The organism is Streptosporangium amethystogenes, from assembly GCF_000721075.1.
Taxonomy (GTDB): domain Bacteria; phylum Actinomycetota; class Actinomycetes; order Streptosporangiales; family Streptosporangiaceae; genus Streptosporangium; species Streptosporangium amethystogenes.
Genome location: NZ_JOEQ01000005.1, coordinates 685,786 through 782,858, shown reverse-complemented (window position 1 = coordinate 782,858; position 97,073 = coordinate 685,786). Strand labels below are relative to the sequence as shown.

The window sequence follows — 97,073 nt, the reverse complement described above, 5'->3', positions numbered from 1 at the left end:
GTACGCATCCGCGGCGAGAAGGGCATCCGCTGGGGCGGACGCCCTCTCAAGGCCGCAGCCTGACAAACCCGGCGAACCAATGCGGTCACGGCACTAGATCGTGTTCGGGGGGATGAGGATGGTCAGTTCCGTGGGTGGGGGCCGGGCCGGCGGCCTGCCGGTGAGCCTGAAGCTGCCCGGGATCGTGCTGGGTGTGGGGTTGGGCGGGTTCGTCGACGGGATCCTGCTGCACCAGCTGCTGCAGTGGCATCACATGCTCACCGGCACCGACAGCGACAACATCGGGGTGAAGTACTACTCGCCGTACACGGTGCCGGGCTTGGAGATGAACACGCTGTGGGATGGAATCTTCCACACGGTGTGCTGGCTGGCGGTGCTGTACGGGCTGGCGCTGCTGTACGGACGGCTGACCCATGACCGGCGGCGGGCTTGGACCTCGCGGGTGCTGTGGGGCTGGATCCTGGTGGGGTGGGGGCTGTTCAACCTCGTCGAGGGCGTGATCGACCACCACCTCCTGGCCATCCACCACGTGCACGGCGGGCCTTACCAGCTGTGGTGGGACCTGGGCTTCCTCCTCCTGGGCGCGCTACTGGTCGCCGGCGGCCACCTGCTGCAGCGCAGCGGCGAGCCCCTGCGACCGCGCGACCCCGATGCCGACGCCGAGGGCGGTCTCCGATGACTCTTCTGCCCGCCCACGGAGCATACGGCCACGGAGCGCACAGCCACGGTCATGGGCATGACGGCGGATCGAGCGAGCTGCTCGCGCTGCTGCCGGTGGCGGCCGTGGTGCTCCTGGCCGCCTGCTACCTGCTGCTGTGGCGGCGCGCCCGCCACCGCAACCTCGCGCGCGCCCCCGGAGGGGCGAGGGCGGCGCTGTTCGTCACCGGCTGCGCCCTGCTCGCGGCGGCGCTGTCCGGACCGTTGCACGCCTTCGCCGAACGCGACTTCCGCGGCCACATGCTCCAGCACCTCCTCATCGGCATGTACGCGCCGCTCGCCCTGGTACTGGGGGCGCCGATCACGGTGCTGCTGCTCGCCCTGCCCGCCGCCCGCGCCCGCCGCCTCACCCGCCTCCTGCGCAGCCACCCCGCCCATGCCCTGACCCGTCCCTGGGTCGCGCTGCTACTGAGCACCGGAAGCCTGGGCGCTCTGTACTTCACTCCCCTGTACCGGGCGACCACCACCCACTCCGCCCTGCACACGCTCCTGCATCTGCACTTCCTGGCCGCCGGATGCCTGTTCGCCTGGGTCATCGCCGGCCCCGATCCCACACCCGACCGCCCGAGCGTCCCGGCTCGCCTCATCGTCCTGGGCGTCGCGATCGCCGCCCACGCCATCACCTCCCAGCTCCTGTACGCCGGGTTCCTCATCGGCGTCCACGCCCCCATCACCCAGATCCGCGGCGGCGCCGAACTCATGTACTACGGCGGCGACATCGCCGAACTCCTCCTGGCCGTCGCCCTCGTCACCAGCCGGCGCCCGCCCCCCGCCACCCGGCCCGCCATCCGGGTTGCCGACGACCGGACGCGATATGGCTCTGCATGGCGATCGTGACCAGAAATGACCACCTCCGCGAGTTCCTTGAGACCCTCGAAACGCGCCAGGTTCGTCCCGGTTCTCGTTCGCAGCCGGGTGCGCATGGTGGGGGCGGCGCCCGCGCAGTCGACGACTTCCGTCAGTCCTGCCCCCCGCTGGAGGTGGTGATCGTCCCACCGGCGTCCCCGGCGAGTGCGCGGCTGATGACCAGGCGCTGGATCTGGTTGGTGCCCTCGAAGATCTGCATGACCTTCGCTTCGCGCATGTAGCGCTCGACCGGGAAGTCGCGGGTGTAGCCGTATCCGCCGAGGACCTGCACCGCGTCGGTGGTGACCTTCATGGCGTTGTCGGTGGCGACCATCTTGGCGATGGAGGCCTCCCGGCTGAACGGGCGACCCCGGTCCTTCAGCCGTGCGGCGTGCAGGGTCGTCGCGCGGGCGCTCTGGACGGCCGCCTCCATGTCGGCGAGCAGGAAGGCGAGGCCCTGGTGCTCGATGATCGGCTTCCCGAAGCTCTCCCGCTCCTTCGCGTACGCCACGGCCTGGTCGAGCGCCCCCTGGGCCAGGCCGGTGGCGACCGCCGCGATGCCCAGCCGGCCGGAGTCGAGGCCGGCCAGCGCGATCTTGAGGCCGTCGCCCTCCGCGCCTATTCTGCGCCGGGCGGGGACACGGACGTGGTCCAGGCGCACGGTGGCGGTCGCGGATCCGGTCAGGCCCATCTTCCGCTCGGGCGGGTCGGCGCTCAGGCCCTCCGCGTCGGCGGGAACCAGGAAGCAGGAGATGCCCTTGCGATCGTCGGAGGTCCGCGCCATCACCTGGTAGAAGTCGGCATGCCCGCCGTGGGTCGTCCATGCCTTCGCACCGTCGAGAACGTAGTCGTCCCCGTCCCGTACGGCGCGGGTCCGCATGGCGGCGGGATCGGAGCCCGCGTGCGCCTCGCTCAGGCAGTACGCGCCGAGCAGGTCGCCGCCGAGCATGCCGGGCAGCCACTCCTCCCGCTGCTCCGCCGTACCGAAATCGACGAGCCCGAAGCAGGACAGGGCATGCACGCTCACACCGACGCCGATGCTCGACCAGACCGCCGCGATCTCCTCAAGCACCTGCAGGTACACCTCGTACGGCTGGCCCCCGCCACCGTACTCCTCGGGATAGGGCAGCCCGAGGACGCCGACCGCGCCGAGGGTCCTGAAGACCTCACGCGGAAACTCCTCGTCGGCCTCCGCCCGGGCGGCCCGGGGTGCGAGTTCCTTGCCGGCGAGGTCCCGGACGAGGTTGATCAGGTCGGCGCTCTCGCTGGTGGGCATGGCACGCGACGCGGGCATGGGCAATCCTCCAAGGACTAATTTGAGTACTACAGTATCAGGTCTAGTACTCTGCCATAGAGTCGGCGACATGCCACTTCCAGGGAAGGCTCGCGCGCGCCGCGAGGAGATGCTGGTTCAGCTCCGGGAGCTGTTCCTGACCGAGGGATTCTCTTCGTTCAACATCGGAGACCTGGCAGAACGGTTGCGGTGTTCGAGAACCACCCTGTACGCCGTGGCGCCGAGCAAGGAGCAGATCGTGGTCGCGACCGTGCGCTCGTTCTTCAAGACCGCGGCCGAACACGTCGAGACCCGGGTCGCGGCCTCCGACGACCCTGCCAGACGACTGGCGATCTACCTGGAGAGCGTCGCCTCGGAACTCCAGCCCGCCTCGGCCGTGTTCTTCGCTGACCTGGCCGGCTTCGGCCCGGCCAACGACGTGTACCAGGAGAACACCCGGTACGCGGCCCGGCGGGTCCAGGCTCTGGTGACCGAGGGAGTGCGGGCCGGAGCGCTGCGTCCGGTGCACGCGTCGTTCGTGGGAGCCGCGGCGGCCGAGGTCATGGGCGCGATCCAGCGCGGGACCATCCAGGCGAGCACCGGGCTCGACGCCGCCGAGGCATACCGGCAGCTCGCCGACCTGGTCATGACCAGCCTGACCGATCCGAAAGAGAGGACCACACCGTGACCACCGAAAAGGGCGGGCCGCTGGCGGGCCTGCGCGTCCTGGAGCTCGCCGGGCTGGGGCCCGCTCCACACGCGGCCATGGTGCTTGCGGATCTGGGGGCCGACGTGGTCCGGGTGGATCGGCCGAGGGGACGGGCGCTGGAGCTCGGGAACCCCGGCGACGCCGATGCCGTCCTGCGCGGTCGGCGCCCGGTCCCCGTGGACCTGAAGGAGCCGGAAGGGCGGGCTCTCGTCCTGGATCTCGCCGAGCGCGCCGACGTCATGATCGAGGGCCTGCGGCCCGGCGTGGTGGAGCGGCTCGGCGTCGGGCCACAGGAGTGCCCGGCGCGTAACCCACGGCTGGTCTTCGGGCGGATCACGACCCACCGCGAGCCTGACGTGCGAGCAGGCCACTCAGCACCCCGATGACGGCGAAGGCCCCCGCCACGAGATCGGCGGCCGGAACCACGCCGACACCGTCCTGAGCCCCGTCCAGCAACCCGGCCCGCCCCTGCACGGTGAGGTCGTGGCTGCCAAGTTCACGATCCGGCCCGCTCTGGCCGTAGCTCGACACCGACACGACCACCAGGTCAGGGAAATCCAGCCGAAGCCGCTCCGGGGAGAGGCCCAGCCGTTCCAGAACGCCGGGCCGGAAGCCCTCGATCAGGACGTCGGCGTCGGCCGGCATGGACCGGAGGGCCGCCTGCCCCGGCGCCGTCTTGAGATCGAGCGCGACGGACCGCTTGTTGCGGTTCAACGCGCGGAAGAGGGGAACTACGCGTGCTCGACGGCGACCACGATGTCGCTGTCCACGACGAAGTGGAGGCCGGCGCCGGCCACCAGCCCGTTGACCGCGCAGATGACGGGCTTCCACACGCGGTTCTGGCGGGAGGTGCAGTGCAGTTCGTCGGTGTGGAGCACGACATGCGGGTGACCAACCAGCTCTGCTCGGACGTGGTGGTGCTGACCGCGGGAGCCGTACTCGCGGCCGGGCCGCCGGAGACCGTCCTGAACTCGCCGGAGGTCGTCGCGGCCTATATCGGACGTGGCGACAGCCGCTCGGAGGAACAGGTGGGTAGCGAGTGAATCCCCTTCCGCGGCTTCTGGACACCTGGCTGGGCGGTGGTGCCGCGCTCCGGGTGGACGGCGCCGACGTGCCGGAGGCGTCGCTGATGAGCAGGGTGTGCGCGGTCGGCGAGCAGTTGCGTTCGCTCGGGATCGGCAGCTCGTCCCGGGTCGCAACCCTCATGGACAACAGCGAGGAGGCGATCGCCGTCTGGTTCGCCTCGGCGTTGCTCGGGTGCCTGGAGGTACCGCTCAACACCAACTACCGCGGCGAGCTTCTCACCTACCTGCTGCGCGATTCGGGAGCGGAGGTCGTCTGTTGCGACGCCCAGCACCTGGCCACTGTGCTGGCGTGCGTGGCGGGCACCGGTGTCCGCCACGTCCTGGTGTCCGGCGGCGCGGCCGAAAAACTACGCCCGCGACTTCCACGAGACGGTCGAGGCCTTACGGGAGTACGAAGCAGCCGGCCTGGACGTCGTCTTCCTGCCCGAGGCGTACACCTTCGACGCGGTGAGCCAACCGGGTTACATCGCTGCGAAAACCTCAACCTTGCAACTCTGCTCCTCGATCCTCAACGTCTACTCCCGCACCCCCACATTGCTGGCCATGACCGCCGCCGGAATCGACTACGTCTCGGGCGGGCGCTTCACGATGTGCATCGGCGCGGCCGGCCCCCAAGTGATCGAGGGTTTCCATGGGCTACGACACGACGCCCCGCCGGCACGAACCCGAGAGGTCGTGGAGATCTGCCACCAGGTATGGCGACACGAGCCAGTCGAATTCCATGGCAAGCACCACGACATCCCCCTCTCCCCCGAAAAGGGCGGCTCAGGGCTCGGAAAGCCGCTGAAACTCATCAACCACCCTCAACGCCACCCCACTCGCCACCACCCACCGGCACCGCGTCAAGGACATCACCGCCCTGCGAAGATCCGCAGGATGAAGCGAACCTCCATCGGACGGATCTTCTCAAGTGCCGCGTTGCTCAGGTCCGCGGGGCCGTCACAACGATCAAGCCCCCGCCGCTCTCACCCCGCGCGGGCGGCGGTGATGAAATCCCTGATGAGCCCGGAGTCCTTCACCCCGGGCGCGACCTCCACGCCGCTCGACACGTCGACCCCCCAGGGCCTGGCCGCGATGATCGCCTCGGCCACGTTCGACGGGGCCAGTCCCCCGGCCAGCATCCAGTGGCCCTCCGGGCGCCCGCGCACGGCCGCCCAGTCCCACGGCTCCCCCGAACCGGGCCTGGGCGCGTCCACGATGAGCAAATCCTCGTCGAAGGCGCCGCAGCGCAGGTCGGTGCTCGCGACCCCGGCGCGGACCAGCGTGACGCCGAGGTCCTTCAGCGCGGTGAAGTCCGCGTGCGGGTGCTCGCCGTGCAGTTGGACGGCGCGTACCCCTGACTCCAGGGTGGCCGCCCTGACCTCCTCGGTGGGCTCGCCGGCGAACACCGCCACGGTCAGCACGTGCGGGGGGACCGCCGAGGCCAGTTCGCGCGCCCGCGCCGGGGTGACCCGCCGCGAGCTCCTGGTGAGGACGAATCCGATGGCGTCGGCGCCCGCCTCGACGGCGGCCGCCACATGTCCGGGCTCACGCAGCCCGCAGATCTTCACATACACCCTCCGTACGTTAGCCCGTTCTCCAGCCGTGGCCGGTTGCCGCCTCTGTCGTCAAAGGGCGTTCAGAAACCTCGCGGCGATCGGCGCCGCGATCGTGCCCCCGGCACCGCCGTGCCTGACGAACACCGCGAAGGCCAGGGAGCCCCGGTAGCCGATGAACCAGGCGTGGTCCTCTCCGTCCTCGACCTCGGCGGTACCGGTCTTGCCCGCGGTGTCCGGCGGGAGGCCCGCCCCGGCGGCCGTACCCCGGCTGACCACGGCGCCCATCATCGTCCGCAGGCCCGAGACCACCCCCTCGTCCAACGGCACCGGCGGCGGCGAGTCCCCGGGCGGCTCGGCGGTGGTGATCGCGGGTCTCCACACGCCGCTCGCGACCGCGGCGGCGACCTCGGCCATGCAGAGCGGGCTGGCCTGCACCGAGTTCTGGCCGATGGCGTCGGAACCCAGCTGGTCCGGGCCCTCGTAGGACTGGATCCGGCAGTAGCTCAGCCCGTTCTTCTTCCGGAACCCGAACCGGTCCGCCGCCTCGGCACTCAGCCGGTCATCGCGCAGCCGCTCGTACGCCTGCTGGGCGAAGGTGGTGTTGCAGGAGAGCGCGAAGGCCGTGGTGAGGCTCACGGTGCCGTGGTCGACGCCGTCGGAGTCGGTGAAACTCCGGCCGTTCGGAATCGTGTAGCCCGCCGGGCAGGCCACCTGCGACTCCGGGGTCATGCCGTTGCGCAGCAGTGCGGCCGCGGTCACCACCTTGAACGTCGAGCCGGGCGGGTAGAGGCCGTTGAACGCCCCCCTGCCGCCCAGCCCGTCCGCCACCGCGCGCACCTGGCCCGTCTTGACGTCCACCGCCACGATCGCGGCGGGCTGCCCGACACCGTCCAGGGCACGGGCGGCGGCGGCCTGGACCGGCTGGGAGATCGTGGTCTTCCTTCCCGAGGGCGGCCGGGGCGGGGAGGCCAGCAGCACCCGGCCGGAGCCCTCCTCCAGCTTCACATCGAGGACCGTGTCGCCCAGCCCGGTGAAGTAGTCGCCCGCCCTGCTGTCGCGGGGGAACGGCAACCCCTCACGGGTCAGCGTGGCCGGGCGCCGGACCTCCGTCTCCTTCAGCACCAGGCGCCCGCCGTCCTTGAGCGCCGGGTGCATCGTCTCCGGACTCCAGAGCACCTTCCAGGTGTCCGCCCGCATCACCAGGCGCAGGACCGAGGTGAACGGCCAGCGGCCCAGACCCGCGACCTCCCTCACCCCGGTGAAGGACAGCTCGGCCGCCTCGCTTTCGCGGTGCAACTCGCCGGGAGTGAGGGAGGACAACGAGGCCCGCAGATCGGCGTCGAACCTGCGGTGCCGGTCGGCGAAGTCGGCCGGGGGGTCGGCGACCAGGTCCGCCATGGCGGCGAGATCACCGGCCTGCCAGGCGGTGAGGTATCTCTCCCCGGCCTGCGCGGGACCGTCCTGCGGGGTCGGTGTGACCGTGGTCGGTGTGATCGGTGCCGGATCGGACAGGGTCAGCTTCTGGTCGGGCCGCGGCTCCTCGGTGGAGGTGGACCGCGGCGACGGCGAGGCCACCACGGCCCCCGGTGCCGCCAGCACCCCGTACACGCCGAAGGCGACGATCGCGACCGCCAAGGCGGCCAGCACGAGGAGCCGTCGATCCCGCATAACCGTTTACTCCCCTGGGTTTCCACGGTTGCCAACCAGCGAAAAGATCGTAAAGGTGATGAGCACTCGCGAACCAGGCTTTCCAGACTTCGGTACCGCAGTGTCATGTCGCGGCCGGGAGAGTGGACCCGACGGGGCGTGAGCCCGCCACCTGGTCCGTGACATGCTCCAGGATCTGCAGGGCGACCTCGGCCTTGGTCACGGTGAGGGGCGGAAGGAGTTTGACCACCTCGCCACGCCTGCCGCAGGTCTCGACGAGCAGCCCCTGGGTGAAGGCGAGCGTCGAGACGAGATCGGCGACATGGCGGTCGGCGCACGGCAGTCCCAGCATCAGGCCACGGCCGGTCGGCGGGGCGAGCCAGTCGTGGCGGGCGGCGATGGCTGTGAGCCCCTGGACCAGGGGCTCGGACCGTTGCGACACCGACTGCCGCAGAGCGCCGTCACTCCACCACTCGGAGAGCGCGAGTCGCGCGGTGACGAACGCCAGGTTGTTGCCCCGGAACGTGCCCGAGTATTCACCGGGATCCCAGACGTCCAGGGATGGCCGGATGAGGACGAGGCCCATGGGAAGACCGACCCCGCTCAACGACTTCGACAGGCAGACGACGTCGGGCTCGACCCCGTCGGCCTCGAAGGAGAGGAACGGTCCGGTCCGGCCGCACCCCGCCTGGATGTCGTCGACGACGAGCAGCGTTCCGTGGGCCCGGCAGAGACGTTCGATCTCCCGCAGGCGCGTCGTCGTCGTGGGCCGTACGCCGCCCTCGCCCTGGACGGTCTCGACGATGAAGGCCGCGGGCGGCGTCGAGCCGGGAGCGGTGAACGCGCGCTCCAGTTCCTCGGAGGCACGTCCTGCCGACGGCTGTTCCAACTCGTGCGGGACCGTGGTCACACCGCGGGTGGCCGGCGGGACCCCGCGCGGGGCGCCGAGGCCGGAGACGCCGATGGAGTCCCTGGTCATCCCGTGGTACGAGCCCGACAGGTGAACGATCCTTTCCCTGCCGGCGGCTATGCGGGCGAGACGAACGGCGGCCTCGACGGCGGTCGTGCCCGCGGGGCCGGTGAACTGCACCCGGTATGACAAGATCGCCCCGGCACCACCGCCAGGCTCCGATGCGCGACCCCCGGAGCGCGACCGCGGTTCCGGCGGGAAAACCCGGTGCGGGCCTGCTGACCGATCCCGCCGCCAGATACCCCGGGCCGTGCGGGAAGGAGACGAGCGCGTTCGGCAGCCCGAGAAAGCGGGCACGCTCGGTCCCCGGGCTCATCACGCTGACGGCCACCTCGACGAGGACCTCCCCGGCCCCGGGCTCGGCCACGACGACGCCGTCGTCGACGGTCGCCACTCCCGGCCTCGGCCAGCGAACCACCCGGGCCACGAGCGGAGCGGGAAACTCCGGAACACCCGACACGCCTGCCTCCGCTGCGTTCCGCCGGGCTCCACGGCGCGATCCGCCCGCGTCACCACCATCGACTCCCATATCGGTCCCGCCGTCAAGACGCGCCTACGATGGGACCGCGGTGCCCCGGGGGGGCCGGGCGAACATCCCGCCCTACCGTGACCCGGTCCACGGGCTGAACCGGGTCACCCCACTCATGATCGACCGGAAGCCCCCTGGCGGAGACCGTCGAAGAGGTCGTCCTCGCGATCGGCGGCGGCCGGGACCCGGTTGAGATGGCGGATGAAGGACTCCTGCGCGAACGCCCGGTGCTGGGCCTCGGCGGGCATCCGCAGCAGGAAGATGTTCTCGCCCTGGCTCGCGTGCGCCTCCAAGGCCTTGCGCTTGCGCTCCACCTGGTCGGCCACGTCGACCATGGCGGTGATCTGCTCCTCGGGGACGCCGAAGTCCTCGGGAAGCTCCAGGTCCTCGGGGGCGGCACCGGTCGAGCGCAGATAGGCGAACATCTCGGCGATCCGCTCGCGGGGCACCGCCGTGTAGTAGAGCTTGCCGGGAATTCCACTGGCCTCGGTCGCGGCGACCGCGATCCGGTGCGCCTGGATGTGGTCGGGGTGGCCGTAGCCGCCGTTCTCGTCGTAGGTGACGACGACCTGCGGGCGGTAGCGCTCCATCAGCGCGACGAGCCGACTCACGGCCTGCTCGAACGGCGCGTTGGCGAAGGCGTCCTCAGCCTCGTTTCCGGCCCAGCCGACCATGCCCGAGTCCCGGTAGCCGAGCAACTCCAGGTGGGAGATCCCAAGGTGGGCCGCCGAGGCGCGGAGCTCCTCCAGCCGCAGCGCGCTCACCGCCGCCTCGTCATGGCCGGGATCCCCCGGCTTCGCCCCACCGGGCGCGTCACCCTGCTCGCCGTTCGTGCAGGTGACCAGGACGGTGCGGATGCCCTCGTCCGCGTACCTGGCCAGGATCCCGCCGGTCCCGATCACCTCGTCATCGGGATGAGCATGAACCGCCATCAACGTCAGCCCGTCATTCACCGACACAGCCCCCTCCATAGGAAAAACCCAGCGAACCGCCTCACCTTACGACGCCCCACCGACACTCCGAACCGACGGTCGCCCCACCGTGAGCCGGAGACACCACATCGCTCCCGCGGGGATGGTCCCGGCATGGGCATCGTCAAGAGTCGGTCCGGGACGGCGGTGGTACCGGTGTCAGGCGGGACGGCGCGGGTAGCGCAGTGGTAAGGCAGAAGTGAACGATGCGAAGAGGTGATAGCCATGCCGCGTGGTTCCAATTCCAAGCGTGAGCGGCAGTACAGGCACATCAAGGAGAGCGCGCGACGGCGCGGCGAGAAGGAGAGCCGGGCCGAGGAGATCGCGGCCCGTACCGTCAACAAGGAGCGTGCCCGCGCCGGGGAGTCCCGCACCGCGAGCCGTACCTCGACTCAGGACGTCTCCTCGTCCCGGCGCGGCGGACTGCGCTCGCACTCCGGAGCCGGTGGCCGCACCAAGGAGCAGCTCTACGCGGAGGCCAGGCGCCGCAACATCAAGGGCCGCTCGACCATGAGCAAGGCACAGTTGGAGAAGGCTCTCCGTTGAGGATCCGGCGGGCGCGCCCCGCGCTCGGAGCCTCGGGGCGACCGGCGGCGACGAGGCCGCGTCCGGCCGGGTCTGTGCCCTTACCGCCCGCGTCACCTACCTCCGGCGCCGGTGTCCCGACGGTACCGATGGTCCATGTCCTGGACGGCCCGTAGTTCGGCGCGAGTGGGCGGGTCGGCTCCCGCGCGTCCGCAGGTGAGGCCGGCCACCGTGGCCGCCTGGTCGAGGATGCCGGTCAGTTCCGCCTCACTCACCTCGCCGATCAGGGCCGGGGTGGCGCGACCGCCCCGCAGCAGCCCGTCGAGCAGGCCGGCGGTGAAGGCGTCTCCGGCGCCGACGGTGTCCACCACCTGGACCGGGATCGCCGGTCGCCGGAGCGCGTGGCCGCCCCGGGTCAGCCCCAGGCAGCCCTCGCCTCCGTAGGTGACCACCACCAGGTCGGGGCCCGACCCCAGCCATTGCCGGGCCACCTCGTCGGCCGGCCGGTTCGGGTAGAGCCAGCTCAGGTCCTCCTCGCTCACCTTGACCAGGTGGGCGAGGGCCACGTACCGCTCGATGAGCGGGCGTGCGGACGCCGGGTCACCGAGCAGGGCGGGCCGGATGTTCGGGTCGTAGCTGATCAGGACGTGGCCTTCGGCCCTCGCCCGCGCGACGGCGGCGGCGATCCGGTCACCGCCTGGCGTCCGCCAGGCGGCCACGGAGCCGGCGTGGACCACCTGGGTCTCCGCCGGCAGGTGCGGCTCGCCCTCCCCCCACTGCCAGTCGGCGGTGCCCTCGACGTAGAAGTCGTAGGCGGCCTGGCCCGCCTCGTCGACGGAGACGATGGCGAGGGTGGCCGGTTCGCTCGCCGGGACCGCCCAGCGCAGGTCCACCCCGTTCGCCGCGGCATGCGCGCGCAGCGTCTGGCCCAGTACCCCGGTGGAGAGGCGGGCGACCAACGCGGTGGGATCGCCCAGGCGGGCCAGACCGACCGCGACGTTGAGCGGGCTGCCGCCCGGATGCCCGGTGTAGGCCCGGTCGCCGCCCTCCGCGACCATGTCGACGACCGACTCACCGATGACGCTGATCACGACGTGCCCTCCGGCGCGGGAGGGGTTGCGAGTCGGTCGGCCATGTCTCTCCAGGAGTCCTTGAACATGCTGCCCTCGGCCTGGAGCCGGACCCGCGGACGGACATCACGCCGCCGCACGGCCCGCGCCCCATTGCCACTGTAGGGCTCACTGGTGGAGTCGGTGGCGAGGTCGACGATGCCCGGAAGGTCGAGGCTGCCGAGTCGGCGTTCGGGCCGGTCGGCCTCCACTCAACGCCAGCGCGACCTGTCCGCCAGGTAGTTGCCCGCGTCCTCCAGGCCGGTCGGCTGGTAGGGGGTGTAGAGGTTCGGCTCGAAGCGACTCCGGTAGCGCTCGAAGACCGGCCGATACAGGTCCCAGTGGATGTCCGGCTGACGATGCCGGGCCCGGAACGCGGCCATCGGGATCTGCCCGAGGATCAGCTTCTCGAACTTGCTGTCGGCTGTCGCGATGGCCGTGCCGTCCGGGCCGTAGATCGCCGAGCCTCCGGCGCCGGTGTCCTCGAAGTAGTTCGTCTCCGCCGAGAGAATCGAGTTGTTGGCGACCGCGCAGTACACCCGGTTGTGCAACGCCGATGCCCGGACGTCGATCTCGGTGAAACTGCCGCTCGCGGTGCGGAGGAAGACCTCGGCGCCTTTGATCGCCGCCGCGCGGAACAGCTCCGGCTCCAGCTGGGTGGAGGACATGGTGATGTTGCCCAACGGGGTGCGGGCCACCGGGACCACCGCGTCTTGGCCGTACTTCTCGACGTACTCGTCCAGGACGTCGTACACGGTGGTGGTGAACAGCTCGAAGCCGCTGAACACCCCCTTGACGTTGCGCGCCTTCCAGTGCTTGGCCACGATCTCACCGTCCGGGCCGATCAGCGTGGTGATGCTGAGCACGTGACCTGGCCAGTCGGGGTCGCGGACATAGGCGCCGAAGGCGATGTGGCACCCGTACTGCCTGGCCTTGGCCGCGATCTGCTCGGTCTCCTCACCGGGGATCTCGATGCAGCGCCGTTCGGTCTCGGCCTTGGTCCACCGGTCCCAGCCACTGATCGGGAACTCGTGGAAGAACAGCAGGTCCGGGCTGGGACCGAATCCGACGTGGAACGAGTTGTCGATCAGGTGCAGCATGTGGTCGAGGTTGGCCTTCATGCCGGCCGGGTCCGGGGTCGGGTGCACCCGGGACTGGACGACGCCGAGGGTCCAGAGATCCTTGGCCAGCGGGACGGTGGCGTAGCCGCCGTCGGGGTCCTGCGTGAGGGATGTCATCGGGTTTCGGTCTCCTTGTCGACGGGGTCGGGTGACAATACGAGCTCGTCCTGCCGGAGGCAGGCCACCCGGCGGCCGTCCGGGCCGGGCCTCAGCTCGGGCTCGGTCTGCGCGCAGATATCGATGGCCAGCGGGCAGCGGGTGTGGAACCGGCAGCCGGGCGGCGGGGCGACCGCGGAGGGCACCTCACCCTGGAGCGGCGCGGCAGGCTCCCGGCCGGGACCGGGTACCGCCGCCAGCAGAGCTCGCGTGTACGGGTGACCGGGGGCACTGAAGACCTGTTCGGCGTCGCCCGTCTCGGCGAACCGGCCGAGGTACATGACCGCGACCTCGTCGGCCAGGTGCCGGGCGATCTCGAGCTCGTGGGTGATGAGCACGTAGCTGAGGCCGAGCCGCCGTTGCAGGTCCATCAGCAGGTTCACCAGGAGCGCCTTGACGCTGACGTCGAGGCTGGCGGTCGGCTCGTCCAGCACCAGTACCCGCGGCTCGACGGCCAGTGCCCGGGCGACGGTCACTCGCTGGAGCTCACCGCCGCTCACCCCCCCGGGCCGACGGTCGAGGTAGTCCTCGGTGAGGCCGACCAGCTCCAGCAGCTCGCGGACCCGAGCGGCCCGCGCCGCCGCACCCGGATGCAGCCCGTGCACGACGAGAGGCTGTTCCAGCGCGTGCCGGATGGTCTTGCGCCGGTTCAGCGCCGACCAGGGGTTCTGTGAGACGAGCTGGATCGTACGCCGGTCCGTCTCCTCCCGCCCGTGCACGAGGATCCGGCCCGCCGTCGGCTCGGCCAGCCGGACCAGCATCCGGGCGACCGTCGACTTACCGCAGCCGGACTCACCGATGATCGCGAGTGTCCTGCCCTCGGGTACCTCGAACGAGACACCGTCGACCGCGTGCACCAGCCGGTCCTGGCCACGGCGGCCGGACCGGATCAGATAGTGCTTACTGAGATGCTCGACGCTGATCGCGCTCACAGATCCTCCCCTGCCCGGTGGCAACCCACCAGTGACGTCCCGACCTCGCGCGTCACCGGGTTCTCCTCGTGGCACAGATCGATGGCGGCGGCGCATCGCGGGGCGAACGGGCAGCCTGCGAGCCGGTTCGCCCCGGTCACCGTACCGGGGATCGTGCGCAGCGGCTCACCCCGGCGGTACCGGCCGGGGATCGCCTCCAGCAGCGCCTGGGTGTACGGGTGCCTGGGCGCGTCGAACAGTTCCCGGGTCGGGGCGATCTCGACGAGCCGTCCGGCGTACATCACCCCGATCCGGTCGCTGATCTGCGAGATCACGCCGAGGTCGTGGGTGACGAACACCATCGCCAGCCCGACCCTGTCCCGCAGTTCCAGCAGCAGCCGCAGCACCTGTGCCTGCACTGTGGCGTCGAGCGTCGTGGTCGGCTCGTCGGCCAGCAACAGGTCGGGCTGCTTGCCGAGCGCGGCGACCGCGATGAGCAGGCGCTGGAGCTGACCGCCGGAGAACTCGAACGGGTAGCCGTCCAGCCGATCCAGCACGGCGCCCAGTCCGACTCCGCCGAGCAGCTCCCTGAGTCGCCCGGCGTCGTCGAGCCCGTCGAGGTGCCAGCGCAGTTGCCTGCCGACCGGGGTCGCCGGCGACAGGGAGGTCATCGGCCGCTGCGGGATGAGGCCGATCCGGTCGCCGCGCAACCGGCGCATTCCCGCCTCCCGCAACCCCAGCAGGTCGGTGCCATCGAAGCCGATGTGCCCCGCGGTGACCTGGGCGTTGCGCGGGAGCATGCGGGTCAGCGCGGTCAGCACCGTGCTCTTTCCCGATCCGGACTCCCCGACCAGCCCAAGGATCTCGCCGCGGGCCAGGTCGAAGGAGACCTCGCGCACGGCGGGTACCTCACCGTTCCGGGTGCGGAAGGTGACGGCGAGGTCCCGGACGGACAGCAGCGGAGGGTCGCCCGAGGGGGATGTCGCCGCCGTCCCCCCGGCCCTCGTCGCGGGCGCCATCAGACGGAGCGCACCGCGGGCAGCGAGATCCGGCTGACGCCCATGAGCTTCTCGTCGAGGCTGGAGATGTCGGTGCGCTGCGCCACGATGAGCCGGGGATGGACCGGCGGCATCAGGATCGCGTCGGCCGCCAGGATGCCGTTGATCTTCTTGCAGGTCTCGGCCCGGACTGCCTCGTCGGTGGCCGCCCAGGCTTCGCCGAGCAGCTTGTCCACCTCGTCGTTCTTGTAGCCGAAGTTCAACGGGTTGAGGGAGGACAGCGAGCCGAGCACGGTGTAGGCGGTACGGCCGGCGCCGAAGCCGCTCTCGAAGCCGGTCATCGCCATCTGGTACTCACCGACCGCCCAGTTCTTCACCCAGGGGCCGATGTCGAGGACCTCAAGGGTGCAGGTGATGCCGGCCTGCTTCCAGCCCTCGACGAGCACCTGCCCGATGTTCTTCATCCGAGCGTCACTGGTGATCATCAGGGTGAACGTGAGGGAGGACATCCCGGCCTCGGCCAGCAGGGCCTTGGCCTTCGCGTAGTCGGGTGTCTCGGCGTAGATCTTCAGCGCGGGATCGTACCCCTCCACGGCAGGGCCGATCGGGCCTTGCGCGATGGACGCGGTCCCACCGTAGACGATGTCGCTCACGCCCTTGCGGTCCATCGCGTGGCCGAGCGCCTGGCGGACCTTGACGTTGTCGAAGGGCGCCTTCTTCACCACGAAGTAGGTCATGATGTCGCTGGGCGCGGCCACCTCGTGCACCTTGATCCGATCGTCCTGCTTGAGCAGGCCGACGCTCTCCGGCGAGACGTCGGTCATGATCTGGATCTTGCCTTCGCGCAGGTTGACCATCCGGGTGGCCGGATCGGGGACCGCCTGGAAGACCACGCCGAGCAGGGCCGGCTTGGCTCCGTGGTAGGTGTCGTAGCGGCTCAGCGTGACCTGCTGCCCCTGGGTCACCTTGTCCACCTTGAACGGGCCGGTCCCCATGGTGGTGTCGGTGCGGCTCACGAACGCCTTGTGCACGATGGGCAGGTTGGTGAGGTGGGAGCGGAGCACGCCGAACGGCGCGGTCAACGTGATCTTCACAGTTCGCTTGTCGACGGCGGTGGCACCCTTGACGTAACCGACGAAGTAGGCCGTCCAGTCGCTCGTGCTCTTGGGGTCGGTGACGAACGTGAGCGTCGCCACCACGTCATCGGCGGTGAGCGGGTCACCGTTGTGGAAGGTGACGCCTTCCTTGATCTTGATCGTCCAGGTCAGCCCGTCGGCCGAGATCTCCGGTTCGCCGTCGGCCAGCAGCGGGACCGATTTCAGCGACGCGTCGTAGGTGTAGAGGGACTCCACGACGGGGTCGGTGATCCAGTGCACCCGGCTGGACGTGGTGCTGAGCGGGTTGAGGTAGTCGGAGATGGACGTGATGCCGAACGTGAGCGTCTCGATCTTCTTGGCCTCACCCCCGCCGCCCGTCTTGGGGGCGTCCGTCCCGCCGCAGGCGGCCAGCGCGAGCGCCCCGGCGGTGAGCACACCGCTCATCGTCAGGAAGCGTCGGCGATCGAATGTGGGAACACCGTGCGGAGCAGTCATTGTTCGTTCCTCAAAGGGTGTGGGGGCGGTATGGCTCAGTGACGGCCGTCGGCGTCGAGGGCGTCACCGAGGCCGTCACCGACGAGGTTGAAACCGACGGTGGCAACGAGGATGACCAGGCCCGGGATGATCGAGTACCACCACGCGCCGAGCAACATGTAGCTGGTCGCGTCGCCGAGGATGTTGCCCAGGCTGGGCCGGGGTGGCTGGATTCCGAGGCCGAGGAAGCTGAGGGCGCTCTCCGCGAAGATCGCCACTCCGATCCACAGGAACGCCTGGACCAGGACCGGTGGGAGCACGTTGACCAGCAGCTCGCCGGCGATGATGCGCCGCCTCGGGACACCGATCACCTTCAGCGCGTCGATGTAGTCCTCCTGGACCTCGACGAGCGTGGCCGACCGGGTCACCCGGGCGAAGTACGGGATGAAGCCGACGCCGAGCAACAGCACCACCTTGGTGGTGGCGGTCAGGGTCACCGGGCCCAGCTGGGAGTCACCGGTTCCGGTGATGCCGATGACGAACATGGCGAAGACGAACAGCGGCAGTGCCTGGACGGCCTCCAGGGTCCGCATGATCAGCTCGTCCGGCCAGCGGCCACCGAAGTAGCCGGCCACCAGCCCGGCGGGCACCGCGACCACCAACCCGAAGCCGACCCCGGCGACCGCCACCAGCAGGGACACCCGGGCGCCCTCCGCGGTACGGGCGAACAGGTCCCGCTGAAGGTGGTCGGTGCCGAACAGATGTGCCGCGCCGGGTTCGGCGAGGGTCTGACCGGTCCGGGCATCAGGGGCGGAGGCGAACAGCGGGCCGACCAGCGCGAGCAGCAGGAACAGCACCAGCAGTGCCACACCGGTCCAGGTCAGCACGGACATCCGCGGCATCCGCGGCACCCGCCGGCGCGGGGACACTCGGGTCATCACCATGTCTAGCGGGCCGTCCCGTTCAGGAACCCGGCACGTATCCGGGGATTGAGCACGAAGTAAAGGAGGTCGACGACCAGGTTGGCGACCAGGAACACCGAGGCGGTGATCAGCGTGCAGGCGATCGCCAGCGGGTAGTCGTGCTGGCGGAACGCGCTGACGATGGTCTGGCCGATCCCGGGGACGTTGAACACGTTCTCGATGAGCACGGTGCCGCTGATGAACGTGCCGAGCATGAGCCCGATCACCGTGGCGGTCGGGATGATCGCGTTACGCAGGGTGATCCGGCTCAGGATGACGCGCTCGGACATCCCCATGGCCCTGGCGAAGGACACGTAGTCGGTCCGGGCCGTCTCGATCATGGAGGCGCGCAGTGTCCTGGCGATGATCGCCCCGGCGCCCAGGCCCAGGGCGAAGGCGGGCAACACCACGCTACGCATGTTGTTCCACGGATCCTCACCGAAGGGCACCCATCCACTGGAGGGGAGCACCCCCTTGACGTACAGCCCGAAGACCACGACCAGCACCAGTGCCAGCCAGAAACTCGGGATGGAGAGCGCGATGACGCTGATCACCCGGATGAATCCGTCGACGAACGAGTCACGCCGGTGGGCCGCGAACGCACCGGCCGCGAGTCCGATCACCACCCAGAACAGGAAGGCGACCAGGCTGACCTCAAGGGTGACCGGTAACCGCTCGGCGATGATGCCGCTCACCGGCCGGTCGCTGAAGAGCGACCGGCCGAGATCGCCGGAGGCGAGATTACCGAGGAACTTGGCGTACTGCACCCAGAGCGGCTGGTCGAGGCCGAAGCGGTGTTCCACTTCGGCCCGCTTCTCAGGGGTGGGGTTCATCCCGAGATAGGCGTCGACCGGGCCGCCGGGAGCCGCCCTGAGCATGAAGAAGACAAGCGTCAAGACGATGATCAGGACCAGCGCGAGGCCGGCGACCCGACGTCCGACATACCGCAGCATCCCGGCCCTCTTTTACTTTATGGGACATGTTCCTTTATACGGAACAATGTTCCCTGGAACGGAATAGTAGCCATCGAGAAAGGGGCACGGAAGAGGTGAAGCGGATTTTTTGGAACGCCGTTTCAGATGGTCCGCGATCCCCGAAAGCGCCGCCGGCGTGGCACCCCGGCGAACTCCGGCACCGGAGCGGGACACGGGCCAGAGAGGAGGCCGGCTCCGGGGTACAGGGTCAGGCGACCTTGGACTCGTTGATGACGGTGCGCTTGACCAGGCGGTCGCCATCCATCCACTGCCAGGTCCGGCACTTGTGCAGGCCGTCACGGGACAGCTGGATCAGCTCGTACAGGTAGTTGTCCGGATCGTTCTTGTACGACCAGGTGAGCACCATCGTCTGATCGTCCACCTGGCTCATCTCGCCGATGATCCGGTCGGTGTCGAAGTGGCAGACGCCGTCGACGAGCCGCCCACCGAAGTCGAACGCCTCCTGCCGCCCGTCAGCCCAGGTGTAGGTGTTGGTCTGCAGGATGTCGTACGAGCCGTCCTCGGGAATCCGGCAGTACAGGTGCGACGCGTGCCGGTCGACGATCTTTCCGTCCGCGTCGAGGTGGATGTACTCCCCCCGCCACTCGCCGACGTGCCGACTGATGATCGGCATCCCCGAAACTGCTGCGCGCATGGTTTCTCCCTGGTCACAGGTGATGATGGAGTAATGGCTGAGCCCGTTGACAGGCCGCAGGCGGCGAGCTTAGCGTGATCGCTGTCATATTGGAACAGTGTTCCGATATTAGGAACAGCACTCCACGAGAGGATCATCTTGATCGACAACACACGGCGGCCCCTGGTCGAGGGCATCACCGCCGCGATCGTCGGCGTCACAGAGTTCGGCCCGCACCTGGATCTCTTCCGCGACGAGCTGGGGTATCAGGTGGCCGCCGAGGGGGTCGTCCCGGCAGCCGTCGCCGACGCGCTGTGGGGATCGGGTTCCGCCGACGTCGAGGTGGTCGCGCTGGCCGCCGCGGACGCCGGGACCGGGCGGATCCACCTGGTGCGCGTACCGGAGCCGGCGGCGCCCGCCGAACCGCCGCACAACCTCGACGTCGGGCTGGTCGGGATCGACATGTACGCCCGCGACATCGAGGCCGCGCACGCCGAACTCGGCCGGATGGGCCGCGAGTGGACCACCTCGCCCACCACCTACGGCGTCCCGGTCGGCGAGCGGGAGGTGCAGGTCACCCAGGGCGTGTGCCCGGCCCCCGACGGGACGGTCGTGGTCTTCGTTCAGCCCGCCGCGGTGCGCGGCACCGAAGCGTGGGCCGCCGATCCCACCCGGTCGTTCACCGAGTTGACCTCGGTCGTCTGCCACGTCCCCGACCCCGACGCCGAGGTCGGATTCTGGGGGCCCGATGGCCTGGGCATGGCGGTCTGGTACGACATCGTCTTCTCCGCGCCCGGTTTCGACGCCGTGGCCGGGCTGCCCGCGGGTACCAAGATGCGTCTGGCGTTCCTGGCCGGGGAGAAAACCGCCCGGATCGAGGTCACGTCGGCCCTCTGCGAGCACCGGGTGGACCGCCGGGCCGTCCAGCGGCCGGCCCGCTCGCTCGGCCACAGCGGCTGGTCGGTCCGCACCCACGACCTGGAGGCCGCGCTGGAGAGCGTCCGCCGGACCGGCGGCCGGGTGCTCGGCACCCCGATCGAGACCGACGACCCGCTGCACGGCCGTGCCGTCGTGGCCACCGCCGACACTCCGAACGGCATCTCGGTGACCCTCTGGCAGCCACGCGCCTGACCTGCGATTCCGATGGGAGAGGAGGCGACCTCACCGAACGGGCCACCTCCGCCCTCCGCAGGAAGACATCGTTCCCCCCTGACGCCCCCTCTTCGTCCCCTAGGTAAGGAAGTACCATGCCCGTCCATCGTGGAGGTGCGCCTCTCTCCATCGCGGGTGGCGTACGTGAGTTCGCCCGTGCCACCCCACGGGCGACCGCGGTCATCGACGGCGACCGCGCCCTCAGCTACGCCGCCCTCGACGAACGCTCGAACCGTCTGGCCAACTCGCTCCTCGGACGGGGCCTCACCACCGGCCAGTGCGTCGCGGTGCTGCTGGGAAACCGGCTGGAATACCCGGAGATCGCGGCCGGGATCGCGAAGGCGGGCCTGATGATGGTGCCGCTCAACCCGCGGCTCACCGCGAGCGAGGCGCGGTTCATCCTGGAACACTCGGGCGCGCGGGCGATCATCCTCGATGACGCCCTCGCCTCGGTGGTGGGGGACGCGGTCGAGGACCTGAGACTGGTCACGCTCTCCATCGACGGAGGTCAGACCGGCCTGCCGTACGAGGACACGCTCGCCGCGGCGCGGGCGGTGGACCCGGCCGTACGCGTCGACGAGCACGATCCGTTCTGCATCACCTACACCTCGGGCACGACAGGACGGCCCAAGGGGGTGCTGATCAGTCACCGGAGCCGGTCCTTGACGTTCTACTGCTCGGCAATGGAATGGGGGCTCGGCGTCGGCCGGGTGTCGGTGGCCGTGGCGCCCATGTATCACGGCGCCGGGTTCGCCTTTGGATATGCCCCGGTTTATACCGGAGGCACGGTCACGATGCTCCGCAAGTGGGATCCGGAGGCGTTGCTGCACCTCGTCGGGCGGGACCGCGCACAGTCCGCGTTCCTCGTGCCGACACACGCGCAGATGCTCCGCGCACTGGACGACAGAATTCTGGCGGCCGCGGACCTGACCAGCCTCGACACGCTCTATTTCAACGCCGCCGCGCTGCCGTGGCCGCTCAAGCAGTGGGTCATGGACGCGTTTCCCGCCTGTGGCGTGCATGAGCTGTATGGATCCACCGAGGCGGGCATCGTGACCGACCTGCGCCCGGCCGACCAGCATCGCAAACCCGGCTCGGTCGGTCACGCCTGGTACATGACCGAGCTGCGGGTCCTGGACACGGAGGGCAATCCGGTCGGCCCGAACCAGCCCGGCGAGCTGTTCAGCCGCTCCCCCTTCCTGATGAACGGTTACCACGACGACCCCGGGGCGACGGCCGAGTGTACGACGGATGACGGCTTTCTCACCTGCGGCGACATCGTGACCCTCGACGACGAGGGCTACGTCCACATCGTCGACCGGAAGAAAGACATGATCATCTCGGGCGGCGTCAACGTCTATCCCCGTGAGATCGAGGATGTGCTGGTCACGCACGAGACGATCGCCGAGGCGGCCGTGGTCGGGGTCCCCTCCGACACCTGGGGCGAAGAGGTCATGGCTTACCTCGTCCTCCGTGGCGGCGTTCCCGGCGAGCAGGCCATCGGCCCCGACGGGGTGCCCGCCGGGATCGAGGCCCACTGCCGTACCAACCTGGCGGGCTACAAGGTGCCCAAGCGCTGGAAGGTCGTCTCGACGCTGCCGCGCAACGCGGCAGGCAAGATCGTCAAGCGCGACCTGTCGGCTCCCATCACCGGCGACGCCTGACCCTTGACCGCCAATACCTCAGACAATTACCCTCACAACTACAGGAACGCCGTTCCGCGAGACGGAACGTTGCCAAGGCACGCGGAAGGACATTAGAGTGCGCCCCCATGTCGAGCTGATCCAGGAAGACGACTACGTATGGCACGGCGCCGAGCTCGTGAAGGGTGAGGGGCGGGCCAGCGAGCGACGGCTGTCGGTGGACGAGGAGGACGGTTCGTCCTCCCTCCGGATCGATTTCCATACGGACTGGGGCCGAGGGCCGGGCATCCACCACGCCAACACCGAGTACTACGTGCTCGACGGATCGATGACGTACGGCGGCCGCGAGATCGGCAAGGGTGCCTACGTCTACGCCCCCAAGGGCGTGCCCACCGACGCGATCACCTTCGCCGAGGGCAGCCGCATCCTGCACTACAGGGAGTACGGTGACGCCGGCTTCGACTCCGTCGACTCCCTCGCCCACCCCCGCTGGGAGAACGCCCGCGAGGATGTCATCGTCATCGACAGTGACGCCATGACCTTCGACGCGGTGCCCAACCCCGGCCCCATGCCCGGCCTGTTCATCAAGTACCTGCACGTCGACCCGGTGACCGGCTTCTACACCCGGCTGGTGCACGCGCAGGAGGGCTGGGCCGACCACCGTCTGGCCCACCACCCCTGCTACGAGGAGGCCTACACCACCCAGGGCCACATGGAGTACAACTTCGGCACCCTGGACCTGGGCACCTACTTCTTCCGCCCGGCCCGCGTCAAGCACGGCCACTTCACCACGATGGAGGGCGGCGCCACCTGGCTGCTGCGCTCCGACGGCGAGCTGGTCAACTGGTACACCCAGCGGGAATGGCTCCGCTGGGGTGGCGAAGCGGTCAATTACGGGCCGGGCGGCAGCCGGATGCGCTGGTCGCAGTCCTCGCACGACCTCGGCTCCGGCCCCACCTGGCGCAGCGAGAAGGACCTCGCCGACCTCGCCGCCTCGACCCGGTTCCAGCAGGACCAGGGCATCGACGACGCGGACTACGTGCAGCACGGCCAGGGCGTCGACCCGAGCCTGGTGGCCATCGCCAAGGCCATCGACATCGCCCAGCTGCAGGGCGGTCACAGCGACCACGGCCACAGTCACGACCACGACCACGGTCACGACCACAGCCACGACGTGCCCTCGGCCGACTGGGGCGCCGACCCCGCCACCCTCGAACACGCGGACGAGCGCACCGACGGCAACGCCCACAACTGGGGTCAGGGACGCATGTGGAAGGCCGGCGACCCCGTTCCGGCTCCCATCATCTCCAGCATCCCGGTCCGCAGCCGTTCCCGTGGCCGCTGGGACGGCGACGGCATGTAGCCATCCCCTCTCCGTGACATCCAGCAGTTCCCGCACACCAAGACCGTGGCCGGGCCCCCTGGGGCCCGGCCACGGCCATATATCCCGAAAGTGTTATTCATGCACCTCACAATGGCCGCGGAGCCGATACACGGGCTCAACGCGTACAGCCTGTCGATCTTGCTCCACATCGTGCTCTTCGTCTACTGGCTCGGCGGCGACCTCGGTGTGTACTACTCCAGTCGCTTCATACTCCGCCCCGACCTGCCGACACCGGCGCGCTCGGTGGCAGCGAAGATCATGCATGGGGTCGACGTGGCCCCGCGCATCTGCCTGGTGCTGTTCCTGCCGAGCGGCGTGACGTTGATGGCGCTGGGCCCGTTCGGCGAGTCCTATTTCGCCGGCTGGTTCGTCGCCCTCGTCTGGGCCGCCGCACTGTGCTGGCTGGTGATGGTCGTCTACGACTACACCCGCGGCGCGACCCCGCTCGGGCGGGTGGTGCAGCGGCTCGACCTGCTGGTCAGGTACGGCATGGTCACGGCCATGCTCGCCATCGGTGGATACATGATCGTCGTGACCGAGCCCTTCGGCGTCCAGACCAACCCGAAATGGCTGGGTGGCAAGCTGTTCGCCTATGGCTTGTGCATCCTCGGAGGGGTGCTCATCCGCTGGCGGCTGCGCTCGTTCGGCCCGGCGTTCGGCAAGCTGGTGACCTCCGGCTCCACGCCGGAGGTCGAGGCGCAGATCCGTCACTCGATCCGGAGCTGCCTGCCGTTCGTCTACGGGATCTGGATCATGGTGCTGGTGGCGGCGTTCCTGGGCGTGGTCAAGCCCGGCACCACCGCTTTCGGCTGATCCCCGCACACCCACGGAACGCCGGAACCCCCCTCAGGCGAGGGGGGTTCCGGCGTTCCGCCGCGAAGAGGGCCGGCGCCGGACGGCACGGATGGCGTCAGGGCCGCCGGTCGAGCGGTAGCCGGAAGACACGGACCGTGTCAGGCCGTGCGATGCTTCCTGGCCGGACGCGCGGCCGACGAAGGGTTCCTGTCGTCGACCGTCCTGAAAGCCCACACCGCCGGGGCCCGAACGGGTCCCGGCGGTGTGGGTGAGACGTGGTCAGCCGGCTTCCTGACGGAGCTGACCGAGATAGGCGGCCTGGACCCGAGGGTCGTCGCGCAGCTCGGCTGCGCCGCCCTCCACCACCACCCGCCCGCGCTCCAGCACGTAGCCCCGGTCGGCGAGCCGCAGGGCGGTACTGGCCTGCTGCTCCACGAGCAGAATGGTCAGGCCACGTTCGTCGTGCAGCCGCTTGAGGTAACCGAACAACTCGGCGACCTTGAGCGGAGCCAGGCCGAGCGACGGCTCGTCGAGCATGAGAAGCCGGGGAGCCGCCATGAGCGTGCGGGCGATCGCCAGCATCTGGGCCTCCCCGCCGGACAACGTGCCGGCGAGCTGCGAACTCCGCTCGGCCAGCCGGGGGAAGATCTCCAGCATCTCGTCGCGCCTGCGCTCCGTCTCCGCCCGGCGCCGTCGCGTCGGAAAGCCACCCAGGGCGAGATTCTCCAGGACCGTGTGGTCTGGGAAGATCTGCCGGCCCTCGGGCACGTGTCCGAGCCCCAGGCCTGGACGGCGCCAGGCGGGCACCTTCGTCAGATCCTCACCCGCGAACCGGATCTGCCCGGACACCGGCTTGAGCAGCCCGGACACCGTCTTCATCGTGGTCGTCTTGCCGGCCCCGTTGGGGCCGAGCAACACCACGAACTCTCCTTCGTCAACATGCAGGTCGAGCCCGTCGAGGGCGCGCACGCCTCCGTACGCCGCGGCCAGACCCGACACTTCCAGCAATCCGCTCACGATGTCTCCTCTACCAGGTCTGGACGGCCGAGGTACGCCTCAAGCACCGCCGCCGAGGCACGCACCCGCTCCGGGCTGCCGCGTTCGATCACCTTCCCGCTCTCCAGGACCGTGATCTCGTCGCAGAGCCCCATCACGAAGTCGACATTGTGCTCGATGAGCACGACCGCGAGCCCTCGCTCGCGCAGCACCCGGCACAGCCGTGCCAGCGCGTCGAGTTCACTCGACGTCAGCCCGGTGGCGGGCTCGTCCAGGATGAGCACCTTCGGCCGGCTGGCCACCGCGCGGACCACTTCCAACAGCCTCTTCTGGCCGTGTGAGAGTGACGAGGCGAGCCAGTCGGCGCGCGACGCGAGCCCCGCGAAACCCAGCAGTTGCCGGGCCTCCTCCCGCTCCTGAAGGTCCTGACGACGGTAGGAGGGCGAGCGCAACAGGGCGCCGGACCAGGAATAGGTCTCCCTCATCCGCATGCCCGTGAGCACGTTGTCGAGCACGCTGACCCGTTCGAAGAGGTGCGGGACCTGAAAGACCCGCGTCACCCCCGCGTGCGCCACGCGGTGGGGGGCGGCCGGGGCCTCCTCACCGAACACCAGCACCTGTCCCTTGTCGATCTGGTGGTAGCGGGTCAGGCAGGAGACCAGGGTGGACTTCCCCGACCCGTTGGGCCCGATGATCCCGTGAACCGTACCCGGCATGACCCGCACATCGACGCCGTCGAGGGCGTGTACGCCTCCGAAGTGTTTGACGATGCCGACGCCCTCGAGCGCGGCCACCCCCGCGGGGACGTCGCGGACCTCGGGGACCACGTCGGGGACCTGGTCGGGCAGTGCCTCGTCGTCCGGGTCGGACAGCTTGTCGCGGCCCACCCGAGATGCCTTCCAGGTGCCCACGACACCCCTCGGGATCACCATCATGGCGAGCAGCAGCAGGCAGCCGAGGACCAGCGTCGTATAGCGCGCCTGATCTTTGATCAGCTCCACGAGGATGGCGATGAGGGCGACGCCGATCACCGGCCCGATCAGGGTGGAGATACCGCCGAGGAACAGGCCGACGAAAAAGATGATCCCGTTGTCGAGCAGGCCGACGTCGGGGTTGATGAACCCGAGCTGCAGCGCGTAGAGGGCACCGGACAGCCCCGCCACCCCACCGGAGATCCCGAAGAGTAGGAGCTTGGCGCGGGCGGGCGAGATACCCATCGCCGAGGCGGTGTCGGAGGACTCGCGCACGGCCATCGAGGCCCTGCCGACGCCGCTGCGCACCAGGTTGCGCTGCAGGACGTACACCAGGACGAGGAAGGCGAGCACCACGTAGTAGAAGAACTGCTTCGGCATGACATCGTCACCCAGCTTGGGGGCGATACCGCTGACCCCGACGATGCCGCCGGTGACGGACTCCCACTCACGTCCGACCTCGATGACGATCAGGTTGGCCGCCAACGTGATCATGCCGAAGTAGAGATAGGTCGCCCGCAGGCTGACCAGCAGGACCAGGACCGCGACGAGCGTCCCGACGGCCACCGACGCGACGATGCCGAGCAGCCATGAACCGCTCACCTTGACCACGAGGTACCCGGCGGCGTAGCCCCCTGCCAGCTGCATCCCGGAGTGCATCATCGACAGCATCCCGCCGTACCCCATCGACAGGTTCAGGGAGATCGTCAGGATCGCGCTGATCGCGGCCGAGGCGACGAGGCCGTTGTAGTACGAAGCGTTGTAGCTGTAGTAGTCAGTGATGACCGGCCACATGAGCAGTACCGCGATGGCGAGGACCGAGAGCGCGCCCAGGACCAGGGTCCGCACGCGGTGGTAGGCCGCCGAATCGAATAGGGAGCCGCTCTTCGCCGCCACGTCACCAGCCCTGGCGGGGGTAGGGTCCACCGTTGCCATCAGTGCGCCTCCATCGGCTTACCGAACAATCCAGACGGGAATACGACGAGGATCACCGCGAGAGCCGCGAACACGGCGAAGTTACCGACGGTGCCGCCGACAAGGCTCCGAACCACGGTGTCGAGAATTCCGACGATCATCCCGCCGGCAAGTGCTCCTCTGGGTGACCCGACTCCGCCGATCACCGCGGCGGTGAAGCCCTTGATGGTGAAGAGCAGACCGGTCGCCGGTGCCACGAAGAGCACCGGCGCCGCGAGCATGCCCGCGATCGCGGTGATGACGGTGCCGATCACGAACGAGAGCACGACGATGCGCTGCACCGGGATCCCCATGAGGACCGATGTCTCGGTGCTGTGCGCGGTCGCCCGGATCGCGCGGCCGTAGACCGACCGCCGCAGAAACAGGTCGTAGAAGGCCATCACGGCGAGGGCCACGACGATCGTCAACGCCTCCTGCCAGCCCACAGTGATGCCGGCGACCTGGAAGTCACCCGCTATCACCGGCTCCGGCCGCAGGGCGTCCACGTCGAAGTAGCCGAGGTTGAACAACGCTTGAAAGATCAACGCCGCCGCCAGCGTCGCGATGATCCACGCGTAGCGCGAACCCGACATCCGGACTGGTAACATGATCATGCGTTCCATGAGCAGGCCCATGACAGCGGCCAGCACGATGGTCACGCCGAGGGCGACGGCCCAGCCAAGCTTTTCCAGCGCGACGACCTGGTACGCGATGGCCGCACCGAGGATCACCGCCTCGCCTTGCGCGAAGTTCATGATCCGGGTCGGCTGGAAGACGATGGCCAGGGCGAGGGCGACAAGGGCGTAGACGGAACCCGCGAACAGGCCGTCGATGATCGCCTCAGGGCTCATCTACACTGCTCCTCTAGGTGTTCAGAGGTCGATTAACACCGTTCCGGTATACGGAACAGGGTTTTGGAAACATAGGCTCAGAGTCGTTCGACTGTCAATAGGTCTGACTTTTGAGCTCGTGCGGTCACGCGCGGCGCGCGTACTGCCCGCTGGGCTCGCCCACGACCGCACCGTCACGGAAGCGCACCTGGCCTCCGACGACCGTGGTGACCGGCCGGCCGGTCAGATCGACGCCCTCGAACGGGGAGCGGTCCTGGCCCGACGGGCACAGCTCGGGGTCGAGTCCGACGGCGAGACCGCCCTTGAGGTTATAGGCCTTGGCGGAGTTGGCCGAGACCGGCCCGGCGACACGGGCGAGGAAGGGCCCGCGCTTGAGATGCCCTGCTGAGAACAGGACAGGATGGAGCAGAGCGGTGCCTCCGAAGCCCGGACGCGCAGGCCGGAGCTGCTCACCCTTCTCCGCCTCCGTGCAGCAGGCGTGGTCGGAGGCCACCTGGTCGATCGTGCCGTCGGCGGCGCGCTGCCACGGGGCCTCGTTGCCGGCCTTCGTGCGGATCGGGGGGTTGACCTTCCCCGTAGCCGGTCCAGGACCGGCCGGTGACCGCGGCGAGGACCTCGGGGAAGATCTCCTTGCCGGAGCCCGTACGGTCGAGATACCGGGAACCGGTACGGAGGTACGACAGTACGGTCGTGGCTCCGCCGACGAGAGACGATCCGGTCTCCTCGAAGGCATCGGTGCCCGGATCACGTTAGATGCCCAGGTGGAAGTGGGCGTCGACGGCTCCGGGGAGGACCGTTTTCCCCCGAGCGTCGATCACCTCATCGGCTGCCACGACGGCGACGTCGTGGGCGAAGGCCGCCACCTTCCCCGCGGAGACCGCCGGATCGGCGCGGATCTCTCCGCGGCAGGGAAGAACAGCGGTGCCACCCTTGACGAGCAGGTCGTATCGGGACATGCGCGCGACGGCCGGCCCGTGGGACGGCCGTCACCTCCTTTCTGGCGGGGTCCACCCCATCTGGATGGACAGTCGTGCTGTTGATTCCAGAAGCGCCTCGACGCACGCGTCGACCTCGGTGCGAAACCGCTCCAGCGGCCCGCAGACGCTGATGACGGCCACCGGCCGCCCATGGTGGTCGAGAACGGGCGCGGCGACCGACGCCGCGCCCGACATCCGCTCGGCGAACGACTGGGACCAGCCGCACTCACGGATGTGCGCGAGTTCCTTGCGCAGCTTCGCGACATTGGACACGGTCCTGCTGGTCGGCGACTCCAACGGTCCGCTCGACAGGTAACTCTCGATCTCCTCCTCGGTCAGGAAGGCGAGGAACGCCTTGGACGAGCCACCCGCGTGCAGCGGGTACGGCGCGCCAAGAGTGACGCTCATGATGACCTCGCGGGGCGGGGTGACCTGGTCCACGTAGATCCGGGTCCAGCCCGTGCGGGTCGACAGCGTCGCCGTCTCGTTGGTCCGCTGGGACAGCGTCATCAACTCGGGCGCGGCGATGCGTCTGATATCGAGGCGGTCCAGGTAGGCGAGGCCCAGTCGCATGGCACCGACTCCAAGGGAGTAGCGTCTGGTCGCCGGGTCCAGTTGGATGAGACCGCGAACCCGCAGCGAGGCCAGGATCCGGTGCACCGCGGCCTTCGACATTCTGAGCGCATCGGCGATCTCGGTGACGCCGAGCGTCACCGACGGCGTCTCGGTGAAGTGCATCAGCACTTCGGCGGCTCGCTCTACTGTGGCGATGGCCTGTCCGGTGCTCTCCCGGATGGGTTTGTCGGTGGTCACGGCATTTCGGTCCTTCGTCGACATGTGTTCCTCCAGGAAGAGCGGTTAGGTGATCACCTATCCTGGCGTTGAAAACCGATCTTCACTGGCAGATCGGGGACTATTCGCGTGTAAGTGAAGCCCGACCACCAGCCGTCATCCGCCTTGGAGCGCAAGCGCCCTGCGATGACCGCACCGGTCCGCTTCGTCATCGAAGTCGGCGCGGTTCTCGATCACGTGCACCTCGCCGACAACGCTGTGCCGGCAGCGCACTTCCCGCACCATGGACCAGGCCCCGGCAGAGCCGGACCTCCCGCCCCTCCAACCGGTTCCGGAAGCCCCGCGTGTCGCCACCGACTCTCATCCGGTGGACGTGGGAGATCATCACAGGCCGCCCTCCCCACTTCGGAATTCGATATCTTCACTGGACTTGTTCCGCAGACAGTAACGCTGTTTCAATGGATTGTGAAGCCCCCGGCGAGCGCGACGCCTGCCCGGGGTCGCGCTTCGGGCCGTACATGGACACAGCACACTTCGAGGAGGCCGATTTCGTGGAGGCAGAGCAGATCGTTCCGGGGGAGCGATCGGCAAGGGTCGAACGTCCACCGGCGCAGGCGGCCGAACAGGTGCCTGACCCCACAGGGCCGCTGAGCGGCGTTGTGCTCGTCGACACGGCCACCCTGTTCGCCGGACCACTGGCGGCGACCATCCTCGGTGACCACGGCGCCGACGTCATCAAGGTGGAGCACCCCGAGGTGATCGACGAGCCGTGGTTCCGCTCCGGTGCCGGCCGCGCCGAACACGCCGACCTGCTCGACGGCCACGTCGGTGGATCGAACTCCCGGCACGACCTCGACACGGTGGTCAGGGAGTTCGAACGGGCCCAGGCCGCCGTGACACCCGTCTACGACATCCGAGACCTGTTCGAGGATCCGCAGTACCAGGCGCTCGACACGATCACCACGGTGGACGACGAGGACCTCGGGCCGCTGCGCATGCAGAACGTGCTCTTCAGGCTCTCGGACACACCGCGCTCGATCCGGTGGACAGGCCGCTCACGCGGCGCCGACAACGCAGACGTCCGGGGTGGCCTCGAAGTGAGTGCCGAAGAACTCGACGCCCTGCTAGAGAAGAAGGTGGTGTGATGTCGTTGTGGCGGCATCTCGACGGCTCCAAGATCGTCGATCTCGCTCATCCCATGCGCACGGGAATGCCCCAGTCGCCGAACCATCCGCGTTTCAGGATGGTCATCGAGCGAAGGCACGGTGACATGGTCCGTGAGGACGGCGGGTCGGCCGCGAACGAGGTCATTTTCACCGGCGGACACGTGGGCACCCATGTCGACGCCCTCGGACACGTCTCACAGGACGGGTACGTCCACGGCGAGGTCGAGGCGGCGGGCATCCAGTCACACCAGGGCCTGTCCCGACTCGGGATCGAAACCTTCACCCCGTACGTCGGACGTGGCGTGCTGCTCGACGTGACCGCCGTGCACGGGGTCGACGTTCTGCCGCCCGGGTACGAGGTGACCCCCGAGGATCTGGAAGCGGCGACACAGAAGGCGGGCGTGCGGCCGCGCGCCGGTGACGCCGTGCTGATCGGTACCGGCTGGTCACGCGAGTGGGACCGGCCGGCCCGTTTCATGGGCGAGGAGGGCGGTGTGCCCGGCCCGGGGCCGGACGCCGCTCGCTGGCTGGTCGAGCAGGGGGTCGCGGTGGCCGGAGGCGAGACGATCGCCTTCGAGCACATCGCGGCGGGCCGCGGTCACTCCACGCTCCCCGTACACCGGATCCTGCTCGTGGAGGCGGGCGTGCACATCGTCGAGACGATGCGCCTGACCGAGCTGCTCAGCCTGGGCACACCCGAGTTCCTGCTGATCCTCAACCCGCTCTCCATCGTGGGCGCCACGGGTGCGCCCGTGCGGCCGCTCGCGGTGCTCGCCGCATGACCATCGTCTCGGCTCTGGCCGAATTCGCCGCCGCCGCCCGTGCGGGCCTGCCTCCGGCGGTCGTCGCGGACGTGACGGGACGGGTGATCGACACCTTCGGCAACTGCCTCGCCGCCCAGGAACTCACCGATCCGTCCGAGCCGCATGAGGCGACCCTGCGGATGGCGAGCCGGTGGGGCGGTACCGGAGAGTCCTCCGTCCTCGGCCACCGGCTGTCGCTGCCCGCGCCCTCGGCGGCGCTGGTCAACGGCACTCTCGCGCACGCGCTCGACTTCGACGACACCCATCTGCCCTCGGTGCTGCACCCGTCCGCCTCCGTCGTGCCCGCGACGCTGGCCGTCGCGGAGTCCGTCGGGGCCTCGGGCGTCGAGCTGTGCCAGGCGGTGGCGGTCGGCGACGAGATCACCAACCGGCTGGGCATGGCCTCCTACCTCCCCGAGCTGCGCAACTCCCTCTTCTTCGAGAAGGGCTGGCACGCCACGTCGATCTGCGGGACCGTCGGCGCCGCCGCCGGGTCGGCCCTGCTGATGGGCCTCTCCGCCGACGGCATCGCCCATGCCATGGGCATCGCCGCCAGCATGGGAGCGGGCGTCATCGAGGCCAACCGCACCGGCGGCACCGTGAAGCGGGTGCACTGCGGCTGGGCCGCCCACGCGGGCGTCGTCGCCGCCACCATGGCCGCCGAGGGGGTGACCGGGCCGCCGACGGTCTTCGAGGGGCGCTTCGGCTTCTTCCAGGCGTTCCTCGACGGACGCTACGACGAGGCCGCGATCACCGACGGGCTGGGCGAGCGCTGGGAACTGCTGCGTACGGTGTACAAGCCCTATCCCTCGAACCACTTCACCCATCCGGGCATCGACGCCGCCCTCGCCCTGCGCGCCGAAGGCCTGCGACCCGAGGACGTGGCGGAGATCGAGCTCGGCGTGGCGGCCGCCCCGCTGCGGACGATCGGGGAACCGCACGGGGAAAAGGTGCGGCCACGGACGCCGTACCACGCCAAGTTCTCCGGCCCGTACACCGTGGCAAGCGCCCTGATCGGAGGGGGCGGCCTCGGGCTGCACCTCGACGACTTCGCCGAGTCCGCCTTCCGTGACGAGCGGCGGCTGTCACTGGCCGCCAAGGTGCGCGTGGTGGCCGACGCGGAGTGCACCGAGGAGTTCCCCCGGGCCTTCTCCGCCGTGCTGCGGGTCCGCACCAAGGATGGCCGCCGCCTGGAGCATCGGGTTCACTCCTCGCGTGGCGGGCCCGAACATCCGCTGACGATGGACGAGCTGCAGACGAAGTACACCCTCAACGCCTCTCGCGTGCTGCCGGCCGAGGCCGCCGAGGCGCTCGCCCTGGAGGTCCGCGGTCTCGCGACGCGCCGCAGCGTCGCGGGCCTGCTCGACGCGGCACTGATCGCGCACGTGTAGGCACGAACACGGCAGGCGCCGCAGCCGGTGGTGGCGGCTGCTCCATGTCGTCTCCCCCGCCCGCAGACGAACCCCCTGGCCACCGGTCAGGGGGTTCACCGGAGTTCGGGGCCGGGCAGTCGGCGACGGCGTGAGGCTCGCTCGTCGGCGGCGCCTGGCGTGAGACGGGGCACGTACCCGCACGTGGACGCCGGAGAACGGCACCCGCACGAAGAGGACCCTGACCACTTGACTTCCCCGTTTCCGCCCCGGGCCAGGCCTCGGGGTCTCCACGCTCAAGGAGTTTTGATGAACCTCCCAACCACCCAGCGCAGATTCGTCCTCGCCCGGCGTCCCGAGGGCGTACCCGTCGAGGCCGACTTCCGCATGGAGACCGTCGCCCTCGCGCCGCCCGGGCCCGGCGAGGTGACGGTGCGCACCGTCCACCTCTCCCTCGACCCCTACGTCCGGGGCACCCTGACCGGCCGCGACCTCGGCCACCCCCCGGTACATCCCGGCGAGCTCATCCCCGGAAGGTCGGTGGGCCAGGTGGCCGGCACGGGGGAATGGGTCGTGACCGAGACCGGCTGGCAGGAGTACGCCACCGTCCCCGCCGCGTCCGTTCGCCCGGTGGCCGTGCCGCCCGGCGTGCCGCGTACCGCGAGACTCGGCGTGCTCGGCACACCGGGTCTCACCGCCTACGCCTGCGTGAGCAGGCTGCTCTGCCCCGGCGTGGGAGACACCGTCGTGGTGTCCTCCGCGACGGGCGCCGTCGGCGGCGCCGCCGGGCAACTCGCCAGGCTCGCGGGAGCCCGCACGGTGGCGATCGTCGGCGGACCGGAGAAATGCGAGATCGCGGTCGAGCACTTCGGCTACACCGCCGCCGTCGACCGCCACGATCCCGGCTGGGCCGACGCCCTCGCGGCCGCCTGCCCGGACGGCGTCGACGGCTACCTTCACATGGCCGGCGGCACGGTACTCGAAGGCGTTCTGAACCGGCTCACCGTCGGCGGCCGGGTGGTGCTGGCCGGGCTGCCCGAGCACGCCAACGAGGTGGGGCAGACCGTCCTGCCGGCGGGCGCGCTGATGCGGACGCGGGCCGTCGTGCACGGATTCGTCGTCTACGACCACGAGGACCTGCGCCCGCGGTTCGACCGCAGGGTGGGCGGGCTCGTCGCCGACGGGCGACTGCGCTTGCTGGAGGAGGTACACGAGGGCCTGGAATCCGCACCCGGGGCCTTCGTCCGGCTGATGGGCGGCCACAACGTCGGCAAGTCCATCGTGCGCGTCGCACCCGAGGCCGCCCCGTGACGACACCGGCGATCCCCTCGTCACATCGTTCCAGCCGCCGCCGGAACTTGACCCCTTATACCTCAGACAATTATCCTCTCGGTTATTTAGAAACACTGTTTCAAATAACGGAACATACGAGCTCGGCTGGGAAGGCACACTCATGACGACACCGCTCGGCACCGCCGAGGCGATGCTCACCGCCGTCATCGACCGGCGACTGGAAGGGGTGCTGGAGACGTTCTCCCCCGAAGACGACGCCTACGTCTTCGTCGAGGGACCGCGCTGGACCACCCACGGCGGTGACCGGATCAAGGCGGGCTGGGAGGCGTACTTCCAGGCACCGATCAGCATCACCGCGTTCCGCTGGGTCGAGGGCCCGTTCACCTGGGAGAGCGACACCCTGGCCCAGGTCGTCGGCGTCATCGACTACGACATCGTGGGCGACGGCAAGGCCGGCCGGCTGCGAATGCGGATGACCTGGCTGGTACGCCGCGAGGAAGGACGGTGGCGCATCGTCCACGAGCACGGTTCCCAGCCGCTGGAGGACCCGTACGGCGCCGGTGACTGGTGGCCCGAGGGCGCGGCCCCGCTGCCGTGATCGGCGACACGTCCCCCACAGGCCGGTCCAGGGCCAAAGAGTGAAAGTCCGTACGGAGGAGAACATCCCGTGATCAGCGAACTGTCCGTGACCACCGTGGCCGTCTCGGGTCTGGAACGGTCGTGCGCCTTCTACGCGGACACGTTCGGGTACGTTCGCCTGGCCGAAGGCGCGATCGGCGGACGGGAGACGGAACTCCTCTGGCAGATGCCGGGCGGCCTCACCGGTCACGCGGTCGTGATGGGACCCGCGGGATCCTCCACCGGGCTGCTGCGCCTGGTGTGCTTCGACACCCCGGGCGAGCCGTACTGGGGCGACTACTCCCGGGCCCAGGACTACGGGCACTACGCGCTCAACATCCGGGTCGACGACATCCGGCCGGCCCTTGACCGGCTGCGCGCGGCGGGCGGCCGCACCAAGTCCGAGCCCACGCACTGGACGGTGATGCCGGACCTGTCCGCCTGGGACTCGCTCTCCTACGACCCCGACGGCGTCGTCCTGGACGTGTTCCAGCTCGAACCGGGTGAGGGCTCCGCCCTCGCGGGCTACGACGGGCGGCCGAGCGAGTTGCAGACCGTCGCGATCCACGTCAGCGACGCCCGCGCGTCCGCGGATTTCTACGGCGCACTCGGCTATGTGGCGCTGTACGACAAGCTGATCGAGAATATGGAGTCCTTCTTCCGCCTCCCGCCGGGAACCGGGCTGCACAACATCAACATGTACGTACCCGGAGACACCCTCAACGGCCGGGTGGAGATCGCGCAGTATGTCGGATTCCCTGGGGAGCAGCAGCGCGATCGGGCCGTCCCGCCCAACATCGGAATTCTCTCCGTCTCGCTGGGGACCGATGACCTGGCGGCCACCGCGGCGCTGGTCACCGGGATCGGAGGCGAGCCGGTGTGCGATCCGGTCGAGGTGGACCTGCCCCCGTACGGGCCCGCGCTCGTCCAGACCTTCTTCGGCCTGGACGGCGAAGTCCTGGAGTTCTACCAGTGCCGGTGAGCGGCGTCGCCCTGGTGACCGGTGCCGGCAGCGGGCTCGGGCGGGCCGTCGCCGAGTCACTGGCGGCGGCCGGGTACGCGGTCGTGTGCGCCGGCCGGCGCGCGGACCGGGTGTCGGAGGTGGCCGACGCGATTCGCGGCACCGGGGGCGCCGCGACCGGTGTGCCCCTCGACGTCAGAGTGACACGGCAGGTCGACGCCGTCGTCGCGGGCATCGCCGAGGAACACGGCCGGCTTGACGTGCTGGTCAACAACGCCGGCGTGTTCAGGAAGAGCGAGATCCTGGACATGTCCGACGAGGCCTGGCAGGAGACCCTGGACGCGAACCTCACCGGCGCGTTCGTCTGCGCCCGCGCGGCGGCCCGCCAGATGGCCGGGCAGGAGCCCGTCGCGGGTAAGCGAGGTCACATCGTCAACGTGAACTCCGGGGCGGGACTGCGCGGCTATCCCACCGGGGCCGCGTACTCCGCGTCGAAGTTCGGGATGCTCGGCCTGTCCGACACGCTGCGCCAGGAGATGTCCGACCGCCTGGTGAAGGTGACGGATCTGGTGGTCGCGGCCATGGTGGAGAGCGAACTGTCGAACCGGCTCATCGCCGACCGGCTGCCCGCCACCGTGGTCGGCCATCTCGTACAGAACCTCGTCGCCCTCGAAGGCCCCGCCGTGATCACCCGCCTCGACCTCGGACAGCTTCCTTCCACCTGAGACGCCGGCCGGTGCTTCTCAACCGGCATTCGGCACATAGGTCTGATAAATACATCACGCTGGTTTACGGGGTCGTTCCAGCCGCTTGGCCACCTGTTCTCACCTACGAATCCACGTTCGATCGGACCCCGGCGTCTTCTGAGCGAATCCAACCTGATACACAGCCGTTCGGATCGGGCTACCGGTACAGTCGACGTCTGACATATTCTGGTCAGAGGCGTGATCACGGAGTTGGGATCCCGCCTCCCGGCCGACCGCGGCCCGGACCGACCATCCCGACGGTGTGACCGGGCTCATTCGTCGACGACCTCCTCCACAAGATGGTACGAACCGGTAGACGACCAGTTAAGAAGGCGAGACCATGGGGCAGGCCAGCACGTCGTCTGCGGCGAGGCGGAGCAGCGCCACGCGCACGGGTTCTTCGACGGCATCGACCCCGCTGGCGGTCAGCCGACTGCGCCCGGCCTACCAGCAGGTCGCCGACCAGTTGCGCGAGCTGATCCTCAACGGCTCCCTCACTTCAGGGGACCGACTGCCTCCCGAAGCCGATCTCGGCGGTAACTTCGGGGTGAGCCGGAGCACCGTCCGTGAGGCGCTGCGCGTTCTCGCCTCGCAAGGTCTTGTCAAGACGGTTCGAGGAACCACCGGCGGGACCTTCGTGGCCGACGTCGAGCCGGACCAGGTCAGTGACTACCTGGAGACCAGCATCGGCCTGATGTCGGGCTCGGACGCCCTGACCCTCGGGGACATACTGGAGGCGCGCGAGATGCTCGAGGTTCGCGCCGCCGGGCTCGCGGCGAAACGCCGCGAGCCACGACACGTCGAGGCGTTGCGAGCCGCCATCGAGCGCGAGAAGCACAGTCGTGGCCGGAGCGTGAAATTCCGTGAGCACCGGCACTTCCATGGAATCATCATCGAGGCGACCGGCAACGGCCTGCTGACCGTGATGACCGAGCCGGTCTTCCGGGTCCTGCAGTCACAGTTCCTGAGCCCGGGGGTTCCGCCCGAGTTCTGGGTGCAGGTCGACCATGAGCACGAAACGATCGTGGATCGTATCGACGCCGGCGACAGTGAAGGCGCCAGTGAGGCCATGCAGGCCCACCTGAGCCGCATCCGTGACGCCTACCACAATGTCTGAGGCCCCCGCGAACGGCTCAGCGGGGAACGCACCGCCGGTCAACCGCGTCCGTCCCGCGTACCAGCGGGTCGCCGACCGGCCGCGGGACATCATCGCCGGCGAATGCCCGCCCACCTAGGGACATCTCTCGAAGCTGTTCGGCGTGAGCCGCGCGACGGCCCGGCGACACTCCACATCCTTCTCACGCGAGACCTCGTGACAACGAACCGAGGGGGCGCGGGAGACACCCTCGTCAGCCACGTCCCCCGCTTCCGGGGGCCGGCGACGAAAGCCTGCATAAAATATCTGACGTATACGCCACGAACATCCCGCTACAGCCGTCGGCCACCGGGACGGGTTCGGGCGGAGGTGCGATCCGGAAGCACCCCCAAAGCACGGTAGACCCCTTCTCGCAGCAGCTGGGGGCCGTGCTCGGTGCTTCACCGCAGCAGGAACAGGGGCGTCGGACGCCTTAGACAAGGTCGTCTCATTGCCATACACTTAATATGTCTGACATTATCTACCGACGCGAGCATCCGGGGAAGGCAATGGCTATTAAAGAGGGATGGACGGGCCGCTTCTTCGAGGACTTCGAGGTGGGTGACGTCTATCAGCACCCCCTGGGCCGAACGGTCACCGAGTCCGACAACACGTGGTTCACGTTGCTGACGATGAACACCAACCAGATGCACTTCAACGCCGAATACGCCGCGCGGTCCGAGTTCACGAAACCGCTCGTCGTCTCCACCCTGACCGTGGCGATCGCGGTCGGGCAGAGCGTCACCGACATCACCCAGAACGCGTTCGCCAACCTGGGCTGGGACGAGATCCGGATGACCCACCCGGTCTTCGCGGGTGACACGTTGTACAGCGAGTCGCTCGTGCTGGAGAAGCGCGAGTCCGGCAGCCGCCCCCACGCGGGTATCGTCACCGTGCGCACCCGGACGCTCAACCAGGACGGGGACGAGGTCTGCTCGTTCAAACGCACCTTCTATGTCTACAAGACGGGCGCCGCCCAGTTGGAGAACCTCTTTCCCACCGGGAAGCGTCCGCTCACCGACGACCAGGGGCGGTCTCAACCGTGAGGATCACGTTCGCTCCCTGGGGTGAGTCCCTCGGAGAGCTGATGGAGGTGGCCCGTAGGGCGGAGGCCGCGGGCGCCGAGGTCATCTGGGTTCCCGAGCTGCACCGCAGCGCCACCGTCACCGCGGCGGCTCTCGCGACGGCCACCAGGCGGGCCAGGATCGGCACCGCCATCGCGCTCGCCTTCACCCGCAGCCCGATGATCACCGCCCTGGAGGCGCTCGACATCGACGAGCTGTCGGACGGGCGTTTCGTCCTGGGTCTGGGAACCGGTGTGCGGCGGCTCAACGAGGACTGGCACAACGCCAGCTTCGGCAAGCCGGCCGGGCACATGAGGGAGACCGTCCGGAACATCCGCCACTTCTGGGAGAGCTGCACCACCGGCGCCGAGATCGCTCTCACCGGTGAGTACGAGCCGATGCGGATGCGGGGTTACGAGCGGCCCTTCGGGGTGCGGCGGACGGACATCCCGATCTACCTGGCGGCGATGGGACCGGTGATGACCCGGCTGGCCGGGGCGATCGGCGACGGCTGGATCAGCCACGAGCTCTGCTCCCCACGCTATCTGCAGGAGCTGATCCTGCCCGAGTTGGAGGCGGGGATCGTCCAGGTCGAGGGCAAGAGGCGCGAGGACTTCGACGTCGTCGTGTCCGCCTGCTGCTCCGTCGCCGACGACCGGCGGACGGCCGTCAGCCGGGTGTCCGGGCTCGTCGGCTTCTACGCCAGCGTCCGCACCTACGCCGACTTCTTCGACTTCCACGGCCTGGCCGACCAGCAGCAGGCCGTCATCGACGCGTTCCGGCAGGGCCGGGGCGCGGACTATCTCGCCGACTCCGTCTCCCCGGAGATGGTCGACGCACTCACCATGACCGGCACCCGCGAGGCGGTGGCCGAGCGCATCGCCGGTTACGCGGGGAAGGCCGACTCGGTGAAGCTCAGCCCGCCGACCCACGGCATCGCCCCCGCCGAGATCCGCGCGGCTCAGAACGAGATCCTGTCGCTCATCGCAGACATCGCAGGGAGCACCTCTTGAAGCCTCTGGAAGACATCCGGATCATCGCCGTCGAGCAGTACGGGGCCGGCCCGTTCGGCAGCGTGCACCTCGCCGATCTCGGTGCCCAGGTGATCAAGATCGAGGATCCGAGGGTGGGCGGTGACGTCGGCCGCTACGTGCCGCCGTACGGCGAGGAGGAGGACTCCCTCTTCTTCGAGACCTTCAACCGCAACAAGCGCAGCCTCTCGTTGGACCTGTCCTCGCCGGCCGGCCGCAGGGTCTTCGAGGACCTGGTGAAGGTCTCCGACGTGGTCTACTCCAACCTGCGCGGCGACGTCCCGGCGAAGATCGGTATCACCTACGACGACCTCAAGCACCTGAACCCGGCCATCGTCTGCTGCTCGCTCACCGGTTTCGGGATGACGGGCCCTCGGCAGAAGGAACCCGGCTACGACTACGTGCTCCAGGGCCTGGCCGGTTGGATGGACCTCACCGGCGAGCCCGACGGGCCGCCCACCAAGTCCGGGCTGTCGCTGGTCGACTACTCGGGCGGGCTGGTCGCCGCCCTCTCGCTGCTGGCCGGCGTGCACGCGGCGCGCCGCGACGGGACGGGCATGGACTGCGACGTCAGCCTCTACGACACCGCGATCGGGATGCTGACCTATCCCGCGGCCTGGCATCTGAACGCGGGCTTCACCCCGGTCCGCACCCGTCACTCGGCCCATCCCTCGCTGGTGCCGTTCCAGGCGTTCCAGGCCAGTGACGGCTGGCTCGTGGTCGGCTGCGCCAAGGAGAAGTTCTGGGCCCGGCTCGCCGAGGTGGTCGGCCACCCCGAGTGGGCCGGGCCGGACTCCCCCTACGGCTCGTTCGCGGACCGGCAGCGAAACAGCGTGGAACTGCTCGGACTCCTGGAGGAGATCTTCCAGAGGCGAACGGTGGCCGAGTGGCTGGCGGTCCTCTACCCGGCCTCGATCCCTTGCGCCCCCATCAACGACGTCGCGGCCGCGCTGGAGGAGGAGCACACCAGGGCGCGCGGGTTGCGCGTGACCACCGAGCACCCCCGGTTCGGCACCGTCGAGCAGGTCGCCTCGCCGGTGCGGGTCGGCAGCGAGCCGCCGACCTACCGTCGGGCCCCGCTCCGCAACGAGGACTTCGATCTGGTGGTCCGTGACATCGTGGGATACGACGACGCGACGATCGACGACCTGAAGGCCCAGGGCGCGTTCGGCGAGGTGACCGGGGCGGCCACCCGATGATCGCTCGGGAGCTGGCCACCTGGGCGCTCGGTCTGACCGACGTTCCCGCACCGGTCCGCCGGGCCGCCACCCGGCACCTGCTCGACGGGGTCGGCACCGCGCTCGGCGCGTACCGGACCGGAGCCGCGACCCCCGCGCTGACCGTGGCGCGCGACCTCGGCGGCCCCGCCGAGGCGACGGTCCTCGCCACCGGCCACCGGCTCTCGGCACCCGCCGCGGCCCTCGCCAACGGCACGCTGGTGCACGCCCTCGACTTCGACGACACCCATGCCGGCGGCCTCGTGCACGCCACCGCCGTCGTCCTGCCCGCGGCGTTCGCCGTCGGCGAGCAGGTCGGCGCGTCAGGCCGACAGGTGCTCACCGCCGCCGTGGCGGGGTACGAGGCCGCCTGCCGGGTGGCCGCCGCCGCCCCGCACGGATTCCACGCGCGCGGCCTGCACGCGACGATGGTCGCGGGCGTCTTCTCCTCGGCCCTGGTCGCCGCGCGGCTGCTCGGCCTGGACGTCGCCCAGACCACCAACGCGCTGGGGATCGCGGGCAGCCAGGCGGGGGGCCTGCTGGCCTTCCTCGGCACCGGGGCCTCCACCAAACAGCTCCATCCCGGGTTCGCCTCGCAGTCGGGCATCATCGCCGCCCGCCTGGCGGCGGCGGGTGCCACCGGACCGGAGACGGTGTTCGAAGGGCCGCACGGCGTCTTCGACGCGCTCGCACAGGGCAGGGTGGACCCGCACTCGATCGTCACCGACCTCGGCGACCGGTGGGAGACCACCCAAATCGGCATAAAGCCCTACGCGGCCTGCCAGCTCTCGCATGCCACCATGGGGGCGACGCTCGACGCGATGGCACGCGAGCCGTTCGGCCCCGAGGACATCTCCGAGATACACGCCCGGGTCCACCCCGACTCCGCCTCGGTGGTCTGTGACACCTCTCACGACCTGCTGCGGCCGGCGAGCGCGTACGCCGCGAAGTTCTCACTCCCCTGGACCGTCGCGGCACTGCTCGTCGACCGGAGGGTGAGCCTCGACACCTTCGAACCGAGCTCGATCGCCCGGGCCGAGGTGAGCGAGCTCGCCGCCCGGGTCCGCTGGGAGGTCACCGAGCCCTCGGGGCTCGTCGCCGCCGACGCGCCGGGACATGTCTCCGTCAGGCTCCGCGACGGCCGGGTCGTCGAGGGTTTCGTGCGGCGCAGCGAGGGGGGCGGGGACAACCCGCTCAGCCGGGACGCGCTGATCGCCAAGTTCGAGGGCAATGTGGGAGGCCGGGCGGCCGGGCTCGTCGACGCCATCGAGGCGCTCGACGAGCAGCCGGACCTTCGCACCGTACTGAACGCCGCGGCCGGTGCCGCCGCCGAGTTCACCCAGCCTAGGAGTACAGATGACGTTGCAAGCCATTAAACCCGCCGAGTTCCCCTGGTTCCCGTACGAGGGGTTCACCTTCTGTCTGGGGCTGTCCGAAGGCGACAGCGTCTGGTCGTCCGGACACACCGCCGCCGCGCAGGACGAGGCGCTCGGCAAGATGGTCGTCTCCGGCACCATGGAGGAGCAGGCGCGGATCGCCTACCGGAAGGTGCTGACGATCATCGAGGCCGCCGGTCTCGGCCCGGACGACGTCGTGCACGTGACGGAGAACGTCACGCTCTCCGGTCTGCCGCACTACGAGGCCGCGGCCGCCGTGCGCAAGGAGGTCTTCGGGGCACACGAACCCGCGCTCTCCACGGTGGTGGTGGAGCGGCTGGTCCGCTCGACCGCGTTCCTGGAGATCGAGATGCGCGCCGTCAAGGGCGGCGGCACCGAACTGCTGGCCGCCAGCGAGCGGCGCCAGGCCGGTGTGTGGGCCGCCTCCCCGGTGCGCGAGGGGCATGACGGCACCGTGTACCTGCCGACCGTCGTGCCCGTCGACGAGTCGGGCGACATCGTCTCCCCCGGCGACTTCGTGGGCCAGTACGCGTACTGCCTCGACCGGGCGGACGCGCTGCTGCGCCAGGCGGGACTGTCCCTGGACAACGCCGTGACCACCTACGACTACTCGACTCCGGCCTCTCGCGGCGTCTACCGCAAGAGCCACCGGGTGCGTAAGGAGCGACTCGGCGGCGCGGGGGTGTACCCGGGCGCCGGGGGCATCCTGATGAGCCGCCTGCACCACCCGGAGTCCCTGGTCGCGATCGACGTCACCGCCTCCAGGCACCCGCTGGAGCTGGTGAACCCGGGCTGGGCCCGGTACGACACCCTGACCTACGCGCCGGGTGTCCGGGCGGGCCGGACGTTGTTCATGTCCGGTTTCGCGGCGCTGGACATGGAGACCCAGGAGGCGCTTCACCCGGGCGACCTGCGGGCACAGGCCGAGGAGACCTACGGGGCGATCCTGCACCTGCTCTCCCATGCCGGTCTCGGTCCGGAGAACCTGCTCTCCACCATCGAGTTCTGCGTCGAGTCGGCGCTGCGGGACTACCGCGTGGTCGCGCCGGTCCGCGAACGCCTGCTCTCGCCCCCGTGGCCGGCATCGACCGGGGCGATCTGCAAGGAGTTGCTCCGTCCCGAGTTCCTGCTTGAGGTGTTCCCGACCGCTCTCTACCCGAAGGACCCGTCGTGACGCTGCTCACCGAGGAGATCCGCGCGCTCGTCGGCCGCAGGCGGGTCTACACCGCGCCGGAGGAGCTCGGCGCCGCCGCGTGCCGGTACTTCGGCCTGGCCATCGGGGACGACAATCCGCTGTACTCCGATGCCGAGTACGCGCGCGCCCAGGGGCTGGCCGGGGTGACCGCGCCGCCCACCCTGATCTGCGAGACGAACCAGTACACCGGCCTGCCGATAAGCCCCGACGGCGACGGCGGGCACAACTGGGGGATCGAGATCGCGGGGACCCGCAAGGTCCGCGGCGGCAACTCCTACGTCTTCCACCGCCGGATCCGCCCCGACGATGTCGTCACCGCCGCCTGGGAGATCACGGACGCGGCCGAGAAGACCACCAGGTCCGGTGCGGAGATGCTGATCATCACCTCGCGGGCGACCTACACCGACCAGCACGACGAGCTGCTCGCGGAGAACGAGGAGACCATCATTTTCGTATCGCTGGAGGCCGGGGCATGACCCACGAACCCGGGGAGGTCATCCCCCCGCTCGAACGCAGGATAGGGCTCGCGGACATGGTCGCCTACGCCGGAGCCACCTGGGACTGGTACCGGCTGCACTACGACTCCGAGTTCGTCGCCAGGCAGAAGGTTCCCGCGCCGGTCGTCGACGGCCAGGTGTTCGGGGCCCTGCTGGTCGAGCAGATCCAGGACTGGCTCGGTCCTCGGTGCTTCGTGTGCGAGCTGGACTTCACCTTCAAGTCGCTGGTCTTCGCCGAGGAGACGGTCCGCTGCGAGGGCACGGTCTCGGAGGCCGGTGACGACTTCCTGGTGCTCAGCCAGCGGGTGGTCGTGGTCGGTGCCGACGGCGGGGTCGACCGGGTCGCCGCAGGTCCCGCGCGTGCCCGGGTCCTGCTCGGCGTCGCCGACGGACCGGGGGCGGGACTCGGCGGCGCCGACGGACCGGAGGCGAGATGAGCACCGGTGTCGCGATCGTCGGGGCCGCCGAGTCGGATCTCGGGGTCACCAACCGGTCGATTCTCGGTCTGCAGGCCCAGGCGATCGGCCGGTCGCTCGCCGACGCGGGGCTGACCCTGCGTGACGTCGACGGGCTGGCGACGACCGGGGTCTCCCGGTTCTCCGCGACCCAGCTCGCCGACCACTTCGGGCTCCAGCCGCGCTGGACCGACTCGACGTACGCGGGCGGCTCCGCCTTCGAGATGTTCGTGGCGCGGGCGACCCAGGCCATCCAGGCGGGCCAGGCCGAGACCGTCGTGATCAGCTTCGCCTCCAACCAGCGGTCGGCCCGCTCCCGCTCTCTCGGGGGCGTGGTGGAGGACCACACGCCGGAGGCCCAGTTCGAGACGCCGTACGGCCCGCTCTTCCCGCTCTCGTACTACGCGATGGCCGCGCAGCGCTACCTGCACACCTACGGCGGGACGCGGGAGGCGCTCGCCGAGGTCGCCGTGGCGGCGCGGGAGTGGGCGCTGCTGAACCCCGCCGCGTTCCGCCACGGCACCCGGTCGCTGACCGCCGAGGAGGTGGTCGGCTCCACGATGATCTCCAGCCCGCTGACCGCTCTGGACTGCTGCCTGGTCACCGACGGCGGTGGCGCCATCGTGCTGACCTCCTCCGAGCGCGCGAGGGACCTGCGCAAGAAGCCGGTCGAGGTGCTCGGGTACGGCGAGCGCACCACCAACACCTCGATGACCGCCGTTCCCGATCTGACCGTGACCGGCGCGGTCGGCTCCGGTGCCGACGCGTTCGCGCGGGCCGGCGTCACCCCGGCCGACATCGACGTCGCGCAGGTCTACGACTCGTTCACGATCACCGTGGCGCTCACCCTGGAGGCGCTGGGCTTCTGCGGCCGGGGCGAGGCGCTGGACTGGATCGCGGACGGCAGGATCCGCCCGGGCGGCGACTTCCCGCTCAACACCTCGGGCGGCGGCCTGTCCTACTGTCACCCCGGCCAGTTCGGGGTCATGTTGCTGATCGAGGCGGTGGCACAGCTACGCGGCGAAGCCGGTGACCGGCAGGTTCCCGGCGCGCGTCTCGCGCTGGCCCACGGTACGGGAGGAATCTTGTCGACGCACGCCACCGTGGTGCTGGGGGTGGAGTCGTGATCGCCCCTGAGGTACCGCCGCCCGACGAGATCACCCTGCCCTGGTGGGAGGCGACCAGAGAGCATCGGCTGCTGGTGCAGACCTGCGCCGGCTGCTCGGGGACGCAGCACCCGCCGCGCGCGCTGTGCGTGCACTGCGGCTCTGACCATCTGGACTGGAGCACGTCGGCCGGGGCCGGCGTGGTGGACTCGTTCACCGTCGTGCACCGGGCACCGCGCCCGGAACTCGACGTTCCCTACGTCATCGCCCGCGTCCGGCTGGCCGAGGGGGTCATCCTGCTCACCCGGCTGGAAGGCCAGCCGCAGGAGGAGTGGTCCATCGACGACCCGGTCCGGCTCACCTGGGTGGACCTCGACGACGGGCGCGCCCTTCCCGTCTTCGTTCCCGCCGACGTTTCCTGAACAACGGAGTCCGAGAGACTCCGGGCAAGAAAGGCAGTCGCAGTGGATTTCCAGCTTGACGAGGACCAGCGCGAGTTCCGCGCCGTCCTGCGCGACTTCGTCGACCGGGAGATCATCCCGGTCGCCCGCGAGTGGGAGCAGTCCGGCCGCTATCCGACGGAGATCGTCGACGGGATGCGGGAGATGGGCCTGTTCGGGATGACGATTCCCGAGGAGTACGGCGGCCTCGATCTCGACCCCGTCTCGTTCGCGCTGGTCTTCGAGGAGATAGCCCGTGGCTGGATGGGCATCGCCGGCATCCTGGGCAGCCACTCCCTGGCCTGCCGGATGATCGCGATGCGCGGCACGGAGGAGCAGAAGCGCAAGTACCTTCCCGACCTCGCCGCCGGCGTCCGTCGTACCGGCATCGGCCTCACCGAGCCCGACGCCGGCACCGACCTGCAGGGCATCCGCACCACCGCGACGCTCGACGGTGACCACTACGTCGTCAACGGCACCAAGATGTGGATCACCAACGCGCGGTACGCGGATCCGCTCCCGGTTCTGGTCAAGACCGACCCGAGCACCTCCCCGGCCCACAAGGGCATGAGCGTACTCCTGGTGGACTCCTCACTGGAGGGCTACCAGGTCACCAAGGACATTCCCAAGCTCGGCTACAAGGGCACCGAGTCCTGCGAGGTCGTGCTCGACAATGTGCGCGTCCCCAAGGAGAACCTGCTCGGCGGTGTCGAGGGCAAGGGCATGCAGCACGCGCTCTCCGCTCTGGAGTGGGGCCGGGTGAACATCGCCGCGCGCTCGGTCGGCATCGCCCAGCGCGCCCATGACGAGGCGTTCGCCTACGCCAAGCAGCGCAAGGCGTTCGGTCAGGCCATCGGCGGCTTCCAGGCGATCCAGCTGCAGCTGGGGAACCTGTCCACCCAGGTCCAGGCCGCGCGCCTGATGACCTACTGGGCCGCGGACGCGGTCCGCCAGGGTCGCGCCGACGGTGAGACGGGCATGGCGAAGATCTTCTGCTCCGAGGTCGCCCTGGCCGCGTCGATCGACGCGATGAAGATCCACGGTGGCTACGGCTACTCCACCGAGTACGAGGTGGAGCGCCTCTACCGTGACTCGATCCTGATGAGCATCGGCGAGGGCACGAACGACGTGCTCCGTACGATGGTGGCCAAGTCCGTACTGCGTGGTGAAACGGTGATCCGATGACAGTCATCCCAGAGGGCGGTTCGCTCGCCGAGTTGGTCGAGCGGGACGGCATCGCCGTTCCCATGCCCGAGGCCAACATGAAGATCGTCAGTGTCATGCTGCACCGGGACCCCGCCACTCGGTCCAGGTCTCTCGCCGCCCGGTTCCCGGCCGGCTTCTCCCGTCCGGTGGCGGGCCGCTACGCCTCCGGGGAGGAGTTCCTGGTCCTGTCCGGAGGACTGCGGATCGGCGACACGCTGTTCGGGCCGGGCGAGTGGTGCTGGGTTCCGCCTCAGCACCCGCGACCGGGTTTCGGCTCCGAGGAGGGGGCGCTGCTCTACGCCTGGTTCTCCGGGGAGAACGGCTTCACCCCGGCGGAGGACGCCGGGGACGGCGCGAGCGGGCTGACCCCGGTCGGTCTCGAAGCCGGGAACCGGACGCTCCGGGAGTACAGCGAGGAGCTGGGCGGCAGTGAGGTCCGTGCCGAGGGAAGCGAGGTCGAGGGTCCCGCGGAGCTCGTCGACCTGACCACCTGGCAGTGGCGGCGGGTGGAGTCCGGCGAGCGGGTCGTGGTCGGCCCGGGCGCCGCGTTCGTACGCACCGAGCCCCGAGGGTGACGTTCACCCTCGGGGCTCCCCTGCCTCCTCACCCGAAGTCGCCACCCCGCGCAGGCGGAAAGCGATGACAGGTCAACCGAAGCCTGTCCGGTGGGAGTGCCGGTGACGACGCCGGAGGTCGAGGTGACCCAGGAGCTGATCGACACTCTCGTCGGCCTGGGCGGTTACACCCACCCCCTGTTCGTCCCGGCAGCAGGATCCCCTGCCCCGATGCCGGGACAGGGGGTCCTGCTCCTGGTGGGCGGCCTCGTCGAGCGGTCCAGGATGCTCGACGAGGCGATCGCGCTGCTCGAACTGCGCGAGGTCCGCTTCTCGAAGATGCTGCGCGCGCCCACGACGTTGCGGGTCGAGCTGACCCCCGGCGAGGCTCGTGAGACCGGGAGCGGAAAGGTGATCCGGCACTACCGCTGGTCCGCGATCGACGGCAGCGGAGATCAGGTGCTGGAAGCCACCGCGGTGATGCTGATGCGCGCGCCCATGCCGTAGCCGGGGTGGGCGCGCGTGATCATTTTTTCTGCCCGGTCTGCCCGGTCTGCCCGGTCTGCCCGGTTCACGTTCCCGCCTCGTCCAGGGCTTTCAGCAGAGCGGCCTGCCCGCCTCGCCCATCGTGGGGGGAGTGCGACGGCGTGAACTCCGCGTCGGCCACGAACGGGTCCCAGATCGGGTCCGCGGCCACGATCGGCGTGCGGAGAGCGGCGAGCCGCCGGACGACTCCGTCGAGCACCGCGGCCCGGAAGACCGAACCGTAGGTGGGCCACGCCTTGACGATGTCGAGGACCCTGCGTTCCAGTACCGCCAGATCCGGCCGGCCGCCGTCTCCTCCGGTGGAGGGCGGGCTCGTCCCCGGTCGCAGTCCGCCGTCCCTCACCAGGTGCCAGGCTCGCAGCAGGTGCGTGCCGTGGTCGTCGGGCGTCAGGGACGGGGTGCGCGCCGAGGCGAGTTCCGCCGGAAGACGTTCGGGGTCCGGCAGCGCGGCCAGCGCCAGCGCGTGCACGCGTGCCGGGTGCCGCTCGGCGACGGCGGCCGCGATCGTGCCACCCGCTCCCGAGCCGTACAGGTCGACGGTTCCGAGGCCGAGCTCTTCGAGGACGTCCCGGACGGCCTCGGCCAGTTGCCCGGCGTCGACGGTGAGCTTTCCCCTCAGGTCGGAGTCGCCGGTTCCCGGCAGGTCGACGGCGAAGGCCGGCCGGTGCTCCCCGGCCCGGCTCAGCAGCCCGTCGACCGCGTGGCCGGAGGCGGGTGCCGGAGGCAGCGCCACCAGCGGCCTGCCCGCCGTGCCCGTCCCCGTCCAGCGGACCAGCACCTGGCCCAGCCGGGTGCTGACGTAGCGGCGGGTCAGCGTCCCCGCGGCTCGGACCTCGGGCCGTGCGGGCGCCCCGGTCACCCCCTCCGGGTGGGCCGCAGCATGGGAACGTACCCGTGCCGCCACCCCCTGCGGCGAGTCGCTCCCCGCGGCGAGGTCCTCGACCCGGATCCGGGTGCCCAGGTCAGGGAGCCGGTCCAGGTGGGCGTGGAGCGGGTCACCCGGCGAGGCGAAGAGGAGGGACGGTACGGCGAGCCGGGCCAGCAGCGGTGCCGGATCGCAGACGAACGCCGCGCGGTAGGCGAGCGAGTAGGTCCCGCCGGTTTCGAGCATGCCGGTCGTCACCTCGTGCAGGTACCCCGGGGACGGCATCGCCGAGGCCAGCCTCGCCTCGGGCCTCTCGTTGTACCAGGGCCAGAACAGGTACATGTTCCGCACCCGGTGCCATGCCTCGACGAGGTGTGTGCCGTCGCCGCGCCGCGCGATGGGGGGAAGGTAGTTCGCGAGCTGGTCGGCCCGCTCCTCGGGAGTCGAGATCCCCAGTCCGTCGAGGACGAGCGAGGCGACCCGGCCGGGCTGCGCGACGGCGAACGCGAGCGCCACCTTCGCGCCGGTGTGCGTGCCGTACAGATGGACCCGCTCCAGCCCGAGCGCGGTCAGGGTCTCGCCGAGGGCGGCCCCGTAGTCGGCCATGGCCGGCTCCGCGACCGGGAGCGGATCGGACCCGCCGTGCCCCGGGGTGTCCAGCGCGTACACCGTGAACCAGCGGGCCAGTTCCTCGACCAGGCCGCGCAGCGGGCGGTAATCGCCCGGCGAGGCGTGCAGGAGAACGATCGGCAGGCCCTGCCCCGCGCTTGTGTAGTGGACCTGACGGTCGCCGACGGTGACGTAGTGCCGCTCCATGGGGACTCCCGTTCAGCCACTGGTCTCGACGGTCGTCCAGCCCTTGTCGTCCTTTTTCCACTGGTAGATGTGGACGTCGTCCAGGCCGAAGAACTCGTGCTTCTCCGGCGAGATGGAGTTGCCGGACGGGGTCTCGGTGTCGGGGATCTCCAGCTTGTCGATGGCGGCGACGACGGCGTCGGGATCAAGCGAGCGGGCCTGCTCGACCGCCCGCGTGTACGCGAGCACGCAGTCCGCGGAGATCTCGGCCGCCTTGGGCGACTCGGCACCGGTCTTCGGGCCGACGTTCTTGCCGAACCGCTTCTCGATCTCCTCGATGTGCTTGCGGTAGGCGGGCTTCCAGGTGGCGCGGTCGTCGCGGCTCGGGTAGGGGTAGTAGGTGGCGGCGAAGAGCGTGCCGTCCGCGGTGTCGCCTGCCGCCTCGATGAACGCGATGTTGCGCGCCCCCGACCCGCCGACGATGAGCCCCTGGTAACCTGCCTCGCTCGCGGCCGCCATGGTCTTGGCGCCGCTCGCGGTGTTGGAGATCCAGATCGCCCCGGCGTCCTTGAGCTTGTCGACGTACGAGCGGTGCGACTGGTCGTCGGACCGGGTGGCCTCGAATCCCTTCCAGGTGAGGCCACCGGCCTCCGCCTGCCTCTTGACCTCGTCCGCGGTCCCCTTGCCGGCGTCGTCCCCTTCGTACACGACCCCGATCGAGGTGACCCCCTGGGACTTCAGGTGGGCCAGCATCTTCTCGACGTCGAGGCTGACCGGGTCCTGGGCGCGGAAGCCGTACTTAAGACCGCTGAAGTCGCCGGTGGCGACCATCGGCTGGCAGTTGACCTTCCTGCCGCTTTCGAAGCCGCCCTTGGCCGCGTTGTAGAAGGCGGAGAGCGCCGGCCCGATGACGAGCCCGACGCTCTCGTCGCCGGCGAACTCGTTGGCGGCCTGTACGGCCTTCGCCGGGTCGAGGCCGGAGTCGCGGGTCACCAGTTCGAGCTTGGCCCCGCCGATCCCGCCCTCGGCGTTGAGCCGGTCGACCTCGATCTTGAGCGAGTTCTCCTGTGAGATGCCGACGACGGCGAGTGGACCGGTCATCGGGGTGATCAGCCCGACCTTCACCACCGGACGGCCGACGTTCCAGCCTCCGTCGGAGGAGACCTGCGCGCCTCCGGCTCGTTCCTCCTTGCCGGCACAGGCGGTCAACAGTACGGCCGCGCCCAGGAGTGCCGTGATTTTACGACCGGTGGAGAAGGTCATGCTGGGTCCTATCGGATGAGAGTTGAGAAGATGGTTCCGGCCTCAGGATTTGGGGGTGACCTCGGTGATGAACCAGCCGTCGGCGTCCCGGTCCCACTTGTAGATGTGGATGTCGCCGACGTGGTAGAACTCGTGGTCCGCCGGCTTGATGGCGTTGCCCGACGGGGTCTCGGTGTCGGGAATGTCGAGCGCGGCCATCGCCGTCGCCAGCTTGTCCGGATCCACCGACTTGGCGCTCTCCGCCGCGGCCGCGAACGCGGTGACACAGTCGGCCGCGATCGCCGTGCCCTTGGGCATCTTCGCACCGGACTTCGGCCCCTCGACCAGCCCGTACTTGGCCTCGACCGCCTCGACGTGGGCGCGGTAACCGGCCTTCCAGGTCGCCTTGTCGCGAATGTTGAACTGTACGTTCCCGGCGGCGAAGACCGAGCCGATCGCGAGTTCTCCGGCCGCGTCGAGGAAGGTGACGTTCTGCAGCCCCGAGGTGCTGGCCATCACGCCCTTGTAGTTCGCCTCGGCGGCCGCGGCCATCGTCTTGGCTCCGCTGGCGTTACTGGAGACCATGATCGCCCCGGCGTCCTTGAGCTTGTCGAGGTAGGGCCGGTGCGACTGGTCGTCGGGGCGGGTCTCCTGATAGCTCAGGTAGGTGAGCCCGTACTTCGGCGCCATCTCCTTGATGTAGCCGTCCATCGCCTTGCCCGTGTCGTCGGCCTCGTAGACGAGCCCGATGGACTTCACGTCCTGGGTCTGCAGGTATTCCAGCATCTTCTCGACGCTGATGTTGTTGGGGTCCTGGGAGCGGAATCCGTACTTCAGGACGCCGAAGTCACCGGTGCCGACACCGGGTTGGCAGTTGAGCTTCTTGTTCTGCTCGTAGATGGCCTTCGAGGCGTTGTAGAACGCCGAGAGCGAGGGGCCGACCACCATTTTCACCTGCTCGTCGCCGACCATCTCGTTGGCCGCCTGAACGGCCTTGCCCGGGTCGAGCGCGGAGTCCCGGATGACGAGCTCCAGCTTGGCTCCCCCGAGGCCGCCGGCCTGGTTGATCCGGTCCATCTCCACCCGGATCGAGTTCTCCTGGAGGATGCCGAGGATGGAGTAGGCACCCGTCATCGGGGTGATGAGCCCGATCTTGATGGTGTCGGCCCCCGCGCTCCAGCCGGAGCCGCCGGTCTTCTCCGACACACCCGCGCGTTCCTCCTTGCTCGCGCAGCCGGAGAGCACCAATGCACCAGCAGCCGCCGCAGCGACCCATCGAAAACTTGATTTACGCATGTGCAGCCTCATGGTTTCAGGCCCGGGGTCGGGGAATTCCGATATGCGGAACAGCGTTACCAGCAGCCTAGAAAGCGGGTGCTTCGCTGTCAACGTATTGGTCTGACGTTTAAATGAGTGAAATCAGTCCGAAATAGAGCGGGACGCCGCAGCGGCTCCCAGCGCGCGGCCAAGTTCGCGGCCGAGCGTCATCGCCGGGGTCACGCTCATACCTCCGACATAGTTGTCGCCGGCGAAGACGTTGTTGCCGAGCACCTCACCCACCGCGAAGAGACCGGTGATGGGGGTGCCCGCGCGGTTCAGCACCGAGAGGTCGCCGTCCACCCGCACACCGTCCCGGCTGAGCAGGGAGGCTGCGACGGAGGTGAGCCCGTAGTACGGCGGCGTCCCGATGGTCATGGGCAGGACGACGCGCCCGTACTCCGGGTCGTTCCCGCTCCGGACCGCGACGTTGTACCGTTCGACCGTCGCGATGAGACCGTCCGCGTCCACCCCGAGTCGCTCCGCGAGGTCCCGCAGAGAGTCCGCGGCGACGATCCAGCGTCCGGCCTCGCATTCGGCGAGCATGCGCTCTCGCGTCCAGTCTCCGGTGCCGTTGCCGATGAGCGGCTCCGCGGTCTCGGCGATCGACCGGTCCCAGACGATGTGCATCGCGAGCCCCGGCTGGCGCAGCAACTCCCTTTCCCGGCGCTCGGGGCTCTCACCGTCCTCCGCGACGAAGCGTCTGCCGTCCTGGTTGACCCAGATCTCGTACGGGGTCCGGTAGGCGGGGGCGACCTGGACGAACGCCTCCCGGTAGTCGACGGCGAACCCACTGCGGGCGGGGTCGGGGATCAGCCCCATCACCGGGATGAAGAACCCGTCGGCGCTGACATCGGCGCCGAGCGTGAGGGCCAGTGTCAGGCCGTCGCCGGTCGCGTGGTCCAGGCAGGCGATCAGCGCGTTCTCACACCCGGGGGGCAGGAAGCGGTTGCGCACGCTCGGATCGGCGTCGTACCCGCCGGTGGCCAGGACGACGGCGTCGCCGTGCGCGACCATCTCGCCGCCGTCGGGCCGGATTCCGGTCACGCCGGTCACCCGCCCGCCGTCGGTGAGCGCGCCCTGGATCCGGGTGCCGAGCAGCAGGCGCACCGCCCCCGCCTCGATGGCGTCCTCGAAGCGGCGGCCCAGCAGCCGCAGCAGCGACCTGCCGAGGTCGACCCCCCAGTACGTACGGGGCACCGAGTAGACCTCGTGCCCGTGCACGAGGCCCGGGGTGCCGGGGTCGAAGTCGAAATCGAGGCTCTCCAGCCAGTCGACCGTGTCCCCCTGCGCGCGCACCGTCCGCCAGACGAGATCCTCGTCCGCCCTGCCGTGGGAGAGCCTCATCACGTCCTCGAAGTGGCGCTCGGGGGTATCGTCGATGCCGTGCGCGGCCTGACGGCGGGTGCCCGCTCCGCTGAACTCGCCATTGGCGATGTGCAGCATGCCACCCACCTCGGACTGCTTCTCGACGACGAGCACACTCGCGCCCGCCGAGGCGGCCTCGATGGCGACGCACATCCCCGCGGCCCCGGCGCCGACGACCACGACATCGAACCGGCCGAGAGATTCCGCCGTCACGACGCCGCCCCGGCGGGTTCGCGCAACTCCACCTCCAGGCCACCGGGTCCGCGTACGAGACGCTCACCGAGGCGGACACCACCGCACGCCTCCAGCGCGGCGATCGTGGAAGCGGGGTCCTCGACGGCGAACACCACCCTGCGCAGCCCGAGCGGCCGGTCCGACAGGTCCACCGCGTCGACGCCGGTGAACGACATGATCTCCAGACGCGCGGGGGCATGGTCCGCGGAGACGAGGAAGGTCAGCCGCAGGCCCGCGCCGGGCGGCATGCCGATCAGCCGCTCGAACGGTTCGCCGCTCATCTCCCCGGCGAACAGGATGTTCAGGCCCCCACCCTCGACGAAGAAGCGCAGCGCCTGATCGTGGTCGGCGGGTACGACGACGGCCGTGTGCAACTCACCGTGGAGGCGCTCCGGATCTCCCTCCAACGCGGGGCTCGGCCGATGGCCGGCAGCCGCATGCGGCAGCGTCCACCAGACCCCGTCGCTGCCGAGCGCCACGCACTCGGTCAGGGAGGCGGAACCGTAGGGGTAGGTGACGGGCGGCAGGGACCGGCCGCCCGCGGCGTCGATCATCTGTGTCGTCCGCCCGAGGTCCCTGGAGTACATACCAAGGAGCCGGGGACCGATGTCCCAGACGCGCGGCTCGGGCGCCTCGGCCACGTCCGGGGGTGCGGGGGTGAGCCGTATCCTGCCGGTCTCGACACCTCGGACGCCGAGAAGCGCGTCCGGACCGTTCCATTCGAGGACATCAAGGTCGAACGCCCCGGTATGGAAGGCAACCGATGCCTCGACGTTCCGGCACGTGATGACAGCCTCGACGATCGCTCCAAGCGGCAAGGTGACGCCTCCACGTTCTCTTCGAGTTCCGCAAGTCGGAACGGTGTTCCACGCTAGAGCGAGGGTCTTTACGTGTCAATGAGGTTCCCGAGGCTTCCCAAACCGGGACACTCTCCCTATAGTCCAACCAGAAACGGCGTTTCTATATGCGGAACAGGGGCTTGTGTGAGTCAAGATCTTGCGGATGAACCGCTGGTCGCCTACCATGCGGTCGCGCTACAGACCGCCTGTCATGCCGTCAACCGGGCCGAGAGCACCGCGGCCGCCCGCGACCTGATCCGCGCGGCCATCGACCGGGTTCACGAACAGGTCACCGCGACACAGCGGTCCATCGGCCCGAAGCTCGCGCTCGTGGTCCTCCCCGAGTACCTCCTCACCGGCCATCCCGTCGGTGAACCGCTGCCCGAGTGGTGCGAGCGGGCGGCTCTGGCACCCGACGGCACGGAGTACGCGCGGCTGGCCGAGCTCAGCCGTGACACCGGTCTGTTCCTGTGCGTCAACGCCTACGAGCTCGACGAGCACTTCCCCGGCATCTACTTCCAGGCGTCGGTCATCCTCGATCCGCGCGGGAAGGTGGTGCTCCGCTACCGGCGGCTCAACTCGATGTACGCCGTGACCCCGCACGACCTCCTCGACGACTACCTCTCCATCTATGGCGAGGACGCGCTCTTCCCCGTGGCCAGGACCGAGATCGGCAACCTGGCGGCGATCGCCTCCGAGGAGATCCTGTTCCCCGAGGTGGCCCGCTGCCTCGCGATGCGCGGCGCGGAGGTGTTCCTGCACAGCTCCTCGGAGATCTGCAGTGGCCTGCTGTCGCCGAAGAACGTCGCCAAGCTCGCCCGCGCGGTGGAGAACGGCGCGTACGTGGTCTCCGCCAACACCGCCGGTCTGTACGGCACCGGCCTGCCCCCGGAGTCCGGCGACGGTGCCAGCCAGATCGTCGACCATCGGGGCCTCGTGATCGCGAAGGCCGGCCAGGGAGAGTCCATGGCCGCCAACGGGGAGATCGACCTGGCCGCCCTGCGCCGCGCGCGCAGGGTCCCCGAGATGATGAACCTCCTTCCCCGTCAGCGCTTCGAGCTTTATGCCCCCAGCTATGCCGGCACATCGTTCTACCCGCCCAACAGCGTGCGGCCCACTGAGATCTCACGCGCGCACTTCGGCACGACGCAGCGCGCGGTGATCGAGCGGCTGTCCGCCGACGGCGTGATCTGACGAAAGGATCGAAGTGACGAAACAGATATCCGTCCGCAATCCCCGCACCGGACTGGCGGACTACACGATCACGGCGGCGAGCGCCGACGAGGTCGCGACCGCGGCGCGCGGGCTCCGCGCCCATCAGGGCGCGTGGGCGCGGCAACCGGTCCAGGGGCGGATCGCCACCCTGCGGAGTCTCCGGGAGGTCTTCGTCGGACGGCGCACGGAGCTCGTCCGCGAGATCGAGGCCGACACCGGGCGCAGATGGGCGTCCGAGGTGGAGGTGGACGCCGTCCTGGCCGGGATCGACCGCGCGTGCCGCTACGCCGAGGAGACCTTCGCGTCCGGCGCCCCCTCCCCCACCGCCGACCCCCAGATCCGGCTCTCCGGCGACCTGGTGCCCTACCCGGTGGTCGCCGCCATCTCGCCGTGGAACTTCCCCTTCCAGCTCGCGCTCATCGACGCGGTACCCGCCCTCCTCGCGGGATCGGCCGTCCTGCTGAAGCCGAGCGAGATGACCCCCCGCTTCGTTCCGGTGCTCCTCGACTGCCTCGCCGAGGTCCCCGGCCTCGCCGACGTCTTCGCGGTGGTGCAGGGCGACGGCTCCACCGGCGCCGCGGTGATCGACGTGGCCGACGCCGTCTGCTTCACCGGCAGCGTCCAGACCGGCCGCGTGATCGCGCGGGTGGCGGCCGACCGGTTCATCCCGGCGTTCCTGGAGCTCGGCGGCAAGGACCCCGCGATCGTCACGGGGTCGGCCGACCTCGACGCCGCCTCCTCTGCGATCCTCTGGGGCTCGACCATCAACTCCGGGCACTCGTGCATGTCGATCGAGCGCGTGTACGTCGACAGTCGCGTCGCCGGCGAGTTCGTGGAGGCCCTGGTCGCCAAGGCCGAACGCGTACGGTTGGCCCACCCCGATCCCGGCGACGGGCAGGTCGGCCCGATCATCACGAGCGCGCAGGTGCAGACCATCCGCGACCAGATCGACGACGCGGTGGCGAAGGGCGCCCGGGTGCGGGCCGGCGGCTCGATCGAGATCCTCGACGGCGGAGCCTACCTGCGGCCGACGGTGCTGACCGGCGTCGACCACTCCATGCGGGTGATGCGCGAGGAGACCTTCGGGCCGGTCATCCCGGTGATGACCTTCGACGGCGAGGACGAGGCCGTCGCCCTCGCCAACGACAGTGAGTTCGGCCTCAGCGCCGCCGTCTTCGCCGCCACGGCCGAGGAGGCGATGCCGATCGCGCACCGCCTCGACGCCGGCGGGATCAGTATCAACGATGTCTGCCTCACCGGCATGGTCCCCGAGGGGGAGAAGAACTCCTTCAAGCTCTCCGGACTCGGCGCCTCTCGGATGGGGCCGCCCTCCGTGCGGCGGTTCCTGCGCAGGAGAGCCCTGCTCATCCGCGACAGCGCCGGCCCGAGACCCTGGTACTACGACGGGGCATCGGCGGAGACCGTGGAAACCATCGACAAGACGGAGAACCGATGACGATCGCCGACATCCTGCGGGACATGAGCGGTGTGTGGCAGGGCACGTACACGGTGCTCGGAGCCGACGGCACCCTGGTGGAGCGCTTCGAGAGCCGGCAGGAAGGCCGGATGGAGGGGACGGACTGGACGGAGAAGGTCGTCTACCTCCGTGAAGGCACCGAGCCGGCCGTACGGCACTACCGCGCCATCGTCGACGGCGACTCCGTGCGGTTCGTCGACGAGGAGATGTGGGGCTCGACAAGCCGGGCAGGCGACCAGGCCATCCTCTTCACCTTCGGCTGGAATCAGAAGCCCGGGGAGCGCATCGTCGAGATGTCGATGCCGACCGGCGACTACCGCACCCGCCTGTGGCAGCATTTCGAGGACGGTCGGCTCAGCCGTCTCACCGTGATCGAGGAGCGCCGCGTCCCCGGGGCCGAGCCCGAGCGCTGGTACAACCCGACCGCCTGAACACCAACCGACCAGCCGAAATCATCACAGGAGATCCACCGGTGGAACTCAGTTACGACCTCGTGGTCATCGGCGCCGGCACCGCGGGCATCCCTTGCGCAGCGGAGGCCGCACTCGGGGGCGCCACAGTACTTCTGGTGGAGAAGGACCACCAGATCGGCGGAACCATGCACGTGTCCGGCGGCCACATGGCCGCGGCAGGGACGCGGCGGCAGGCCGAGCGCGGCATCGCCGACTCTCCCGAGGCGCACCTGGCCGACATCCATCGGATCAGCGGCGGGACCGCCCGCGACGATCTCGTCCGGATCAACGTCGAGCACGCCGCCGAGACCGTCGACTGGTTGGACGACCGGGGTTTCCGGTTCGCGGCCGAGACACCGCGGATCGTCTACGGGCACGAGCCGTACGAGACCGCGCGTACCTACTACGGGACCGACGAGGCGATGTCGATCCTGGAGGTGTTCAGGGGCCTGCTGGACGAGGCGGTCGCCACCGGCCGGCTGGAACTGTGGAAGAACTCCCCGGTGATCGGCCTCACGACCGATGACGACAACCGGGTCACCCGGGTCACCGTGATACACGGCGGCCAGGACGTGGAGGTGCGGGCCCGGCAGGTGGTGCTGGCCACCGGCGGCTTCGCGGCCGAACCGGAACTGTTCCTGGAGTTGGAGGGTGCGCCGCTCGTCTCGGCGGCGCACCCGACCTCGACCGGCGACGGGATCCTGCTCGCCCAGGAACTGGGGGCGGCCGTCGCCGGGATGGGGTCGTTCCTGCCCTCGTTCGGCGGGCTGCCCCATCCGACCAGCCCGGGCAGGGCCACCTGGTCCGACCGGCAGATCCTCACCGCCACCGAACGTCCTCCTGTCGAGATCTACGTCGACAGGTCGGGCCGGCGCTGGGTCGCCGAGGACGAGCCCTCGATCGACCTCAAGGAGCGCGCGCTCACCCGCATCGAGGACATGACCTTCTGGACCGTCTTCGACGACGCGATGCTGGAGTCGACGCGCTCGACCCGGCCGCTCGTGGTCGGCTGGACGCCCGAGGACCTTCGCGCCCAGGCCAACCTGCGTCTCGGCGTCCACTCGGCCGACACGCTGGAGGAACTGGCACAGACGGCCGGAATCGACCCCGCGGGGCTCGCCTCGACGGTCACCCGGTACAACGAGGCCGTCGCCGCCGGCGTCGATTCCGACTTCGGGCGTACCCACCTGCCCATGCCACTGCTGCAGGGGCCTTTCTACGCCATCCGCAACCACGCCATCTCCCTCGTGACGTTCGCCGGACTCGACATCGACTCCGACTTCCGGGTACGGCGCACCGACGGCACCTCGATACCCAACCTCTACGCCATCGGTGAGGTGATCGGCGCGGCGGCCACCTGCGGGCAGAGCTTCTGCTCCGGCATGCTGATCACACCCGCGATCACCTTCGGCCGGCTGCTCGGCCGCCGCCTCGCCGCGGCAAAGGAGTGACCGGGCCGGGGCCCGTCAGTGCGCGAAGCGGAAACCCGCCGCCCGCAGTCTGGCGGAGCTCACCGGTACCGACGGGGTCTTGATCTCGGCACGGTAGCTCAGCTTCGGCCAGCCCTGCTCGGCGCAGATCCGGCCGAACACCTCCTCGTTGGTCGGCGGCACGGTCGCGTCCGGGACCGCGTTGAAGACCCCGGCGAGGTCATGGCTCACCACGAAGTCGAGCGCGGCGGCCGCGTCGCGGTAGTCGACGCGGTACAGCAGGGCGTCCGCCGCGAACGGCACGCTGCCGCCGAGCACCTCGTGGACGAGTCTCACCCGGGTCACGTAGTCGATGTCGCGCGGATGCCCGTACACATCGGGGATGCGCACCACCGCCCCGCGCGGCGTGGCCAGGACGGCGTCCTCGGCGGCGACGAAGTTGCGCGGCGACGCGTCCGGATCGTCGGTCGTCGGGCTCGACTCGTCCAGCGGTCGTCCGTCACCTGAGCCGTAGACGGACGTCGAACTGGTGAAGACGACTCGCGGGTGCGCGGCGGCGGCGGTCCGCGCGGTGGCGGTGAGCGTGTCCGCGTACTCGGCGATCCGGCCGTTCGCGTCAAAGGAGCGGGCGACCCGCGGGCTCACCGTCAGCACGACGGCGTCGGCGTCGCGCGTCGCGTCCCGCACCGCCGTGCTGTCGCTGCCCCTCAGGATCGCCACGTCGGCGCAGACGGCCTTGAGCTCGTCGACACGCTCGGCCGAGGTGGTGGTGCCGGTCACGTGGTGACCCGCGGAGGTCCAGCGGCGGGCCAGTTCCATGCCCACGTTGCCACAACCGATGATGACGTAACGCACAGCGCGACCTCCAAAAGGGAAACAATGTTTCACTCTGCCGTATCGGCGGGCCGCCGCCAAGCGTTCCGTGCCCCGTACCGCACGATTCCCCGCGGATCATCCGCCGGCGAACGTCCGCGAGGCCGCGGTCGGCCGGCCGGCACGCCTGCCGGGTGACTCAGGCCCGGAGGTGGTGGGATCGCGCCACGCCTCCGGCACGGCCTTCCGGTCACCTTTTCCCGTCACTCTTCGTCATCGATGTGACACCTACAGTGACGTTGAAAGGGGGCTGCATGATCGCCATCCCAGTCGTCGACGAACCGGCGACATCCTTGCTGCATCTGGATTCCAGCGCCGGCCATTTCCATGACTCGGTCAGCAGACAGCTGACCGCGTTGTTCGCCGACACCTGGCGAGAGTCGCACGGCGGCGCCGGGTACCGGTACCGGGACCTGGCCGCCGACCCGGTGCCACTGGTGACCTCCGCCTTCGTCACCCTCGGCCAGCGGGTGCAGCGACACGGCGGCGTCCCGCCGGACGAGGTGTCCGGACTGGTCGAGGGCCCGGCCGAGGAACGGGAGTGGACACTGACCCTGCCGCTGATCACAGAACTGCTGGCCACGGACACGGTGCTGATCGGTGTTCCGATGTACAACTTCTCGGTACCCGCCGCGCTGAAGGCATGGATCGACCGGGTGACCTTCCCGGGAGCGTTCACCGCCCCGGATGGCGGGGACAGCCTGCTGCGTGGCACGACGGTGGTGGTGGTCACCGCGCGAGGCGGCTGCTACCGGCCGGGCACGCCCCGGGACGGCTTCGACTTCCAGACGCCCTACCTGCGGGCGTACTTCGGTGACCTCGGGGTGGCCGAGGAGGACCTGCACTTCGTCCACGCCGAGATGACCCGCGCCGGGGACGTGCCGGGGCTGGCCCGTTTCCGGGCGCTGGCGGCGAGCTCGCTGACGGCGGCACGGGCCGCGGTGACCGAGCTGGCCGCCCGGCCTCCGGTCGGCCGGTCGGTCACCTCTGGCCGTCGCGGTTCGTCATAGGAGTGAAGAGATGGACCGCATGAGAGATTGACAAGGAGATACACCTCATGAGTGAAACCGTTATCCGTGTCGGCGGTGCGCCGGTGACCCTCATCAACGTCTTCGACGTCGACGCGTCGAAGCAGCAGGAGCTCGTCGACCTCCTGAACGAGGGAACCGAGAAGGTGATAAAGAACCGGCCGGGCTTCGTCTCGGTGAACATACTCGCCAGCGTCGACGGCACCCGGGTCGTCAACTTCGCCCAGTGGCGCAGCCAGGACGACGTCAAGGCCACCATGGCCGACCCGGAGGTCCAGTCCCTCGGGAAGAGGACGGCCGAGCTGGCGAAGCCGGCACCGCACGTGTACTCGGTGGTCTCCATCCACCATGCCTGATCTCTGAGGGCTCTCCGACCGGGGAGTCCAGAGACGAGCACGGATCGCCCCGCCGACCGGACCGGCCGGCGGGGCCGATCGCCGGATTCCATGGCCCGAGCCCGCCGCAGACCATCGACGCGCGAGGAGCACAACAGTCACCATGACCACCGCCAATACCGCTGACATCGTGATCACCGGCGCGGGGATCGGGGGGCTGACCACAGCCCTGGCCCTGCACGCCCAGGGGATCGACGCGATCGTGCTGGAGGCCGCCGGCGAGATCCGTCCGCTCGGGGTCGGGATCAACATCCAGCCCGCCGCCATCGCCGAGCTGATCGGCCTCGGGCTCGGCGACGAGCTGGCGGCGACCGGCATTCCCACCCGCGAGCACCGCTACCTCGACCACACGGGCACCACGCTGTGGGCCGAACCGCGGGGTGTCGCGGCCGGGCATCGGTTCCCGCAGTACTCGATCCATCGCGGGGAACTGCAGATGATGTTGCTGGCCGCGGTCCGCGACCGGCTCGGCTCCGGCGCGGTCCGCACCGGATCCCGCCTGCACACCTTCGAACACACCCGTGACGGCATCCGTGCCCACACCCACGACCGGGCCACCGGCGACACGATCGTATTCGAGGGCGCCGCGCTGATCGGCGCCGACGGGCTGCACTCCGCGGTCCGCTCCCGGCTCCATCCCGACCAGGCTCCGCTGTCCCCGGGCGGGGTGCACATGTGGCGTGGCCTGACCGAGCTGGACGACTTCCTCGACGGATGCACCATGATCGTGGCCAGCGACCAGCAGGCCACCCGGCTGGTCGCCTACCCGATCTCGGCACGCCACCGCGAGCGCGGCAAGGCCCTGGTCAACTGGGTCTGCCTGGTCACCGCCCCCGGAGCGGACGCGCCCGGCGATGCCGACTGGGACCGTCCCGGACGGCTCGAGGATGTGCTCCCCCACTACCTGCACTGGGACTTCGACTGGCTCGACGTCCCGGACATGCTCGCCCGGAGCGGCCAGATCCTGCACTACCCCATGGTCGACCGCGATCCGCTGGCCGGTTGGGGGAACGGCCGGGTCACCCTGCTCGGCGATGCCGCCCACCTGATGTACCCGATCGGCGCCAACGGTGCCTCGCAGGCCATCCTCGACGCGGCCTGCCTCGCAGGCGAACTCGCCCACCACGGCGACGCGGTCACCGCGCTGCGGCGCTACGAAACCGCCCGGCGCCCCGCCACCACCGCGATCATCCACGCCAACCGGGACATGGACCGCACCGAACGTGCCATGGCCCCCCGCCCCGACCAGGACAAGAGCACCGCCCTGGCGACACTCACCAGTACCTACCGCAGCACTGTCGAGCGCCGGTACTCCGCCGACGGCGACGTGAACTCACCGCTGGAATCAGGTAGGTAGCCTCGCCGGGTTCGCCAACGCCGGCATCCGCCCCAGGCGGATGCCGGCGTTGGCGTCTGTCACGCGAGCTCTGTCACCGCGATACGGCCGTCGGGCCCCGGTGTCCGGGGCCCGATGCCGGGTGCTACACCACCGTCCTCAGGACTGCGCCGGTAACGAGTCGTCGTGCAGGCTGAAGCCCTCGTAGCCGGCACCGGCCACCTCGCGCAGCTTCTGGCGGTATGCCGCGAGCCCCGCGAAGTAGAACATGACCCCTCTCCTCTTACCCGGGATGTTGCCGCCGTTGATGAAGGAGTCGACCTTCGGGAAGAGGGTGTGGCCGGCGAGTTCCTCACAGACGGCGGTCCAGGCGTCCTCCGCGCTCTTGGTCGCCTCGATCGAGGGCCTGTCGTACTTCCGCGCCGCCGCGATCAGGTCGGTGATCCACTCAACCTGGGTCTCGATCGCCGGCGGCAGGTTGCTGAAGACGGTGTTCGGACCGTAGATCATGAACAGGTTCGGGAATCCTGGGGTGGCGATGCCCAGGTAACTGCTGACCCCGTCCTGCCAGTGCTGCCGGATGGTCTCGCCGCCGCGACCCCGGATGTCCATCCGCCGGTAACTGCCGTCGACCGCGTCGAACCCGGTCGCGAAGACCAGGACGTCGAGCTCGTGCTCGACACCGTCCTCGGTGAGCAGGCCGTTCGGGGTGACCTCCTTGATCGGATTCTCCTTGAGGCTGACCAGGGAGACGTTGTCGCGGTTGAAGGTCTCGTAGTAGTCCTCGTTGCTGATCGGGCGCCTGGCGTAGTAGTCGTTCGGCGTGAGCTTGCGAGCGGTCTCCTGATCCTTCACGATCTCTCTGATCTTCGACCTGATGAACTCGGCGGCGGCCTCGTTGGCGGCCGGGTCGCTGGCGATGTCGGAGAACGTGCCCAACATGAAACGGAAGGCGTTCCCCCTGTCCCAGGCCTCCTGGAACACCCGCCGGCGCTCCTCCTCGGAGACGCTCATCGCGGGAACGTCGCTCTCCTGGAACCCGCATCCCACGTAGGAGTTCCAGACCTGCTCCCAGACCTCTTCGTAGTTGGCCCGGTACTTCGCCTTGACCTCGTCGCTGAGCGGGCCGTTGCCGGACGGGACGACGTACTGCGCCGACCTCTGGAACACCGTCAGGTGCCCGGCCGTCTTCGAGGCCGCGCAGATGAACTGGGTGCCGGTCGAGCCGGTGCCGATGACGCCGACCCGCTTGCCCTCGACCGAGAGATCCTCGGGCCAGGCACCGGTGTGGACCAGACGGCCCCGGAAGCTGTCACGTCCCTTGATGTCGGGCAGGTTGGCCGCCGACAGGACGCCCAGCGCGGTGACGAGATAGCGTGCGGTGAGGATCTCCCCGCTGTCCGTGGTCACGGTCCAGACATTGCGTGATTCGTCGAACACCGCGGATTCGACGCTCGTGTTGAGCTGAATGTCCCTGCCCAGGTCGTACTTCTCGACCACCGACTCAAGGTAGGCCCGCATGTCGGCCTGGTCGATGTAGCGGTTGTTCCCGATCGGCTCCTGGAGCGCCTCCTTGTCGAACGCGTACCGGTAGACGAGGCCCTCGCTGTCCGACTTGGCGCCCGGGTAACGATTCCAGTACCAGGTGCCGCCGACACCACCTGCCCGGTCAAAGGCCCGGGCGGCGAGGCCGAGCTCGTTGCGAAGCTTGTGGAGCATGTAGATGCCGCCGAACCCGGCCCCGATGACGATCGCGTCGAGGTCGGTCTTCCTGTCGATCACGGGTGAACTCCTTCGTGTCTGTATCCCGGGTTCATGTGGGCAACCGGATCGGTCGCGATGCCGGTCGCACGAATCTCGGTGTCTACCTGCGGCGAGCCCTCACGGCTGGAGCCTGACGGCGCTCCAGCCCGCCGGCGTCCGGTCGTAGCGCAGCCTCCGGTGCAGCCTGCTGGCGGCGGCGGACCAGAACTCGACGGTGACCGGTGCCAGGCGGTAGCCGGCGAACCTCGCCGGTCTGGGCAGGGGGGAGCCGCACGCCGACAGGCGGTCCGCCTCCAGCCGCAGCCGGGAGACGTCGTCGATGGGTTCGCTCTGCCTGGAGGCCGTTGACATGGCGTGCAGCGGCACCGGACGGGCGGCCCACAGCCGATCCGCCTCAGGCTCACTCAGCAGGACCGCGGTGCCCGAGATGATCACCTGCTGTGCGGTCTCCCGCCAGTACAGCAACCCCGAGGCCCAGCCGGTCTCGGCGAGCTCCCGCCCCTTCTGGCTGGTGCTGTGGCTGGTGAAGACCACCCCCTGGTCGGAGACGTCGACGATGCTGACCGTCCGGTTGGAGGCGCGGCCGCGACCGTCCGCGGTGGCGAGCGCAAGGGCCAGTGGCTCACGCACGCCCGCCTCGACCGCCGACGAGATCCACCGCTCTACCAGCCCCATCGGTTCGGCCGGGGGCCTGTCGTACTCCGGGAACGCCCTGTCCATCACGCCGGTCAGACTCTCGAACCTGCTGCTCATTTCTGCCTCCGGGACTCTGTCACTGACGGGTGGCCGCCGGCTCCCCGTACGCCCTCTCATCAGACGTAGATCACTCCGCGGGCGATGGTGACGCCCGATCCTCCGACCCGCACCGAGGTGACGCGGTCCGCGGCGTGGTCCGCCCAGGCCCGCATCAGGGAGGGCCGGCCCATCTCGACCCCTTGGTGGATGTCGATCCACTGGCCGAACCCGATACGCCCGTGGCGGGCGAGATGGACGGCGAGCGGACCCGCCGCCGAGCCCGTCGCCGCGTCCTCGGTCACCCCGTAGGCGGGGGAGAACATCCGGCTCCGCCAGCTCGTCCCGGAACCTGCGTAACAGTTGGTCGCCATGTCCGGGAACACGGCCAGTGCGCGGTGGTCGGGGTTGACGCGGGACAGTGCCGCCACGCTCTCCAGCTCCACGAAAACGTGCCGGGGACCGTTGGAGTAGATCTCCACGGGAAGCTCCGGGGTGGGCACGCCGAGCGCGGCGAGCAGCTCGCCGACGCGGTCGAACTCCTCCCAGGTCGGGATCGGCTGCTCCATCTGGGCGGCGACGGTCCTCCCGTCGACGCGCTCCAGGTCGAATGTGATGACTCCCATCGCCGTCTCCAGCCGGAGCCGGTCCTCCTTGAACGACTCGCCGAGCGCGATGGCCGTTCCGAGGAGCGGATGACCGGCGAAGGGAAGTTCGTTGACCGGAGTGAAGATGCGGATGTGCGCGTCGCCGCCCTGCTTCGGCGGGAGGACGAACGTGACCTCCGAGAGGTTCATCTCCCTGGCGATGCTCTGCATGCGGTCGGCCTGGAGGTCTTCGGCGTCGAAGAAGACGGCGACGGGATTGCCCCGGAGCGGCGTGTCGGTGAACGAGTCGATGACCACGTACGAGTGCGTCTCATCAGGTGCGACCTGGTGTGCCGTCATCCGCTCAGCACCCTTCCGATGAAGGAGCCGAGGATGCGCGGGCCGTTCTGGGTGAGCACGGACTCGGCGTGGAACTGGAGCGAGGAGAAACGCGGGCCGCGCAGCGCGTGCACCTCGCCCGTCTCCGGATCCCGGCAGATGTCCACCGCGCCGACGCCGTCGATCTCGCTCCTGTCCTGGTCCGACCGGGCCGCGAAGGTGTTGTAGAACCCCACCCGCTGCCGGTCGCCGAAGAGGTCGATCTCCCGCTGTACGCCCTGGTTGGGAGCGTTCCGGCGGCGCAGGTCGAACCCGAGCCGGGTGCTGAGGACCTGGTGGCTCAGGCAGACGGCCAGGAACGGGCGGCGTTCGGCCAGCAGGGCGTCCACGGCCGACCGCAGGTAGGCGATCTTGGGATGCTGGGAGTGGCGGGGGTCGCCGGGACCCGGCCCCAGTACGACGAGGTCGTACCCGTCGAAGGGAGGGATCTCGTCGTGGCGGCGTACCGTCACCGACATGTCCATGGCGCGCAGCTGGTGATCGAGCATCGAGGTGAAGGTGTCCTCGGCGTCGACGATCAGTGTCCGGCACCCTGCCAGCTCCGGGAACGACGCCGCCCGCTCGGCGTCGGCCCCCAGCCAGAAGCCGGCGATGGTCGCGTTGCGCTGTTCCAGCGCGTCACGCACGTCGGGGTGCGCCCCAAGCCTGGCGGAGTCGGGGGTCTCCAGCGCCGCGAGCAGCCCGGCCGCCTTGGCTCGGGTCTCCGCGACCTCCGACATCGGATCGGAGTGGCGGACGAGCGTGGCGCCGACACCGATGTGTACCCTGCCCGCTCCGTCGATGTCGGCGGTTCGGATCAGAATGGAGGAGTCGAGGGTCCGGCCGCCGGACGCGTCACGTCCGATGAGGGCGACGATCCCGCTGTAGTAGCCGCGGCCCTGCGGCTCGTGCCTTTCGATGACCCGGCAGGCGTTCTCCAGCGGGCTTCCGGTGACGGTCGGGGCGAACATCGTCTCGCGGAGGATGTCGCGGACGTCCCAGTCGCTGTCGCCCTCGATGAAGTACTCGGTGTGCGCGAGCCGCGCCATCTCCTTGAGCCTCGGGCCCACCACCCGTACACCGGGCCGGCAGATCCGCGTCATCATCTTGAGCTCCTCGTCCACGACCATGTAGAGCTCGTCGGACTCCTTCCGGTCGGCGAGGAAGTTCATGACCTCGGGCAGCGTGGGGCCGGACCTCGGGTAGCAGTAGGTGCCGCTGATGGGGTTCATCGTGGCGACACCGTCGTACAGGGTGACGTGCCGCTCCGGGGTGGCACCCACGAACGTCCGCTCTCCGGTGTGGACGATGAAGGTCCAGTACGCGCCCGATTCGACTTCGAGCAGCCTCCGGAAGAAGGCCAGGGCGCTGTGCGGCGTGTAGTCGCCGATGTCGGCGACAAAGGACCGCTTGATGACGAAGTTCGCGCCCTCCCCCTCGCCGATCGCCTCCTTGACCACTCTGCGGACGGTCTCGGCGTAGTCGTCGTCGGCCACGTCGAAGTGCCCGCCGGACACGGTGACGGAGACATCGGGGATCTGGGCCAGCGCCTTGGCGACGGGCACCGTCCGCTGCCCGGTCACGGTCATCGTGAACAACGGGGCGTCGTCGTCGACGCACACGAAGCCGCGTTCGCGGATCTGCCGGTACGGGATGATCGCCAGCACGTCGTGGCCGGCGGTTCCCCCGGCCTCCCCCGCTCGGGGAAGGAGGATGTCGGCCAGCTTGGCGACCTGGGCGACCTCGCCGACCAGGACGTCCAGCAGTGCCGGACCGTTCGCCTCGGGGCGGTGGAGCAACGCGAAGGCGGGCGGCCGGGGCGCCAGCACCAGGTCGAGCAGATCATCGCCGATCGCACCCGGTCCGGTCACGAGAACACCTCCTTCGCGGTGAGGACGACCGCGCAGCGTTCGGCCGCGTACTCGAGGGTCATCCGGTGGTACTCGGCGGTGAAATCGGCGACGGCATCGGCGACCAGGAAGGTCTGGAGATCGTTGGTGAACGCGTCGATCGCCGTCATCAGCACTCCGACGTGCGCGTACACCCCGCAAACGATCAACTGGTCGCGACCGCCCTCCCGGATGCGCTCCAGCAGGTCGGACCGGAAGAACGCGCTGTATCGCAGCTTGTTGAACATCCAGTCGCCGGGCGAGGGGGCCAGCTCGTCGACCACCAGCTGGTCGGCGGGGGCTCTGCGCATGCCCGGTCCCCAGAAGTCCTTGAGCAGACCTCGTTGCTCCTCGCTCATGTCGCCGGGCTGGGCCGTGTAGCCCACCGGCACGCCGAGCGCGACACTGCGATCGCGCAGCAGTGCGATGTTGCGGACGAGTCCGTCCCGTACCGAGCTGGGGAAAGGTTTGAGGAAGTAGCGCTGCATGTCGTGGATGAGAAGGACCGCGCGGGCGGGATCGGGAACCCACTGGGCGGTGCTGGGGGGCAGGTCGCCTGCCGTCGGAATCAGATAGGGCTCAATAGGCGGTATACCAGGCATGATCGTCCTTTCTCATCGGATCGTTCACGTCAGTCGCCCCAGGCCGAGATCACCGAGACCGCCTGCCAGAGGGTGAGCCTCGGATCGCAGAAGCTCGTGTACCGCTCCCCCACCCGGCCGAAGTCGGCCTCGTCGGTGACGCACTCGGTGACGTCGTCGGGGGTGGTCTCCAGGTGCAGGCCGCCGGCGACGGCGCCGGCGGCCTCGACCGCGCCCACGAACTCGCGGACCTCCCGCATGAGCGTCCCCACCACGCGGGTCTTGCGTCCGTCCGGGGTGACGACCGTGTTGGCGTGCATGGGGTCGCACAGCCAGATGACCGGATGCCCCGCGGCGCGAACGGCCTCGACGAGCGATGGCAGCCGGTGGGCGACCAGGTCGGCGCCCATCCTGGCGATCAGGGTCAGCCGGCCGGGCTCGCGTTCTGGATCGAGCCGCTCGCACAGGGCGAGCAACTCGTCCTGGGTCATCTTCGGGCCCACCTTGCAGGACACCGGGTTGGCCACCTCCGCGAGCATGGCGACGTGCGAGCCGTCCACCTGCCGGGTCCGCTCACCGATCCACGGCCAGTGTGTGGAACCGAGGATCAGCGTCCCCGCCGCGTCCCGGCGGAGCATCGGGACCTCGTAGTCCAGGAGCAGCACCTCGTGGCTGGTCCACACGGGCGGGTCGATCTCGGGACGGCGATACGAACCACGCCAGCCCAGGTGTTCCATGATGTCGCTCGCCGCCATGTATCCCGTGAGGATACGGAGCGGATCGGGGCGTCTGCTCTCGGGCGTCGGCTCCGGGCCGTTCACCAGGTGCCCCCGGAAGACCGGTAGGGTGAGATCGCCGACCTGTTCCGTGGGGTTGGACCGCGGCTTGGCGAACTGGCCGCCGATACGCCCGACCCGGAGCACCGGCTTGTGCGTGACCATCTTGAGCGCGCCGGCCAGCACGTCCAGCGTGGCGCACTTGCGGGTGACGTGCTCCCGTGTGCACTCCTCCGGATTCTCGGCGCAGTCCCCCGCCTGCAGGATCAGCGCCCCGCCCGCCACGACGTCGGCGAGAAGAGCGCGCAGACCGCGCACATCCTCCGCCCTGACGAGCGAGGGGCGGGATGCCAACGCCTCACCGACGCGCTGTACCTGCGAGACATCGCTCCACTCGGGCTGTTGTAACGCCGTGCTCAGCCTGATATCGGGCATGACGAGGTCACCAATCTCCATCGGTTGAAGGCGCCCTGCGCGCCGGGATCGTCCTTGACTCGGTGGGGGATGTCCAGAGATGGTCGCCTGGCTGGTGGGCTGACCATGAATCCTGATCGGCTCCCGACGACCGTGGGTCGTCGAGGTCGCTGGATGTGAGCGGTCGCCGTTAAGTGGGAATCCCCTCACGCTTGACCTCGGGAACCGGGATGCCCAGCGCGCGCAACTGCTCGAACGGGTTCATGAACTCCCGCTGCTGCCTGATCTTTCCGTTCTCCAGCAGGAACGAGTGCAGGAAGTGGTTCTCGTATCGCCCTTCGGGGTAACCGGGGAAACGGATTGCCCCGGCGCCGTCACACTCGACCCAGAAGAAGTTCGGATCCTGAGTTTCGAAGATCTCGATGTTGAGCCAGGCCCAGTCGGGAAAGCACTTCAATGACCAGACCGCGTGCTCCCCGAGCCGGTCGCGGCCGTGAATGGCGATCGGCTGTCCGGTGTCATTGGTCCACAGGCCGCCGACGCCGTCCTCGGTAAAAAGCAGGTGCCGCCGAAGGCGGTCCTGCCCCCGGGTGTTCATGTACATTTCAACCGTCGCCCGGTTGATCTTCCGAAGCTCTACTTCCGCGTCGTTTCCCGGGAAATGAGAACTGTCCGACATGACAAACCCTCCGATGATTGTCGTCTTCGCAGACGTTATTTCAGCACCCCGGCGAACGGAAGGGTGTACAACTTCGGCTGCCTGAACAATTGGCGGTCAGCCGGCTTTCTCCGACTTCCTCGACACCACGCTGGCCAGCTTTTGCCAATCCTCACAGCGCTTGAGCACGACGGCGCGGATGAGCGGCACGCAATGGATGGGGACCGCCTCGGCGAGCTCCTCCCACTGGGATTGCTCCATCTCGGTGAGCAGGAGCATTCGCAGCAGCGTCCGCCCGGACTCCGTCGCCCGCAGGGACGGGTCCCGGACGAGCTTCCGCACCACCGACACGGTCTCGACCGCGGCGGGTTTCACCTCCTCCCTCGGCGACCTCGTCTCGTTCCGGGGTGGGGTGGCGGCGGCCGCGCCCCCCTCCGAACCGCGCAGCCGCTCCGGGATCGGGTTCTGACCGTGGTGGAGGCGTTGACGAACGTCCCGAACCGTTCCCACCGAGAGGCCGGTCTTCCTCGACAGCTCACGCAGCGAGATCTCGGGGTTGGTCGCCATCAGGGCCGCGGCGTTGTAACGTCCCTCGACGCTGCTGACCGGCCGGGCCCTTCCGTCCTGCCCGAGGCGGCTGTCCAGATGCGAGGCCGCCTCACCCGCCCGGCTGCGAACCTTGCCCACGGTCTTGGGACTCAGTCCCGTACGCTCCGCGATGGCACGATCCGACCAGCGCGGGTGGGAGCCGATGATGCGCTGGGCGGCGGCCTTGCGCTCATCCAAGGTCAGCGGCAGGCCGTGCCTGACATTGAGCTGTACGGAAAGGATGAACGCATCCGCCTCGCTTCCGTCAAAGAAATGAACTGTGATCTCCGTCACACCTTTCATTTCGGCGACGCGTAACCGGTGCGCACCATCGATCACACGCATGGTCGGACGGTGCACAAAGATCGGTTCCGCACTGTTTTCGGTCTCCGCGAGACGGCGAATATGCGCAGGGTCTTCCGCTTGTTTGCGAGGCAAAAGCGAGGGCATGAGATCGCCTATGGCGACGACCCCTTTCGGCAGATCACAGAGCGGGTCCGACACCTCGGGAAGATGGTCCCTGCCATTCCGATCGGTGTCGGCTGCGATGTGAAGTGTCACGGTGATACCTTCCTTCATGAAGGAGTGACGGTAAGGTGAATTCTTCGCAAGAAGCACACCTAGGCACCAACCTGGTTGTCAACACCCTAATTCCAGAGAAAAGCAGCCCTTTTGGGACAGGAACAAACGAACAAAAGCGGGCCTGCGCAACAGCGCACCCGGCCGGACGGCAAGCCTCTTCGTCGAGGCTCAGCGGATCGGTGACAGGTGTGGCGACCAGCGCTTTCGCGGATCTATGAAGTTGACGATGAGCATCGGGGCGGATCGGGCAAGGTGCTATACGAGTTGGTGACCGGTGTCACGTCCTGGCCGACCGGTGGCGGTCGAGCGACCGGCTCCTGCCGGCGGGAGCTCTGCAGGACATCTCTCCACCGCGGCCTCGAACAGCTTGACGCGGTCGTGAACCCACCGGCGGACCTCGATGGCAACGGCGTCGGTGGCGATCCGCTCGTCGCGACGCCGTCCCAGCGGCGTTTCCGACCGCACGTTGCCGCACAACCACTCGGCCTCTTCCCACGAACACCCCGTCGTAGGGCTCACGACCATCACCTCGAAGCCTCTCGGTCCGGACAACGAGACCCGTGGCGGCCGACGGATGTTCATCCAGGACCGGTAAAGTGAGCGGTGCGAGGGTGAGCGATCCAATCGATCTCGCGCCGTCCGTCTCGTCACTTTCATATGACGAAATGCGACGACGAAAGGTGACCGATGAACGATCAGGCCGTTTTGGTGGAGCACTTCAGCAGGTCCCGCGACCATCTGCGGGCCGTGGCGTACCGCATGCTCGGATCAGTGGACGAGGCGGACGACGCCGTACAGGAGGCCTGGCTGCGAGCCCACCGCGTCGGTGCGGACGCCGTCGTCAACGTGACCGGATGGCTGACCACGATCGTCGGCCGCGTCTGTCTCGACATGTTGCGCTCACGCCGGCGCCGGAACGAGGAGTTCACCGAAACAACCGAACTGGAGCTGCTGAGCGGCCGCAGTGAGGCCACCGATCCGGAGACGGAAGCGGTGCTGGCCGACTCCGTCGGGCTCGCTCTGCTCGTGGTCCTCGACCGGCTCGGACCGGCCGAGCGCATCGCCTTCGTGCTGCACGACCTGTTCGCCGTACCGTTCGACGAGATCGCCGAGATCGTCGAGCGGTCGCCGTCAACCACGAAGAAGCTGGCCAGCCGAGCCCGCCACCGGGTGCACGGTGCCGCCTCCGTTCCCACCGCCGACCTCGGCCTGCAGTGGAAGGTCGTGGACGCCTTCCTCGCCGCGTCACGCGCCGGCGACCTGGACGCCCTCCTCGGCGTGCTGGCTCCCGACGTCATCAGGCGAGCGGACCTCACCGCGCTGCGCGGAGACGGGCGCACCGAGGTGCGCGGCGCCCGCGCCGTCGCCAAGGAGACGCTCACCAACTCCGGCCTGGCGCACTTCGCCCGGCCCGCTCTCGTCAACGGCGTCATCGGAGCCGTCGTCGCACCACGCGGGCAGCTGACGCTCGTCCTCGAAGTGGTGATCGACGACGGCCAGATCACCGCGATCAACGTCGTCGGCGACCCGGCCCGGCTGCGCCGCTTCCATCTGGCCGTCGCCGAACCCACCTCCGTTCTTCTTGCACACGATTGAATTCCCGTCACCGGTTCACGCACTATCCTCTCTGCGGCTTCGACGACCGTTGAGAGGGAAGCCAATGATCATCAATCCCCGGCTCACCGTGCTGTACGTCAGCGACCAGAGCAGGACCCTGGAGTTCCTCACCGAGACGCTCGGCTTCGAACTGGCGGCCGACGTTCCCTACGGTGACGATCGGCGCTGGGTCGAGGTCCGTCCACCGGGCGCGCAGACCTGCGTGGCGCTCGCCGCCGTCGAACCGGCCGTCCTGGAGACGCTCCGCGCGCAGGCCGGACGGATGACGCACGGCTGGTTCGACTGCGACGATCTCGACGCCACCTGCGCCGACCTGCGCACTCGGGGCGTCGAGATCGTCGTGGAGCCGCAGGCCACCTCCTGGCGGGACGGCGGCCGATGGGCACAGATCGCCGGTCACGACGGCAACCTCTACGGACTGACCGAACACGGCCGCTGACAGCCGGGCGGCATCGGGCGTCCTCGACCGCCCGGCCGCGCAACTGAGCGCTTTCTTCAGTTGCACACCTGCGCGGCCGGGCTCGGACGGGCACCGTCCAAGCCAGTGGACTAGTGCTTCAGCGGACTGCCGTCCCCGGACTCGATGGCGGCGTGACCATTCTGTTCCTCGTCGAGAGGCACCTTCTCTCCTCCGTACGCCGCGGACATCCGGGCTCTCAGCCTGCCCACGGAGCCGCGCATGCCTTTGGGCGGGATGCCCGCACCGTCGTGGACCGACAGCGTCGGCACTGCCTCCTTGCCGCGCAGGTGCGCCTCGGCCTCCTCCGACGGCGGCGCGTGGACCTCGATGAACCTGCCGTCCGGCAGACGCCTGATCACACCGGACGCCACACCGTGCCCGATGATGGCCGCGTCGGAACGCTGCAGTCCCAGGCAGATGCGGTAGGTGATGATGTACGCGAGTACCGGCCCGACGATCACCAGGACGCGACCGGCGTAGGTGGTGGTGTTCAGGCTGATGTGGAAGGTGGACGCGATCTCGTCGTTGGACGCCAGCAGCCACAGCACGCCGTAGAACACGACGACCGACATGCCGATCGAGGTGCGGTGGGGGTTGTTACGAGGGCGGTCCACGATGTGGTGCTCGCGGTTGTCACCGGTGATCCACCGTTCGGCGAACGGGTAGAGCATCATCCCGGTGATGATGAGGCCCAGCGGCACCAGCGCCGGGATGGTCACACTCAGCGGCAGCGTGCCCGCCTGGTCGGCGCCGAAGAGGTTGATCTCCCATGCGGGCATCAGCCGCAGCGCGCCTTCCAGAAAGGCCATGTAGAAGTCGGGCTGAGAACCGGCCGAGATGTCCGACGGGCTGTACGGGCCGAAGAGCCAGATCGGGTTGATCTGGGCGAAGGTCCCCAACCCCGCCAGCACCGCGAAGGTGAACAGGAAGTACGACCCGGCCTTGAACATGAAGGCCGGGTAGAACGGCGCGCCCATCACGTTCTGGTTGGTGCGGCCCTTCCCCGGCATCTGGGTGTGCTTCTGCACCCACATCAGCACCATGTGCGCCGAGACCAGCGCCAGGATGATGCCCGGAAGCAGCAGGATGTGGATGGAGTAGAAGCGGGAGATGACATCCTCCCCCGGATACTCCCCGCCGAACAGGAAGAACCTCAGATAGGTCCCGATCACCGGCAGCGAGATGATCGCCCCCTCGGTGACCCGCATGCCCGCGCCGGACAGCAGGTCGTCGGGTAGCGAGTAGCCGGTCAGCCCTTCGAAGAGCGCCACCGTGAGCAGCAGCACTCCGATGATCCAGTTGAACTCGCGCGGCTTGCGGTAGGCGCCGGTGAAGAACACCCGCAACGCGTGGATCATCATGCCTGCTATGAACAGCAGGGCCGCCCAGTGGTGGACCTGCCTGATGAGCAGGCCGCCGCGTACCTCGAAACTGATCTCCAGTGCCGAGGCGTAGGCCTCGGACATCCCCACGCCCCTCAGCGGGGCGTAGACACCGTCGTAGATCACATGGCTCATGCTCGGTTTGAAGAAGAACGTCAGGAACATTCCGGTGAGCAGCAGGATGACGAACGAGTAGAGCGCGATCTCGCCAAGCAAAAACGACCAGTGGTCGGGGAATATCTTCCGCATGTTGCGTCTGACGAAGTTGCCCGCCCCGACACGGTCGTCGAGAAAACTCGACGGGCCGGCGATGGCCTTGGGAACCCTCTTCAGTTCGGTGCTCATTCCGTACCTCCCTTCTGCCTGACCTCGGCCTCACCGCGCTCCCAGTAACCGGGGCCGACGGGCACCGAGAGGTCGTCCTCGGCGATGAGACAGCCCTCGGCGTCGACAGCGATCGGCAACCGCGGAAGCGGCCGGGCGGCCGGGCCGAGGACGACCTTGGCGCCACTCACCTTCGCGCCTCGCGAGAAGGTGTCGGCGACCTTCTCGCTGGCGGCAAAGCCGTCCCCACCGGTCGCGAGCACCACGTCAACATGCCTGCTCACCTGGGAAAACCTGCCGTTGACCGTCCCGGCCAACTTGCCTTGCAAAGACATCCGTGCCTTCACCAGCTCTCAGAAGGGGGCATCTCTCTCTAAGAAAGACGCTCGCCGCCACCGGAACGTGACATGCGCCCACGCGCCCTCTCGCACCGCGGGCGATGTCACGTCGCCGCTCCGCGGTGCGTCTTACTTGGTAACCGAGCTTGAATCCGAGCACCGCGTCCGTACGGCATAACGGGGTGAATCCTCTTGGTCTCCGTTCCAGACGACTCCTACATCGATCCCAGTGCCTGGCGGATCCCCATGGACGCCATCGGGGGGACGCTGTCGATGAACACGTCGAAAGGTCCGCGGCTCCTTTACGAGCTGCCCTGTTTCCACGGCTCCTTCTATCTGCGCCCGAGCGGAGTACTGGCGGGATTCACGCTGCAACTACCGCTGCCGTCCTGCCCTGCGTGGCTGCGCGGTGACGAGGCGCCGGTACTGTTCTGGGAATCGGTGGACCTCGTGACCGACGCGTCCTCGAACGGGGTCGACGGGCAGGCACGGCTGCGGCTCGGCCGGCAGGAGGCCTTCACGACCGTGTCCGGTCTGTGCACCGAGATCCCCGTCGGCCGCTCGGGCCGCTCCTATCTGAAGATCATATTGGAGACGGTGTTCTCCTCCCTGATTCTGCGCTGGCCTGCCGAGGCGCAGAAGCGGCTGCGCCCGGCGACGCTCAAGCTGTTCGGCGAGATCCGTCCCGCCGAGGTCATCCCGGGCTCGGTTCCGGACCAGCCGCGCTGAGAAGGCGGAACTGCGGAACGTGTTCCTCCGGCGGGTCCGCGACGCTGCCCGCGTCTCGCACCGCACAGCGGACCACGGTGTCCCACCGCGCGGGACCGCACGGGTTCGTCACCGGCTCCGAAGAGATCCGCCTCTCCAGGGTCCGGTCACCGCTCCCCTTCGACACCCCCCAGCTTGTCCTGGTTGGCGATGATCCAGATCTGCGTGATGCGGTCGGTGACCGGATCCAGATCGACCACGACGACGGCGATCGTCTCACCTGCGGCGACGATGAGCGCGGCGGGACCTCCGTTGACGTCCACGATGGATCCGCCGCCGACGCCGCGTTCGCCCGGCGACGCCCCGGCCGACGGCCGCACCACCTTCTGGATGCCATGGATCAGCAGGCGACTGACCTTCTGTGCCCCCCGTACCGAGGTCCGGGGCACGCCGCGCAGGCCGTTCCCGTCGCTCCACAGCGTGACCTCGGGGGCGAGCAGGTCGAGCAGCCCGTCAATGTCGCCGCCCAGGCACGCGGCCAGGAAGCGCTCGGTGACCTGCATGCGGACCTTGCGGTCGTAGCGGAACCGGGGCTGTCGCTCACGCACGTGCGCGCGAGCACGGCGGGCGATCTGCCGGACCGCGGGCTCGGAACGATTGAGCACGGCCCCGATGTCGGCGAAGGAGAACTCGAACGCCTCGCGCAGCACGAAGACGACTCGCTCCAGCGGGGAGAGGGTCTCCAACACCACCAGCATGGCCATGGAAACCGAGTCGGCCGTCTCGGCGCCCTCTCCGATCTCCGGCCCGGTCGGCAGCGGTTCGGGCAGCCACGGTCCCACGTAGGCCTCCCGGCTGGCCTTGGCCCGTCGCAACCGATCGAGAGCGAGCCGGGTCGAGACCTGAATGAGGAAGGACTGTGGATCGCTGACCCGGGAGTGGTCGACGCGGCTCCATCGCAGCCATGACTCCTGAACGACGTCCTCGGCGTCGGCCACGCTGCCCAGCACCCGGTATGCCACTTTGAACAGCAGCTTCCGGTTCTTCTCGAAGTCTGCGACCGACCTGGCATCCGCATCAGTCACTGCGGCTTTACCCTCCTCGTTGTCGGGTTCCCCTACTCATGTAGACGCCCCGGACGTTCGAGAAGTGACATATTCCGCCGACTCCACCACCCGCACCGGTGGTGGCCGCCTTTACCACCGCACGCCAGGCGTCCACTGTCGAACGCGCCGACCGGAATTCCGGTTAGGCCGGCACCGTTGACCGGCACACTTCGGCCTGGCCGCAGCCGTCCCTCCGGAAGGTGCTGCAGGGCAAGAATGAAAAACATTCCACAAGCGAACCCTCTAGCCATTCATCATTCACTTCTCGTACCACAACACAACCCGCGAACAGTATGTAACAGTCTTTTTCGGACATCGATCCAAGCCGATGGCCGGGGCGCCCGGGAGCTGGAGATTGTCACGCAACGTGATTGAGGATTACGGCCCGCCAAGTCATCGTGCGGGCTACGGTTCTCCGCGCAACATTAACGGCGGCAAACTGGTATGAAGTGCGGTGTGGATCTCGATGAAGCACAGCGGTTCGCCGAGGAGTGGGCCGCGGACTGGAACTCTCATGACCTTGACCGGATTACCGGACGTTATTCCGATGACGTGGTGTTCCGGTCACCGCTGGCCGCGCGGATCATCGAAGGGTCGGAAGGTGTCGTGCGCGGTATCGAGGCGTTGCGGGCCTACTGGGCCGAGGGCTTGCGCCGCAACCCCGACCTGCGATTCGAGGTCATCGGGGTATGTTGCGGCATCGACACCGTCGTGATCAACTATCAGAATCAGACAGGTCAGCTGTCCGCCGAAGTCCTGATCTTCCGCGACGGCTTGGTCGTCTCCGGTATGGGCACCCACGGCCCCCGGCCGATCTGATCAAGTTGGCCGGCGGAGGCGTCGCACGTTCAACCGTGCACAGCTCCGCATTTCGGCGACCACGCCGCGACACCCGGGGCCCCGGCGTTCCGGTTCACACCTAGGCTCGGGTCGCAGCGCGGGGCCGTTGACCAGGTAGGACAGGTCGATGCGGTCACGCCCGCCACAGGAGCCAAACGGGTTGGGGCGAGAACTCGCCGAGGCCCTGTCATCGTGCTGCGCCGTCTTCGTCCGGCAGCGCGTCCACCTGGCGAACTCGCCGGGTGGACGCGCCAGACCCGCCATGAGTGGTGTCGGTCGCCTTACTCGAAGAGGGACGGGTCTCCGGTGCCCCGGCGGAGGATCTCCGGCTCGCCCTGCGAGAGGTCGACGACCGTCGTCGGGGTGGCGCCGCACTCGCCGGAGTCGATGACGGCGTCCACCGCGTGATCGAGCCTCTCCTTGATCTCCCAGCCCTGCGTCAGGGGCTCGGTCTCATCGGGCAGCAGCAGGGTGCTCGACAACAGCGGTTCGCCGAGTTCGGCCAGCAGCGCCTGCGTGACGACGTGGTCGGGGATCCGGACGCCGACCGTCTTCTTCCGGGGGTGCAGCAAGCGCCGCGGCACCTCCTTGGTCGCGGGCAGGATGAACGTGTATCCGCCGGGGGTCGCCGCCTTGACCGAGCGGAACAGCGCATTGCTCATATGCACGAACTGGCCGAACTGGGCGAAATCCCTACAGACCAGGGTGAAGTGATGGTCACTGCCCAGGTGGCGGATCTCCCTGATCCGATCGACGCCCTCCTTGTTGCCAAGGCGGCACCCCAGCGCGTAGCACGAGTCCGTCGGATACGCGATCAGCCCGTCCGCACGCAGAAGCTCGACCACCTGGCCGATCAGCCGGGGCTGCGGATCTTCCGGATGCATATCAAGGTATTTCGTCACATCTTGAAGCTTAGAAGCGGACACTCCATTACATGACATGCGGGCTGCCCGCCGGGTCTGCGGTGGTGCTGACCTCCGGCGCCCAGTCGTACCAGCGGTGGGCGCATCCGTCTCCGGGCCGGCCCCCGTTGGCACGATCACAAACTAGATCTTGATCCAGTAGCGCCGTGCGGGACCGTATTCGGTGTCCTGTACGCCTTCGAGGCCGCCCCCGTTGTGCTCGATCGTCTTCACCGAGGCGAGGTTGTCGACTTCACAGACGATCAGCACCCGGTCCAGACCGAGCGCCCGTGCCTCGTCGAGCATCCGGCCCAGTGCCCAGGCGGCCAGTCCACGCTGACGCGAAGACGGCCGGATACCGTACCCGATGTGGCCAAACTGCAGCACGTAGTCGTTGAGCCCGTGCCGCAGCGTGATCCCGCCATGTACCCGATCGCCCTCGACGATCCACCGATACACGCAACTCGTTCGGCCGGCCTCCAGCGGCTTCGCTGGATCGAACCCCTCAGCCAGCCGCGCCACCCAGGCCGCGAATCCGTCTGGCGAGTCGACCTCGTCGGACGGCCCCAGCCCGAATCCGTCCTCGTGGAGGCCGGGCCCCCACTCGTGATGCGCCTCAAGCCAGGCGGAGTGCAAGCGCGTGGTGGGCGCGATCAGTTCGGGCATATGGCGACGATACTCATCCAGATCGCTACGATCTACGGCTGAAGTGTTGGGGGCAGGCCGATCGCTGGCTCCAGAGTTTGGTGACGCCGCCGGTGACATCGCACCCCACCCCACCCCATCGGCGCACTTCAGACAGTGTCCAAACACCGCGAGATCCCATCAGGTCGCCCTCAGGAGACCGCTATGCTCTCCAGGAGCCGGGCGAGGAGATCGGAAAGCCGCTCGCGCTCGTCGTCCGAGAGGCCGTGGAGGAGCGTTCCCAGCCCTTGGAGATGGTCCTCGACGCTCCGTTCGAGCAGTTCGCGGCCCGCGTTGGTCAACCCCACACGGACGCTGCGGCCGTCGGCCGGGTCGGGAGAGCGGGTCAGCAGCCCGGCCGCCTGCAGCCGGTCGAGACGGTTGGTGGTGGCGGCCGGCGAGAGGAGTAGCGCCCCGGCCAGTGCGCCCGCCGACAACTCCTCTCCGCCCCGGTACAGCGTCGCGAGCACGTCGAACTCGCCCCTGCTGAGCCCGTGCGGTCGCAGGGTCGCCGCGATGGCGGCGTTGGCCAGCGTGTCCGCCCTGGTCAACCGGCCGAAGAGGGCCATGGGGCGAGGGTCGACATCGGGCCGCCTGGCGGCCCATTCCTCGATCATCTGGCGTACGGGGAGGTCTGGATCGGTCACTCGCTTATTTTGACATCGAAACAGTATCGTGCAACTATTTTCATGTCGAAACAAATTAAGGAGGATCGCATGTCCGCTCAGCGCAACGCCCAGACCGTGAGGGACTTCTACGAGGCGCTCGACAAGGGGGACCTGGACGGCGCGATGGCGCTCCTGACCGACGACTCGGTGCTGCACGTCCCCGGCCGGAGCACGAACACCGGCACCTACGAGGGCCGGGAGGCCGTGATCGGCTTCGTGGTCAAGGCGGCCACGCTCAGCCAGGGAACACTGCGGATCGATGTCCACCGGGTGCTGGCCGACGACAAGGCGGCCGTCGCGCTCGCCACGTACACAGCGACCCGGTCCGACCGATCGGTTCCGCTGGAGAACAACCTGGCCCACGTCATCACGATGCGCGACGGCAAGATCGCCGAGTCGTGGCTGCACAGCCGGGACCAGTACGAGGTCGACGCCTTCTGGGGCGAGTGACCTCTCCCGCGATTCTCAGACCCTTCAGGCTTGGCTCCGCACGCCTCCGCCTTCGGTTCAGGCGGGGGGCGGGTAGAGATCGAAGCCGTACAAGCCCTGGTCTCCCCCGGCGGCCAGGCCGAAGCCGTTGGGGAACCAGGCCAGGCAGTTGAGGCCGGCGTCGACCCTGGCTCCGGCGCCCGCCGACTCTCCGTACCTGTCCCACAGCCGGATGGTTCCGTCGTCCGAGCAGGTGGCGAGCAGGTTGCTGTCCGGGGAGATGGCCACGCCGCGGATCCTTCCCGAGTGCGCGGGCAGCGTCGCCCGATCCCTGCCACCGGCCGACCAGACGCGCGCGGTGCCGTCCTCGAAGCAGGCGGCCAGCCAGGTGCCGTCGGGGGCGATCACCACCTGCCGGGCCGCTCCCGGACATCCCTTGAGCGAGGCCCGCGCCTTTCCGTCGGCTCCCCACAGGCCCGCCGTTCCGTTGACCGAGACGATGGCGAACCACCTGCCGTTGGGGGCGACGGTGATCTCGCCTATGGCCTCCACCCTGCTTCTCAGGGTGGCGTACCTGCTGCCGTCCGGTTTCCAGAGTTGGATTTTTCCGTAGATGGACAGGGTCGCGAGCCAGGCGCCGTCCGGTGAGATGAGGATGTGCGCGGTCGCCCGGATGTTCGCGACCAGCACCGCCCGCTCGGTGCCGTCGGCCCACCAGATACGCGCGGTGCCGTCCTCGGAGCAGGTGGCCAGCCAGGTGCTGTCGGGGGCGATCACCACCTCGCGTACCGGCCCGGTGTGACCGGTCAGCACCGCCCTCCTGCTGCCGCCCGCACCCCAGAGCCGTACGGTCCTGTCGGCCGACCAGGTGGCCAGCCAGGTGCTGTCGGGGGCGATCGCCACTCCCCGCACACGCCCGGTGTGCCCCGTCGGAATGGCCCTCCTGCGGCCACCGGCTCCGCGTATCCGGATCATGTGATCACCGGACCAGACGGCCAGCCACGTCTTGTCCGGCGAGACCGCGCCGTAGTGACTGGTCTCGATGGGAACGGTGAGGGTCGCTCCTTCTATCCTGTCCTCGTTCCAGAGCTTCACCGAGCCGTCACCGGAGTGGGTGGCGATCCAGTTTCCCTCGGGGGAGATGGTCACCTCGTGCACCATCCCGGTCCGGCCCCTGCGGCTCTGCCGCCCAGAGCGCTCCGACTGCCAGATCCGGATCTCCCCGTCCTGCGAGCAGACGGCCAGCCAGCTGCTGTCAGGAGCGATCACCACCTGACGCACCACCCCGGCATGCCCGGACAGAGCCGCCCGTTCGCTGCCGTCAGACTCCCACAGCCGCACGCTCTGCTCTCCGGAGAGGGTCGCCAGCCAGCTGCTGTCAGGAGCGATCACCACCTGACGCACCACCCCGGCATGCCCGGACAGAACGGCCCGCTGCCGGCCGTCGGACTCCCACAGCCGCACACTCCGATCCTCGGAGAGGGTCGCCAGCCAGCTGCCGTCCGGGGCGATCACCACCTGACGCACCACCCCGGCATGCCCGGACAGAACGGCCCGCTGCCGGCCATCGGACTCCCACAGCCGGACCGAGCCGGTGGACGTCCAGGTGACCAGCCAACTGCCGTCAGGGGCGATGCGGATCCCGGGGGCCGCTCCGATGTGTCCCGTCAGGACGGCTCGCTCGTCGCCGCCGACTCCCCACAGACGCACGCTCCCGTCTCCGGAGAGGGTCGCCAGCCAGCCGCCGTCCGGCGAGACGGCCATCTTGGAGACCTCGCGTATCGGCCTGTTCCGGCCGGAGACCTTCTCGTTCTCCTGGTTCCAGCCGCGCATCAGCAGGGTGTCCCTCAGGGTTCGCGGCTTGGTCCTCACCCTGACCGGGCTCCTGAGGGTCAGCTGCTTCCTCCCTTCGGGGGTCCACAGGGCGACTCTTCCCCGCGTGGAGAAGGTGGCCAGCCACGAGGCGTCCGGCGCGGCCACCATCCCGGCGAGCCTGCCGACCCCGCTCTTCAGTACGGCACGCCTGCTCCCTTCGGCGTTCCACAGAACGACTCTTCCCCGCGTGGAGAGGGTCGCCAGCCACGAGGCGTCCGGCGCGGCCACCATCCCGGCGAGCCTGCCGACGCCGTTCTCCAGGATCGCTCTCTGGGTGCCGTCGATTCCCCAGACCTGCACTCTCCGGCGCCCGGAACGGGTCGCCAGCCACGAACCGTCCGGCGCGGCGGCGACCTCGTGAACCGGCTTTCGGTGAGTGGCCAGCGTTGTCCGGGTAGTGCCGTCGGTCTTCCATATCTGCACACCGTCGTGGCCGTGGACGACGAATCTCGATCCGTCCGGTGTGATCGAAACGTCCCTCAGCCGTTTCGTCGTCGAGGTCAGCGTTCCCAGCAGGCAGGTGGCGCCGATGTCGGGCAGCGGCCAGCGGGCTCTCAGGAAGGGGGTCTCGGTCTCCTGGCTGTAGCGCTCGATCGACGCCCGCATCGGCGGGAACGCGTACAGGCGGGCCAGCAGGTTCGCGGTGGAGACGGCATCCGATTCGAAGGGGGTGAGCAGGTGTGCGCTCCGGGCGATCAGTTGCCGGATCCCGGCGACGGAGCGGGAGGTCGACAGCATCAGATCCGACTCCGCCGCGGCCACCCCGAAGGCTCGTATCCGGGTGACGAACCATCGCACGTCGTGCAGGAGCGACTCCAGCTCCCGATGCCTTCTCCCCTCGGCGAGGTGGAACAGCAGATGGTCCCAGAGGTAGGGCACCTCCCTGGGCAGTCTCCACCATTCGGCGTCCGCCGCGAGGTCGTCGTCGGGTATCAGGTTGCGGGCCCCGTCGAGGAAGTCGCGGTTGACCGCCTCGACGCGCTCTCTCCCCAGCCCGTACTCCGAACGGAGGTGTGCACGGATGACGTCGTGGATCGTGACCGACGGCACCTCTCCCTCCGTCTCGTGCCTGCTGATCAGTGATAGGTCGTGCAGCCTCGCGCACAGGCGCTCGGTCTGCTCGGGGGTGAGTCCGGCGGTGGCGCGCCAGAGAAGCTCGACGATGCCGACCGGTATGTCGGCGTCCTGCGGAAAGACGCCCAGCTCAAGGAAGCGGGCACGGTCGAACACGCCGAGAGCCTCAAGGCTGTGCTCGACCGTCACGCGTACCGCGGTCTCCCGCCGGCGGGGAATGGTGACGTCCAGGGCGGCGGGTCCGGTCCGGCCGAGCCGCTCGACCGCCCGGCGGGCGGCGACGTCGGCGTTCACCCCGCCGCCGTACTCGTCACGCAGACGCGCGTTGACGAGGTCCAGTAGCAGCGGCCATCTTCCCGTCAGGCCCATCAGGCTGTTGACGACGCCGGGGTTCATCGGTGGTAGCCCACGGCTCAGCAACTGGACGGCCACCCGCGGCGCCATCTCATCGACGATCATCGCGATCGCGTTCGGGGGAAGGGCTCTGGGCAGGCGGGTCGTCACCAGCACCCGGGACCGCACCGCCGCGGCCAGGAAGGGGCTCAGCTGTGACAGGCTCCACACGTCGTCGACCACCAGCAGCATCTGGCCCCGCTCCGCCAGGACCTCGGCCATCCGGTGGCCGGCCTGCTCCGGGCTGGAGAACTCCGGCCGGGTGCCCGTCACGGCCTCCGTGACGTCGTTGGCCAGCGCCGCGATGTCGACACCGGTACGGTCGCGACCCACGGTGACCCAGATGACGCCGCCCTTGAACCGCTTCCCCACCTCGCCGCTGTGACACGCCTCCACGGCCAGGGACGTCTTACCGAAACCGCCCGCCCCGGCGATGCCGGTGGTCAGGCCGACCGTTCCCGAGCCTCTCATCGTCAGGGTGGAGACCACGTCGTCCAGCTCGGTTCTGCGGACCCACCCCGCCCTTCTCTCGGGCACCTGGAAGAGCCCGCCGTGAGCACGCGACTTCATCAGTTCCGGCGTCAGCCGAGTCGGCAGGACCGTAAGGAAAGCGGTCAACCCGAAAATCGCGACCCAGGCGATCCGGTTCTCGGCCACCGTTTCCGGAAGATATTCTCCGGCCATTCCAATTGGCAGCCCGACCAGAATTCCAACAATTACCAGAAGCGCCGTGGCCATATCGGCGAATTTTTTTGTGCGACGAGCCAACGATCACCTCGACAGTGCCGACCCTGCCCAGATGGGCGCCGGGAACCCTGAACGCACGATATCTGTTCCCCATTGCCGCCGAGTTGAATCACCGAGGTTCAGGCAATTAAAGCGCGCTCGGAAATCCAGGTTGCACGCTTTGGGGCGCTATGCCCACAAAGTCGATGCCGGCCATTCCACTTCATATTCGACGAGGGTCTTCCCCCACGGCGGCGCGATCGGCTCGGGGCACCCCCGCTGGGCCTGGCAGCGAACGAGTCGGCCCCCGGGAGTCGCAGCACCTGGGACACGAACGACAATCCGCCACCACGGTCCCCCTGTCACCAGATGACCCCATAAGCGAACCAGAAAGCTACCTGCCCGAATCGGTATTTAGGGCTGTCAGAAAAGATAATGAAATAACGGTGTCTGTCGCACCCAACGCTTTGGCGGCTTAGGATATTAGTCAATCCAGGCCAGTCCAGACGGGGGCGGACCGAGCCGGGAAAAGCCTTCTCCGACCCGTCTCAGGTCACCGTCTTCAAAACATCGCTTCCTTGTCCCCTGTCTCTCGGCGCTTCGCGAGGTGCGGCCGCAGTCCCGGGCAGCGCACTGTTCGGACCGCCCCGGCTGCGATTCAACTGTTTGAAACCTCGTCGTTCACATCGTCGAACAGGCAGTGATCTCCATGTCTGGTTCCACCCCACCTCCGGCTGGCGACAGCTCGCCGGAACCGGATGCCGACCCGCCCGGTGTCCCCTCGGTGAAACTCCGGGAGATCGCCGCGACCGCCCTGATCAGCGGTGGTGTCACGGCCCTGTTCGCGGCGCTGACCGACAGTGTGCGGGCCCTTGGCCCGGGCCTCGTTCTGCTCGTCTGCGCGCTGATCGGCCTGGCCCTGGCCGCCCTGCTGACGATGGGAGGCTTCGCCCGCCGACTCCGCCGGTGGCTCGAACCGGTGGGGGCGGCCGTCGTGCGCCGCCGTACCGGCGGCAGGTCCGTACCGGGCGGCGGGGAGCGGCCGCCGAGGCGGAGACACCGGCGGCTGGAACGGTTCGCGGCGCGGCTCTCCACCGGCTACCTCGGGGTCCTGCTCGGCGCCGCGGTCGTCACCGTCCCCTGGGGTGTCGTCCAGGGCGGAACATGGCTGAGCCACCGGATCTGGCCTCCCGACTGCGATCGGCCGCTGGAGTTGCGCGTCGTCACCGCTCCGGAGAACATGACCGTCCTGCGCGAGAGCATCGCCCGATTCACCCGGGAGAAACTGGTGAACGGCTGCGCCCCTTACGCGATCTCGGTGGGAGTGGCGCCCTCAATCGACGAGTTGACCTATGCCTTCGGCGACAACTGGTATCGCGACGACGCCCGGCAGGAGGGTGACGAGCCGTTTCGCCGGCTGTACGGCCCCCGGGCCGATGCCTGGGTCGCCACCAGCACCGGCGAGGCCGAACTCGTCGCCAACGATGTGGGACCGGGCGGCGCCGCACTCGACATCGGCCCGTCGGTCGCGTCCGACCGGCTGGTGATCGGCATGATCAGCGGGCGCGCCGAGAAGGTCAGGAAGGAACTCCCCCCGGGGCCGCCCAACAGCCACAGTCTGCGTGTCCTGTGGGAGGTGATCCGGTCGAAGTTCGCCATGCCGGTGAACTACCCGCAGCCCGAACTCTCCACTGCCGGACTCGTCGTGGTCTTCGATCTGCTGCCCCTGAGCAGTGCCGTGGGGTGGGAGCAGCGCGACCTCGTCGCCGAGAGCGTCAGCTCCCTGCTCTGCCGGGTCAGGATCGCAAGCCGCGAGAACGACGACGAGGAACTCGATCAGAGCCCTGCCCTGGTGGTCCCGTTGCACAGCCTGAGGGAGTACAACGACGGGCGGTTCAACGACCCCCACTGCCCGGAGGGGGCTCCGAGTGGGAAGACCAAGCTCCAGGCGTTCCTCTCCCCCGGACTTTCCAGGCTGGACTACCCGTTCGTCACCATCGGCTGGCCGAACGAGCGGAACGCGGAGCGCGACGCGGCGCTCCGCCTGCTCCGCGGCTGGCTGGTCGCCCACCCGCTCTTCAACGCGGGTCCCGGCCAGGAGACGGCCATGCGCGATCCGCGGGAGCTGCGGATAGCCCGCGGCCGGTTCCTCGCCCTGCTGCCCCGCGTCGACGCCGAGATAGCCCTTGACGTGTCCGGCTCGATGGCCGAGCCGCCCCGTTCCCTGCTCACCCAGCTGCGTGAGACCTTCCCCGGGATCAAGCCGTTGATCACCCCGCGCGACGATTTCACGCTGAGCTCCTTTTCCACGGTCAGGGGCGAGAGCCTGGTCAGGAGACTCCATCCGGCTGTGGGCCGTGCCCAGTTCGACAGTCTGACCAGAATGGTCGCCGGCACGAAGGCCGAAGGCTCCGACGCCCCCATATCAGACATGATCATGAACCTGAACGGGCGTTCCGGAGCCCCGGGGCGCGCCCTCGTCGTCGTGACCGACGGGGGCGTCTTCAACGACGAGCCGACGGGAGCGAGCATCGGCGCGACGCTCGCCCGCGCGCCCAACGTCAGCGCCCTCTACGTCCTGGCTCTCGGTGACAACGGCTGCGACCGCTCTCCCCCACGTGAGGGGAAATACCGCGAGTGCGTGGAAGCGGGACCCGACATGCAGCAGGCACTACGGCATGTCATCTCCAGCCTGCGAGGAAAGGACCGGCCGTGACCTCCGTCCCGGGACCTCTCATCCTTCACACACGCCTGTCCGCCGCGCTTCGCCGGTTGAACGCCGGCCAGTACCGCTGGGGCGGTGCCGGGGTGGCGGTGGGGCTGGTGCTGGCCTCCGTACTCATCTCCCTCACCGCGCGGACACCCTCGTTCCCCGTCGGGGACCACACCGACTGCGGGGGGCCGAACCGGCTCACCGTGGCGACCGGCGCCGACATCACCGCGGGCAGCTTCCGCCGCGACCTGATCGAGGAGTGGAACCACACGCACACCACCCAGGTCGTGCTGGTCGAGGTGGCCGACCCCACCGACGAGCAGCGGGCCGAGATGGCGGGCCGGTCCCGGCTGGGAAGCTGCGCCTATGACGTGCTCTCGGTGGACGTCGCCTGGACCACCGAATTCGCCCGGAGTGGTTACATCCGTCCGTATCCTCTGGATCCGCGACAGGCGGACCTCTTCCTGGACAACGTCCTGAAGACCGGCCAGGTGGACGGCGTCCAGTACACGGTGCCCTTCGTCACCGACGTGCCCCTGCTGTTCTACCGCCAGGGCCTGCCGGTACCCGACACGATGGAGCGGCTCTGGCAGTACGCCGCCGCGAACGGCGGGTACGCCGTGCAGCTCGGTGACTACGAGGGCGGCAGTGTCAACCTGATGGAGGCGATCTTCTCCGCCGGCGGGAGGATCACCGATGGTGACCGGGTCATACTGGACGAGGAGGTCAACGGCGAACGGGTACGTGAGACGCTCGCCCGCTGGCAGACGCTGCTGAGGAACGGCACCCTGGCGCACGGCGCGGAGGACTTCTCCAAGCAGGACACCTTCGATGCCTTCGAGGAGGGCCTCCTGGCGCGCAGCCCGAAGGACTCCGCGGAGGAGAGCAGTCTGCAGGCGTTCCGCGACGAGGACACGGGCTACATGCGTAACTGGCCGTTCGCCTTCCACCGCCTGGCCACGGACAATTCGATGTACGACGACCAGCGGCGTCTGCGCTTCGGCCTGGCCGCGCTGCCCGGTGTCGGCATCCTCGGCGGTTTCAACCTGGCGATCTCCGCGTACTCCGATAATCCGGACAAGGCGCGGATGCTCATCGACTTCCTGACCGAGCATCAGGCCCAGGCACGGCTGTTCGCCTGCAGCGGCTATCCACCCGTGCTCAAATCCGTCTACGAGGAGTACCGGCGCACCCCGCGCACCTGTAAGCAGTTGTTGGAGGAGCAGCCGTCGCCCTCCGCCGAGACGGCGACGGGCCTGTCCGGGAGAGAGGACTGCACGACGGGGACGGAGGCGAACCCCGCGACGGGGGCGGGCAGCGCCGCCGCCGGATCTCCCGGTGAGGACCCCACGATCACCGCCCTCATGCTCCAGGAACTGGCCGACAAGATCCACCAGGGGGTGTGCAAGGCCGAATCACGACCGGCGTATTCCTACTATTCCGCTTTCAGCGAGGTATTCCGCGGGTGTGCCCGCGCGGTGGTCATCGGTGACCTGCCGGCCGGCGACCTGGATCTCCCCCGGTTCGCCGACGCCCTGCGCGCCGCCCGGCGGGGCAGGGCCCCGGAGGGCGCCGCCGGGTCGCTCGCTTACTGCGGGAAACCCGAGCGGCGGCCAGGATGACGGGACCCGCCCCCACCGGAGCGCGGGACGCGGAGGGAGCGGGAGCGGGTCGGATGGGTCAGCGCTGCAGGTCGACGCAGGAGTAGAAGGCGTTGGCGGTGTCGGCGATGTTCCAGACCGCGAGAACCTTCAGGCGGCCGGTCCTGCCGCCCAGGCTCACATTGTGCGAGACCGTGGCGCCGGGCTGCCTGCCGCCGTCGTTGAAGATCGCGATCCGGGTGTTACCGATGTAGTACTCCCAGGTGCTGGTGGCGTGGCGGGCGGTCAGCACCCAGTTGAAGGTGACCGAGTTGCCGACACTCGTGGCCGGCCAGCTCTTGCTCTCGTCGCTGAGCTGGGAGAACCGGCCGACGTTTCCGTGGCAGTTTCGCAGGCCCTTGGGGCCCTCCACGCTCTGCGGCTCGTAGATGATGTCGCCGCAGTTGGAGACGCGGCCCTGGGCGCACATGGCCTGACGGCTCGGCGGCGACGAGATGTAGCCGTGCGCGCTGGCCGGTGAGGCGATGAACACGGTGGCGGCGATGGCGATGATCGCCGTCGCGAGGAAGGTGACCGTTCTGCGCATGTACTGCTCCTTTGCTGGGGGGGAACTCAAATATAAAAGAAACTTTCCTAACAGTAAATATTCGAGTCAGGCAATATCCGGAAATGTTGTCAGGCTTACCTATCGACCGGATGTCCCCGGGGCGCCAGGTGGCCGCGCCCCGCACAAAAGGCGTGCGACCCCCGGGTCCCTGCAGGGCACCGCACGTCAACCGGCGGCGCGAGCGGCACGTCCGGAGCGCGAAGCGATGCCCGAGCACATCGCGGACAAGTACTGAGAGCGCTCTCTTGCTTTTTCCGACTCGGGTGTTGACCTTGGCTTAACCTTCGCGTAACAGTGGTATTAATCGGTCTTTATGCTGCAGCGATGTTCGGCCGTCCGCCTCGTTCGCCTTGTGAGAGGTTCCGAATGAGCCACCCCCCAGAAAGAAAGCGCTCTCTCGGATGGATCTCGGTCATCGTCGCCGCGCTGGTGCCGATGATGATCGCCATCGCCGCCCACGCCTCCGTCCCGGCAACCCCCTCCGGCTGGTCCCTGGTCTGGAGCGACGACTTCACCGGCGGTGCCGGGTCACTCCCCTCCTCCGCCAACTGGATCGTCGACACCGGCCACGCCTACCCGGGCGGCCCCGCCAACTGGGGCACCGGTGAGATCCAGCGCTACACCGACAGTTCCGCCAACCTGAGCCTCGACGGCGGCGGAAACCTGCGCATCACCCCGATAAAGAGCGGCAGCGAGTGGACGTCCGCCCGCATCGAGACCCGCCGCTCGGACTTCAAGCCCGCCGACGGCCGCATCCTGCGCGTCGAGGGCCGTATCCAGATGCCCAACGTCACCGGTGACGCCGCACTGGGCTACTGGCCCGCCTTCTGGGCACTGGGCGCGCCGTATCGCGGCAGCTACTGGAACTGGCCCGGCATCGGCGAGTTCGACATCATGGAGAACGTCAACGGCATCAACTCCGTCTGGGGCGTGCTCCACTGCGGGGTGAACCCGGGCGGACCCTGCAACGAGACCACCGGCATCGGCGCCAGCCGGACGTGCCCCGGTTCCTCCTGCCAGTCGGCGTTCCACACCTACCGCTTCGAGTGGGACCGCAGCATCACCCCGAACCAGCTGCGCTGGTACGTCGACGGGCAGCAGTTCCACAGCGTCAGCCAGTCCCAGTTCGACGCCGGGACCTGGAACAACATGACCGGCCACCAGGGCTACTTCATCCTGCTCAACGTGGCCATGGGCGGGGCGTTCCCCAACGCGCTGGCCGGGCAGACCCCGACCGCGGCCACGGTCTCCGGCCGCCCGATGCTCGTTGACTACGTGGCCGTCTGGCAGAGCGGCTCCGGTTCCGGTCCCAGCCCGACGATCACTCCCCCTCCGGGTGGGGTGGACGCCCGCTCGACCATCCAGGCCGAGCGCTACCAGGCACAGGCGGGTACGTCGCTGGAGACCACCACGGACACCGGTGGCGGGCAGAACGTCGCGCAGATCGGCAATGGCGACTGGCTGCGCTTCGACGGAGTCAACTTCGGCGGCGCGGCGGCCACCCAGTTCAAGGCCCGCGTCGCGTCCGGGGCGGCCGGCGGGATCAGCGGGCTGGTCCAGGTACGCCTCGACAGCCTGACCTCGGCTCCGATCGGCGACTTCGCCATCGGTAACACGGGCGGCTGGCAGAGCTGGCGTACGGTCCCGGCCAACATCGCCTCGGTGACCGGAACCCACACGGTCTACATCACCTTCACCAGCGGGCAACCCGCCGACTTCGTCAACCTCAACTGGTTCTCGTTCGGCAACTGAACCCGGTGGGGCCCGCGCGTCCGCCAGGACGCGCGGGCCCCACCACCCGGGATCGTCCCGCCGCGGCAGGCGTCATCGGGCGAACGTCAGGAAACGCCGCCCGAGCTGCCCGATCCGGGCACCCGTCAGTGCGCTCAAGGAGCGGCCCGGAGGACTTCGCCGACGGTGCGGGGGAAAGCGTTGGCGGTGCCCGGCGTACCGGAGCGCGAGGACCTTCAGACGCGCATCCGCCCCGCGATGTCGCGCACCGCCGCGGCCAGCAGGTCGACGTCGTCACAGCTGGTGAAGAGCGCCGGTGTCACCCGCACGCAGTCGCCCCTGGCCGGGCCGCCCCGGTTGACGGTGAAGATCCGGTATCGCCTCATCAGGTCGGTGGCGATCGCGATGTTCTCGGCTTCCGAGGTACGTCCGGTGATCCGGAACGCGGTGATCGTGCCGTACATGTCGGGCTCCTCTGGAGTGAGGATCTCCAGGTTGTCGATGTCGAGCACCTGGCTCACCCAGCGGTCGCGCAGGAAGCGCAGCCGCGCCTGCTTGGCGGCGGCGCCCAGGGCGTCGTGGAAGTCCAGTGCGACGTCGGCGGTCAGGACGGGGGCGACGTTCAGGGTGCCGGCGTGCACTCGTGAGCGGATGTCGTCGCGCGGAAAGGTCACGTCAGCGAAGGCGACGTCGATGTCGGCCAGGCGATCCTTGCGGATGTAGAGGAACCCCGCCCCCAGCGGCACGCCCATCCACTTGTGCAGGGAGAACCCGGCGAAGTCCGCCTCCAGGTCGCCCATGGTGAAATCCAAATGTCCCCAGGAGTGGGCGGCGTCGACGATCACGTCGATGCCCCGCTCGCGGGCCATCGCGACGATCTCGCGCACGGGCACCACCAGCCCGGTGCGATTGTTCATGTGGCTGAGCAACAGCAGCCTGACCCGAGGATGCTCCCGGAACGCCTGGGCGTAGGCGTCGAGCACCGCCTGGCGGGTCGCCGGCTCGGGAATGACCAGCCGCTCCACCTGGACGCCACGCCGGTCGCGCAGCCAGTTCATGGAGTACTGCATGCTGTGGTAGTCCAGGTCGGCGTACATCACCGAATCGCCGGGACGCAGCCGCAGATAGCCGGCGATCAGCAGTTGGAGGGCCTCGGTACCGCCACGGGTGAGGGCGATCTCCTCCATGGAGACCCCGAGCATGGTCGCGATGCGTTTCCTGACCTGGTCCGCCCGCCCTTTGTAGGTGTTGCGCAGCAGGTAGGAGCTCACCTCGTTGAGGTGGTCGGTATTGCGGTGGTAAGCATGGCGCACCGGCTCGGGCATGATCCCGTAGTAGCCGTTCTCCAGGTTGACGAAGTCCCGGCTGACCCGATACTGCCGCGCCACAGCGCTCCAGAAGCCCTCGTCCCGGGCGAGCCGCCCGGGAGCGGTACCGGCGGGAACGACCGGCAGGGCGGCGGCCGCCGATCGGGACTCCGGTGAGGGCGAGGCCGTCGGCCGCGGTGCGAGGGGAACGGCCAGCACACTCAGCCCTGCGACCATCTCACGCCTGGACAAGCTCATCGAACCACTCCACACCGATCAGCGAGAGCTCAGCAGCCCCGGCCTGTTCCAACAGATCAGTCACAGTGTGCGCGAAACGGACTCCCCAGGCAGGCATCCGCGCTGTTCAGGCGTGGCGTGGCGGCGCCGGCCCCGGAACGGAAGACCCGGGAACGGACTGGTGGCTCCGCTCGAAATCGCCATCCGCGTGGCGTCCGGCCCCCGTGGCCGTGACCGGCGACGGCTGAATTAGAGTTGCCTCACCCGTGTCGCGTCACCAGCCGCAGATGCGGGGTCCCCTCAGGTCCGGAGATGCCGGAGTCGAGGAGAGGCTCATGTCCCGTAGGCACACCATCATCGCGGGGTGCGTTCTGACGCTCACCGCGCTTACCTCGTCGGCCGTCCCGGCTGTCGTCCCGGCCGCCGTCCCGGTTCGGGAGGCGAGCGCCTTTGCCTCCTTGTCCACCGGGAAACGGAAACCACCGCCCGATCCCATCAAACAGCTACCGCCGGGCGTGATCGAAGCGCTCCAACGCGACTTCGGTCTCACCAGGGCACAGGCCGAGACCCGGCTGCGCAACGAGGCCCGGCTGACGGTGGTCGAAGCGAGGCTCCGCGACATGCTCGGCGGCTGCTTCGGTGGAGCCTGGCTGATGGGAATCCTCTCCGAGACCCTGGTGGTGGCCACCACCCGCGCGGCCGACGTCCCCCGCATCGTCGCGGCGGGCGCCCAGCCCAAGATCGTTGCCGCGTCGCTCGCGAAGCTCAGGGCGATCAAGCAGAAACTCGACGAGTCACTGCCGAACCACCCGACCGGAGGAAGCGTCCGCTACGTCGACGTGAAGATCAACAAGGTGGTCGTCCTGTCCAGGTACGCCGAGGCGACCCGGCGCCTGATCGCCGCCATCCCGGTGGACAGGTCCCTGGTGGTCGTACAGCCCTCCACGGAGACGCCTCGGCCCTTCTGACGCCCATCGGGACCGGTGTCCTGACGATCTCCGCCACACCGCTCAGCCCGCGGCACGAGAAGGACGGCCCACCGGCATCGGCGGGTTCTCGTTCGGCGACCGAAGCGACCGCGGCCCGCGCGTCCAGGAGGATGCGCGGGCCCCACGCGAGAGGCGTCAGTCGTCGACCCAGCCATGGGATCGGGCGAACGCCAGGAAATGCTGCCGGACCTGTCCGATCTGCGCGCCCGTCAGCGTGGGCGCGTGCTCGATGAGCAACTCGGTGACCACGCCGCTGAAGGACTTCGCCGACAGCACGTCGCACACGCCGTCGTCGTCGCCGAACTGCGGGGAGGCGACCGAGGAGGGCGTCACCGACGGCGCCGTCACCGCGACCGGCTGGCGCGCCGGCGGCGGGTCCACCAGGCTGACCGTCGAGACCTTCAGGCCACGCTCACTCTCCATGACCTCGTACTCCACCCGGAGGCCCGGCTGAACCACATGCCGGTTCTCACCGAAGTCGTTGGCGTGGAAGAACACATCCTCGCCTCCCCCGACTGCGGCGATGAAACCGTATCCGCGCACCTCGTCGAAACGGAGGATCGTACCGACTGCCACCACAACACCACCTACACAGAGAATCGCAACGCTCTACATGATCTTGCCGGATCCCTCCGGCCCAAGGATCCGGCCCGCCTGTCGCGCCGGATCACCGCTCTCCTCCTCATCGCTCCGTCTCCCACCACCCGACTGCCCGGGCACCCCACGACCAGATCCACGACCCGATCCGTGGGCGGTCCCGGCACCGGCCGCCTGTCGGGGCCCGCCGAGGAAGCGGGCCCGCACCGTCCCGGTTCAGGCCGGACGACCCGATGCTAGCCCGGACCGCGCGCCGCGCGCATCGATCCACGACCATCTCGACCGCTTTCGCCGTCCGTGCGCCGGCTCCCCCGGCCGGCCGGTGCGTCAGAACTCGCTCGACGCCTCAGCGGCCGGGGCAGTGTAGGCGGCCGTGACCCGATCCGCCGCGGCCTTCGCGCGGGCCTCGTCCGCACCCGCCGCGACGTCTGCCTCGTACCACCCCAGGCTGCTGAGTTCCATGAACCGCCTGCCCTGGCCGGACGCCGCCCACGCCTCGGCCTCCTGCGGATCCACGGCCTGCGCTGACGACAGATGGGTGGCCAGGCCCATGAGTCCCAGGTCCCAGCCGACACCGAGCGCGCCGGGCCCGAACTCCTCCCACCTGTCGTCGACATGAGCGATGTGTTCGAGTTCGAAACGCGTCCCGCCCCCGGGCTCGGCCGTCAGCCGGACTTCGATCCAGCTGACGTCCCCGCCGTACTCCCAGGTGGCGGCGTAGCTCTTGGGCGGGTCGCAGCGCTCGATCCTGCCGCCGGCGTTGCCGTGAAGCTGGTAATGGCCATGGAGCCGCAGGTCCCCGGAGATGGGCAGAAACCACCGGGGGATGCGCTCGGGGTTGGTGCAGGCGTCCCAGAGGTCTTCGATCTCGGTGTCGTACGTCTGGCTGACGGTCACGACACGCGCCTCACCCGCCTCCAGCACGCGGCTGCCGACCTGCCGCCGTACGGCACTGATCTGCCGGGTGACATCGATCATGCGGTTCTCCTCTGGTCTGGTCCCTCGCCGGGATGGTGGAGGCGACATCGCGCAGCGGTTCGGCGCTCAGCATGTGGAGGCGCCCCCGGAGTGCGCCAAGAAATATTAGAACGTGTTTAAGTGGTGAGCAGGCGGTTCGGTAAATACGTTCGACAGGGCAAGCCGGTCACCACGACAGGCGGCAGCGGCGCTTTCCACGCCCTGGGTAGGATCCTGCCTTTGCAGGAGGAACACGCATCACCCAGGCCCCGGGCCGTCGAGATCATGGCCCCAGCCGTGTCCAACAGAGAAGAGCCAGCCGATGCCCCAGTCGCCGACCTACGACGACGTCCGGAGCGCCGCCGCCCGCATCGCGTCACAGGCCCACCGCACCCCGGTGCTGCGCTCGCGACTGATCAACGAACGCGTCGG

94 protein-coding genes and 2 pseudogenes (1 of these 96 running past the window's edge) are annotated in these 97,073 nt (G+C 69.0%); 49 read left to right on the top strand and 47 right to left on the bottom strand.

Features of this window, described 5'->3' with window-relative positions; all coding sequences use genetic code 11:
• Positions 1-118 precede the first annotated feature (118 nt).
• Together IG98_RS0111390 and IG98_RS0111385 are read left to right on the top strand one after the other, a co-directional pair.
• On the top strand, positions 119-679 hold the full coding sequence (locus tag IG98_RS0111390) for a DUF2243 domain-containing protein (protein WP_051751978.1): 561 nt from the start codon (positions 119-121) through the stop codon (positions 677-679).
• On the top strand, positions 676-1,554 hold the full coding sequence (locus IG98_RS0111385; protein WP_084195273.1) for a cytochrome c oxidase assembly protein: 879 nt from the start codon (positions 676-678) through the stop codon (positions 1,552-1,554). Before IG98_RS0111390 ends, IG98_RS0111385 begins: the two co-directional genes overlap by 4 nt.
• Positions 1,555-1,675: 121 nt before the next feature.
• Here IG98_RS0111385 and IG98_RS0111380 read toward each other — a convergent pair whose 3' ends face one another.
• Entirely contained in the window at positions 1,676-2,857 is a 1,182-nt protein-coding gene (locus IG98_RS0111380) for an acyl-CoA dehydrogenase family protein (RefSeq protein WP_030909673.1), read from the bottom strand.
• Between the two features lie 70 nt (positions 2,858-2,927).
• On the opposite strand from IG98_RS0111380, the gene IG98_RS0111375 reads away from it, so the two are divergent.
• Both IG98_RS0111375 and IG98_RS0111370 read left to right on the top strand, forming a co-directional pair.
• Complete coding sequence (locus IG98_RS0111375; RefSeq protein WP_030909670.1) at positions 2,928-3,524, top strand: TetR/AcrR family transcriptional regulator; 597 nt, start codon at positions 2,928-2,930, stop codon at positions 3,522-3,524.
• A complete protein-coding gene (locus IG98_RS0111370; protein WP_030909667.1) occupies positions 3,521-3,931 on the top strand; it encodes a CoA transferase in 411 nt (136 codons plus the stop codon). The genes IG98_RS0111375 and IG98_RS0111370 overlap by 4 nt, the downstream gene beginning before the upstream one ends.
• Here IG98_RS0111370 and IG98_RS0111365 read toward each other — a convergent pair.
• Positions 3,879-4,259, bottom strand: coding sequence for a CoA transferase (locus IG98_RS0111365; RefSeq protein WP_030909664.1), 381 nt, complete (start codon positions 4,257-4,259; stop codon positions 3,879-3,881). The two genes, IG98_RS0111370 and IG98_RS0111365, sit on opposite strands and share 53 nt — an antisense overlap.
• 17 nt (positions 4,260-4,276) lie before the next feature.
• A complete protein-coding gene (locus IG98_RS51885) occupies positions 4,277-4,423 on the bottom strand; it encodes a hypothetical protein (RefSeq protein WP_169750106.1) in 147 nt (48 codons plus the stop codon).
• Between the two features lie 3 nt (positions 4,424-4,426).
• Between IG98_RS51885 and IG98_RS48560 the strand changes: the two genes are divergently transcribed.
• The 3 genes and pseudogenes from IG98_RS48560 to IG98_RS48550 form a co-directional block, all read left to right on the top strand.
• Positions 4,427-4,588: an ABC transporter ATP-binding protein C-terminal domain-containing protein gene (locus IG98_RS48560; RefSeq protein ID WP_157594272.1), complete on the top strand. Its 162-nt coding sequence runs from the start codon at positions 4,427-4,429 to the stop codon at positions 4,586-4,588.
• 86 nt (positions 4,589-4,674) lie between these two features.
• A pseudogene (locus IG98_RS54810) lies at positions 4,675-4,944 on the top strand (AMP-binding protein); the annotation flags it as partial.
• Positions 4,937-5,380 (top strand): annotated as a pseudogene (locus IG98_RS48550) (LLM class flavin-dependent oxidoreductase); the annotation flags it as partial. The pseudogenes IG98_RS54810 and IG98_RS48550, both read left to right, overlap by 8 nt.
• A 215-nt stretch (positions 5,381-5,595) precedes the next feature.
• Here IG98_RS48550 and IG98_RS0111350 read toward each other — a convergent pair.
• From IG98_RS0111350 to IG98_RS0111335, 4 genes are all read right to left on the bottom strand, one after another.
• A complete protein-coding gene (locus IG98_RS0111350; protein WP_030909660.1) occupies positions 5,596-6,186 on the bottom strand; it encodes a phosphoribosylanthranilate isomerase in 591 nt (196 codons plus the stop codon).
• Between the two features lie 51 nt (positions 6,187-6,237).
• Positions 6,238-7,836 (bottom strand): penicillin-binding transpeptidase domain-containing protein, encoded by a 1,599-nt coding sequence (locus IG98_RS0111345; RefSeq protein WP_051751977.1) that lies wholly within the window; start codon positions 7,834-7,836, stop codon positions 6,238-6,240.
• Between the two features lie 103 nt (positions 7,837-7,939).
• A complete protein-coding gene (locus IG98_RS0111340) occupies positions 7,940-8,917 on the bottom strand; it encodes an aminotransferase class III-fold pyridoxal phosphate-dependent enzyme (RefSeq protein WP_169750105.1) in 978 nt (325 codons plus the stop codon).
• Positions 8,918-9,427: 510 nt separating this feature from the next.
• Positions 9,428-10,273 carry a PIG-L family deacetylase gene (locus tag IG98_RS0111335; RefSeq protein WP_245651492.1) on the bottom strand — a complete coding sequence of 282 codons (846 nt, stop codon included), beginning with the start codon at positions 10,271-10,273 and terminating at the stop codon, positions 9,428-9,430.
• Between the two features lie 237 nt (positions 10,274-10,510).
• Here IG98_RS0111335 and IG98_RS0111330 point away from each other — a divergent pair, with 237 nt between their 5' ends.
• Entirely contained in the window at positions 10,511-10,831 is a 321-nt protein-coding gene (locus tag IG98_RS0111330) for a hypothetical protein (protein ID WP_030909651.1), read from the top strand.
• Positions 10,832-10,923: 92 nt separating this feature from the next.
• Here IG98_RS0111330 and IG98_RS0111325 read toward each other — a convergent pair whose 3' ends face one another.
• From IG98_RS0111325 to IG98_RS0111285, 9 genes are all read right to left on the bottom strand, one after another.
• A complete protein-coding gene (locus IG98_RS0111325; RefSeq protein ID WP_063766190.1) occupies positions 10,924-11,901 on the bottom strand; it encodes a carbohydrate kinase family protein in 978 nt (325 codons plus the stop codon).
• Entirely contained in the window at positions 11,898-12,131 is a 234-nt protein-coding gene (locus IG98_RS0111320) for a hypothetical protein (RefSeq protein ID WP_030909646.1), read from the bottom strand. The genes IG98_RS0111325 and IG98_RS0111320 overlap by 4 nt, the downstream gene beginning before the upstream one ends.
• A complete protein-coding gene (locus tag IG98_RS0111315) occupies positions 12,132-13,157 on the bottom strand; it encodes a nitrilase-related carbon-nitrogen hydrolase (protein WP_030909641.1) in 1,026 nt (341 codons plus the stop codon).
• The gene (locus IG98_RS0111310) at positions 13,154-14,128 is read right to left on the bottom strand and encodes an oligopeptide/dipeptide ABC transporter ATP-binding protein (protein ID WP_063766189.1); all 975 of its coding nucleotides are present in this window, start codon (positions 14,126-14,128) and stop codon (positions 13,154-13,156) included. The genes IG98_RS0111315 and IG98_RS0111310 overlap by 4 nt, the downstream gene beginning before the upstream one ends.
• Positions 14,125-15,126 carry an ABC transporter ATP-binding protein gene (locus IG98_RS0111305; protein ID WP_051751975.1) on the bottom strand — a complete coding sequence of 334 codons (1,002 nt, stop codon included), beginning with the start codon at positions 15,124-15,126 and terminating at the stop codon, positions 14,125-14,127. Before IG98_RS0111305 ends, IG98_RS0111310 begins: the two co-directional genes overlap by 4 nt.
• Complete coding sequence (locus tag IG98_RS0111300) at positions 15,126-16,697, bottom strand: ABC transporter substrate-binding protein (RefSeq protein WP_084195269.1); 1,572 nt, start codon at positions 16,695-16,697, stop codon at positions 15,126-15,128. Before IG98_RS0111300 ends, IG98_RS0111305 begins: the two co-directional genes overlap by 1 nt.
• A gap of 35 nt (positions 16,698-16,732) precedes the next feature.
• Entirely contained in the window at positions 16,733-17,578 is an 846-nt protein-coding gene (locus tag IG98_RS0111295; RefSeq protein ID WP_211263933.1) for an ABC transporter permease, read from the bottom strand.
• Between the two features lie 44 nt (positions 17,579-17,622).
• Positions 17,623-18,591 (bottom strand): ABC transporter permease, encoded by a 969-nt coding sequence (locus IG98_RS0111290; RefSeq protein WP_030909626.1) that lies wholly within the window; start codon positions 18,589-18,591, stop codon positions 17,623-17,625.
• 229 nt (positions 18,592-18,820) lie between these two features.
• Positions 18,821-19,267, bottom strand: coding sequence for a hypothetical protein (locus IG98_RS0111285; RefSeq protein WP_030909623.1), 447 nt, complete (start codon positions 19,265-19,267; stop codon positions 18,821-18,823).
• Between the two features lie 138 nt (positions 19,268-19,405).
• Between IG98_RS0111285 and IG98_RS0111280 the strand changes: the two genes are divergently transcribed.
• The 4 genes from IG98_RS0111280 (at position 19,406) to IG98_RS0111265 (ending at position 24,238) form a co-directional block, all read left to right on the top strand.
• Positions 19,406-20,377 (top strand): VOC family protein, encoded by a 972-nt coding sequence (locus tag IG98_RS0111280; protein WP_030909620.1) that lies wholly within the window; start codon positions 19,406-19,408, stop codon positions 20,375-20,377.
• Positions 20,378-20,493: 116 nt separating this feature from the next.
• Positions 20,494-22,062: a class I adenylate-forming enzyme family protein gene (locus IG98_RS0111275; RefSeq protein ID WP_030909617.1), complete on the top strand. Its 1,569-nt coding sequence runs from the start codon at positions 20,494-20,496 to the stop codon at positions 22,060-22,062.
• Positions 22,063-22,159: 97 nt separating this feature from the next.
• Positions 22,160-23,404 carry a DUF4437 domain-containing protein gene (locus IG98_RS46790; RefSeq protein WP_051751972.1) on the top strand — a complete coding sequence of 415 codons (1,245 nt, stop codon included), beginning with the start codon at positions 22,160-22,162 and terminating at the stop codon, positions 23,402-23,404.
• A gap of 99 nt (positions 23,405-23,503) precedes the next feature.
• Entirely contained in the window at positions 23,504-24,238 is a 735-nt protein-coding gene (locus tag IG98_RS0111265) for a hypothetical protein (protein WP_245651491.1), read from the top strand.
• Positions 24,239-24,499: 261 nt separating this feature from the next.
• Here IG98_RS0111265 and IG98_RS0111260 read toward each other — a convergent pair whose 3' ends face one another.
• The 6 genes from IG98_RS0111260 to IG98_RS0111235 all read right to left on the bottom strand — a co-directional run bounded on the left by IG98_RS0111260 (position 24,500) and on the right by IG98_RS0111235 (position 29,782).
• A complete protein-coding gene (locus IG98_RS0111260; RefSeq protein ID WP_211263932.1) occupies positions 24,500-25,237 on the bottom strand; it encodes an ABC transporter ATP-binding protein in 738 nt (245 codons plus the stop codon).
• Positions 25,234-27,123: a branched-chain amino acid ABC transporter ATP-binding protein/permease gene (locus IG98_RS0111255; RefSeq protein ID WP_084195268.1), complete on the bottom strand. Its 1,890-nt coding sequence runs from the start codon at positions 27,121-27,123 to the stop codon at positions 25,234-25,236. The genes IG98_RS0111260 and IG98_RS0111255 overlap by 4 nt, the downstream gene beginning before the upstream one ends.
• Entirely contained in the window at positions 27,123-27,992 is an 870-nt protein-coding gene (locus IG98_RS0111250) for a branched-chain amino acid ABC transporter permease (protein ID WP_030909601.1), read from the bottom strand. The genes IG98_RS0111255 and IG98_RS0111250 overlap by 1 nt, the downstream gene beginning before the upstream one ends.
• A gap of 124 nt (positions 27,993-28,116) precedes the next feature.
• The gene (locus tag IG98_RS52455; protein ID WP_030909598.1) at positions 28,117-28,485 is read right to left on the bottom strand and encodes a hypothetical protein; all 369 of its coding nucleotides are present in this window, start codon (positions 28,483-28,485) and stop codon (positions 28,117-28,119) included.
• Between the two features lie 256 nt (positions 28,486-28,741).
• On the bottom strand, positions 28,742-28,948 hold the full coding sequence (locus IG98_RS52450; protein ID WP_030909594.1) for a hypothetical protein: 207 nt from the start codon (positions 28,946-28,948) through the stop codon (positions 28,742-28,744).
• 30 nt (positions 28,949-28,978) lie between these two features.
• Positions 28,979-29,782: an IclR family transcriptional regulator gene (locus IG98_RS0111235; RefSeq protein WP_245651490.1), complete on the bottom strand. Its 804-nt coding sequence runs from the start codon at positions 29,780-29,782 to the stop codon at positions 28,979-28,981.
• Positions 29,783-30,219: 437 nt separating this feature from the next.
• On the opposite strand from IG98_RS0111235, the gene IG98_RS0111230 reads away from it, so the two are divergent.
• From IG98_RS0111230 to IG98_RS0111135, 20 genes are all read left to right on the top strand, one after another.
• The gene (locus tag IG98_RS0111230; RefSeq protein WP_084195267.1) at positions 30,220-30,906 is read left to right on the top strand and encodes a CoA transferase; all 687 of its coding nucleotides are present in this window, start codon (positions 30,220-30,222) and stop codon (positions 30,904-30,906) included.
• Positions 30,906-31,709, top strand: coding sequence for a cyclase family protein (locus IG98_RS0111225; RefSeq protein WP_030909584.1), 804 nt, complete (start codon positions 30,906-30,908; stop codon positions 31,707-31,709). The genes IG98_RS0111230 and IG98_RS0111225 overlap by 1 nt, the downstream gene beginning before the upstream one ends.
• Positions 31,706-33,121, top strand: coding sequence for an MmgE/PrpD family protein (locus IG98_RS0111220; RefSeq protein ID WP_030909579.1), 1,416 nt, complete (start codon positions 31,706-31,708; stop codon positions 33,119-33,121). Before IG98_RS0111225 ends, IG98_RS0111220 begins: the two co-directional genes overlap by 4 nt.
• Before the next feature lie 288 nt (positions 33,122-33,409).
• Positions 33,410-34,411, top strand: a complete 1,002-nt coding sequence (locus tag IG98_RS0111215; RefSeq protein ID WP_030909577.1) for an MDR family NADP-dependent oxidoreductase — start codon at positions 33,410-33,412, stop codon at positions 34,409-34,411.
• Between the two features lie 142 nt (positions 34,412-34,553).
• Positions 34,554-34,991, top strand: coding sequence for a YybH family protein (locus tag IG98_RS0111210; protein WP_030909575.1), 438 nt, complete (start codon positions 34,554-34,556; stop codon positions 34,989-34,991).
• Positions 34,992-35,060: 69 nt separating this feature from the next.
• Positions 35,061-35,993: a VOC family protein gene (locus IG98_RS0111205; protein ID WP_030909573.1), complete on the top strand. Its 933-nt coding sequence runs from the start codon at positions 35,061-35,063 to the stop codon at positions 35,991-35,993.
• Complete coding sequence (locus IG98_RS0111200) at positions 35,990-36,697, top strand: SDR family oxidoreductase (protein ID WP_169750102.1); 708 nt, start codon at positions 35,990-35,992, stop codon at positions 36,695-36,697. Before IG98_RS0111205 ends, IG98_RS0111200 begins: the two co-directional genes overlap by 4 nt.
• A gap of 361 nt (positions 36,698-37,058) precedes the next feature.
• Entirely contained in the window at positions 37,059-37,835 is a 777-nt protein-coding gene (locus IG98_RS0111195; RefSeq protein ID WP_030909569.1) for a FadR/GntR family transcriptional regulator, read from the top strand.
• Between the two features lie 527 nt (positions 37,836-38,362).
• Positions 38,363-38,899 carry a MaoC family dehydratase gene (locus tag IG98_RS0111190; RefSeq protein WP_030909567.1) on the top strand — a complete coding sequence of 179 codons (537 nt, stop codon included), beginning with the start codon at positions 38,363-38,365 and terminating at the stop codon, positions 38,897-38,899.
• Positions 38,896-39,930 carry an LLM class flavin-dependent oxidoreductase gene (locus IG98_RS0111185; protein ID WP_030909562.1) on the top strand — a complete coding sequence of 345 codons (1,035 nt, stop codon included), beginning with the start codon at positions 38,896-38,898 and terminating at the stop codon, positions 39,928-39,930. The genes IG98_RS0111190 and IG98_RS0111185 overlap by 4 nt, the downstream gene beginning before the upstream one ends.
• Positions 39,927-41,147, top strand: coding sequence for a CaiB/BaiF CoA transferase family protein (locus IG98_RS0111180; protein WP_030909559.1), 1,221 nt, complete (start codon positions 39,927-39,929; stop codon positions 41,145-41,147). Before IG98_RS0111185 ends, IG98_RS0111180 begins: the two co-directional genes overlap by 4 nt.
• The gene (locus tag IG98_RS0111175) at positions 41,144-42,541 is read left to right on the top strand and encodes an MmgE/PrpD family protein (RefSeq protein WP_051751969.1); all 1,398 of its coding nucleotides are present in this window, start codon (positions 41,144-41,146) and stop codon (positions 42,539-42,541) included. The genes IG98_RS0111180 and IG98_RS0111175 overlap by 4 nt, the downstream gene beginning before the upstream one ends.
• A complete protein-coding gene (locus tag IG98_RS0111170; protein WP_051751968.1) occupies positions 42,522-43,736 on the top strand; it encodes a RidA family protein in 1,215 nt (404 codons plus the stop codon). The genes IG98_RS0111175 and IG98_RS0111170 overlap by 20 nt, the downstream gene beginning before the upstream one ends.
• Entirely contained in the window at positions 43,733-44,233 is a 501-nt protein-coding gene (locus IG98_RS0111165; protein WP_030909549.1) for an FAS1-like dehydratase domain-containing protein, read from the top strand. Before IG98_RS0111170 ends, IG98_RS0111165 begins: the two co-directional genes overlap by 4 nt.
• Positions 44,230-44,691: a MaoC/PaaZ C-terminal domain-containing protein gene (locus IG98_RS0111160; RefSeq protein WP_051751967.1), complete on the top strand. Its 462-nt coding sequence runs from the start codon at positions 44,230-44,232 to the stop codon at positions 44,689-44,691. Before IG98_RS0111165 ends, IG98_RS0111160 begins: the two co-directional genes overlap by 4 nt.
• Positions 44,688-45,836: an acetyl-CoA acetyltransferase gene (locus IG98_RS0111155; RefSeq protein WP_030909544.1), complete on the top strand. Its 1,149-nt coding sequence runs from the start codon at positions 44,688-44,690 to the stop codon at positions 45,834-45,836. Before IG98_RS0111160 ends, IG98_RS0111155 begins: the two co-directional genes overlap by 4 nt.
• On the top strand, positions 45,833-46,237 hold the full coding sequence (locus tag IG98_RS0111150) for a Zn-ribbon domain-containing OB-fold protein (RefSeq protein ID WP_030909540.1): 405 nt from the start codon (positions 45,833-45,835) through the stop codon (positions 46,235-46,237). Before IG98_RS0111155 ends, IG98_RS0111150 begins: the two co-directional genes overlap by 4 nt.
• Before the next feature lie 42 nt (positions 46,238-46,279).
• Entirely contained in the window at positions 46,280-47,440 is a 1,161-nt protein-coding gene (locus IG98_RS0111145) for an acyl-CoA dehydrogenase family protein (RefSeq protein ID WP_030909537.1), read from the top strand.
• Positions 47,437-48,036 (top strand): cupin domain-containing protein, encoded by a 600-nt coding sequence (locus IG98_RS0111140; RefSeq protein ID WP_030909534.1) that lies wholly within the window; start codon positions 47,437-47,439, stop codon positions 48,034-48,036. Before IG98_RS0111145 ends, IG98_RS0111140 begins: the two co-directional genes overlap by 4 nt.
• A gap of 102 nt (positions 48,037-48,138) precedes the next feature.
• A complete protein-coding gene (locus IG98_RS0111135; protein WP_157594270.1) occupies positions 48,139-48,522 on the top strand; it encodes a hypothetical protein in 384 nt (127 codons plus the stop codon).
• Between the two features lie 64 nt (positions 48,523-48,586).
• Here IG98_RS0111135 and IG98_RS46785 read toward each other — a convergent pair whose 3' ends face one another.
• From IG98_RS46785 to IG98_RS0111110, 5 genes are all read right to left on the bottom strand, one after another.
• Entirely contained in the window at positions 48,587-50,242 is a 1,656-nt protein-coding gene (locus tag IG98_RS46785; RefSeq protein WP_051751966.1) for an alpha/beta fold hydrolase, read from the bottom strand.
• A 12-nt stretch (positions 50,243-50,254) separates the two neighbouring features.
• Positions 50,255-51,484, bottom strand: a complete 1,230-nt coding sequence (locus tag IG98_RS0111125) for an ABC transporter substrate-binding protein (RefSeq protein WP_030909524.1) — start codon at positions 51,482-51,484, stop codon at positions 50,255-50,257.
• Positions 51,485-51,526: 42 nt separating this feature from the next.
• Positions 51,527-52,669, bottom strand: coding sequence for an ABC transporter substrate-binding protein (locus tag IG98_RS0111120; protein ID WP_030909521.1), 1,143 nt, complete (start codon positions 52,667-52,669; stop codon positions 51,527-51,529).
• 213 nt (positions 52,670-52,882) lie between these two features.
• Entirely contained in the window at positions 52,883-54,361 is a 1,479-nt protein-coding gene (locus IG98_RS0111115; protein ID WP_030909518.1) for an FAD-dependent oxidoreductase, read from the bottom strand.
• A complete protein-coding gene (locus IG98_RS0111110) occupies positions 54,358-55,200 on the bottom strand; it encodes a VOC family protein (protein WP_030909514.1) in 843 nt (280 codons plus the stop codon). The genes IG98_RS0111115 and IG98_RS0111110 overlap by 4 nt, the downstream gene beginning before the upstream one ends.
• Positions 55,201-55,365: 165 nt before the next feature.
• Between IG98_RS0111110 and IG98_RS0111105 the strand changes: the two genes are divergently transcribed.
• Genes IG98_RS0111105 through IG98_RS0111090 form a run of 4 tightly spaced genes read left to right on the top strand, consistent with a single transcriptional unit; the run spans position 55,366 to position 59,816 of the window.
• A complete protein-coding gene (locus IG98_RS0111105; protein WP_030909511.1) occupies positions 55,366-56,415 on the top strand; it encodes a nitrilase-related carbon-nitrogen hydrolase in 1,050 nt (349 codons plus the stop codon).
• Between the two features lie 13 nt (positions 56,416-56,428).
• Complete coding sequence (locus IG98_RS0111100) at positions 56,429-57,892, top strand: aldehyde dehydrogenase family protein (RefSeq protein ID WP_051751965.1); 1,464 nt, start codon at positions 56,429-56,431, stop codon at positions 57,890-57,892.
• Complete coding sequence (locus tag IG98_RS0111095) at positions 57,889-58,344, top strand: DUF3598 family protein (protein WP_030909505.1); 456 nt, start codon at positions 57,889-57,891, stop codon at positions 58,342-58,344. The genes IG98_RS0111100 and IG98_RS0111095 overlap by 4 nt, the downstream gene beginning before the upstream one ends.
• 41 nt (positions 58,345-58,385) lie before the next feature.
• On the top strand, positions 58,386-59,816 hold the full coding sequence (locus IG98_RS0111090) for an FAD-dependent oxidoreductase (protein ID WP_030909502.1): 1,431 nt from the start codon (positions 58,386-58,388) through the stop codon (positions 59,814-59,816).
• Between the two features lie 15 nt (positions 59,817-59,831).
• On the opposite strand, the gene IG98_RS46780 is transcribed toward IG98_RS0111090, so the two are convergent.
• Positions 59,832-60,650, bottom strand: coding sequence for an NAD(P)-binding domain-containing protein (locus tag IG98_RS46780; RefSeq protein WP_051751964.1), 819 nt, complete (start codon positions 60,648-60,650; stop codon positions 59,832-59,834).
• Positions 60,651-60,922: 272 nt separating this feature from the next.
• Between IG98_RS46780 and IG98_RS0111080 the strand changes: the two genes are divergently transcribed.
• The 3 genes from IG98_RS0111080 (at position 60,923) to IG98_RS0111070 (ending at position 63,448) form a co-directional block, all read left to right on the top strand.
• The gene (locus IG98_RS0111080; protein WP_051751963.1) at positions 60,923-61,678 is read left to right on the top strand and encodes an FMN-dependent NADH-azoreductase; all 756 of its coding nucleotides are present in this window, start codon (positions 60,923-60,925) and stop codon (positions 61,676-61,678) included.
• Between the two features lie 47 nt (positions 61,679-61,725).
• The gene (locus IG98_RS0111075; protein ID WP_030909493.1) at positions 61,726-62,052 is read left to right on the top strand and encodes an antibiotic biosynthesis monooxygenase family protein; all 327 of its coding nucleotides are present in this window, start codon (positions 61,726-61,728) and stop codon (positions 62,050-62,052) included.
• Positions 62,053-62,194: 142 nt separating this feature from the next.
• Complete coding sequence (locus tag IG98_RS0111070; protein WP_030909490.1) at positions 62,195-63,448, top strand: flavin-dependent oxidoreductase; 1,254 nt, start codon at positions 62,195-62,197, stop codon at positions 63,446-63,448.
• Positions 63,449-63,586: 138 nt separating this feature from the next.
• Here IG98_RS0111070 and IG98_RS0111065 read toward each other — a convergent pair whose 3' ends face one another.
• From IG98_RS0111065 to IG98_RS0111030, 8 genes are all read right to left on the bottom strand, one after another.
• The gene (locus IG98_RS0111065; protein ID WP_245651489.1) at positions 63,587-65,209 is read right to left on the bottom strand and encodes a flavin-containing monooxygenase; all 1,623 of its coding nucleotides are present in this window, start codon (positions 65,207-65,209) and stop codon (positions 63,587-63,589) included.
• A gap of 99 nt (positions 65,210-65,308) precedes the next feature.
• A complete protein-coding gene (phzG, locus tag IG98_RS0111060) occupies positions 65,309-65,944 on the bottom strand; it encodes a phenazine biosynthesis FMN-dependent oxidase PhzG (RefSeq protein ID WP_030909484.1) in 636 nt (211 codons plus the stop codon).
• A gap of 59 nt (positions 65,945-66,003) precedes the next feature.
• The gene (locus IG98_RS0111055; RefSeq protein ID WP_030909481.1) at positions 66,004-66,870 is read right to left on the bottom strand and encodes a PhzF family phenazine biosynthesis protein; all 867 of its coding nucleotides are present in this window, start codon (positions 66,868-66,870) and stop codon (positions 66,004-66,006) included.
• Positions 66,867-68,759, bottom strand: a complete 1,893-nt coding sequence (locus IG98_RS0111050) for an anthranilate synthase family protein (RefSeq protein ID WP_030909478.1) — start codon at positions 68,757-68,759, stop codon at positions 66,867-66,869. Before IG98_RS0111050 ends, IG98_RS0111055 begins: the two co-directional genes overlap by 4 nt.
• On the bottom strand, positions 68,756-69,379 hold the full coding sequence (locus tag IG98_RS0111045; RefSeq protein WP_030909475.1) for an isochorismatase family protein: 624 nt from the start codon (positions 69,377-69,379) through the stop codon (positions 68,756-68,758). The genes IG98_RS0111050 and IG98_RS0111045 overlap by 4 nt, the downstream gene beginning before the upstream one ends.
• A 29-nt stretch (positions 69,380-69,408) precedes the next feature.
• Positions 69,409-70,569 carry a 3-deoxy-7-phosphoheptulonate synthase gene (locus IG98_RS0111040; protein ID WP_030909472.1) on the bottom strand — a complete coding sequence of 387 codons (1,161 nt, stop codon included), beginning with the start codon at positions 70,567-70,569 and terminating at the stop codon, positions 69,409-69,411.
• Positions 70,570-70,738: 169 nt separating this feature from the next.
• Positions 70,739-71,227 (bottom strand): PhzA/PhzB family protein, encoded by a 489-nt coding sequence (locus IG98_RS0111035; protein WP_030909470.1) that lies wholly within the window; start codon positions 71,225-71,227, stop codon positions 70,739-70,741.
• Positions 71,228-71,323: 96 nt separating this feature from the next.
• The gene (locus IG98_RS0111030) at positions 71,324-72,373 is read right to left on the bottom strand and encodes a ParB/RepB/Spo0J family partition protein (protein ID WP_084195263.1); all 1,050 of its coding nucleotides are present in this window, start codon (positions 72,371-72,373) and stop codon (positions 71,324-71,326) included.
• Positions 72,374-73,063: 690 nt separating this feature from the next.
• Here IG98_RS0111030 and IG98_RS0111025 point away from each other — a divergent pair.
• Entirely contained in the window at positions 73,064-73,972 is a 909-nt protein-coding gene (locus IG98_RS0111025; protein ID WP_030909464.1) for a sigma-70 family RNA polymerase sigma factor, read from the top strand.
• Between the two features lie 64 nt (positions 73,973-74,036).
• On the top strand, positions 74,037-74,432 hold the full coding sequence (locus tag IG98_RS0111020) for a VOC family protein (RefSeq protein WP_030909461.1): 396 nt from the start codon (positions 74,037-74,039) through the stop codon (positions 74,430-74,432).
• 110 nt (positions 74,433-74,542) lie between these two features.
• Here IG98_RS0111020 and qcrB read toward each other — a convergent pair whose 3' ends face one another.
• Positions 74,543-76,180 carry a cytochrome bc1 complex cytochrome b subunit gene (gene qcrB, locus IG98_RS0111015; protein WP_030909458.1) on the bottom strand — a complete coding sequence of 546 codons (1,638 nt, stop codon included), beginning with the start codon at positions 76,178-76,180 and terminating at the stop codon, positions 74,543-74,545.
• On the bottom strand, positions 76,177-76,443 hold the full coding sequence (locus IG98_RS54805; protein ID WP_425428001.1) for a hypothetical protein: 267 nt from the start codon (positions 76,441-76,443) through the stop codon (positions 76,177-76,179). Before IG98_RS54805 ends, qcrB begins: the two co-directional genes overlap by 4 nt.
• Positions 76,444-76,689: 246 nt before the next feature.
• Between IG98_RS54805 and IG98_RS0111005 the strand changes: the two genes are divergently transcribed.
• Positions 76,690-77,226 (top strand): hypothetical protein, encoded by a 537-nt coding sequence (locus tag IG98_RS0111005; RefSeq protein ID WP_030909451.1) that lies wholly within the window; start codon positions 76,690-76,692, stop codon positions 77,224-77,226.
• A 146-nt stretch (positions 77,227-77,372) separates the two neighbouring features.
• Here the strand turns inward: IG98_RS0111005 and sigJ are convergent, their stop codons facing one another.
• Positions 77,373-78,290: an RNA polymerase sigma factor SigJ gene (gene sigJ / locus IG98_RS0111000; RefSeq protein ID WP_030909446.1), complete on the bottom strand. Its 918-nt coding sequence runs from the start codon at positions 78,288-78,290 to the stop codon at positions 77,373-77,375.
• A gap of 477 nt (positions 78,291-78,767) precedes the next feature.
• Between sigJ and IG98_RS0110995 the strand changes: the two genes are divergently transcribed.
• Positions 78,768-79,130: a nuclear transport factor 2 family protein gene (locus IG98_RS0110995; protein WP_030909443.1), complete on the top strand. Its 363-nt coding sequence runs from the start codon at positions 78,768-78,770 to the stop codon at positions 79,128-79,130.
• Between the two features lie 302 nt (positions 79,131-79,432).
• On the opposite strand, the gene IG98_RS0110990 is transcribed toward IG98_RS0110995, so the two are convergent.
• The 3 genes from IG98_RS0110990 to IG98_RS0110980 form a co-directional block, all read right to left on the bottom strand.
• Positions 79,433-80,053 (bottom strand): L-threonylcarbamoyladenylate synthase, encoded by a 621-nt coding sequence (locus IG98_RS0110990; protein ID WP_030909440.1) that lies wholly within the window; start codon positions 80,051-80,053, stop codon positions 79,433-79,435.
• Positions 80,054-80,197: 144 nt separating this feature from the next.
• Entirely contained in the window at positions 80,198-80,719 is a 522-nt protein-coding gene (locus IG98_RS0110985) for a GNAT family N-acetyltransferase (protein WP_030909437.1), read from the bottom strand.
• A gap of 170 nt (positions 80,720-80,889) precedes the next feature.
• Positions 80,890-81,384: a MarR family winged helix-turn-helix transcriptional regulator gene (locus IG98_RS0110980; RefSeq protein ID WP_037969808.1), complete on the bottom strand. Its 495-nt coding sequence runs from the start codon at positions 81,382-81,384 to the stop codon at positions 80,890-80,892.
• A gap of 69 nt (positions 81,385-81,453) precedes the next feature.
• On the opposite strand from IG98_RS0110980, the gene IG98_RS0110975 reads away from it, so the two are divergent.
• On the top strand, positions 81,454-81,855 hold the full coding sequence (locus IG98_RS0110975) for a nuclear transport factor 2 family protein (protein WP_030909429.1): 402 nt from the start codon (positions 81,454-81,456) through the stop codon (positions 81,853-81,855).
• Positions 81,856-81,912: 57 nt separating this feature from the next.
• On the opposite strand, the gene IG98_RS0110970 is transcribed toward IG98_RS0110975, so the two are convergent.
• Positions 81,913-85,794: an NB-ARC domain-containing protein gene (locus IG98_RS0110970; protein WP_169750101.1), complete on the bottom strand. Its 3,882-nt coding sequence runs from the start codon at positions 85,792-85,794 to the stop codon at positions 81,913-81,915.
• A gap of 817 nt (positions 85,795-86,611) precedes the next feature.
• On the opposite strand from IG98_RS0110970, the gene IG98_RS0110965 reads away from it, so the two are divergent.
• A complete protein-coding gene (locus IG98_RS0110965) occupies positions 86,612-88,618 on the top strand; it encodes a vWA domain-containing protein (protein WP_157594269.1) in 2,007 nt (668 codons plus the stop codon).
• On the top strand, positions 88,615-90,237 hold the full coding sequence (locus IG98_RS0110960) for an extracellular solute-binding protein (protein ID WP_030909420.1): 1,623 nt from the start codon (positions 88,615-88,617) through the stop codon (positions 90,235-90,237). Before IG98_RS0110965 ends, IG98_RS0110960 begins: the two co-directional genes overlap by 4 nt.
• 58 nt (positions 90,238-90,295) lie before the next feature.
• Here the strand turns inward: IG98_RS0110960 and IG98_RS0110955 are convergent, their stop codons facing one another.
• The gene (locus IG98_RS0110955; RefSeq protein ID WP_051751962.1) at positions 90,296-90,802 is read right to left on the bottom strand and encodes a lytic polysaccharide monooxygenase auxiliary activity family 9 protein; all 507 of its coding nucleotides are present in this window, start codon (positions 90,800-90,802) and stop codon (positions 90,296-90,298) included.
• Positions 90,803-91,189: 387 nt separating this feature from the next.
• On the opposite strand from IG98_RS0110955, the gene IG98_RS0110950 reads away from it, so the two are divergent.
• The gene (locus tag IG98_RS0110950; RefSeq protein ID WP_030909414.1) at positions 91,190-92,575 is read left to right on the top strand and encodes a glycoside hydrolase family 16 protein; all 1,386 of its coding nucleotides are present in this window, start codon (positions 91,190-91,192) and stop codon (positions 92,573-92,575) included.
• A gap of 215 nt (positions 92,576-92,790) precedes the next feature.
• On the opposite strand, the gene IG98_RS0110945 is transcribed toward IG98_RS0110950, so the two are convergent.
• On the bottom strand, positions 92,791-94,119 hold the full coding sequence (locus tag IG98_RS0110945) for an aminotransferase class V-fold PLP-dependent enzyme (protein ID WP_030909411.1): 1,329 nt from the start codon (positions 94,117-94,119) through the stop codon (positions 92,791-92,793).
• A 314-nt stretch (positions 94,120-94,433) separates the two neighbouring features.
• Here IG98_RS0110945 and IG98_RS0110935 point away from each other — a divergent pair, with 314 nt between their 5' ends.
• Positions 94,434-95,066 carry a S1 family peptidase gene (locus IG98_RS0110935; RefSeq protein ID WP_030909408.1) on the top strand — a complete coding sequence of 211 codons (633 nt, stop codon included), beginning with the start codon at positions 94,434-94,436 and terminating at the stop codon, positions 95,064-95,066.
• Between the two features lie 156 nt (positions 95,067-95,222).
• Here IG98_RS0110935 and IG98_RS0110930 read toward each other — a convergent pair whose 3' ends face one another.
• Together IG98_RS0110930 and IG98_RS0110925 are read right to left on the bottom strand one after the other, a co-directional pair.
• Positions 95,223-95,663 carry a cold shock domain-containing protein gene (locus IG98_RS0110930; RefSeq protein WP_157594268.1) on the bottom strand — a complete coding sequence of 147 codons (441 nt, stop codon included), beginning with the start codon at positions 95,661-95,663 and terminating at the stop codon, positions 95,223-95,225.
• 348 nt (positions 95,664-96,011) lie between these two features.
• Entirely contained in the window at positions 96,012-96,662 is a 651-nt protein-coding gene (locus IG98_RS0110925) for an SRPBCC family protein (protein WP_030909400.1), read from the bottom strand.
• A 301-nt stretch (positions 96,663-96,963) separates the two neighbouring features.
• On the opposite strand from IG98_RS0110925, the gene IG98_RS0110920 reads away from it, so the two are divergent.
• Positions 96,964-97,073 carry the 5' portion of a threo-3-hydroxy-L-aspartate ammonia-lyase gene (locus tag IG98_RS0110920; RefSeq protein WP_030909397.1) on the top strand. Its footprint extends 853 nt past the window's final position, so the window shows 110 of its 963 coding nt (coding positions 1-110); the start codon lies at positions 96,964-96,966; its stop codon lies beyond the right edge, outside the window.

Excerpts from the sequence above, each read along its gene's own strand:
- IG98_RS0111390 (WP_051751978.1), top strand. The coding sequence starts at position 119 with ATGGTCAGTTCCGTGGGTGGGGGCCGGGCCGGCGGCCTGCCGGTGAGC.
- IG98_RS0111385 (WP_084195273.1), top strand. The coding sequence starts at position 676 with ATGACTCTTCTGCCCGCCCACGGAGCATACGGCCACGGAGCGCACAGC.
- IG98_RS0111380 (WP_030909673.1), bottom strand. The coding sequence starts at position 2,857 with ATGCCCGCGTCGCGTGCCATGCCCACCAGCGAGAGCGCCGACCTGATC.
- IG98_RS0111375 (WP_030909670.1), top strand. The coding sequence starts at position 2,928 with ATGCCACTTCCAGGGAAGGCTCGCGCGCGCCGCGAGGAGATGCTGGTT.
- IG98_RS48560 (WP_157594272.1), top strand. The coding sequence starts at position 4,427 with ATGCGGGTGACCAACCAGCTCTGCTCGGACGTGGTGGTGCTGACCGCG.
- IG98_RS0111345 (WP_051751977.1), bottom strand. The coding sequence starts at position 7,836 with ATGCGGGATCGACGGCTCCTCGTGCTGGCCGCCTTGGCGGTCGCGATC.
- IG98_RS0111330 (WP_030909651.1), top strand. The coding sequence starts at position 10,511 with ATGCCGCGTGGTTCCAATTCCAAGCGTGAGCGGCAGTACAGGCACATC.
- IG98_RS0111315 (WP_030909641.1), bottom strand. The coding sequence starts at position 13,157 with ATGACATCCCTCACGCAGGACCCCGACGGCGGCTACGCCACCGTCCCG.
- IG98_RS0111305 (WP_051751975.1), bottom strand. The coding sequence starts at position 15,126 with ATGGCGCCCGCGACGAGGGCCGGGGGGACGGCGGCGACATCCCCCTCG.
- IG98_RS0111300 (WP_084195269.1), bottom strand. The coding sequence starts at position 16,697 with ATGACTGCTCCGCACGGTGTTCCCACATTCGATCGCCGACGCTTCCTG.
- IG98_RS0111295 (WP_211263933.1), bottom strand. The coding sequence starts at position 17,578 with ATGCCGCGGATGTCCGTGCTGACCTGGACCGGTGTGGCACTGCTGGTG.
- IG98_RS0111290 (WP_030909626.1), bottom strand. The coding sequence starts at position 18,591 with ATGCTGCGGTATGTCGGACGTCGGGTCGCCGGCCTCGCGCTGGTCCTG.
- IG98_RS0111285 (WP_030909623.1), bottom strand. The coding sequence starts at position 19,267 with ATGCGCGCAGCAGTTTCGGGGATGCCGATCATCAGTCGGCACGTCGGC.
- IG98_RS0111275 (WP_030909617.1), top strand. The coding sequence starts at position 20,494 with ATGCCCGTCCATCGTGGAGGTGCGCCTCTCTCCATCGCGGGTGGCGTA.
- IG98_RS0111265 (WP_245651491.1), top strand. The coding sequence starts at position 23,504 with ATGCACCTCACAATGGCCGCGGAGCCGATACACGGGCTCAACGCGTAC.
- IG98_RS0111255 (WP_084195268.1), bottom strand. The coding sequence starts at position 27,123 with ATGGCAACGGTGGACCCTACCCCCGCCAGGGCTGGTGACGTGGCGGCG.
- IG98_RS0111250 (WP_030909601.1), bottom strand. The coding sequence starts at position 27,992 with ATGAGCCCTGAGGCGATCATCGACGGCCTGTTCGCGGGTTCCGTCTAC.
- IG98_RS52450 (WP_030909594.1), bottom strand. The coding sequence starts at position 28,948 with ATGTCCCGATACGACCTGCTCGTCAAGGGTGGCACCGCTGTTCTTCCC.
- IG98_RS0111230 (WP_084195267.1), top strand. The coding sequence starts at position 30,220 with ATGGATTGTGAAGCCCCCGGCGAGCGCGACGCCTGCCCGGGGTCGCGC.
- IG98_RS0111225 (WP_030909584.1), top strand. The coding sequence starts at position 30,906 with ATGTCGTTGTGGCGGCATCTCGACGGCTCCAAGATCGTCGATCTCGCT.
- IG98_RS0111220 (WP_030909579.1), top strand. The coding sequence starts at position 31,706 with ATGACCATCGTCTCGGCTCTGGCCGAATTCGCCGCCGCCGCCCGTGCG.
- IG98_RS0111215 (WP_030909577.1), top strand. The coding sequence starts at position 33,410 with ATGAACCTCCCAACCACCCAGCGCAGATTCGTCCTCGCCCGGCGTCCC.
- IG98_RS0111210 (WP_030909575.1), top strand. The coding sequence starts at position 34,554 with ATGACGACACCGCTCGGCACCGCCGAGGCGATGCTCACCGCCGTCATC.
- IG98_RS0111195 (WP_030909569.1), top strand. The coding sequence starts at position 37,059 with ATGGGGCAGGCCAGCACGTCGTCTGCGGCGAGGCGGAGCAGCGCCACG.
- IG98_RS0111190 (WP_030909567.1), top strand. The coding sequence starts at position 38,363 with ATGGCTATTAAAGAGGGATGGACGGGCCGCTTCTTCGAGGACTTCGAG.
- IG98_RS0111175 (WP_051751969.1), top strand. The coding sequence starts at position 41,144 with ATGATCGCTCGGGAGCTGGCCACCTGGGCGCTCGGTCTGACCGACGTT.
- IG98_RS0111170 (WP_051751968.1), top strand. The coding sequence starts at position 42,522 with ATGACGTTGCAAGCCATTAAACCCGCCGAGTTCCCCTGGTTCCCGTAC.
- IG98_RS0111160 (WP_051751967.1), top strand. The coding sequence starts at position 44,230 with ATGACCCACGAACCCGGGGAGGTCATCCCCCCGCTCGAACGCAGGATA.
- IG98_RS0111155 (WP_030909544.1), top strand. The coding sequence starts at position 44,688 with ATGAGCACCGGTGTCGCGATCGTCGGGGCCGCCGAGTCGGATCTCGGG.
- IG98_RS0111140 (WP_030909534.1), top strand. The coding sequence starts at position 47,437 with ATGACAGTCATCCCAGAGGGCGGTTCGCTCGCCGAGTTGGTCGAGCGG.
- IG98_RS46785 (WP_051751966.1), bottom strand. The coding sequence starts at position 50,242 with ATGGAGCGGCACTACGTCACCGTCGGCGACCGTCAGGTCCACTACACA.
- IG98_RS0111125 (WP_030909524.1), bottom strand. The coding sequence starts at position 51,484 with ATGACCTTCTCCACCGGTCGTAAAATCACGGCACTCCTGGGCGCGGCC.
- IG98_RS0111095 (WP_030909505.1), top strand. The coding sequence starts at position 57,889 with ATGACGATCGCCGACATCCTGCGGGACATGAGCGGTGTGTGGCAGGGC.
- IG98_RS0111080 (WP_051751963.1), top strand. The coding sequence starts at position 60,923 with ATGATCGCCATCCCAGTCGTCGACGAACCGGCGACATCCTTGCTGCAT.
- IG98_RS0111075 (WP_030909493.1), top strand. The coding sequence starts at position 61,726 with ATGAGTGAAACCGTTATCCGTGTCGGCGGTGCGCCGGTGACCCTCATC.
- IG98_RS0111070 (WP_030909490.1), top strand. The coding sequence starts at position 62,195 with ATGACCACCGCCAATACCGCTGACATCGTGATCACCGGCGCGGGGATC.
- phzG (WP_030909484.1), bottom strand. The coding sequence starts at position 65,944 with ATGAGCAGCAGGTTCGAGAGTCTGACCGGCGTGATGGACAGGGCGTTC.
- IG98_RS0111055 (WP_030909481.1), bottom strand. The coding sequence starts at position 66,870 with ATGACGGCACACCAGGTCGCACCTGATGAGACGCACTCGTACGTGGTC.
- IG98_RS0111045 (WP_030909475.1), bottom strand. The coding sequence starts at position 69,379 with ATGCCTGGTATACCGCCTATTGAGCCCTATCTGATTCCGACGGCAGGC.
- IG98_RS0111040 (WP_030909472.1), bottom strand. The coding sequence starts at position 70,569 with ATGCCCGATATCAGGCTGAGCACGGCGTTACAACAGCCCGAGTGGAGC.
- IG98_RS0111035 (WP_030909470.1), bottom strand. The coding sequence starts at position 71,227 with ATGTCGGACAGTTCTCATTTCCCGGGAAACGACGCGGAAGTAGAGCTT.
- IG98_RS0111030 (WP_084195263.1), bottom strand. The coding sequence starts at position 72,373 with ATGAAGGAAGGTATCACCGTGACACTTCACATCGCAGCCGACACCGAT.
- IG98_RS0111025 (WP_030909464.1), top strand. The coding sequence starts at position 73,064 with ATGAACGATCAGGCCGTTTTGGTGGAGCACTTCAGCAGGTCCCGCGAC.
- IG98_RS0111020 (WP_030909461.1), top strand. The coding sequence starts at position 74,037 with ATGATCATCAATCCCCGGCTCACCGTGCTGTACGTCAGCGACCAGAGC.
- qcrB (WP_030909458.1), bottom strand. The coding sequence starts at position 76,180 with ATGAGCACCGAACTGAAGAGGGTTCCCAAGGCCATCGCCGGCCCGTCG.
- IG98_RS0110985 (WP_030909437.1), bottom strand. The coding sequence starts at position 80,719 with ATGCCCGAACTGATCGCGCCCACCACGCGCTTGCACTCCGCCTGGCTT.
- IG98_RS0110975 (WP_030909429.1), top strand. The coding sequence starts at position 81,454 with ATGTCCGCTCAGCGCAACGCCCAGACCGTGAGGGACTTCTACGAGGCG.
- IG98_RS0110965 (WP_157594269.1), top strand. The coding sequence starts at position 86,612 with ATGTCTGGTTCCACCCCACCTCCGGCTGGCGACAGCTCGCCGGAACCG.
- IG98_RS0110955 (WP_051751962.1), bottom strand. The coding sequence starts at position 90,802 with ATGCGCAGAACGGTCACCTTCCTCGCGACGGCGATCATCGCCATCGCC.
- IG98_RS0110950 (WP_030909414.1), top strand. The coding sequence starts at position 91,190 with ATGAGCCACCCCCCAGAAAGAAAGCGCTCTCTCGGATGGATCTCGGTC.
- IG98_RS0110945 (WP_030909411.1), bottom strand. The coding sequence starts at position 94,119 with ATGAGCTTGTCCAGGCGTGAGATGGTCGCAGGGCTGAGTGTGCTGGCC.
- IG98_RS0110935 (WP_030909408.1), top strand. The coding sequence starts at position 94,434 with ATGTCCCGTAGGCACACCATCATCGCGGGGTGCGTTCTGACGCTCACC.
- IG98_RS0110925 (WP_030909400.1), bottom strand. The coding sequence starts at position 96,662 with ATGATCGATGTCACCCGGCAGATCAGTGCCGTACGGCGGCAGGTCGGC.